The following is a 110,948-nucleotide window of genomic DNA, read 5'->3' as shown; positions in this document are numbered from 1 at the left end:
CCTCGAGCCCTGCGCGCGCAGCAGCTCGAGGACCTCCTGGCCGTCCATGCCCGGCAGCCCGAGGTCGAGCACCATCAGGTCGTGCCCGCCGGAGAGCGCCTCGTCGAGACCGCGGCGTCCGTCGTCGACGACGGTGGTCTGGTGGCCGTCGGCACGCAGCCCCTTGGCCAGGAACGAGGCGATGCGCGCCTCGTCCTCCACGATCAGGATGCGGGCCACGGGGCCTCCTCGACGAGCACGGACGACGCCCCGGACGTGGGCAGCGTGATGGTGAACCGAGCGCCGTGCGGCGACTCGGGGCGGTCGTCGGTGACGGCGACCGAGCCGCCGTGGGCGGCGACGATCGCGTGCACGATCGACAGGCCGAGGCCGAACCCCTCGTCGCCGTCGGGCACGGCGCTGCGACCGAACCGCTCGAAGACCGCCTCCCGGTCCTCGGCGGGGACGCCGGGGCCGCCGTCGCGCACCCACAGGCGGAGCCGCTCGCCGGGCGGCGCGGCGGCGTCGTACGACGAGCCGATCGCGACCAGGTCGCCGGGCCCGGTGTGCTTGACGGCGTTGTCAGCGAGCTGGAGCAGCGCCTGGGTGAGCCGCTGGCCGTCGACGCGGACGAGCCGGTCCGCGGTGCCGTCGAGGCGCCAGTCGCGGTCGCCGAGGCCCCGGACCTTCGCCAGGACATCCTCGGTCAGCTCGCCGAGGTGGACCTCGGTGGGGAGCACGAAGTCGGGCCGGTCGGACTTGGCGAGCAGGATCAGGTCGCCGACGAGCCGCGCCATCCGGTCGATCTCGTCGAGGAGCAGGGCCCGGGTCTCCTCGACGTCGACGGGGTCGTGGGCGTCGAGCAGCTCGAGGTGGCCGCGCAGCACGGTGAGCGGGGTCCGCAGCTCGTGGCCGGCGTCGTCGAGGAAGCGCCGCTGGTCGGCGAAGGCGGTCTCGAGGCGGTCGAGCATGCGGTTGAGGGTGTGGGTGAGCGCGGTGATGTCGTCGTTGCCGGCCTCGGGGATGCGGCGCGACAGGTCGGACTCGCGGATCTCGTCGGCGGTCTCCCGCAGCACGCGGATGGGGGCCAGGAGTCGGCCGGACTGCCACGCCGCGGCGGCGACGACGAGGACTGTCAGCAGCGCGGCGACCACGGCGTAGGTGCGCATGGTGTCGTGCAGCTCGCCGCGGTCCTCGGCGAGGTAGACGACGACCACGAGCGCACCGGTCTCGACGCCGGCGGGGGTGCGCTGGCGGACCGGCTGGGTGGCGACCAGGGCGCGGCCCTGGGGCGTGTCGATGCGGGTGGAGCCGCCGGTCGTCACCAGCGGCCGGACGGCGTCGAGGAAGCGCGGGTCGCGGTAGAGCTCGTCGTCGCGCGGGAACCGGTAGACCGGCCGGTCACCCACCCAGGCGACCAGCACCTCGTCGTCGTCGGGCACGTTGCGCTCGAGGAAGAGCCGCAGCAGGTCGCGGACCGAGGCGAACGGCTCCCCGGTGGTCGGGTCGATCCCGTCGCCCTGGAGGACAGCGAACTCGTCGAGCTCCTGCTCCACCTCCTCCACCGTCTGCGCGTCGACCCGCTGGGACTCCACGGCGTAGACGATGACCCCGGCCGCGCTGAGGGCCCCCAGGACCAGCACCGCCACCGACGCGGTGATCCGGGCACGCACGGAGAACCCCGTGCGGCGCGCACGGGGCTCGGGACGGGGCGGGGCGCCGTTCAGTCGTCGTCCCCGCGGTCGTCGTCGCGGTCGTCGTCGCGCTCGTCCTCGTCCGGCTCGTCCTCGTCGGGCTCGTCGTCGAGGTCGTCGGGCTCGGGGCTGACGACCTTCACGTCGTCGTCGTCGTCGCTGCCGCTGCCATCGCGGTCGCGGTCGGGGCCGGAGGTGGGGGACGGGCGGGGGCTGAGGGTGGTGCCGGGGGAGCGCGGCTGGACGGGCGCGTCGCGGATGACGATGACCTCCCGCGGCGCCGGGTCGTCGCCGCTGGCCGCGGCGAGCGACCCCGCGACGTACCCCCCGACGGGGAGCAGGACCGCGAGGCCGAGCAGGCTCTTCCAGACCGGACTCATGACGACCACGATCCTGCCCGACGGTGGGGGCGGGGTGAGAGGCCCATGAGAGGACTCTCATCCACCCGCGCCCGGGGCGGCCGGATGTGTCGTCGGCGGCCGGGTACTCCGACGGGGTCCAGACCCGACGCCGAGGAGGCCCCGTGACCGACGTGCCGCACCACGACCAGCTGCCCCTGCCCGACTACGACCACCTGCCGGTCGGCTCGCTCGAAGGCCGGATCCGCTCGCTCGACGGGGCGGGGCTCGAGGCGCTGCTCGCCTACGAGCGGGCGCACGCCGACCGGGTGCAGGTCGTCCAGCTGCTGGAGCACCGGCTCGAGGCGGTCCAGGGCGGCGCACCGCTGTCCGGCGGCTCGCCGACGGCGAACGCCCCGGAGGCCGACGCCGCACCGCAGACCGGCGCGCAGGGTGGTGCGTCGGTCAACGAGGGGCCGCCGCAGAACCCGCCGTCGCAGGGCGTGCCGACGAACCCGGCCCAGCCGCGCGGCTGAGCCGGGCCCGGGACGCTCAGGCGTCCTGGCTGCCGGGGGTGGGCTGGTCCCAGCGCAGCAGCGCGGCGACCGGCTCGCCGCCCATGGCCTGGTACGGCGCGACCGTCACCGCGGCGTCGGTGAGCACGGCGGCGGCCACCAGGGCCTGGTCGGCGCGCAGCGGCTGCTGGGGCACGCCGTCGCCGAGGACGAGGCCCTCGTAGCGCGACGGGTCGAGCTCGGTCTCGGCGGCCCTGGTCGGGTCGAGGAGGAGGGTGTCGACCTGGCCGCGGACGAAGGCGTCCGCGACGTCGTCGATGCCGCTGGCCACGGCCTCGCCGCGGCCCAGGCGCTCGCGGAGCTCGTGCACGGCGCCGAGCCGGCGCTGCACCACCTGCTCCATCAGCGCCTCGCGGATCGCCTGCTGGAGCGCCTCGTCGCCGCCGTCCTCGGCGCGCTGGCCGCTGCTGAGCTCGACCACCTCGGCCTGGGTGGACCCGAGCTTCTCGCGCACCATGCCCTTCGAGGTCGGGTCGCCCGCGAGCAGGACGAGGTGGTGACCGGCGCGCACGTACGACGTGATCGCGTCGACGACCTCGTCGGCGCTCTCCCGCCAGGCGTTCTCGGTGCGCAGCTCGTAGTGCTTCTGCGCCCAGCCGCCGACGGTCACCTTGTTGATCTCGGCGGCCCGGTCGTCCTCGACCTCGATGCTCTGCTCCTCCAGCGCGGTCGGCACGTCCGAGACGTGCACGGCGACGTCGCCGCCGGTGTGGTCGACGACCGCGAGGACGAACGACACCGTCGCGTCGCGGTGCTCCACCCACCGGGCCAGGTCGGGCAGCGGGCCCCACGTGGCCACCGGCTGGTCGACCTGGACCGCTGCCACCTCCTCCAGCACGATCCCGTCGGCGTTGGCCACGACGAGGCGCGCCACCGGCGCGGGCTGGTCGGCCGTCTCCATCAGGCTGCGGGTGACGACGTCGACGACCGCGTCGTCGGCGCCCTGCTCGCGCAGCTGGTCGACGGCCGCCCGGACGCGGAGGCCGTGCTCGTGCTCACCGTTCTCGGTGCCGTGGCCGACGTCGACGAACGCCGTCGCGAAGGGGCCGCGGGCCTGCTTGAGCTTGCTGAGGTCGCTGGTGTCCATGGGCCCCTGGTTCCCAGCGGCGCCGGACCGGATACGGCGCCCGGGCCCCCACCGTGTCCCCATCGCGTCCCCGCCGTGTCCACCGCGGACCTGCGGCAACCACCGCCCAACCGCGCCTGCCTAGAGTGGCCTGCACCACGTCGTACGCGTCCGCTCTGGAGGTCCCGTGCTCGTCCCGTTCAGCGTCTCCGACTTCATCGACCGGGCCACGACGGTCTACCCCGACCGCACCGGGGTCGTCGACGAGCCGCAGCAGCCCGCGCCGTCCCTCGGCTCGCCGACCTACCGCGAGATGGGCGAGCTGGCCGTGCGCCAGGCCGCGCGCCTCGACGAGCTCGGCATCGGCGTGGGGGAGCGGGTGGCGGTCGTCAGCCACAACAGCGCCCGGCTGCTCACCTCGTTCTTCGGCGTGGCCGGCTCCGGTCGCGTGCTGGTGCCGGTCAACTTCCGGCTGCGGCCCGACGAGGTCCGCTACATCGTCGAGCACTCCGGCGCCCGTGCGCTGTACGTCGACCCCGAGCTCGAGGACGCGCTGGGCGGGGTCGGGGCCGAGCACCGGTTCACCCTCGGCCACGACGAGGACCTGTACGCCGCGGCAGGGGCCACCGCGCAGCCGTGGGAGCCCGACGAGAACGCCACCGCCTGCATCAACTACACCTCCGGCACGACCGCGCGGCCCAAGGGCGTGCAGATCACCCACCGCAACATCTGGGTCAACGCGCTGACCTTCGGCCTGCATGCCGGGCTCACCGACCGCGACGTCTACCTGCACACGCTTCCGATGTTCCACGCCAACGGCTGGGGGATGCCTTTCGCCACGACCGGCCTCGGCATCAAGCAGGTCGTCATCCGCAAGATCGACGGCACCGAGATCCTGCGCCGCGTGCGCGACCACGGCGTCACCGTCATGTGCGCCGCGCCCGCCGTCGTCGCCGCCGTCCTCGACGCGCTGCCGTCGTGGGAGGGCGAGGTCCCCGGCCGCGACCGGGTCCGGATCATCGTCGCCGGCGCCCCGCCGCCGACCCGCACCATCGCCCGGGTCGAGGAGGAGCTCGGCTGGGAGTTCATGCAGATCTACGGCCTCACCGAGACCTCGCCGCTGCTGACCGTCAACCGGACCCGGGCCGAGTGGGACGACCTGACCTCCGACGAGCGCGCCGCAAAGCTGGTCCGCGCCGGCGCCCCCGCCCTCGGCGTACGGCTCTCGACCGGGCCGGAGGGCGAGGTGCTCGCCCGCTCCAACGTCATCATGGAGGGCTACTGGGAGCAGCCGGAGGAGAGCGCCGCGGCCCTGGCCGACGACTGGTTCCACACCGGCGACGGCGGCGCGATCGGCGACGACGGCTACCTGACGATCTCCGACCGCAAGAAGGACGTGATCATCACCGGCGGCGAGAACGTCTCCTCCATCGAGGTCGAGGACGTGCTCTTCTCCCACCCCGCCGTGGCCGAGGTCGCCGTCATCGGCGTGCCCAGCGAGAAGTGGGGCGAGACGATCAAGGCGCTCGTCGTCCTCGCCGAGGGCGCCTCGGCGACCGAGGCCGAGCTGATCGCCTGGTGCAAGGACAAGGCGGCCGGTTACAAGGCGCCCACGTCGGTGGAGTTCCGCGAGGAGCTCGCCCGCACCGCCACCGGCAAGCTGCAGAAGTTCAAGCTGCGCGAGGCCTACTGGAAGAGCCAGGACCGCCAGGTCAACTGACGTCGCCCGCGGCGGTGCGTGAGGCGGGTGCGAGCATCGCCGGATGACGGACCTCTCGGCAGCCCACCTGCGCATCGCCCGCCCGGCCACGGACCTCGCCGCGGCCGAGCGGTTCTGGATCGAGGGCGTCGGCCTCGACGTGCTGTGGCGCTCGGGTGCGGACGTCGAGGGCGCTCACGCCCTCACGATGGTCGGCGCGCCCGGGGCCGCCTGGCACCTCGAGCTCGTCGACGACGCCGACAGCGCAGCACGGGCGCGACCCTCGGAGGAGGACCTGGTCGTCCTGTACCTCGAGGAACCGCCGTCCGCGGCCTGGCTGGACCGGATCGAGCGGGCGGGTGGTCGGCGGACCGCCTCTCGGAACCCGTACTGGGACCGCTGGGGAGTCACCGTGGTCGACCCCGACGGCTACCGGCTGGTCCTCAGCGAGCGGTCCTGGGGCTGACGCCCGCCCGGCTCCCTTCTCGGCGTGGCGCACGTACGGTGACGGCATGGAGGAGCAGCACGAGCTGAACCCGCTGGCCCCGTCGGCTGCGGAGGTCGCGCTCGGCCTCCTGTCGCTGGTGCACGTCGTGCTGCTGGTGGTGGTGCTCGTGCGCGTGCTCCGGGGGAGGACGACGGTCCGCGGCGGGCTGCTCGGCCTGGTCGCCCTCGTCGTGCTGCCGGTCGTCGGGCCGCTGGCCGTCCTCGTGGGCGACCGTCGCCGTCAGCAGGCGTAGTCGCGGTAGGCGAGGAGCGCGACCACCCACCGGGGCGCTCCGACCTCCTGCAGGTCGACCGGGCACAGCGTCGACGGCATCGACGTGACCCACCGCCACGACCCGTCCTCCGCGCGCCACAGCTGCTCGGTGTCACCTCGGCCCTCGGCCGCGCCGAGGTACGCCCAACCGTCGCGGCACTCGTCCACCGCGATGTCCCCGAACCCGGGGGACCGGAACTGGACGGCTCGCGTCAGGTCGGCCCCGCAGCCGGTGCCGCTCGGCGGTTGGGTCTCGGATGGCTGAGTCTCGGACGGCTGGGTCTCGGATGGCGACGCGGAAGCCGCGGCCGTGCTCGGTCGGTCAGCGTCGGTGCTCCCGCAGCAGGTGACGGCGGCGAGCAAGGCAGTGCTTATCAGGACGGCCGCCCCGGTCCGTCGGGCCACGCGTCGTACGTCGGTCATGGGTTCCTCCGCAGGGGTCGTCGATCCACCTGGCTGGGACGGCCGGAGCAGCGCTCTGGTTGTGCCCCGCTGGTCGGACCGGACGTGCCGGTGCCCCGCCGACTGGTTGCTTCGGCGGGTGCGGGGCGGGGTGGCTACGGCTCGGGTGGACCGGTGTCGTGGTCGACGGTGCCGTGGTGGTCGACGGTGTACGTCGTCCCGCAGGGGCTGGTCCAGCGGTAGGAGCCGGGACCGGGTGAGGAGTGTTGCCAGCCGCCGTGGGTCTTGCCGCGGTGATGCCGCCTGCAGAGCGGGCCGACGTTCTCCGTGGCTGTCGCGCCGCCTCGGGACCGTGGGATGACGTGGTCGTCGTCGACCTGGGAGTGCTGGAACGCGGGGCGGGTGCACCAGGGGAAGACGCAGTGGTGGTCGCGGAGCCGGGTCTGCTGGCTGAGGCGGTCGGGGACCTCGTAAGCCTCGACGTGGATGTGCTCGGCGAGGTCGATGACCGGCTTGATGGTGATCTTGCCGGTGGGGCTGGTCGCGGCGCGGGTGCACCAGTCGGCGAGCTGGCCGGCCAGGACGAACCCACGGGTGTTCTCCACGCGCACAACCTGGTCGACGGTGCCATCCGGGGTCTGGTGGACGTGCACGACCAACGGCTTGGGGTCGGCGTCGAACTCCAGGACGAGCTGCCGGCGGGCCATGTCACCGAGCGCGGTCGCCCGACGTGATCCCTCTGCCTCTTTCGACCCGAGGGCGGCGAGCCGGTCGGCGCCCTTGGTCAGGGCGTCCTCGAGGTCGAGGGCGTCGGCGAGGTCGAGGGTGGCCCAGCAGTCGACGTGGCCGTCGAAGGAGACCTGGCGGGTCTGGATGGTGACGTGGCGGACCTCGGTGCGCTCGAACCGGATGCGTTCGGCTTCGTCGGGGTCGAACCGCACGAGCGCTTCCTCCACGACGCGTTCGAGGGCGGCGGGGCCGATGGAGGCGGCGCAGTGGTGGACGTGGGTGTCCACGAACCGAGCGCCCTTCTCGGGGAGGTGGAGGGTGCGGCGGGCGATGGAGCGGGCCTTCCACGCCGGCAGGACCCCGCTGGTCAGGGCGGTCCAGGTCTTCGGGAGGCGGTAGCGCAGCTCGAGCGCCTCGGCCAGGTAGGCACGACCTGCTTCGAGGGACTTGCCGAGGGCGGCGGCGAGCTCGACGACGGCGAACTCGGTGACCATCGGCGCCCCGTCCCCGGCCAGCGGGACGGGCTTGTCGCCGTAGCCACGCAGCGTCGACCACGCGGCTGCGTCGTTCAGCGACTCGGCCGGGTGCATCACGCACCACTGCACCGCGGCCAGGAGCACGCGGACCTCCGCGGCGTCGGCCTCGCGCTGGCTGGCCCGCGCGGAAGCGAGGACCTCGGCTGGGTCGTCCAGCGAGGTCTCGGTGTCGCGAGGTGGGCCAAGTTCATGGCCTCATTCTACTCGAACACGTGTTCGAGTAGAAGGTCTCGGCGGGATCTGTGGAGGGTTTGGTCGGCGGGTTTCGAGACGCTTGCCAGCGCAAGCTCCTCAACCAGCCGACGAATGGCGGCACGGCGCGGGGTGGCGGCCAGCGAGCCGGGCGCAGACCGCGACCCACGCCGTACCTGACCCTATAGCTGCCTCCACCGCAACCACCTACGGTCCGCAGGCCGTAGGTCGGCTGCCAGGGGTCTCGACGACGCTCGCCAGGGCTCGCTGCTCGACCAGCGGTGGGCGGTCTCGTCGACGCTCGCCGGGGCTCGCTGCTCGACCAGCGGTGGGCAGGTTTCGAGACGCTTGCCAGCGCAAGCTCCTCAACCAGCCGATGGATAGCCGAGCCAGCCGAGGTGGCGGCCAGCGAGCCGGGAGCCGACCGCGACCTACGACGCACCTCGCCCTTAACTGCCCATCACCGCAACCACCCACGGTCCGCAGGCCGAAGTTCGGCTGCCAGGGGTCTCGACGACGCTCGCCAGGGCTCGCTGCTCGACCAGCGGTGGCCGCTCGACCAGCGGGCGAGGGGTCAGGCGCGGACGTCGAGGACGACGTCGAACTCGAGGAGGGAGGCGCCGGTGGAGACGGGGCCGCCGGAGGGGGCGCCGGCGTGGGCGGCGCGGGCGTCGCCGTCGCGCCAGGCCTCGAAGGCGGCGTCGTCCTCCCACTGGGTGACGACGAAGTAGCGGTCCTCGCCGGCGACGGGGCGGAGCAGCTGGAAGCCGAGGAAGCCGGGGGTGCCCTCGACCGTGCCGGCGCGGGCGGCGAACCGCTTCTCCAGCTCGGGGCCGGCCTGGGGCGGGACGGAGATGGCGTTGATCTTCACGACGGGCATGGGTCGCAGCCTAGGCAGGGCGGGGGTCGGGGCGGTCGCTAGCCTGGCGCGGTGCCCGCGCTGAAGGACGTCGTCGACCTGTTGCACGAGTGGTACCCGCCGCACACCGCCGAGGGCTGGGACGCCGTCGGCCTGGTGGCCGGCGACCTCGACCAGCCGGTCGCGAAGGTGCTGCTGGCCGTCGACCCCACCGAGGTCGTCGCCCGGGAGGCGGCGGAGTGGGGCGCCGACCTGCTGGTGACCCACCACCCGCTCTTCCTCAAGCCGGTGCACGGGTTCACGACCGCGACGCCGAAGGGCCGCACGCTCACCACCCTCACGAGGGCGGGCTGCGCGCTGCTGGCTGCGCACACCAACGCCGACCAGGCCGTCGGGGGCGTGTCGGAGTCGATGGCCCTGGCGCTCGGGCTCACCGACCTCGAGCCGCTGCTCCCGGCGCCGTCCGAGGCCCTGGACAAGCTCACCGTCTTCGCCCCCGCCGACAGCGCCGAGGCGGTGCGCACGGCGCTGGCCGACGCGGGGGCCGGCGGGCTCGGGGACTACGAGGCGGCCTCGTTCACCGCCGCGGGGGAGGGCCGCTTCCGGCCGCTGCCCGGCGCCGACCCCACGATCGGCGAGGTCGGCCGGCCCGAGGTGGTCGACGAGGTGAGCATCCAGGTCGTGCTGCCGCGCGCCCGGCGCACGGCCGTGGTCCGCGCGCTGCTCGCGGTCCACCCCTACGAGGAGCCGGCGTACGACGTCGTGGAGCTCGCCGACCCCGGCGCCGCCACCACCGGCACCGGCCGCGCGGGGCGCGTCGAGCCGACGACGCTGCGGGCCTTCGCCGAGCGGGTGCGCGACGCGCTGCCCGCCACCGCCCACGGGGTGCGCGTGGGAGGCGACCTTGACCGGGAGGTACGCCGCGTGGCGCTCTGCGGCGGGGCGGGCGACTTCCTGCTCGACCGGGTCCGGGGCAGCGACGTCGACGTGTACGTGACCAGCGACCTTCGTCACCACCCGGCGGCGGAGTTCCTGGAGCACGGCGGGCCGGCGCTCGTCGACGTGGCCCACTGGGCGGCCGAGTGGACCTGGCTGCCGGTGCTGGAGAGGCGGCTGGGCGAGGCGTTCGGCGGTACGGTGGCCACCCGCGTCAGCACCACGAGCACCGACCCGTGGACGTTCCGCGCCTGACCGCGACCTGCAAACCAGGACATCTGCACACCAGGACCCCTGCACACCAGGACCCTGGACACCTGAACAAGGAGATCCCGCTGAAAGCCGACCCCGCCGCCCAGCTCGCGCTGCTCGAGGTGCAGGAGATCGACGCCCGCGCCGCCCAGCTGCGCCACCAGCGGTCCCACCTGCCCGAGCTCGCCGAGATCGCCGAGCTCGAGGCCAGCCGCAAGCTGGTCGACGACGAGGCCCGCGACGCGCGGATCGTCGCCGACGACCTGGCCGTCGAGCAGGCGAAGGTCGACGCCGACGTCGAGGCCGTGCGCACCCGGCGCACCCGCGACCGGGACCGGGTCGACCAGGGCCTGGTCACCAACCCCAAGGACCTCGAGCGGATGCAGCGCGAGCTGGAGTCCCTCGACCGCCGCATCGGCTCGTTGGAGGACGACGAGCTCGAGGTGATGGAGAAGCTCGAGGAGGCGCAGCGCACGCTGGCCCACCTCGAGGAGCGGATCGCCGCCCACGACGAGCGCCTGGCGGCGCTGGCCGCCGAGCGGGACCGTCGCTTCGCCGAGATCGACGCCGAGCTGGCCGAGGTCGAGGGCGGGCGCAGCGCCAAGGCCGACGGCCTGCCCGACGACCTGGTGGCGCTCTACGACAAGCTCCGTGCGGCCAAGGGCGGCGTCGGCGCGGCCGAGCTGCGCGCCCGGCAGTGCGGCGGGTGCCGGCTGACCCTGGACAACGCCGAGCTCGCGGTCATCGCGCGGACGCCGGCCGACCAGGTCGTGCGCTGCGAGGAGTGCTCGCGGATCCTCGTCCGCACGGCCGAGTCCGGGCTGTGATCTCCCGCTCCGTCGTCGTCGAGGCAGACGGCGGGTCCCGCGGCAACCCCGGCCCGGCGGCGTACGGCGCCGTGCTCAAGGACGCCGACACCGGCGAGGTCATCGCCGAGGACGGCTCGACGATCGGGCGGGCGACCAACAACGTCGCGGAGTACTCCGGCCTGATCGCCGGCCTCCGCCTCGCCGTCGAGCACGCGCCCGGCGCGAGCGTCGAGGTCCGGATGGACTCCAAGCTCGTCGTCGAGCAGATGTCGGGCCGCTGGAAGATCAAGCACCCCGACATGCAGCCGCTGGCCGCCGAGGCCAAGCAGCTCGCGCCCGCCGGCACGACGTACACCTGGGTCCCGCGGGCCCGGAACTCCCACGCCGACCGTCTCGCCAACGAGGCGCTCGACGGGCTCCGCTCAGGCGTCACCGTCGCCGGCGCGGTCGCGAGCGGCCGCGAGGTCCTCGACGAGGACTCGCTGATCGAGGAGATCGAGAGCCCCGAGGCCGCGGCCGCCGGCGACGCGCCCGCCTCGATCCAGTCGCAGGCGCGTGGCTGGTCCGCCGGCACCGGCGCCCCGACCACGCTGGTGCTCGTGCGCCACGGCGTCACCGCGCACACCAAGGAGAAGCGCTTCTCCGGGGGCCTCGCCAGCGCCAACCCCGGCCTGAGCGAGGAGGGCCGCGCCCAGGTCCGCGCGACCGCCGAGTGGCTGCAGCCGCTGGGGGAGCGGGTCGCCGCCGTCGTCGCGAGCCCCGTGCGCCGCACCCGGGAGTCCGCGGAGATCGTCGCCGAGGTCCTGGGGCGCCCGCTGGAGGAGGAGCCCGGCTTCGCGGAGATGGAGTTCGGGACGTGGGACGGGCTGACCTTCGCCGAGGTCGCCGAGCAGGACCAGGCCGGGCTGGACGCCTGGCTCGGGTCGCTCGACGTGGCGGCCGGCGGGGGCGAGTCGTTCCGCACCGTGCAGGAGCGCGTGCTCACCGGGCTCGACCGGGTGCTGGACCGGCACGCGGGCCGGGCCGTCGTCGTGGTCAGCCACGTGACGCCGATCAAGACGCTCGTCGCCCACGCGGTCGACGCGCCGCTCGACGCGGTCTTCCGGATGGAGCTCACCCCGGCGTCGGTGACGGTGCTGTCGTTCTTCCCCGCCCAGCAGGGCGAGGACGGCGAGGAGGGCGGGCGCCGCGGGTCGATGCGGCTCTTCAACGCGCTCCCGCCGGGCAGCGGCCTCGTCGCCGACCTCGGCCGCTGGTAGCGGGGGCGGCTACAGCTCGCTGACGACCACGTCGAGCTGGGTGCCCTTCGCGCCGGGCCCGCCGACCTCGACGGTCCAGCCGAGGTCGCGGAGCACCTCGGCGAGGGCGGCCGGCGTGCGCGGGTCGCGCCCGTCCTCCATCAGCGCGCGGACGATGCGGCCCTTGGTCGCCTTGTTGAAGTGGCTGACCACCTTCCGCGTCCCGCCGACCTCGTGCAGCACCCGCACGGTCGCGGTGCGGGCGGCGAGGTCGCGGTCGGGCCGCCAGAACGCGGCGTACGTCGAGCTGCGCAGGTCCACCAGGAGCCCCCGGCCCAGCGCCTCGACCACGGCGGGCCCGAGCGCCTCGCGCCAGACGCCGGCCACGGGGCCGACGCCCGGGAGGGTGGCGTCGCCGGAGAGGCGGTACGCCGGGATGCGGTCGCCGAGCCGCACCAGCCCGAAGAGGCTGGAGACCACCGCCACCCGCGACGCGGCCCGCCGCTTCGCCGCCGCGCTGAGCGTGGCGGCACCCAGCGCGTCGTACACGACGCCGGAGTAGACGCGGTCGGCACGCGCGGTCGCGGCGTCGCGGAGCATCGCGTTGCGCGTGAGCAGGTCGAGCTGCGAGGGACCGAGGCCGAGCACGGTCGCCGCCTCCGTCTCGTTGCCGGAGCTGAGCCCCACCAGGGCGTCGAGCAGCCGCTCGCGGGCCGGCGTCAGCACCGGCGAGGAGAGGGCGGCGAGGTCGAGCGGCGCGCCTCGGCGCGGGGCGGTCTTGCCCTCGCTCGGCGGGAGCAGGATCAGCACCGGCCTAAGGTACGAGCATGCCGAGCAACCGCGTGGTCCGGGTCCGCACGACGCACGACGGGGTGGCCGCGACCCGGCTGCGGGAGGGGATCGAGGCCGTCCGCGAGGAGCTCGGCGTCACGCCCGACTTCCCGCCCGAGATCGAGGAGGCCGCCGCACGCGCGGCCGCCGCGCCCCGGCTGCCGGAGCTCGACCGCACCGACCTGGCGCTGCTCACCATCGACCCGGAGGGGTCGATGGACCTCGACCAGGCGTTGCACATCGAGCGGGCGGGCAGCGGCTACGTCGTCCACTACGCGATCGCCGACCTGCACGCCTTCATCACCCCCGGCGACCCGGTCGACGAGGAGTCCCGTCGCCGCGGGGAGACGCTCTACGGCGCGGACTCCAAGATCCCGCTGCACCCGAAGGTGATCTCCGAGGACGCCGGCTCCCTGCTGCCCGACCAGGCGCGCCCCGCGCTGCTGTGGACGATCCAGGTCGACGCCGAGGGCGAGGGCACCGCGGTCGAGGTCGAGCGGGCGCTGGTGCGCTCGCGCCGCCGGCTGACCTACGAGGAGGCGCAGGCCGCGATCGACGACGGCACCGCCGAGGAGGTGCTGGTGCTGCTGTCGGAGGTGGGACGCCTCCGCCTGGCCCGCGAGGCCGCCCGCGGCGGGGTCTCGCTGCCGCTGCCCGAGCAGGAGATCGACATCGACGGCGACCACTGGCGCCTCGAGCTCCGCCGCCAGCTGCCGGTCGAGGAGTGGAACGCCCAGATCTCGCTGCTCACCGGCATGGCCGCCGCCTCGCTGATGGTCTACGGCCGGGTCGGCCTGCTGCGGACCCTGCCGCCGCCCGACCCGCGCGACGTGCAGCGCCTGCACCGCACCGCCCGGGCGCTGGGCATCGAGTGGCCGGCCGAGCAGCTCTACCCCGACTTCATCCGCTCCCTCGACCCCGACCTGCCGCACCACGCGGCGATGGTGGTGGCGTGCACCCGCCTGCTGCGCGGGAGCGGGTACGCCGCGTTCGACGGCGAGGTCCCGGCGCAGCCGCTGCACGCGGCGCTCGCCGCGGAGTACGCCCACGTCACCGCGCCCCTGCGCCGGCTCGGCGACCGGTACGCCGGCGAGGTCTGCCTCGCGCTGTGCGCCGGCACGGAGGTGCCCGGGTGGGTCCGCGAGCGGCTGCCCGAGCTGCCGGCCGTGCTGCAGACCTCGGGCCAGCGGGCGGGCCGCTACCAGCGAGCGGTCGTCGACCTGGTCGAGGCCGGCGTGCTCTCGACCCGGGTGGGCGAGGAGTTCGCCGGCGTGGTGGTCGAGGTCGACGACGGCGACCCGACGCGGGGCGACGTCGCGGTCGAGGAGGTGGCCGTCGAGGCGCGGGTGACCGCGACCCGCGACCTGCCGCTCGGGACCGACGTACGCGTCCGGCTGGTGACCGCGGACGTCGCGACGCGCCAGGTCGCCTTCGAGCTGGTGGAGTGAGGGCCGGGCGGCTGAGCGCCGGCCGGGCGCGGGCCGGGTCAGCCGTGCAGCAGCACCTGGAGGAGCACGATCAACGACAGCACCACCCCGCAGGTCACGGTGTAGGCCAACAGGTCTGATCCGTCGTCCTGCGGTCCGTTCATCCGGCCTCCTCCGAGCTGGCGCTGTGGCAGGCTCAACGACGCTCGGGCGCACCGGTGACGCCCGCCGACCCCGGAGGCCCTGTGCTCCCTCGACTGCCCGCCCGGATCGTCGTCCTGCTCGCCCTGGTGGTCGGGCTGACCGGGGTGGGGCTCGTCCCCGCCGGGGCGGGTGAGGCGCGCCGGCCCTCGGAGGTGGCGGGGCAGGTCGCGCGCGAGGTGCAGGGCGCACGGGCCGCGCTGACGGCTGCGCGTGGTGCGCTGGCCGGTGACGGGCGCGAGGCGACGATGGCGCTGCGCGAGCTCGCGCTGGCGCGGCCTGCCCTGGCGGGGGAGGACCTCGCCGCTGCCGACCGCATCCTGGCTCGGCCCACCGACGGTCCGCTGGACCCGGACAGCTACGGCCTCTTCGTGCGGTCGGCGAAGAAGTGCACGGTCGTGTGCGTGCACTGGGCGCTGAGCGGTCGCCACGCCCCGCCGGGCGAGGACGAGGACGGCGACGGGGTCCCCGACTATGCCGAGCGCGCGCTGAAGGTGCTCACCAAGATCCATCGCACCTACGTCAAGGCCGGCTACCGCGCGCCGAAGGGCGACGGCACCCTCGGCGGCGACAAGAGGCCGGACGTCTACCTCGCCGACATCGGCAGCCAGGCGCTCTACGGCTACTGCGCCAGCGACGAGGACCTGCGCCCCGGGTCGTCGTCGGCGCTGTGGGCCTACTGCGTGCTCGACAACGACTACGACTCCGGGCAGTACCCCCAGAACAGCCCGATCGGGAACCTGCGGGTCACCGCGGCGCACGAGTACTTCCACGCCGTGCAGTACGCCTACGACGCCGGCGAGGACACCTGGCTGCTGGAGTCCACCGCCGCCTGGGTCGAGGACGAGCTCTTCCCCGCGATCAACGACAACCTGCAGTACCTCAGCCAGTCGCCGCTCTCGCAGCCGCGCACCTCGCTCGACGACTCCAACGGCCTGCAGGTCTACGGCAGCTGGGTCTTCTTCCGCCACCTGACCGAGCGCTTCCCGGAGGCCAAGGCGGGCCTGCCGACGTTCGTCCGCGACGTGTGGCGGCAGGCCGACAGCCGCACCGGCAAGGACCGCTGGTCGGTGCAGGCGGTCGACCGGGCGCTGCGCAAGCGGGGCACCACCCTGCGGGCGGCCTTCGCCCGCTTCGCCGCCGAGAACCGCCGCGCCCGCACGACGTACGCCGAGGGGCGGCGCAACCGCTACCCGAACGCGCCGCTGAGCGACTCCACGACCCTCGGCGCCGGCGCGTCGACGAAGTGGGGGACCACGCGCCTGGACCACCTCGCCGCCGGCACCGTCCGGCTCCAGCCGGCCGCCGGCCTCGGTCGCGCCTGGGACGTGCGGATCCAGCTCGACCTGCCCTCGCAGGCACAGGGCGGCGCGGCCGTCGTCACCAGCAAGCCGCGCAACGGCCCGGTCACCAGCCGCCTCGTGCGCACCGACCGAGACGGCGACGGCGCGGTGCGGGTCCCGTTCGGCGGCCGGGAGTGGGTCGAGGTGACGCTGGTCAACACCAGCAGCCGCTACCGCTGCTGGCAGGGCACGGGCTTCGCGTGCCGCGGCCTCCCGCTCGACGACCGGCGGGTGTTCCGGGTCAGGGCGACCACCGTCCGCTGAGGGTCAGCGACGGGCCACGCGGCGCACGGCCCAGGCCGCGGCGAGCGCGCCGGCCACCCACGGCGCGCCGTTGACGACCGGGTCGACCGCCTGGTGCCGGAGGTCGGAGCGCCCGCTGCCGAACCGCGAGCGGCCGTGGCGCAGCTCGGCCGTCAACCCGGTCTCGGTGAGCGGGTTGTCGGGGTGGCCGGTCACGATCGAGCGCGCGACGTTCTCGACGACGTCGACCCGGTCGGCAGCGAGCAACGCGAGCCAGTGCATCGCCTTGCCCTCGCTGTGCCGCTGGTAGGCGTAGCGCCGGATCGCGCCGGAGAGGCCGTGGAGCGGCTGGGCCGTGCCGAAGACGGGGGTGAGCATCATGTGCTCGATCGACCGCTCGCGCGCGCCGTGCTCGGGCTGGCGCTCGGGGAGGTCCCAGTGGGCGCCGGTGTCGGCGTCGATCTCGCGGGGGTACGACGGCCGGTCGGCCGGGTCGAGGTCGGCGCCCCACCCGGGGATTCGCGCGCGCAGCTGGTCGGGCGTCTCGCGCAGCGGCGGCTTGCGGTGGGTGTAGACCGGCGGGGTCGGGTCGGCGGCGTGCGCGGGTTCGGTGGTCATGTCCGGGTCTCCTTCAGCTCGCGTCCGGGATGATGACCGGCTTGATGCAGCCGTCGAGCTTCGACGAGAACAGGTGGTAGGCCTCGGCGATGTGCTCGAGCGGGATGCGGTGGGTCACGATGTCGCTGGGCTTGAAGTAGCCGTTCTGGATGTGCTCGAGCAGCCGCGGCCACTGCCGCTTCACCGGGCACTGGTTCATCCGCAGCGTGAGCCCCTTGTTGAGCGCGTCGCCGAACTTCACGGCGCTGAACATCGGCCCGTAGGCGCCCATGACCGAGATGACCCCGCCCTTGCGGGCGCCGTCGATCGCCCAGTTGAGCGCGATCGGCGAGCCGCCCTGGAGCTTGAACCGCGCCGAGGTGAGGTGCTGGACCAGGTTGCCGTCGGCCTCCGCGCCGACCGCGTCGATGACCGCGTCGAAGCCGAGCCCGTCGGTCTGCAGCTTCATCTCCAGGACGACGTCGGGGACCTCGTTGTAGTTGATCGTCTCCGCGTGGGCGAAGGTCCGCGCCTTCTCCAGCCGCTCGGGGAGCTGGTCGATGACCACGACGCGGCCCGCACCCATCAGCCAGGCGCTGCGCGCGGCGTACAGCCCAATCGGCCCGGCGCCGAGCACCGCGACGGTGTCGCCCTCGCGGATCTCGGCCAGCTGGGCGCCGAAGTACGCCGTCGCCAGCGCGTCGGTCATCAGCAGCGCGTCCTCGTCGTCGAGCCAGTCGGGGATGACCGAGGGGCCGACGTCGGCGAACGGCACGCGCACCATCTCGGCCTGCCCGCCGTCGTACCCGCCGGTGGTGTGGGAGTAGCCGTAGATCGCGCCGACCGCGGTCGCGTTGGGGTTGACGTTGTGGCAGTTGGAGAAGAGGCCGCGGGCGCAGAAGAAGCAGGAGCCGCAGAAGATGTTGAACGGCACCATCACCTTGTCGCCGACCTGCAGGTTCTGCACCGAGGAGCCGACCTCCTCGACGACCCCGATGAACTCGTGGCCGAACGTGTGGCCGACCCGGGTGTCCGGCATCATCCCGTGGTAGAGGTGCAGGTCCGACCCGCAGATCGCGGCCCGGGCGACGCGCACGACGGCGTCGTTCGGGTGCTCGATGCGGGGATCGGGCTTCTCCTCCACGCGGACCCGGTAGGGGCCGCGGTAGACCATCGCTCGCACGGTGACTCCTCGTCGACGGGTGGGGCCGCAGAGGTACCCCGCCGGCGCGGGCGCAGACGACTTCCGGGGTTCGTTCACGGCGCCGCCGGGTCGCGTGGGACCATCGTGCCTCGACGACGGCAGGAGCTACCCGGGTGGAGATGCGGTCCGACGCGGCCGGCGGACCGACGCCTCCTGCTCTGGAGGAGGTCGCCGAGCGGCTGCGCGCCGAGCTCGCCGTCTCCGCGGCGGGGATCGGCACCTTCGACTGGGACGTGGTCACCGGCGAGCTGCGCTGGGACGACCGGCTGCTCGAGATCTTCGGGCTCGGTCGGCACGCGTTCGCCGCGACGATCGAGGCCTTCGAGGCGATGGTGCACCCCGAGGACCGCCCGCGGGTGAACGCGGCGCTGGACCACGCGGTCGAGACGTGCGGGGAGTACGTCGCGGAGTACCGCGTGCTGCGCCCCGACGGGACCACCTGCTGGGTGGTCGCGCGCGGCCGGGCGCTCGCCGGGCCGGACGGGCGAGCGGCGCGGCTGCTCGGGGCGGCGTTCGACAACACCGCGGTGCAGGACGGCGAGGCCCGGGTGCAGCGCGTGCTCGAGGCGATGCCGACGGCGTTCTTCCACCTCGACCGGACGTGGCGGTTCACCTACGCCAACCGGGTCGCGCACCAGCTGCTCGGCGGGGTGAGCAGCCAGCTGGCCGGCGGCGAGATCTGGGAGCTGTTCCCGGCCGCGGTGGGCAGCGACTTCGAGAAGCACTATCGCGGCGCGGCCGAGAGCGGGGAGCCGGTCACCTTCGACGCCTACTACCCGCCGCCGCTGGACGCTTGGTACGAGGTCCGCGCCTGGCCGACCCCCGACGGCCTGTCGGTCTACTTCAACGACGTCACCGACCGCCACGCCGCCCAGGTGCTGCTGGCCCGCGACAGCCGGCGCACGGCGCTGCTGGCCGCGGTGTCCGAGGCGCTCACCGGCAGCCTCGACCCCGAGGTCGGGGTCGGCCGGCTCGCGCAGGTGCTGGTGCCCGAGGTGGCCGACTGGTGCGTGGTGACCCTGGTCTCCGAGAGCGGCCGCGGCCACTGGCGCGAGCGGCTGCGCGACGTCGGCTGGTGGCACGCCGACCCGGCCCGCCGCCCCGAGCTCGACCGGTACGCCGAGCTGCGGGTCTCCTCGCTGACCGATGCCTCCTTCGTGGCCCGCGCGCTCTCGGCGGACGCGCCGGTGGTCATCGCCTCGGGCGCGACGGCCGCGATCGAGCAGGTGCTCGTGCCGGGCACGGCCCGCGAGCTGGTACAGGGCCTGGAGCCGGCGTCGGCGGTGATCGTGCCCCTGCACGGTCGCGGCCGCACGGTCGGCCTGGTGACGCTCTTCCGCGGCGCCGACCGCCCCACCTTCGACGAGGAGGACCTCGCGCTGGTCGCCGAGGTCGCCGCCCGGGCGGGGGTGCACGTCGACAACGCCCGGCTCTACGCCGAGCAGCGCGACCTGGCCGCGGCCCTGCAGCGCAGCATGATGACCGACCCGCCCGACTCGGACTCGCTCGAGGTCGTGGTGCGCTACGAGGCGGCCGCGCAGGCGGCGCAGGTGGGCGGCGACTGGTACGACGCGTTCCGCCAGCGCGACGGGTCCACCGTCGTCGTCATCGGCGACGTGGTCGGCCACGACGTGGCCGCCGCGGCCGCGATGGGCCAGATCCGGACGCTGCTGCGCGGCATCGCCGTGCACACCGGCGACGGGCCGGCCGCGGTGCTGCACGGGGTCGACGACGCGATCGAGGTGCTCGACCTCGCGACCACCGCCACGGCGGCCATCGTGCGCGTCGAGCCGGGCAGCGGCCCCGGGACGACCCGGGTGCGCTGGTCCAACGCCGGCCACCCGCCGCCCGTCGTCGTCGACGAGCGGGGCCAGGTGCACTTCCTGGCCGAGGACGAGGCCGGCCTGCTGCTCGGCCTCCAGCCCGACACCGACCGCACCGAGTCGGTCGTCGAGCTGCGGCGCGGCTCGACGGTGCTGCTCTACACCGACGGCCTCGTCGAGCGACGCGACCAGTCGATCGACGTCGGCCTCTCGCTGCTGGCCGAGCGGCTCGGCGTGCTGGTGCGCGAGGAGCGCGACCTCGAGACCTTCTGCGACGAGCTGCTGCGCCGGATGCTGCCGTCCCGCCGCGAGGACGACGTCGCGCTCGTCGCGGTGCACCTGCGCTGACGCGGGGCCCGGCCCCCGGGCCGAGGTGAGGGAGGACGCGACCCGGGGACCCCATGCCAGCCCCCGAGCCGCGTCCGTGCCGGCGTCGCCGCAGCAGGATGAGGGTTCATCCTCGCTGGCGTCGTCCGACGTGGCCCCGTAGCCGAGCGGTCGCGTCCGATACCCACCCGCTCGGGCGGTCTCAGCCGCTGGACCGGGCGAGCGGGAGGTACGACGCGTCGTCCTCGGTCACGAGCACCACCCGGTCGCCCGCGAGCGGCACCAGGCGCACCGCGTCGAGGTCGTCCCCGCGCTCGGCGAGCACCATCTCGTTGCTGATCTCGCCGTGCGCCAGCCGCAGCACCGAGACGTGGCCGGCCCGGCCCCGCGCGACCACGGTCACCACCGTGCGGATGCCCGGCAGCCAGGCGAGCTGGCGGGGGTCGGTCGCGACGCCGGCCCGCGACCCGGGGGCGTAGTCGACGGTGTCCAGGCGGCGTACGGCGGTGAGGTCGGTGACGTGGAAGAGCCCCGCCTGCGCGCCCCAGCCCGGGCGGCCGTCGCGGTCGCGGACCGGTCCCTCGCCGACGCCGAGCAGCCGCCGCTCGCCGAGCGGGTGGAGGTAGGAGCTGAAGCCGGGGACCTCCAGCTCGCCGAGGTGCCGCGGCGACGCGGGGTCGGTGAGGTCGATCGTGTGCAACGGGTCGACCTGGCGGAAGGTGACCAGGACCGCGAGGTCGTCGAACCACCGGACCGCGGTGATCGTCTCGCCCGGAGCGACGTCGTCGAGCCGGCCCGCCTCGAGCAGCTCGTCGCCCTCCCGCTGAATCGTGACGACGGCGTTGCCGGGTCCGGTCTCCGAGGTGGGGGAGAGGGCGAGGCGCAGCACGCCGTCGGCCTCGTCCATCGCCCACCGGTCGCGGACCGCGCCGTCGACACGGCCGGCGCCGGCGTACCGCGCTCCGGTGCCGTCCAGCTCGAGGTCGAAGACCTGGGTCGTCCCGTCGCCGGGCACGGCCACGCGGCTCGCGCAGGTCGTGCACCGCCCCCAGCCGTCCCAGCCGTCCCAGTCGTCCCCGCCGCCCCAGCCACCGGGGCCGGAGGTGGTGGCGAGGAAGAGGTGGTCGGGGGAGGAGTACGTCGTGGCCGCGTCGGCCGCGATGGCGGTCACGTCCCAGTCGGTCACGTCGTCCGCGGCGAACCCGACCACCGTGGTCGTGCCCGGCGGGGCGGTCGAGCTCGGCACCGCGACGTCGGCGCAGTCGGACAGCTGCTGCTCGGGGCCGCGGTCGACCGAGGCGCGGGGCAGCCAGTCGGCGACGGTGGTGTCGGCGACGAGGGCGCGGTTGCGTCGCTCCGCCTCGGCGAGGGCGGTCCCGCGCCGTCGGTCCGGCTGCACGAAGTCGAGCTCCGGCAGGCCCGTGGAGACGACCAGCCGCACGGTGTCGCCGTGCTGGCGCGCGGTCACCACCGGCGAGGTGAGGTCGACCCGCGTGCGCGGCTCCATCGCCGCGGGGTCGCTGACGTCGACGGTCACCAGCCGGTCCTCGCCGACCACGACGACGGTGTCCCCGGCGAGCAGGATCTCGGCGTCGGTCGTGCCGGTGAGCGCCACGGAACCGATCCGCTCGACCTCGGGCCCGGTGACGTCGTAGGAGGTGAGCCGGCCCTCGGCGTACCGGTAGAGCACCCCTCCGTCGGTCTTGACCAGGTCCGGCTCGTCGACGCCGGCCTCCTGCACGTTGGTGCCGGTGCCGCTGCTGGTGGACCGGGTGACCTTCGCCTCGAGCGGTGCCGCCTCCATGTCGCGCGCGGCCCCGGCCGCCGCGGCGGCGAGGGGGACGGGTCCCGACCAGGTCTCCCAGCCCCACGGGCCGACCAGCTCCTGGGCGGCGTCGACGTAGTGCTCCAGCAGGGCCTCGCAGGACCACGCCGCCACGAGTGCGCCGGAGAAGCCGGTCGCGCTGGTCGCGCCGGTCGTGCCTGTGCCGGGCGTGCCCGGGCCGCCTGCCGAGCCCCGCGGGTCGCCGGTCGCCGCGGTGCCGGCCACGAAGGCGGCGGTGAGGGCGCCGACGGCGAGGAGGCTCCCGGCCAGCCGTCGCCGTCCTCGCCGTCCTCGGCGTCCTCGGGGTCCCTGGGTCTCGTCCACCCCGGGTAGACGCGACGGGGCGATCCCGGGTTCCGTCCGCGCGGACCGTCCGGCGGCTAGCGTGCCGGCGTGCGCCTCAAGCCCGGACGACCCGACCTGCGCCGACACGCCTCACGGCACGACGTGCCCCCGGCGCAGGAGGGGGCCCTCGGGGTGACCTTCCTCGGCGTCTCGACGCTGCTGGTCTCCGACGGGGAGTCGGCGGTGATGACCGACGGGTTCTTCTCCCGGCCCGGGCTGGTGCAGGTGGGGGTCGGCCGGATCGCGCCGTCGCCCGAGCGGATCGACGCCGCGCTGTCCCGCGCGCTCGGCGACGCGGGGGTGACCGGTCTCGAGGCGGTCGTGCCGGTGCACAGCCACTACGACCACGCCCTCGACTCCGCCGTGGTCGCCGACCGCACGGGCGCGGTGCTCGTCGGCGGCACCTCCACGGAGAACCTCGGCCGCGGCGCGGGGCTGCCCGACGACCGGATCCGGGTGATGGCGTCGGGCGAGGCGCTCACCTGTGGCTCGTTCACGCTGGCCTTCACGGCATCGGCCCACTGCCCGCCGGACCGCTACCCGGGCACCATCGACGCACCCGTCGTGCCGCCGGCCCGCACCGCGGCGTACCGCTGCGGCGAGGCGTGGTCGATCCTGCTCACCCACGACCCGAGCGGCCGGACCGCGCTGGTGCAGGGGAGCGCCGGGTACGTCGCCGGGTCGCTCGACGGGCAGCGCGCCGATGTCGTCTACCTCGGCGTGGGGCAGCTCGGCGTGCAGCCGGAGCCGTACCTCGAGGCGTACTGGGAGCACACCGTGCGCGCCGTCGGCGCCCGCCGGGTCGTGCTGACCCACTGGGACGACTTCTTCCGGCCGCTGGACAAGCCGCTGCGGGCGCTGCCCTACGCCGGCGACGACCTCGACGCCAGCATCCGCACCCTCGACCGGCTCGCCACCGCCGACGGCGTCACCGTGCACCTGCCGACCCTGTGGCGGCGCGAGGACCCCTGGTCGGGCCTGCCCGGCTGAGGCGTCAGGCGGCGCTGCGCTCGCAGTAGAGCGAGACCACCATGTCGCCGGAGAGGTCCGGGAAGCCGGTGGTGTGGTTGACCACCTGCCAGCCCTCGTCGAGCATCGTCAGCACGCTGTCGGGCAGCTCGAAGGCCGTCGCGGTGCCCGCCGTCGGCATCTCGGGGGCGGTGATGCGGACCAGGACGAGTCGGCGTTCGGTCATGCCGCGAGCCTACGGACGGCACCTGTCGCGCGGCTCGTCGGCCGGTCGTCGGTGTCGTCATTGACGCGTCCCGCGTGCGGGTGTCTAGTGGTGGGGCCGACTCGGCGGCCCGATGCCAGGGAGCAGACGATGACTGCAGCGACGTACCTCGAGGGCAACTTCGCGCCCGTGGCCACCGAGGTGACCGCCACGGACCTGGAGGTCACCGGCGCGGTGCCGCCGGACCTCGCCGGCAGGTACATCCGCACCGGGCCCAACCCGTTCGCGGCGCAGGCCGACACCTACCACTGGTTCGCGGGCGACGGGATGGTGCACGGCGTCGACCTGCACGGCGGCCGGCCGCGCTGGTACCGCAACCGCTGGGTGCGTGGCCCCGAGGCCAGCGCGCACCTCGGTGAGCCCCCGGTGCCCCACGCGGACGGCGGCTGGTACCCCGGCTCGGGCAACACCAACGTGTTCGCCCACGCCAGCCGGATCCTGGCCGTGACCGAGGGGTCGCTGCCCTACGAGCTGACCTGCGACCTGGAGACGGTCGCCACGCGCAACTTTGGCGGCCCCCTTCCTGCCGGGATCAACGCCCACCCCAAGGTCGACCCGAGCACCGGGGAGATGCACGTGATGAGCTACGGCTTCGACGACCCCGCGTTGCGCTACCACGTGATCAGTTCCGCTGGTGACCTGCTCAGCACGGTCGACATCGCCCTCCCGGCTCCGGTCATGCTCCACGACATGGGCCTGACCGCCACCCGGGTCGTCCTCTTCGACCTGCCGGTGCTCTTCGACCTGGAGCTCGCCCTCCAGGGCGTCGCCCTGCCCTTCCGCTGGCGCCCCGACAACGGGGCCCGGGTCGGGCTCCTGCCCCGGGCCGGCACCGCGTCCGACGTCGTGTGGGTCGACGTCGAGCCGTGCTTCGTCTACCACCCGCTCAACGCCTACGACGACGGTGACCGCGTGGTCATCGACCTGGTGGTGCACGCCCATGCCTTCGCCGAGGACGCCGAGCCCCTCTCCGACCGCCCCCGCCTGGAGCGCTGGACGATCGACCCGCAGGCACGCACGGTCCTCACCGAGACGATCGACGATCGCGGCACCGAGTTCCCCCGCGGGGACGAGCGGCTCACCGGTCGCCCCCACCGCTACGGCTACACGATCGGCGTGCCCTCGGTGCGCGACCTGGGCGGCCTCGGCGACGACCCGCGGACAGCCGTGCGCAAGCACGACCTCCTCGGCGGCACCACCGCCGAGGTGGACCTGGGCCCGGGCCGCATCGCCAGCGAGATGGTCTTCGTCCCGGCCGGCGGCGCGGCCGGCGAGGACGACGGCTGGCTGATGGGCTACGTGTACGACGCGGCGCGCGACGCCAGCGACCTGGTGATCGTCGACGCCCACGACTTCGGGCACCCGGTGGCCACGATCCACCTGCCGACCAGGGTGCCGCAGGGCTTCCACGGCAACTGGATCCCCGACTCAGCCCTCGCCTGAGCTCGCTCGACGAGGTCGCGACCGACGCCGACCCGGGGCAATGGTGAGGGTCCTGGACGTGGAGCACTTCCTCCTGCCGGACCTACAAGACCGACTGGTTCCGCAACCACTGGGTCATCGGGAAGTAGCAGGTGCCCGCGGGCCCCAGCTCGGCTGCCAGGGGTCTCGTCGACGCTCGGGTTTCGAGACAGGCGCTGCGCGCCTTCCTCAACCCACCGGCTGGCGCTCGCTGCTCGACGAGCGGTGGTGCCGGGTGCTTGGTGCGGACGGGCTGGCCTGTAGGCCGGGTTCTGTCCCCGGGCCCCTCGCGGGGCGTCGGGGGGCGACCATCCATCTACGAGCGCCGTTGCCGACGCCCTCCAGCGGTCTACCCGTGCACTCGGGCGGGCAGCCCTCGGACGTGCACGCGTCGCGGGCGGACCCGCGACTTCTTGACCTTGCTCCGGGTGGGGTTTGCCGAGCCGGCCCGGTCGCCCGGGTCGCTGGTGGTCTCTTGCACCACCGTTTCACCCTTGCCGCCCGGCCGGAGCCGGGTGGCGGTCTGTTCTCTGTGGCACTTTCCCGCGGGTCACCCCGGGTGGGTGTTACCCACCACCCTGCCCTGTGGAGCCCGGACCTTCCTCGCCGCACCCGGAGGTGCGCCGCGGTCGCCCGGCCAGCCCATCCGCACGGCAAGGATCGCACAGTCCCGGCGGCCCCCGCACGCGTCGTAGGTTGGACGGCATGGAGGAGTCGAACCAGGAGCCGGCTGAGCTGAAGGCGCCACCGCTGGTCTTCCCGGGGCAGCGGGGGCACGAGTCGGCGTACCGCACCGCCCACGACCTGCTCGCGCGCCGCGCGCCGGTGGAGGCGCTCTCGGTGATCGAGCCGGCGCTGGCGCAGGAGCCGGGCAACACCGGCCTGCGGTCGCTGCGGGCGTGGGCGTACCTGCTGCGCGCCCAGCTCGGTCGGGCCGAGGAGGAGCTCGCCTCGTTGGTGAGCGAGAACCCCGACGACGACTGGGCCCGCCACGCCCTCGGCCGCGCGCTGGAGCGGCAGGCCCGGCTGGTCGAGGCGCTGCCCCACCTGCGGCTGGCCGCGGCGATGAGCGGCGACCCCGAGCACGAGGTGGCGGTGCTGCGGGTGGAGCGGCGGCTCGCCGAGACCGGCCAGGCGTCGTACGACGACCTGACCTGAGCCGCGCGGGTACCTTCGGGCCATGAGCGAGCCCGAGGAGTACTGGTTCTGCGTCAAGCACCACCGCGTCGAGACCAGGGACAACCTCTGTCCCAGCCGGCACCGGCTCGGTCCCTACCCGTCGGCCGCCGAGGCCGAGCGTGCGCTGGAGAAGACCCAGGAGCGCAACGAGGCCTGGGACAACGACCCCGAATGGAACGACGACGCCGACCCGTCGGCCGAGCCGCCCACCGAGCCGCCCGCCGAGCCCGGGGCCTGAGCTTGGATCTCTCGCGTCGTCGCAAGGTCCGCCCGCACAACCCCCGCGCCATCTCGCCCCGCCCGTTCATCGGGATGGGGCTGGTCGCCACCGCGTTCTTCCCGTACGCCGCCAGCGGGCTCGTCGCGCCGTGGTGGGGCGTCGTCGGGCTGATGCTGGTGTGGCTCGCGTCGTTCGTGCTGGCCTGCGCGTGGTGGACCCCGCACCCCGACCGCCTGCCGTGGCTCGGCGCCGCGGTGCTGGTGGGGTGGTTCGTGCTGGTCAACGCCGGCGGGGCGTTCCTCGGCTGGACGGCCTGAGCCCGGCCTGAGCCCGGCCCGGGAAGTCCGGGACCCGGGCGCTCCTCCCGGCGGCGCGCGACGCGCCGACTGGTCCGAGATGTGGTTGCCCGTGTAAGTCGACTGAGTCGATGTGGTTAGATCGGTTCCGCACCATCGGGGGTGCGCGTCCGACGTCCGTCCTGTCCGGAGGAGCCACCGCGCCATGGCCCTGCTCGAGGCTGCCTCGACCACCCCCGCCGCCCTGCGCCGCGGGACCACCACCGACCCGCGCCGCGCGGAGCGGGCCGCCCGGCGGCGTACGCGCCTGCAGCGGCTCGCGATCCACGCCGGCTCGCTGTCGGTGCTGCTCCTGGGCTGGTGGCTGGTCACCCGCACCGGGCTGGTCCGGCCGCTCTACCTGCCGCCGCCTGGTGACGTGTGGGACGCGTTCGTGCGCGCCAACACCGACCACCCGGTCAGCGCGGGCTCGGAGCGGATCGTGCGCGGCGAGCAGAACTACTACCTGTGGGAGCACCTGCTCGCCAGCCTGCAGCGGATCGCGATCGGCGTCGGCGGGGGAGTGCTGCTCGGGGTGCCGCTCGGCCTGCTGATGGGCACGACCTGGCTCGGCGTGGTGCTGGAGCCGTACCTGAACTTCCTGCGCTCGCTCCCGCCGCTGGCCTACATCGGCCTGCTCATCGTCTGGTTCGGGATCGGCGACACCTCCAAGATCTGGCTGCTGTTCCTCGCAGCCTTCCCGCCGGTCGCGATGGCGACGATCAGCGGGGTGCGCGGCGTCCGCGAGGACCAGGTCAACGCGGTGCGTTCCCTGGGCGCCTCGCGCCGGCAGACCCTGACCGCGGTGGTCCTGCCGGCGACCCTGCCGGAGGTGCTGACCGGCATCCGGGTCGCGACCGGCTTCGCGTGGACCACGGTCGTGGCCGCGGAGATCGCCAACGGCATCCCCGGTATCGGCGGGCTGGCCTACCTGGCGGGCGAGCAGCTGCGGACGCCGCTGGTCATTGCCTCCATCCTCGTGATCGGCCTCGCGGCCATCGCTCTCGACCTCGGGTTGAAGTCCCTGGAGAAGTCCCTTGTCCCGTGGCGGGGCAAGGCGTGAACCGGCCGCACGGCCGCATGGAGGAGAACCTGTGAAGACACGACTGACGCGGCCCGCCGCAGCCCTGGCCGCGACCGGCCTGGCCCTGTCCCTGACCGGCTGCGTGGAGTCCGGGCGCAGCAGCAGCGCCACCACCGAGACCGACGCGGCCGAGGTCTCGGCCTGCCCGTGGGAGCCCGACGAGTCGGTGACCACGACCGCGCGCATCGCGTGGCAGGCGATCCCCAACGCCGACCTGGTCGTCAAGGACCTCGGCCTGCTCGAGGCCTGCCTGCCCAACGCGGACATCTCGTGGGTCCAGGCGGCCTCGGGCGGCGACGTGGTGAAGTACTACGGCTCCGGCGACGTCGACCTCGGCCTGATGGGTTCGTCCCCGGCCACGATCGCCTCCTCCGAGCCGGTCGTGCGCGACGTCGACCTCGCGGTCGTCTGGATCCACGACGTCATCGGCGAGGCCGAGTCGCTCGTCGCCCGTGACCCCGAGGTCACCGACATCGCCGACCTGGAGGGCGGGAAGATCGGGGTGCCGTTCAGCAGCACCGCTCACTACTCGCTGCTCCAGGCGCTCGACGAGGCGGGCCTGGACCCGGCCACCGACGTCGAGGTGATCAACCTCGACCCCGAGAAGATGCCCGGCGCCTGGCAGGGCGACCAGATCGACGCCGCCTGGGTCTGGGACCCGGTGCAGAGCCAGCTGCTCGAGGACGGCGGCACGCGCATCCTCTCCAGCGCCGACACCGCGAAGGCCGGGCGCCCGACGTTCGACGTCGGGACCGCGGACAAGGCGTTCCTGGCGGAGAACCCGGAGTTCATGGCCCAGTGGGCCAGGGTCCAGGACCACGCCGTCGGGCTGATCAAGGACGACCCGGCCACGGCCGCCGAGTCGGTCGCGGTGGTGCTCGGCATCGACCCCGCCGACGCCGAGAAGCAGTTCGGCGGGCTGTCCTACCTCAGCGCGCAGGAGCAGGTCGACTACCTCTCCGGCTCCTTCCCGAAGGACCTGCTCACCACCGCGGGCTTCCTGCTCGACCAGGGCGGCATCGACGCCGTCGGCGACCAGAAGCAGTACGCCGACCACGTCGACGCCGGCCCGGCGAGGAGCGCCGTCGGTGGCTGAGCTGGCGCCCCGCGGCATCGCGTTCGAGGACGTGCGGCACCACTTCTCCGTGGGTGGTGCCGCCGTCCCGGCACTCGGGCCGGTCGACCTGCGCATCGAGCCGGGGGAGCTGGTGACGATCGCCGGCCCGTCCGGCTGCGGCAAGACCACGCTGCTGCGGCTGCTCGCGGGCTTCCTGAGCCCCAGCGAGGGTGAGGTCACCGTGGGCGGCCGCCCGGTCGACGGCCCGGCCGCCGAGCGAGGCGTCGTCTTCCAGCAGCCGACGCTCTTCCCGTGGCTCTCGGTGCGCCGCAACGTCGAGCTCGGCCCGCGGCTGCGCGGCGTCGACGGCCCCGCGCGCCGCGACGCGGCCCGGCGCTACCTCGACCTCGTCGGCCTCGCCGAGTTCGCCGACCACCGGCCCTACGAGCTGTCCGGCGGCATGCAGCAGCGCTGCCAGATCGCGCGGGTGCTCGCCAACGAGCCGGACATCGTGCTCATGGACGAGCCGTTCGGTGCGCTCGACGCGCTCACCCGCGAGCGGCTCCAGGACGAGCTGCTGGCGATCTGGCGCTCGACCGGCCGGACCATCCTGTTCATCACCCACAGCGTCGACGAGGCGGTCTTCCTCGGCTCGCGCGTGCTGGTGATGAGCCCGCGCCCGGGCCGGATCGTGCTCGACGAGCGCGCGGTCTTCACCGACCACGGCGAGCGGGTGCCGGCCGAGGAGATCCGTGCGCTGCCGGAGTACGTCGAGCTGCGCGAGGAGGTGCGCCGGGCGATCGCTGCCTGAGCACACCTCGACGCGGGACCGGGTCGCGAGGGCGTCCCCAGCCTGGGCGATTCGCCGGGGCGCGTCCGCTGCGACGCTGGAGCCATGCGCGTGCTCGTCGCCAGCACCGCGGGCTCCGGCCACTTCGGCCCGCTCGTCCCGGTGGCGCGCGCCTGCGTGGACGCGGGCCACCGGGTCGCCGTGGCCGCTCCCGGGTCGTTCGCGCCGGAGGTGGCCCGCAGCGGCCTGCTGCACCTGCCGTTCGACGACGTCCCGCCCGAGCAGCTGGGGCCGGTGATGGGGCGGCTGCCGACGCTCAGCACCGAGGAGGCGAACCGGCTGGTCGTGACCGAGGTGTTCGGCCGGCTCGACGCCCGGGCCGCGCTGCCCGGGGTCACCGAGGTCGTCGAGATGTGGCGGCCCGACCTGGTCCTGCGCGAGCCGGTCGAGCTCGGCTCGCTCGCCGCGGCCCTCGCGGCCGGGATCCCGCAGGCCGTGGTGGCGGTGAACGTCTCCGCGCTGATGGGTCGCGTGGCGGCGTACCTCACCGATCCGCTGGGGGAGCTCGACGGGCTCGTCGGCCTTCCGCCCGGCACCTGCTGCGCGGCGCTGCGCGGGGCGACGACGTTCACGAGCGTCCCGGCCCGGCTCGACGACGCCTGCGGGGAGCGGCTGGCGAGCGGGCCGCTGCACCGCTACCGCGAGACGCCGCCGGCCCCGATGGGCCTGCTGCCCGAGCGGTGGGGCGACCCGGACCAGCCGCTGGTCTACGTGTCGTTCGGGTCGGTGGCGGCCGGGATCCCCACCGTCGCCGGGGTGTACGACGCGGCCCTCGAGGCGCTCGCCGACGAGCCCGTGCGCGTGCTCATGACCACCGGCAACGGCTTCGACCCCGCCGACCTGCGGGTGCCGGCCAACACGCGCGTCGAGCGCTGGTGGCCGCAGGCCGAGGTGCTCCCGCACGCCGCGGCGGTGGTCGGCCACGGTGGCTTCGGGACGACGATGGCGGCGCTCGCCGCCGGGGTGCCGCAGGTCGTGCTGCCGCTCTTCGCCTCCGACCAGTTCCTCAACGCCGAGCACGTCGCCGCGTGCGGGGCCGGCGTCGCGGTGACCGGTGGCGTCGGGGCGGCCGGCGCGCTGCCGGCGGCGCTCGCCGCGGTGCTGCACGAGGAGCAGTACGCCGCGTGCGCGCGCGCCGTCGCCGACGAGATGGCCGCGCTGCCGCCGGTCGCCGACGTCGTGCCGCTCCTGGAGGAGCTCGCCGGCCGGGTCAGCGCGGGCTGACCCGCAGCAGCCGGTCGCGGCCGGAGCCGTTGTCGGTGGTGACCAGCAGGTCGCCGTTCGGGGCGGAGACGACCGAGCGGATCCGGCCGTACTGGCGCAGCGCCGCGGGCGTGCGCGACCCCTTCAGCCGCCCCTTGCCGTCGAAGCGCAGGAACAGCACGCGCTCGCCCTTCTGCACGCCGACGGCGAGCATGCCGGCGTACGACCCCCACCGCTTCCCGCGCACCCAGTCCGCGCCGGACGTCGCGAGCGTCGGGTCGCCCGAGGACCAGCGGGCCTCGCGCTGCTTGCCGGGGAGCGACTGGTCGGTCATCGGGACCTGCTCGTTGTAGCCGGGGACCGGGTGCCAGCCGTGGTCGCCGCCCCGCACGAGCCGGTTGACCTCGTCGTCGCGGTAGCTGCCCTGCTCGACCGACCAGATCGTGCCGTCGGCGCGCTGGGCCAGGCCCTGGACGTTGCGGTGGCCGTAGGTGAAGACGTAGCGCTGGGCGCGGTCGGCGGCCTTCGCGAACGGGTTGCCCGGCCACGGCTTGCCGGTGCGGCGGTCGAGGCGCAGCACCTTGCCGCCCAGCGAGGTCAAGTCGCGCGGGTTGGTCCCGACGGCGGCGTCGCCGGTGCCGACCATGAGCGAGCCGTTGCGCGCGATGAGCAGCCGGCAGCCGCCGTGGCGGCCGCTGGAGGTGGGGAACCCGCCGACGAGCTTGCGCACCGGCTTGGCCGCGCCGTCCTTCAGCTTCCAGGCCATCACGCGCACGTCGTGGCCGCCACCGCCGGTGAACCCGCCCTGGCAGGTGTAGAACCGCTTGTTGCGCCGGAAGTCCGGGTCGACCTCGAGCGACATCAGGCCGGTCTCGCCGGAGACCCAGACCGACCCGCTGGGGAAGTCCAGCGGCCGCGCCCGACCACCCTTCACGACCAGCACGCGAGCGCGGTCGCGCTCGGTGACGAGCAGCCGACCGCCCGGGATCGGCTTGACGTCCCACGGCTTGTCCAGGCCGGAGACGACCGTCCGCACCCGCAGGCCCGGCGTGGCCTTGCCGGCGGCCGCCGCAGGGGCGACCGAGTGCCCGTCGGCGACGAGCGCGCCGGCCGGGGCCGCCGGGAGGACGAGGAGGAGCGAGGGCAGCAGGCCGACCGAGAGCGCGCGCATGGGGGCGACGCTAGCCGCCGGTCGACCTGCTGAGAAGGCTCAGAACGTGTGCTCGGGCCCCGGGAACGTGCCGGCCTTGACGTCGGCGGCGTACTCCTGGGCGGCCGCGAGCAGGACGCCGTGCAGGTCGGCGTACTGCTTGACGAAGCGCGGCATCCGCGCCGTCCGCAGGCCGAAGGCGTCCTGCCAGACCAGCACCTGGCCGTCGCAGCCGACGCCCGCGCCGATGCCGATGGTCGGGATCGCGAGCGAGGAGGTGACCTCCGCGGCGACGTCGCCGGGGACCATCTCCATGACGACGGCGAACGCGCCGGCGTCCTCCATCGCGCGGGCCTCCTCGAGCACCCGCTTCGCCGCCTCGCCGCGGCCCTGGACGCGGTAGCCGCCGAGGGTGTGCTCGCTCTGCGGGGTGAAGCCGATGTGGGCCATCACCGGGATGCCGCCCTCGACGAGCTTGCGCACCTGCGGCGCCATCTCGACGCCGCCCTCGAGCTTGACCGCGTGGGCGCCCGCCTCCTTCATGAACCGGACGGCGGTGAGGTAGGCCTGCTCCGGGGAGGCCTGGTAGCTGCCGAACGGCAGGTCCGCGACGACCAGCGCGCGCCGGGCGGTGCGGGTGACCGCGCGGGCGAGGGGCAGCAGCTCGTCGACGGTCACCGGCAGCGAGGTCTCGTTGCCGAAGACGTTGTTGGAGGCGCTGTCGCCGACCAGGAGGACGTCGATGCCGGCCTCGTCGAAGGTCTGCGCGGCGTACTGCTCGTAGGCGGTGAGCATCGTGAACCGCTCGCCGCGCTCCTTCATCTCGCGCAGGTGGTGGGTGCGGACGCGCTTGACCGGTGCGCTCGCGGCCGGCTTCGCCGGTCCGGTGCCGTACGGCGCGGTCTCCTCGCTCATGGCAGGGCTCCCTCGGGTGTCATCTCGCGGCCTCCTGGTGAGGTCCACGGACCGCCTCCAGGCTAGTGCCGGGGCCGCGCGCGGGCGCCTGTGCCGCTGGTCACGCCGGCGCGACCTGCGCGACCGCAGCCTCGAGGTCGGCGACCACGATGCGCCGCATGCCGAGCATCGCCTGCACGGCGGCGTTGGCCCGGACCGGGTCGGGGTCGGAGGCCAGCTCGTAGAGCCGCGTCGGGACGACCTGCCAGGACAGGCCGAACCGGTCCTTGAGCCAGCCGCACATCGACTCCTCACCGCCGTCGGCCAGCAGCGCGTCCCAGTAGTGGTCCACCTCCGCCTGGTCGCGGCAGGAGATCTCGAACGACACCGCCTCGGTGAACCGGAACCGGGGGCCGCCGTTGATCCCGCGGAACGTGATGCCGTCGAGCACGAAGTCGCCCGCCATCACCGTCCCCGGCTCGCCGGGCCCGGCCTCGGTGTAGCGGCTGAGGTGGCCCAGCGAGGAGCGGGGAAAGACCGACACGTAGAACGCCGCCGCCTCCTCCAGCTGGTCGTCGAACCACAGGCACGGGCTGATGCTGGTCGGGTGGACGGTCATGGTGGCTCCTCGGGTCGTGGTGACACCTCCGACCCGGCGGGAGCGCGGGACTCATCGCCGGGACGTGAGGCGGGACCTGGGCCGGGACCTGGACCGGGACCTGGGCCGGGATCTGGGCCGGGAGGTGGGCCGGGAGGTGGCGGCCGAGGCATGCCGAGCGGCCGACCTGGGAAACTCGCCGGTGTGGACTTCTACTCCGCCTACGCCCACGGGTTCGCGCGCGTCGCGGCCTGCACGATGCCGGTCGCGCTCGGGGACCCCGCGGCCAACGCACGGACCGTCCTGGAGCAGGCGCGCGCCTGCTCGGAGGAGGGCGTCGCGGTCGCGGTCTTCCCCGAGCTGTGCCTGAGCGGGTACTCCGCGGAGGACCTCTTCCTCCAGGACGTCCTGCTCGACGCCGTCGAGGACGCGCTGGCCGAGCTGGTGGCGGCCTCCGAGGAGCTGCTGCCGGTCGTCGTCGTCGGCGCCCCGCTCGCCCACGGCAACCGCGTGCTCAACACCGCGGTCGTCATCCACCGCGGTCGCGTGCTCGGCGTCGCGCCGAAGTCCTACCTGCCGAACTACCGCGAGTTCTACGAGCGCCGCTGGTTCGCCCCCGGGGACGACCTCGGCGGCACCACCGTCGTCGCCGGCCAGGAGGTGCCGCTGGGCAACGACCTGCTCTTCGCCGCGACCGACGTGCGCGGGCTGGTCCTCCACGTCGAGGTGTGCGAGGACATGTGGGTGCCGATCCCGCCCAGCGCCGAGGCCGCGCTGGCCGGCGCGACGGTGCTGGCCAACCTCTCGGGCAGCCCGATCACGGTCGGCCGCGCCGAGGACCGCAAGCTGCTGGCCCGGTCGGCCTCGTCACGCTGCCTGGCGACGTACGTCTATGCGGCGGCCGGCCAGGGCGAGTCGACCACCGACCTGTCGTGGGACGGCCAGACGATGGTCTACGAGCACGGCGAGCTGCTGGGCGAGACCGAGCGGTTCCCCGACGGGCCGCGCCGCACGGTCGTCGACACCGACCTCGACCGCAGCCGCCTCGAGCGGCTGCGCACCGGGACCTTCGACGACAACCGACGCTCGCACGCGTCGTACGCCGACTTCCGCACGGTCGAGTTCGAGCTCGACCCGCCGGCCGACGACATCGGGCTGCGGCGCAAGGTCGACCGCTACCCGTTCGTGCCCGACGACGCCGAGCGGCTCGCCCAGGACTGCTACGAGGCCTACAACATCCAGGTCTCCGGCCTCGAGCGGCGCCTGGAGTCCATTGGTCAGCCGAAGGTCGTCATCGGCGTCTCCGGTGGCCTCGACTCCACCCACGCGCTGATCGTCGCGGCGCGCGCGATGGACCGGCTGGGCCGCCCGCGCAGCGACATCCACGCCTTCACGCTGCCGGGCTTCGCGACCGGGGACACCACGAAGTCCTACGCCACGCGGCTCTCGCAGTCGCTCGGCGTGACCTTCGAGGAGATCGACATCACCGCGGCCGCCTCGCAGATGCTCGAGGACCTCGGCCACCCCTACGCGCAGGGGGAGGAGGTCTTCGACATCACCTTCGAGAACGTCCAGGCCGGCCTGCGCACCGACTACCTCTTCCGGCTCGCCAACCACCGCGGCGGCATCGTCCTGGGCACCGGCGACCTCTCCGAGCTCGCGCTCGGCTGGTGCACCTACGGCGTCGGCGACCAGATGTCGCACTACACGGTGAACTCCGGCGTCCCGAAGACGCTCGTGCAGCACCTCATCCGCTGGGTCATCAGCAGCGGTCAGTTCGAGGACGACACCAACGAGGTGCTCCAGGAGATCCTCGAGCAGGAGATCACCCCCGAGCTGATCCCCACCCGCGAGGACAAGCTGCCTCAGCGCACCGAGGACAGCGTCGGGCCATACGCGCTGCAGGACTTCACGCTCTTCCACGTGCTGCGCTACGGCATGCCGCCCTCGAAGATCGCCTTCATGGCCTGGCACGCCTGGCACGACAAGGAGGAGGGGGAGTGGCCCCCGAACTTCCCCGACCACCGTCGCGCGGAGTACGACCTCGCCGAGGTGCGCCGCTGGCTCGTGCTGTTCGTCCAGCGGTTCTTCGCCAGCCAGTTCAAGCGCTCCGCGCTGCCCAACGGCCCGAAGGTCTCCGCCGGCGGCACCATGTCGCCGCGCGGGGACTGGCGGATGCCGTCGGACGCGTCGGCCGCCGCGTGGCTGGCCGAGATCGAGGCGCACGTCCCGGAGGGGTGAGCCGGGGCGAGTACGCCGTGGCGCGGTGTCTCAGGGGACTTGCGGACCTCTTGAGGGAACGTCGGGGATGAGCCGGGGGGTGCCTTGATCCGGGCTCGGCAGAGTTCAGGTCATCAGCAGCACAGGCGTCGGAGAGACCGGCGGCCCCCTCGCGAAAGGCTCCCCCCCCCGATGACGAACCCCACCGCCGCCCCGAAGTCCCGCAAGGCCGTCAAGAACACCAAGGCCGGCCGCAAGAACCGCAAGACCGCCGTCAAGCTCGTCGCCTCGGTCGCGCTGGTCGCCGGCGCCGCGTCGGTCGCCGGCCTCGGCACGTTCGGTGCGTTCACCTCGACCACCTCGGCCACCGAGTCGGTCGCGGCCGGCACCCTCGTCCTCGGCCAGGGCACCGCTACCCAGGGTCCGAGCATCGCCGCGGCGGGCCTGGTCCCCGGCGACACCGTCGAGCGCGACGTCGTGCTGACCCGCGGCGCCAACGACGAGAAGTTCGGCACCGTCTCGCTGACGACCACCGCGGCCACCAGCAACCTGCTGTCGACCGACACCACCAACGGCCTGCAGATCAGCGTCGACCAGTGCTCCACCGCGTGGGTCAAGATGGACGCGACCAAGACCAACGGCGCCCTGACCTGCAAGGGCACCACCACCCCGGTCCTCGCTCCCCGCCCGGTCATCGGCGCCAACCTCGCCCTGGCCCAGGCGACCACCACCCTCAACGACACCAAGGTCTCCAACCTCCGCGTCACGCTGAAGTTCCCCGAGGCCGCCGACAACAAGTTCCAGGGCGTCGCCAACACCATCAACCTCGTCTTCGACGCCACGCAGCGCGCCAACGAGAACCGCTGACCCAACAGGAGCGAGCGGCTCCACCCCCTGACCCCGAGCGGTCGCCGGCGATCCCGGCGGCCGCTCGTGGCACGTCCGGACGAGAAAGCCGCCGCACCCGTGCAACCGGGCACCCCGCCCAGGCGTCACCTCCTCGCAGACCGGGACACGGAGTCCCGGCGTCGAGCAGGAAGCAGGAAGAACGATGACGTTCCGCACCGCGGCGGCGATCGCCGCAGCGTCCCTGGCGCTCTCGGGCGCGGTCGCGGCGGGCACGCCGGCCACCGCCGCCGCCCCCACGAGCGCCCCGGCCACCCCCGGCAGCACGAGCACCGCGCTGCCCGACCTGACCACGCTGGCCTACGAGGTCCCCGACTGCGAGGGCTGCACGATCCGGCTGGCCAACGTCCGGCTGCCGGAGGGCGCGGACCAGCCGGTCGTGTGGCAGTCCAAGGCCAAGCAGGTCGAGGACGGTGAGGTCCGGTTCATGGTCGCGCCGCGCCGCACCTGGGGCATGTCGATGACGATCGAGACCCCGTGGGAGGGCCAGACCGGCTACGTCACCTCGGTCGTGCAGCGCTACCGCGGCAAGGCCGTCGGCGACCGGGTGAGCTTCAAGCAGGCGCGCAAGGCAGGCGTCGCGAGCTCGTGCTGGGCCGGCACCCGCAGCGACGAGGTCCGCACCAAGGTGGTCGTCCGCAAGGTCATGGTCGACGGCGTGAAGAAGAAGGTGCCGGGCACCCTCGCCTTCACCCGCGTCACGCAGGACTGGCACGACCCGATGCGTCGGGCGTACGGCGGCGTGCTGGGCACCCAGGACGCCGACATCTGCCACGGCTGACCGTGGCCCTAGGCTGGCGCCATGGGCAAGCAGGAAGACTTCGTTCTCCGCAGTCTCGAGGAGCGTGACGTCCGTTTCGTCCGCCTCTGGTTCACCGACGTGCTCGGCTTCTTGAAGTCCGTGGCCGTGGCGCCGGCCGAGCTCGAGGGAGCCTTCGCCGAGGGGATCGGCTTCGACGGCTCGGCCATCGAGGGCTTCGCCCGGGTCTACGAGGCCGACATGCTGGCCAAGCCGGACCCGTCGACCTTCCAGATCCTCCCGTGGCGCGGCGAGGGCCCCTCGACGGCGCGGATGTTCTGCGACATCGAGATGCCCGACGGCTCGCCGTCGTACGCCGATCCCCGCCACGTCCTCAAGCGCACGCTGAGCAAGGCGGCCGACCGCGGGTTCACCTTCTACACCCACCCCGAGATCGAGTTCTACCTGTTCAAGAACGCCCCCGAGGCGGGCGAGGAGCCGGTGCCGGTCGACCGCAGCGGCTACTTCGACCACACCGCGCAGTCCAAGGGCGCCGACTTCCGCCGCGAGGCGATCACGATGCTGGAGTCGATGGGCATCTCGGTGGAGTTCAGCCACCACGAGGCTGGTCCGGGCCAGCAGGAGATCGACCTGCGGTACGCCGACGCGCTGACCACCGCCGACAACATCATGACCTTCCGCACCGTCATCCGCGAGGTCGCGCTGGGCCAGGGGATCTGGGCGACGTTCATGCCCAAGCCGTTCACCACCCACCCCGGGTCGGGCATGCACACCCACGTCTCGCTCTTCGAGGGCGACCAGAACGCCTTCTACGAGCCGGGCGCGCAGTACCAGCTCTCGCGCACCGGCCGGCAGTTCATCGCCGGCGTCCTGCACCACGCCCGCGAGATCAGCGTCGTCACCAACCAGTGGGTCAACTCCTACAAGCGGATGATGTTCGGCGGCGAGGCGCCGTCCTACATCTGCTGGGGCCACAACAACCGCTCGGCGATGGTCCGCGTGCCGATGTACAAGCCCAACAAGGGCCAGTCGACCCGTGTCGAGCTGCGCACGATCGACGCGGCCTGCAACCCCTACCTCGCCTTCGCCGCGGTGCTCGCCGCCGGCATGAAGGGCATCGAGGAGGAGTACGAGCTGCCCCGCGAGGCCGAGGACGACGTGTGGTCGCTGACCGAGCGCGAGCGCACCGCGCTGGGCATCGAGCCGCTCCCGAAGAACCTCAACGAGGCGATCACCATCGCCGAGAGCTCAGAGCTGCTGGCCGAGACCCTCGGCGAGCAGGTCTTCGACTACTTCCTCCGCAACAAGCGCGCGGAGTGGGACGAGTACCGCGGCCAGGTCTCCGCCTTCGAGCGGGACCGCATGCTGCCGGTGCTCTGATCGCCGTGGCCACGGAGGGGACGGTCGTCTACAGCCAGGACCGCACGCGCCGCCTGCGGATGGCGCTCTACGTCGCGCTCGGGCTCGGCGTGGTCGTGGCCGCGCTCGCGGTGTGGATCCTGGTGGGTGTGCTGCCCGACGACAGCGGCGCGCTGACGTACGCCGTCTCGCTCACCGCCGCCGCCGTCGTCGTCCTGGGCGTGACGACCTTCGCGCTGCGGGCGCTCCCGTCGCGGACCGTCGAGGCCAAGCGGTGGTGCGTCGCCGTCGGCGTCGTGCTCATCCCGGTCTCGGTGCTGCTGGGCCAGCTCGGCTTCGTGACGATCGTCGTGGGGCTCAGCGTGGTCTTCCTCGCGCTCATCGCCGACGACCCGGCGCTGGACACCCGGCCGGGCGTGCCGAAGGGCTACCGCCGGTGACCGGCCCCCGGGTGCTCGTCGTCGAGCACGACCGCGACTGCCCGCCCGCGCTCGTCGGCGACTGGCTGGCCGACGCCGGCTGCACCCTCGACGTCGTCCGTCCGTACGCCGCCGGGCAGCTGCCCGAGCGGCTCGACCCGGCGCAGCACGACGCCCTGCTGGTGCTCGGCGGGCCGATGGGCGTGCGCGACACCGGGCGGCACGCGTGGCTGGCGCCGACCATGGACCTCGTGCGCGAGGCGGTCGACGCCGGCGTGCCCACCCTCGGCATCTGCCTGGGGCACCAGCTCGTGGCGACCGCGCTCGGCGGCGCGGTCGATGCGAACCCGGAGGGCCAGCAGCTCGGCCTGCTCGACGTCGGCTGGACGGGCGCGGCCGCGGACGACCCGCTCGTCGGTGGACTGGTCGGCGGCGCGCGGCGGGGCGTGCACTGGAACAACGACGTCGTCACGACCGTCCCCGACGACGCGGTGGTGCTGGCCCGCACCGAGGACGGCTGCGTGCAGGCCGCGCGCCTCGCCCCGGCCGCCTGGGGGCTGCAGCTGCACCCCGAGGTCACCGCCGAGGTGCTGCGCCCGTGGGCGGAGGACGACCGTGGCTCCCACGAGGCGCGCGGCATCGACCAGGACCGGCTGCTCGCCGACATCGCCGGCGCCCGCGCCGAGCTGGAGGCGGCCTGGCGGCCGCTCGCGCAGCGGTTCGCCGAGCTGGCGGCCGCGCGGCCGGGAGCCGGGGACCGGTGAACCGGACGGCGACCTCGAAGGGTGCCCTGCTGCGGCTGGGCTTCCTCGACAGCGAGGCCGCCGTCGAGCACCTGCGCGCGCTGGGGCCGGTCGCCGAGGAGCTGCTGCACCTGCTGGCCCGCACCGCCGACCCCGACCTCGCGCTCGGCAGGCTGGTGCGGCTCGCCGAGGCGCTCGACGACGGCGCCGACGGGCCGGGGGCGATGCTCGAGGCGCTCGCCGACGACGAGGGCACCGCGATGCGGCTGCTGAGCGTGCTCGGCGCGTCGGCCGCCCTCGGCGACCACCTCGTCCGGCACCCGACCCACTGGCGCGAGCTCACCGACCCGACGCTCGGCTCGACCCGCCCGGCGGCGTACGCCCTGCGTGCGGAGCTGCTGGCCAGCGTCGGCGCGGACCCCGCGGCCGCCGAGCCGGTCGCGACCCTGCCCGACGCCGAGGCGCTCGACGCGCTGCGCGTGGAGTACCGCCGGCTGCTGCTGCGCCTCGCCGCCCGCGACCTCGCCCACGCCCTCGGCGTCGACGACACCGCCGCCGAGCTCAGCGACCTCGCGGCCGGCACGCTCGAGGCGGCGCTCGCCGTCGCCCGGCAGCGGGTGGGGGAGCAGGCCTCGCTCGCGCGGCTGGCGGTCGTCGCGATGGGCAAGTGCGGCGGGCACGAGCTCAACTACGTCTCCGACGTCGACGTCGTCTTCGTCCACGAGCCGGCCGAGGGCGCCGACGACCACGCGGCGCTCCGGGCGGCGACCCAGCTGGCCGGCAACATGATGCAGGTCTGCTCCGACCACACCGGCGAGGGCACGATCTGGCCCGTCGACGCCGCCCTGCGCCCCGAGGGCAAGGCCGGTCCGCTCACCCGCACGCTCGCCAGCCACCGCGGCTACTACGAGCGGTGGGCCAAGACGTGGGAGTTCCAGGCGCTGCTCAAGGCGCGCCCGGTCGCCGGTGACAAGGCGCTCGGCGCGGCGTACGTCGAGATGGCCGCGCCGCTGGTGTGGAGCGCGGCCGAGCGCGAGGGGTTCGTCGCCGACACCCGCGCAATGCGCCGCCGGGTCGTCGAGCACATCCCCGCCCGCGAGGCCGACCGCCAGCTCAAGCTCGGCTCGGGCGGGCTGCGCGACGTGGAGTTCGCCGTGCAGCTGCTGCAGCTGGTCCACGGCCGCGGCGACGAGTCGATCCGTGGCACCGCCACGCTCAGCGCGCTCGCCCAGCTGACCCGCGGGGGCTACGTCGGTCGCGAGGACGGCGAGGCGCTGCACGAGGCGTACGCCTTCCTGCGCACCCTCGAGCACCGCATCCAGCTCTTCCAGCTGCGCCGCACCCACGTCGTGCCCGACGAGGAGGAGGCGATGCGCCGGCTCGGGCGCAGCGTCGGCTACCTGCGCGACTCCGCCGCGGCGCTGGACAAGGAGTGGCAGCACCACCGCCGCGAGGTGCGGCGGCTGCACGAGAAGATCTTCTACCGCCCGCTGCTCGAGGCGGTCGCCGCGATCCCCGGCCCCGGGACCCGGCTCTCGACCGAGGCGGCGGGGGAGCGGCTCGCCGCGCTCGGCTACCTCGATGCGAAGGCCGCGCTGCGCCACCTCGAGGCGCTCACGACCGGCGTCTCCCGCAGCGCCAACATCCAGCGCGCGCTGCTGCCGGTGATGCTCCAGTGGTTCGCCGACGGGCCCGACCCCGACGGGGGGCTCTTCGGCTTCCGGCGGATCAGCGAGGCGCTCGGCGACAGCCCGTGGTACCTCAAGACGCTGCGCGACGAGGGCCAGGTCGCCGAGCGGCTCGCCCAGGTGCTGTCGCGCTCGCGCTACGCCACCAGCCTGCTCGAGCGCGAGCCGCAGGGCGTGCGGATGCTCGGCGAGGACCTCACCCCGCTCGGCGCCGAGGCGCTGGTGGAGGAGATGTGCGCGTCCGCCGGCCGCCAGCAGGACGTCGAGAAGGCCGTCCGCGCGGTCCGGTCGATCCGCCGCCGCGAGCTCTTCCGCATCGCCGCCGGCGACCTGGTCGGGCTGATCCCGGTCGACACGGTCGGTGCCGCGCTGAGCCGGCTCACCGACGCCACCCTCGAGGCGACCCTCCACGTCGTGGGCCGGGAGGTCTGCCGGCAGCGGGGTCTCGACGAGGCGCCGACCCGGATCGCGGTCGTGGCGATGGGGCGGTACGGCGGCTTCGAGCTGTCCTACGGCTCCGACGCCGACGTGCTCTTCGTGCACGAGCCGGAGCCGGGCGCCGACCCGCAGCGGGCGTCGTCGTACGCCCAGGCGGTCGCCAACGAGCTGCGCCGCCTGCTCGGCCTCCCCGGCGGCGACCCGCCGCTCGCGGTCGACGCCGACCTGCGCCCGGAGGGCAAGCAGGGGCCGCTCGTGCGCACGATCGGCTCCTACGCGGCGTACTACGCGAAGTGGTCGAAGGTATGGGAGGCCCAGGCGCTCCTGCGTGCCGACGCGGTCGTGGGCGACCTCGACCTGCGCCGTCGCTTCGAGGAGCTCGTCGACCCGCTGCGCTTCCCCGAGGGCGGCATCTCCGACGACGACGTGCTCGAGGTGCGCCGGATCAAGGCGCGCGTGGACCGCGAACGGCTGCCCCGGGGCGCCGACCCCCAGATGCACCTCAAGCTCGGGCGCGGCGGGCTGGCCGACGTCGAGTGGACCGTGCAGCTGCTCCAGATGCGCCACGCCCACGAGGTCGACGGGCTGCGGACGACCCGGACGATGACGGCGCTCGACGCCGCCCGCGACGCCGGGCTCGTCGAGCCCGCCGACGCGGAGGTGCTCCAGCAGACCTGGCGCCACGTCAGCCGCACCCGCAACGCGGTCACGCTGGTGCGCGGCACCCCCTCGGACCAGCTGCCCCGCGACGCGCGCGAGCGGGCGGCGGTGGCGAGCATCCTCGGCTACCCCTCCGGCGAGACCGAGGCGATGGTCAACGACCACCTGCGGCACACCCGGCTGGCCACGGCCGTGGTCGATCGCGTCTTCTGGGGCTGAGCCGGGTATCGAGCAGCCATGACCGCACCCGAGACCGCGCGCAAGGCCACCGAGCTGCTGCGCCTCCACCAGGCCCCTGAGCTGCTCACCGTCGTCAACGTCTGGGACGCGATCAGCGCGAAGGTCGTCACCGACGTGCCCGGCACCCGGGCCCTGGCCACCGCCAGCCACTCGATCGCCGCGACCCTCGGCCACGAGGACGGGGAGAACATCCCGCTCGCGGAGATGCTCGACATGGTCGGGCGCATCGTCCGCGCGACCGAGCTGCCCGTCACCGCCGACCTCGAGGGCGGGTACGGCGACGCGGCCGGCACGATCCGCCGCGCGATCGACATCGGCGTCGTCGGCGCGAACCTCGAGGACCAGGTCAAGCCCCTCGCCGAGGCCGCCCGCCAGGTCGAGGACGTCATGCGGGTCGCCGAGCAGGCCGGCGTCGGCGACTTCATGCTCAACGCCCGCACCGACGTCTTCCTCCAGGCGGGCGACCGCGACCACGGCGAGGTGCTCGCAGACGGGACCGAGCGGTGCCGCGCGTTCCTCGACGCCGGTGCCCCGGTCGTCTTCGTGCCGGGCTTCCTCTCCGAGGACGACGTCGCGCACCTGGTCGACGCCCTCGGCCCGCAGCGGCTGACCCTCATCGGCCTGCCCGGCCACGTCCCGCTCGCCCGGCTCGAGGAGCTCGGCGTCGCCCGGGTCAGCTTCGGCCCGGTCTCCCAGAACGTCGCCCTCACCGCGCTCCAGCAGATGGTCGAGGAGGTCCACCGCGGCGGCACCGCCCCCGAGGACACCCGCCGCCTGAACTGACGGGGCACGCCTCGCGGCCGCGTGGGATGATCTCGCGCGTGGAGCGTCGGATCGACCCCGTGGTGCTGTGGGCACGCGCGCTCGTGGTCACGGCGCTGGCGGTCTTCCTCGGCGCGGCCGGCCACGTCACCGCGGACGGGCTGCTGCCCGGGCCCGGCGTGCTGGCGCTGCTCATCGTCGTGGGCGCGGTCGTCTCCGCGTCGCTGCTGGCCCGGCCGGCCTCGACGCTGCGGATGGTCGTGCTGCTCGTGCTCGGCCAGGCCGGCGTCCACGCCGTCCTGACCGCGACCGGCGGCCACGTGGGCGACAAACCGGGCGCAGCCACCCCGCTCCCGGCCACCGGCGGCGGCGCGCTGCCGGTCGTCGACGGTCGGCGGGTCGGTTCCCTGCAGCAGGCCTACGAGACCGGCGGACACGCGGCCGCGCCGACGCTGCCGGTCGGCCACCTCGTCTCCGACCTGACCGCCCACGCGCCGATGATGGCGGTCCACCTCGTGGCCGCCGTCCTCGTCGGGCTCTGGCTGGCGGTGGGGGAGCGGTCGCTGTGGACGCTCGTCGCGCTCGCCTCGACCGCCTTCCTGCGGCCGTCCCTGCTCGCGCTCGCCGCGCTCCGCACGATTCGCGTGCCGGTGACGGTCACGGCCCCGGTCCGTGCCGACGAGCCGCTCCCACGCACCACCCACCTCCTCGCGCGCTGCGTCGTACGCCGCGGCCCGCCTCTCCTCGCGGCCTGACCCGGCCCCACACCTCGTCCACAGCGGACCGCCACCGTCGGCGGCCCGTCGACCCCTGCGTGCGCGCGCCCGTCTGGCGCCCCACCGGCGCCCGCGCACGCCGTCTCGAGGAGAGACCCTGCATGACCGACCTCCGCGCGCCCGAGCGCGCCTCCGATGCCCAGCCGCCGGGCAGGACCGGCGGCCCGTCCCGCCGACCGTCCGGCAGCGGCCTGTTCCGCGCCGTCTGGCGCTGGCACTTCTTCGCCTCCTTCGTCGTCGTCCCGGTGCTGCTGGTGCTTGCCGTCACCGGGCTGATCTACCTCTTCCGGTTCCAGCTCGAGCCGCTGCTGCACCCCGACCTGATGAAGGCCGAGCCGACCGCCACCCAGCAGGTCGCGCAGCCCTACTCCGCCCAGCTCGCCGCCGTCCGGGCGGCGTACCCGGACGTCGAGGTCGTCTCGCTGGCCGAGCCGCGCGAGGACGGGCGCAGCACGGTCTTCTCCGTGGTGCTGCCCGACGGCGAGGGGCGCGACGTCTACGTCGACCCCTTCGCGGTGCGGGTGCTGGGCTCGATGGACCCCGACACGACGCTGTCCGGCACCGCCGTGCGGCTGCACGCGGACCTGATGTCGGGCCGGGTCGGCGACATGGTGATGGAGCTCGGCGCCTGCTGGGCGATCGTCATGGCGATCACCGGCTACTACCTGTTCCTCCGCGGCCGCCGAGCCCGGCGGCGGCTGGCCCGCTCCGGCCGCCCGGGGGCACGGTTGCGCAGCCGGCACGGGGCGGTCGGCGCGGTCGTCGGCGTCGGGCTGCTCACCCTGCTCGTCTCGGGCCTGCCGTGGACCGGCTTCTGGGGCGCGAAGGTCCAGGAGCTGGCCACCGCGCAGGGGTCGTCGCTGTGGAGCACCGACCACGGCGCGATCTCCGACCCGGTCTCGACGCTCGACGAGTCCCTCCCGCACAGCCACCTGCCCGACGTGCCGTGGGCCCAGCACAAGTCCGAGGTCCCGCGCTCGGAGGTGCCGGAGCCGGGCGCCGACGGCGAGGTGAGCGTCGCCAACGTCGACACCGCGGTCGTCGTCGCCGAGCGCGAGGGGCTGCGCCGACCGTTCACGATCGCGCTGCCGAGCACCGACGACGGGGTGTTCTCCGTCATCGGCTACGCCTTCGACGCGCCGACGGACGAGCGCACGGTGCACGTGGACCGGTACGGCGGCGAGGTGGTCGACACCTACGGGTACGACGACTACCCCGCGCTGGCCAAGGTGGTCGCCCACGGCATCGGGCTGCACGAGGGGCGCAGCCTGGGGCTGTGGTCGTTCTGGGGCGCGGCGCTGCTGTGCCTGGGCGTGGTCGTCTCGTGCGTGACCGGCCCGCTGATGTGGTGGCGCCGCCGGCCGCGGGGCCGCTCGTCGATCGGGGCGCCACGCGGACGGATGCCCCTGCGCGCGACGCCGGCGCTGACGGTGGGGATCCTCGTCCTGGGCGTGCTGCTCCCGTTCTTCGGCATCACGCTGCTGGCGGCGCTGCTGCTCGACCAGCTGGTCCTGCGCCGGGTGCCCGCGCTGGCCGGCTGGTTCGACCGCCCGGCCCGGGCCTGAGTGGGGCGTCGGCCGGGCCCCGGACGGGCCCGGCCGACGTTGCGCAGGCCTTGAGGAAACCTCCGGGTTGCACCGGCGGGAGCCTTGATCTCCCGGCGGCAGAGTTCTCGTCATCAGGGCAACGACCAGCCGGGACCACCGGCGGAGGCCCTCCCCAGAACTCCTCGAAAGGCTCCCCCCGATGCGCACCTCGAACCGCAACAGCCGCAAGACCGCCGCCAAGGTCGTCGCCTCCGTCGCCCTCGTCGCCGGCGCCGCCTCCGTCGCCGGTCTCGGCACGTTCGGTGCCTTCACGTCCTCGACCGCCGCGACCCAGGAGGTCAGCAACGGCCGCATCGCGATCGGCCTCGCCGAGGGCGTCCAGGGCTCGACGATCGCCGCCGCCGGCCTGGTCCCCGGTGACACCGTCGAGCGGACGATGACCCTGACCCGCGATTCGGCCACCGAGACGTTCGGCAAGGTCACGCTGACCACCGTCGGCACCGGCTCGAAGCTCACGACCGACACCGCGCTCGGCCTGCAGATGACCGTCGACCAGTGCGCGACCCCGTGGGTCAAGACCGGCGAGTCCAAGGCGCTGACCTGTGCGACCGCCCCGGTCACCGTGCTCGCCTCCGCGCCGGTCATCGGCTCGCTCGCCGACCTCGGCACGGCCAACCTGGACGCCCTCAACACCGCCGGCAGCTCGCACCTCCGCGTCACCCTGGCCCTGCCCGAGGCCGCCGACAACGACTTCCAGAAGGCCGCCGACAGCGTGAAGTTCACCTTCGACGCCACCCAGCGCGACGCGCAGTCCCGCTGACCCCACCAGCCGTCCACCACCCCCACCAGCCCCCAGGAGTCCGGTCGTGAGCACCGTCGCACCGCAGGCCGCCACCGTCGTCGGTCGCCACCGCGTCGAGCAGCCCAAGCGCCACCTCGTGCGCCGGCCGGCTCCTGCCCTGGTGGAGGCGCCGGCCCCGCGCCAGCCGCGCGGCGAGCGCCCCGCTCGCCGCTGGGCCCGCCGGGTGGTCGGCCTGGTCACCACCCTGGTGCTGCTCGTCGGCGCCCTGGGCTTCGCCTTCCTGGCGATCGGCCCGCACGTGCTCGGCTACCGCACCGCCACGATGCTCACCGGCAGCATGGAACCGGGGATCATGCCCGGCGACGTCGTCGTCACCACGCCCGAGCCCGCCTCCGAGGTCGCCGTCGGTGACGTGATCAGCTACCACATCCCCGTCGAGGACCACCGGGTCGAGACCCACCGGGTCGTCGAGGTCATCACGAACGACGACGGCACCACCGCCATCCGCACCAAGGGCGACAACAACGAGAACGCCGACCCGTGGGTCGCCACCCTCGAGGGCGACACGGTCTGGGAGATGCAGGCCGTCGTCCCGAAGCTCGGCACCGTGATCCGGACCCTGCGCTCGCCGCTGGTCCAGGACGGCGTGCTGTGGGTCGCGCTCGGAGGTGCCATTCTTCTGGGCATGTCCCTCATCTGGTCCTCGGACGAGGACGACACCGACGCCGACGAGGGGGACCAGGCATGAGCGGGACGGCCGTGCTCGACCGCGAGGCGCTCAGCCGCCTCGGGTCCGACGTCCAGGACTGCGAGTTCGCGGTCTCCTTCGCCCAGCGCTACTGCGCGATGCTCGAGCGACGCGTGGGTCGCGTCCTCGACGCCCTGCTCGACGGCGACCTCGTCGCCGCGATGGACGCCGTGCTGAGCCTGAAGGTCTCCTCGATCACCGTCGGGACCAGCGAGCTCGCCGGCCTGGCGCTCGCGGTGGAGCAGCACGTGCGCTGCCGCGACGTCGTCACCGCGCGTCGCCAGGCGGCCGCGCTCGCGGCGGCTGCCGACCGCGCGGCGCTCGAGCTGTCGGACTACCTCGCGGCGTACCGCGCCGGCTGAGCTACAGCGACTCCATCCGGTAGCCCACGCCGCGCACCGTCCGCACGAACTTCGGGCCCTCGCGGGTCTCGCCGAGCTTGCGGCGCAGGTTGCCCACGTGAACCTCGACGAGGTGGGTGTCGGTGGCCCAGTCGGTGCCCCAGACCGAGCGCAGCAGCGCCTCGCGGGTCCAGACCCGCGCCGGCGTGCGCATCAGCTCGGTCAACAGGTCGAACTCGGTGCGGGTGAGCGAGAGCTCGTCCTCGCCGCGGAACGCCCGGCGCCCGTCGACGTCGACCTTGAGCGGCCCGTGCTGGAGCACCTCGTGGTCCGGCTCGCCGGAGCTGGTCGGCACCACCGACAGCGCCGGCCCGCGCCGGGGGCGGCGGAAGAGGGCGTTGACGCGGGCCTTGAGCTCGCGGACGCTGAACGGCTTGGACAGGAAGTCGTCCGCGCCGGTCTCCAGGCCGATGAGCCGGTCGATCTCGTCGTCGCGCGCCGTGATCATCACGATGTAGGCGTCGCTGGTCTCGCGGATGCGCCGGCAGGTCTCGATCCCGTCGATGCCCGGGAGCCCCAGGTCGAGGGTGATCAGGTCGGGGTCGAGTGAGTGGACCGCCTCGACCCCCGCCAGCCCGGACTCGACCGCCGTGACGTCGAACCCCTGCGTCTGGAGGGTGAACTCGATGAGCGAGCGGATGTCCTCGTCGTCCTCGACGACCAACGCCGTGCGCTCCTGACCCGAACCCGAACCGTCCACGTCGTCGAGTCTGCCAGACCTTGCGGATTTCTTGAGGTTCCGGGCCGAGCCCCTTGAGGCCGTGTCGGCAGACTTCAGGCAACAGCCACCGCACGACCGTCCCCCAGGACAGGAGAGCACCCATGACCAGCACCGACACCTGGCGTCGCGCCGTGTCGCTCGTGCTCGCCGTGCTGTGCTTCCTGGCCGTCCCGCAGGTCGCCCAGGCCGTCTTCAGCGGGCAGGTGCGGACGCCCGGCACGTCGGTCAAGGTGCAGGAGATGGCGCCCGTGACCGCCTTCGCCGGGTCCCTGGCGTGCGACCGCCAGCTGCTCGCCGGCCGGACGGTCGTGCGCGCGTCGATCAACGGGCTGTCCGACGCCGGCCAGCTGCCGGGCACGACGTACTCCGTGACGATCAGCGGGGACGGCCCGACCGCGTCGTCCGCCCTCGCGGGCCGCACGGGGTCCGTGCAGGTCGACGCCCCCTACGCCCTCTTCAGCCGGCTCGGGTTCCAGGTGACGGTCACCGCGCACTACGGCCGAGCCTGGTCGAAGTCCCTGACCCGCGACGTGAGCTGCCCGTCCGCGAACGAGGGCAGCACCCCGTTCTGAGCCGACGCGCCGGTGGTCTCGACCAACGGCCCGCCGGGACGCACGATGTGCGAGGCTTCGGGGGCCAGGTCGCGACCGATGCCCCCCAGAGGTCGCGTCCTGGCATTCCAGCGTCGTGGCCGGTCGCGGCCGGGGCCCGAGGGCAACCCGCCCCCGGGACGCGGGCTGCCGAGGGGTCGATTCCCGCCGCGGGCGGGTCCCAAACCCGCCTCACCCCGAGGGGTGGCACACCGACTGTTCACCTTGTTGATGGTGACGTGGCCACGGATGGCGCGTAGCGTCGAGAGCGTGCCGGAGCTTCCGGTGCCACTCGACCAGGACCTCTCGGCCCGGATTGTCGGTCTCTTGTACTTCTCACTGAACACCGTGGCTGATCCGCCCCAGCTGCGCGTCGTCGTCACCGGCGAGCTGGACGTCCTCTCGGCGTCCGGTCTCCGCGGTGCGGTCGCGCGCCACTCGGCGGACGGCTGCAGCTCTGTCGTCCTCGACCTCGAGGGCGTGACCTTCATCGACTGCACCGGCTTGTCGGCGCTGCTCGCCTGCCAGCAGGAGGTCGCTGCCACCGGCGGCACCTTCAGCGTCGCCGCCCTCAGCGCTGCCGTCTCCCGCGTCGTGAGCCTGACCGGGACCGCCGGCCGCTTCGACCACCAGGTGCTCGAGTCGGCCTAGCGCCGAAGCGCCCCGCACGCACGACGGCCCGCCACCCTCACGGGGTGGCGGGCCGTCGTACGTCTGGCTGGGCTACTTCTGGGCCGGTGTCAGACCGCGCTGGGGTCGAGCTCGCCGATGCCCTCGCGCAGCGTGCCGAGGATGCGGCTGAGCAGTCGCGACACCTGCATCTGGGTCACGCCGAGCTGGTCGGCGATCTCCTGCTGGGTGCAGTCCTCGGCGAAGCGGAGGTGGAGGATGCGGCGGTCGCGCTCGCTGAGCTCACGCATGAGCGGGGTCAGCATCGCGCGGGCCTCGGCGGCGCGCTCGCCGCTCGGGTCGTCGTCGCTCAGCGTGTCGCCGAGCGAGCCGCGGCCGTGGTCGGGGGAGACCGGCACGTCGAGCGACAGCGGCTGGAAGCAGCCGTCGGCCATGAGCGCGGCCTGGACCTCGGAGGGCTTCAGGTCGAGCTGCTCGGCGATCTTCTCGGCCGAGGCGGGCTCCCCGGACTCGCGGGCGCGCTGGTGTGCGGCCACGACCTCGGACTGGATCTCCTGCACGCGGCGCGGCGGACGGACCATCCAGCCGAAGTCGCGGAAGTAGCGCTTGAGGTCGCCACGGATCGAGGGCACGGCGTACGCGAGGAAGTCGCGGTCCTTGCTGGCGTCGAACTTGGGCACGATGCGCACGAGGGTCAGCAGGGCGACCTGCTCGAGGTCCTCGAGCGGGACGCCGCGGTTGCGGAAGCGGGACGCGAGGGTGCGGGCGACCTCGATGTTGAGGACCACGATCTCGTCGTGGAGTCGCTCGCGCTCGACCTCGTTGTCGGTGGCAGCAGCCTCGGCGAACAGACGCGCGGTCTCGGCCTTGCGACGAAGGTCCTTCGGTCGGCGTCCCAGGGGCACAGCACTCGTCGTCATGATCCCTCCCTACCCGGTGTGCCCGGGGCGAAACCACGGCCTCCGGAAATGACTCAAAGGGTGAGGTGAACCAGTTTCGCGGGTGTCCGGCCCGCGGCTCGCGCGAACGGCCGCGGACCGTCCGTCCGCGCTGCTAGCGTCCGGCGCGACCACCGGACCAGGAGGCGCCGTGCCCCGTCGTACCGTCATCACCGGCAGCGCCGCAGGCATCGGCCGCGCGCTCGCCGACCAGCTCCGCGGGCGCGGCGAGGACGTCGTCGGCGTCGACCTGCGCGACGCCGAGGTCGTCGCCGACCTGTCCACGCCCGAGGGCCGCGCCGCCGCGGTCGCCGGGGTGCGGGAGCTCGCCGGCGACCGGGTCGACGCGCTCGTCACCTGCGCGGGCGTCGCGGAGCCGAGCCCGCTGATGGTGCGGATCAACTACTTCGGCACCGTCGGGCTCGTCACCGCGCTGCAGCCGCTCCTCGCGGCATCGAGCGCACCGCGCGTCGCGGTCATCGGGTCGATCTCCGGGACGATGGGCAACGACGACCGCGTGCGGCAGGCGTGCCTGGACGGGGACGAGGAGGCCGGGGTGACCCGCGCGGCCGAGCTGACCGACAGCGGACGGCCGCACTCGATCTACCCCGCGACCAAGGCCGCCGTGGCCGAGTGGGCACGGCGCACCTCGGTCTCGCCGGGCTGGGCGGACGCCGGCATCGCGCTCAACGTCGTCGCGCCGGGCGTCGTGCTCACCCAGATGACCACCGGTCTCTTCGAGGACCCGGTCATGCGGGAGCTGATGGACGCCGCGGTGCCGATGCCGCTCAACGGCTACGCCCCGCCGGAGGCGGTGGCGAAGGTGCTGGCCTTCCTCGTCTCCGAGGACAACACCCACGTCACCGGGCAGGTCGTCTACGTCGACGGAGGTGCCGAGGTGAGCACCCGGTCGGCAGACCTGTTCTAGGCTCCCGGCGATGAGCAGCCCACCCACGCCCGGTCGCGACCCGATCGCGGAGGCACGCCGCCAGTGGGTCGCCCACGGGTGGGACGACGCCGCCCCGGGGATGGCCGCGGTCACCTCGGTCATGCGGGCCCAGCAGCTGCTGCTGACCCAGATCGACGGGCTGCTGCGGCCCTACGGCTTGACCTTCGCCCGGTTCGAGCTGCTGCGGCTGCTGTCGTTCGCCTCCGAGCAGCGGATGACGATGCGTCGCGCCGGCCAGCGGCTGCAGGTGCACCCCACGTCGTTGACCAGCCTGGCCGCGCGGCTGGCCGAGGACGGGCTCGTGCAGCGCGTCGCCAACCCCGACGACGGCCGGTCGGCGGTGCTCGTGCTGACCGAGGCGGGCCGGCGGCTCGTCGAGGAGGCGACGGCGGTGCTCAACGCCGAGGTGTTCGAGGCGATCGGGCTCTCCCGCGACGACGTGGCCTCGCTGGTGGAGGTGCTGGGACGCTTCCGCGCCGGCCGGGGGGACTTCACCCCCTGACCGGCGCGGTCGCCCGGGCAGCGCCGGAATGACGTCCGAACGGCGCCCGAGCAGCGTCAGCGGTGCTTGAACTCGGCCGTGCGCTTCTCCACGAAGGCGCCCATGCCCTCGGTGCGGTCCTCGAGCGCGAAGGTGGCGTGGAACGTGCGACGCTCGAACTTCACGCCCTCGGCGAGGGTGGTCTCGAAGGCGCGGTTGACGGCCTCCTTGGTGGCGTAGAGGACCGGCAGCGACTTCTCCGCGATCGTCGCGGCGACCTCCGCGACCTGGGTCTGCAGCTCCTCGGTCGGCACGACGCGCGAGACCAGCCCGACGGCGAGCGCCTCCGGGGCGGTCATCGTGCGGCCGGTGAGGATGAGGTCCATCGCCACGGCCTTGCCGACCGCGCGGGTCAGGCGCTGGGTGCCACCGATGCCGGGGAAGACGCCGAGGTTGATCTCGGGCTGGCCGAAGCGCGCGGACTCCGCGGCGATGACCATGTCGCACATCATCGCCAGCTCGCAGCCGCCGCCGAGCGCGTGGCCGGAGACCGCCGCGATGACCGGCGTGCGGAGGGAGGCGAAGCGGTCCCAGGCGGCGAACCAGTCGCCGAGCGCCATGTCGGCGTACGACTGCGCGGCCATCTCCTTGATGTCCGCGCCGGCCGCGAAGGCCCGCTCGGAGCCGGTGACGACGATCGCGCCGATGCCGCGGTCGGCATCGAGCTCCTCGGCGGCGGCGACGACCTCGGTCATCAGCTGGGCGTTGAGGGCGTTGAGCGCCTTCGGCCGGTCGAGGGTGATGGTCCCGACGCGGCCCTCGCGGGTCACCTGGATGGTCTCGTACGACGACATGGGGCTCCTCGGCTGCTGGTCAGCGGGTGGTGGCGGGTCGGGTCACTCGGCCGTGGCGGCCGAGCGCTCCCGGATGGTGTTGACGATGGCGGAGAAGTCGAGGCCGGCGCCGCCCTCGTCGGCGAAGCGACGATAGAGCTCCTCGGCGAGCGAGCCGACCGCGGCGTCGGTGCCGGACTCCTCGACGGCGCGGCGGGCCAGGCCGAGGTCCTTGGCCATGAGCGCGCCGGCGAAGCCGGGCTTCCAGTCGCGGTTGGCCGGGCTGGTCGGCACCGGGCCGGGGACCGGGCAGTTGGTGGTCAGCGCCCAGCACTGGCCCGAGGCGGTCGAGGCGACGTCGAAGAACGCCTGGTGGGTCAGGCCCAGCTTCTCGCCGAGCACGAACGCCTCGGAGATGGCGATCATCGAGGCGCCGAGCACCATGTTGTTGCAGATCTTCGCGGCCTGGCCGGCACCCGAGGCGCCGCAGTGCACGACGCGGCCGGCCATCGGGTCGAGCAGCGCGGTGATCTCCTCGGCGAGCGCGTCGTCGCAGCCGAGCATGAAGGTCAGCGAGCCGGCCTCGGCGCCGCCGACGCCGCCGGAGACCGGGGCGTCCGCGGCGCGGTGGCCCGCGGCGACGGCCAGGTCGGCCGCCTGGCGGGCGTCGGAGACCGCGACGGTCGAGCAGTCGACGAAGAGCGTGCCGGGCGCGGCGGCGGCCAGCACCTCGTCGTACACCGAGAGCAGCAGGGCGCCGTTCGGCAGCATGGTGACGACCGCGCCGGCGCCGGCGACGGCCTCGGCGGCGGAGCCCTTGACGTCGATGCCGGCCTCGCGGGCCTTGTCGCAGGCCTCCTGGCCGACGTCGAAGCCGGTGACGGTGTGGCCCGCCCCGACGAGGTTCGCGGCCATCGGGCCGCCCATGTTGCCCAGGCCGATGAAGGCGACGGTCGTGGTGCTCATGCGGGTCCTCCGGAGGTGGTGGGGAGCTCGAGCTCGCCCGAGGGCAGGGGCTCGAAGAGGGCGGCGACGGCGGCGGGGTCGACCTCGTCGAGCGAGGCCGGCTGCCACTGGGGGTTGCGGTCCTTGTCGATGACCTGGGCGCGGACGCCCTCGACGAAGTCGGGCACGTCGAGGAAGCGGACGGTCAGCCGCAGCTCCATCGCGAGGGCGGCGCCGAGGTCGGCGAGGCCCGCGGCCTCGCGGAGCGCGCGCAGGGTGGTGGTGACCGCGAACGGCGAGCGCTTGGCGAGGGTCTCGGCGGCCTGCTGGGCCTCGGGGGAGCGGTGCTCGCGCAGGCGGGTGAGGATCGCGGCCGCGTCGTCGCCGGCGTAGCACTCGTCGATCCAGTCGCGCTGGGCGAGCAGCGGTGCCTCGGGGGCGGGCTGCGCGAGGTCGGCCAGCACGGCGTCGGGGTCTTCGTCGACGAGGCGGCTGACCAGCTCGTCGAGGCGGTCGGCGGGCACGAAGTGGTCGGCCAGGCCGAGCGCGATCGCGTCGCCGGGGCCGACCGAGCCGGCGGTCAGGCCGAGGTGGGTGCCGAGCTCGCCGGGGGCGTGGGAGAGCAGCCAGGTGCCGCCCACGTCCGGCACGAAGCCGATGCCCGTCTCGGGCATGCCGAGGGAGGAGCGCTCGGTCACGACGCGGTGGCTCGCGTGCGCCGAGACGCCGATGCCGCCGCCGAGGACGATGCCGTCCATCACGGCGACGTACGGCTTGGGGTAGGTGTTGATCGCGTGGTTGAGGACGTACTCGTCGGACCAGAAGCGCGCGGACGCGTGGGTCCCGGCCTTGGCGTCCTTCCAGATCGACACGATGTCGCCGCCAGCGCACAGGCCGCGCTCGCCGCGGCCGGTGAGCAGCACGGTGCGGACCGCGTCGTCGGCGCGCCAGGCGTCGAGCGCCTCCTGGAGCAGGCCGACCATCGTGTGGTTCAGCGCGTTGATCGCGCGGGGCCGGTTGAGCTCCAGCCGGCCGAGGTGGCCGGTGGTGGAGACGACGACCTCGGGCTCCGGGGCGTCCGGCTGCTGGTCGCTCATGCCGCGCCGCCCTGGGTGAGCGCGCGGCCCACGATGACTCGCATGATCTCGTTGGTCCCTTCGAGGATCTGGTGCACGCGGAGGTCGCGGACGACCTTCTCGATGCCGTACTCGGCAAGGTAGCCGTAGCCGCCGTGCAGCTGCAGGGCGGTGTTGGCGGCCTTCCAGCCGGCGTCGGTGACGAAGCGCTTGGCGCCCGCCACGACGACCGCGGCGTCCGGGTCGCCGGCGTCCAGGCGGGCTGCGGCGTCGTGCAGCATCGTGCGGGCCGCCTGGAGCTCGATGTGGGCGTCGGCGAGCGCGAAGACCAGGCCCTGCTGGTCGGTGAGCGGGCCGCCGAAGGCCTGCCGCGTGCGCAGGTGCTCGGCCGCGCGGTCCACGGCCCACTGGGCGCCGCCCAGCGAGCACGCGGCGATGTTGAGCCGGCCGCCGTTGAGGCCGCGCATGGCGATCGTGAAGCCCTGGCCCTCCTCGCCGAGGAGGTTCTCGGCGGGGACGCGGACGTCGTCCATGACGACCTGGCGGGTGGGCTGGGCGTGCCAGCCCATCTTCTGCTCCTCGGCGCCGAAGGAGAGGCCCTCGGACTCCGCGGGGACGATGAACGCACTGATGCCCTTGGGGCCGGCGCCGCCGGTGCGGGCCATGACGACGTAGACGCTCGAGGCGCCCGCACCGGAGATGAACTGCTTGGTGCCGCTCAGCACCCAGTCGTCGCCGTCGCGACGAGCGGTGGTGCGCAGGTTGCCGGCGTCGGAGCCCGCGTCGGGCTCGGTGAGGCAGTAGCTCGCGAGGTTGTCCATCCCGGCCAGGTGCGGCACCCAGCGCCGGCGCTGCTCGTCGTTGCCGAAAGTGTCGATCATCCAGACGGCCATGTTGTGGATGGAGATGTACGCCGCCACGGCGACGTCGCCGCGGGAGAGCTCCTCGAAGATCAGCACCGCCTCGCTGCGGCCGAGTCCGGAGCCGCCGACGTCCTCCTTGGCGTAGATCGCGCCGAGCCCGAGGCCGCCGGCCTCGGCCAGGACGTCCACGGGGAAGTGGTGCGCCTGGTCCCACTCGACGGCCTTCGGGGCGATCCGGGCCTCGGTGAAGTCGCGGACCGCCTCGACGATCGCGCGGCGCTCCTCGGGGTCCAGCGCAGGGCTGCTCGCAGAGGTGCTCATGGGTGGCACTCTGCCATTTGGTAGGACGTCCTAGCAAGAGGTCGGGTGTCCGATCATCGGCTGGCTAGGCTGCTGCCCGTGGAGGCGTCGAGCGGTCCGTCGAGGGTGCTGGTGACCGGCGGCGTGCGGTCGGGGAAGTCGACGCACGCCGAGCGGCTGCTGGCCGGCGCCGCGGAGGTCGTCTACGTCGCGCCGGGGCCCGTCCCATCGGCCGACGACGCCGACTGGGCGGCGCGGGTGGCCGCGCACCGGGACCGCCGGCCGGCCGGGTGGACCACCGTCGAGACCGCCGACCTGGCCGCGGCGCTCCTGGACGCCGGTGGCGCCGCGGTGCTCGTGGACTGCGTCGGCACCTGGCTGACCGCGATCATCGACGGGGCGGGCCTCTGGGAGGCGCCGGCCGACGAGGTGCACCGGCACGTGCTGGCCGCGCTCGAGCCGGTCGTCGCCGTCGTGGCTGCTGCTCCCGGACCCGTGGTGCTGGTGACCAACGAGGTCGGGCTGGGCGTCGTGCCCGCCCACCGCTCGGGCCGGCTCTTCCGCGACCTGCTCGGCACGGTCAACCAGCGGCTCGGCGCGGCCTGCGACGAGGTGCACCTCGTCGTCGCCGGGCGGGTGGTGGTGCTCCCCGACCCGCTCTGAGCGCGGGCGGTCAGGCAGAGGCGACGACGAGCAGGGTGGCGAGACCGAGCTCGACCGAGGCGCCGAACACGTCACCCGTGACGCCGCCGAACCTCCGGACCGCGCGGTGCAGGACGAGCACCACGACGGCTGCCGCGAGGACGAGCGCGACGACGCCGGAGGGGCCGGTGGCGGCGTACGCCGCGGCGGCGGCGGCGAGCCAGAGGGCGAGGGTGGCGAGGGGCCGGACGGAGCCGACGTACGTCGCGCCGAGCCCGTCGGGGCGGGCGCCGGGGACGCCGCGGGTGCAGGCGAGAGCCAGGGCGCAGCGGGAGAGGCAGACGAGGACGCCGGCGACCAGCCAGCCGCGGTCCTCGCGGAGCAGCGCCGTGAGGGCGGCGACCTGGGTGCCGAGCACGAGCACGACGGCGGCGACGCCGGCGGGGCCGGCCGAGCCGGACTTCATGACCTCGAGGGAGCGGCGGCGGTCGTAGGAGGCGGTCAGCCCGTCGGCGGTGTCGGAGAGGCCGTCGAGGTGGAAGGCGCGGCTGCCGGCGACGAGCGCAGCGACGGCGAGCACCGCGGTCACCAGTGCCGTCAGGCCGAGCTCTGGCCCGACCAGGCCCACGACGGCGACGACGGCGCCGAGGGGGACGGCGGCCAGCGGTGCCAGCAGCATCGCCCGCCCGGCGGTGCGGGCGTCGACCGTGCGCGGCGGCGCGACGGGGACCGCGGTGAGCGTGCCGACCGCGAGCCGCCAGGCGTCCAGCAGCGGTCCCACCTCAGCCGGGCAGCAGGTCGCTGAGCAGGGCGACGTCGCGCAGCAGCGCGACCGCGCCCCGGAGCATCGGGACCGCCGCGACGGCGCCGCTGCCCTCGCCGAGGCGGAGGCCGAGGTCGAGGAGCGGGTCGAGACCGAGCTTCTCCAGCGCCAGCGACTGCGCGGGCTCGGTCGAGCGGTGGCCGGCGACCAGCCAGTCGGCCACGCCCGGCTCGATCCGGACCGTGGTGAGGGCGCAGGCGACCGACATCAGGCCGTCGAGCACGACCGGCACGCCGGCCTCGGCGGCACCGAGGACGAAACCGGTGGTGGCGGCGAGGTCGGCGCTGGACAGTGCAGCGAGCGTCTCGACCGGGTCGTCGGTGCGGTCGCCGGCGCGGCGCAGCGCCTGGTCGACGACGGCGGTCTTGCGGGCCAGCCCGGCGTCGTCGACGCCCGTGCCGCGACCCACGACCTCCTCCGCGGGCAGGCCCAGGGCGGCGGCGACCAGCGCGGCCGCGGGAGTGGTGTTGCCGATGCCGAGGTCACCGCTGATCAGCACCTGCGCCCCGGCGGCGACCTCCTCGGCCGCGACGGCGCGGCCGACGTCGAGCGCACGGCGCACGTCCTCGCCCGAGAGCGCGTCCTCGAGGTGGATCGCCCCGCTGCCGCGGCGGACCTTGTGGGCGCGCACCTTGTCCGGCACCCCGTCGAGGTCGTCGTCGACCCCGATGTCGAGCACGCGGACGGCGACGTCGTGGGAGCGGGCCAGCGCGGAGACGCCGGCGGTGCCGTCGACGAGCGAGCGGACCATCGCGGCGGTGACGGCCGGGGGGTAGGCGGAGACGCCGTGGGCCGCGACGCCGTGGTCGCCGGCGAGCACGACGAGGCGGACGTCGGTGAGGGCCGGCGGCGGCACCGAGCCGAGCATCGCGGACAGCCGCGCGCCGAGGTCGCCGAGCCGGCCGAGGGCGCCGGGCGGCGTCGCGAGACCGGCGAGGCGCTCGCGGGCGGCGCGCTCGAGGGCAGGGTCCGGGGGAGTCATCGGCACGGGCGGAGCGTAGTCCGCGGGTCGGCTCGGGACTGTCGGTGGACCGACCTAGGGTGCGGGCCGTGGACCTGGACGAGGCGGCGCGGATGGCGCGGGGCCTGCTCGACGAGCACGGCCTGCAGGGGTGGACGGTGGTCTTCGACCGCGCCAAGCGGCGCGCCGGGATCTGCCGCCCCCACCAGCGCCAGATCGGGCTCAGCGCGCCGCTGACCGCGCTGCACGACGAGGCCGAGGTCCGCGACACCGTGCTGCACGAGGTCGCCCACGCGCTGGTCGGCCCGCGCCACGGTCACGACGCGGTCTGGCGCGCGACGGCGCTGCGCATCGGGTGCTCCGGGCGACGGTGCTCGGACCCGGAGGCGCCGAGCATCGAGGGGGACTGGGTCGGCACCTGCCCGGCCGGCCACCGCGTCACCCGGCACCGCCGGCCGACCCGGCCCGGCTCGTGCACCCGCTGCTCGCGGACGTTCAGCCGGGAGCACCTGATCACCTGGACGCACCGGGGTGCCGTCGTACCGATGGGCGAGACGTACGACGCCGCGCTGCGCCGCCTCCTGGCCGGGCCCGACCCGGTGGCGGTGCGGGACGGGTCGGCCGCCCCCGCGCCGCGGGTGGGGCAGCGGGCGCGGATCGTGGCCGGCGGCCGCTACGAGGGCGTGGTCGGGACGGTGCTCAAGCGCGGGCGCACCCGCTTCCACCTCCGAGTGCGCGACCAGGTGCTGACCGTGCCGTTCGGCCTGGTGGAGGTGGTCGAGGGGTAGTCCCGGACCGGCCGGCCCTCAGAGGCCCTTCGGCCACGCGCCGTTGGTCAGCCGGACCGCGAAGAAGCCGGCGTCGAAGTCGCTGAACCACACCTGCTCGCGGTCGCGGTCGAAGGCCGGCTTGGCCATCGCGTAGCCGCCGGTGGGGGCCGGCTTGTTGAAGTAGGCGACCTGCCGGGGGTGGTAGGGGTCGGAGATGTCGAAGACCCGCAGCCCGGAGCCGATGTAGGAGCACGCGGCCAGGCGCGGGTTCTTGAACCGCGGGATCGCGCAGTAGTGCGAGGAGTAGCCGCCGATCGGGCTCTTGGCGCCGGGATCGTCCTGCTGCTCGCCGGCGCGGTTCTCGGTCAGCTGCACCTCGAGGCGCAGCGCGGAGACCTGGAACGGCTTCGCGGGGTCGTCGACGTTGAGGATGCGGGCGATGGCGGCGCTGTTCTCCGGGCGGTAGCTGAAGGTCGGGTCGAGCGCGAGCTCGCTGAACTCGTCGACCATCAGCAGGTAGTCGTGCCCGTCGACGCGCATCGGCTCGGGGACCTGCGGGATGGCGACGTCGGGCCAGGTGTAGGTGGTGATCGGCCTGGCCCGCGGGAACGGCTCGCGGTCCTGGATGGCGCTGACGTCGTAGACGCGGAGCCCGCCCTCGGTGAGCCGCTTGCTGTTGGGCAGGCCGAGGTCGGCGACGTAGAGGGTCCGGCCGTCCGGGGAGGTGCGCACGCCGTGGGACAGCACGCCGTTGATCGTGCTGAGCGGGCGCGGGGCGCGCGGGTCGGTCAGGTCGATCGCGGTGACGGTCAGGCCGACCAGGGCGCTGGCCCAGAACGTCCGGCCGTCGGGGGAGAAGCCGGACTCGTGGCCGAGGAACCCGGCCGGGGTCGAGGAGAGCAGGCGCGGCTTGCGGCAGTCCTGCTTGACGTCGTACACGTCGAGGATGCCGGGCGCGGTGGCGAGCGTGCCCATGACCGCGACGAGGAGACCGCGCTTCTCGTGGAGGTGGAGGGACTCGTGCGGGGAGGCCATCGCCGGGGTGAGCAGCGTCGTGGTGCGGCGCGGCCGGCGCGCGTCGGTCATGTCGACGACGGCGGTGCCGAGGCCTGCGAGCCCGGCTTGGAGCACGCCGAGCGGGAAGGACTTGGCGACGTCGTAGTAGGCGCAGACGTGGCCGGAGCGGTCCTCGAAGCGCTGGACCTTCAGCCCGCCGGTGCGGCCGAGGTGGCTGACCAGCCGGGTGTTGCAGGTGTAGCCCTGTGCCGCCCGGCCGGACGCGAAGTCGGCGGCGGGCACGCGGCCGTCGATGTCGGTCTCGGGCCGCGACCCCGGGCCGCACTCCGGCGGGGCGAGCGCGGTCCGGGTGGCGTCGGGGGCCTCGGCACCGGCCCCGTTGAGCGCGGTCGTGCCGCCGACGGCGAGGACGGCGGTGAGGGCCGCCGCGACCAGCCGGAGGTTCACCGCCGGCTCCGGGCGAGGAAGGGGATCGTCAGGCGCGAGGGGTGCTTCGCGGACGTGTGCAGCGTGATCGGCACGAGTGTGCCGGGCAGGTCCGGGAGGCTGGGCAGCAGGTGCGGGACGTCGAAGGCCTGGACGGCGATCCGGAGGCGGTGGCCCGCGCGGATCTTCGCGGCGGTCGGGAACACCTCGACGTCGACGGGCACGACCTTGCCGGGGCCGGCGCACGCGAGGCGCGGGTGAACGGGTGGTAGGGCTGGAGGACCTCGCCGTCGAGGTAGCGGGTGCGCTTCCTGTCCAGCGCGCGCTGGGCGATCAGCTGCCAGCCGCCGCTGAGCCGGGTCACCTTGCCCGACGGCGCGACGTCGGAGATCGACACCGACAACATCCCGCCGCCGGTCGGCGTCGAGGCGAACAGGCGTGCGTTGACCGGCCCGGAGAAGCGCACCGGCTTCGTCAGCGGCGCGGTCTCGTAGACGATCCCGCTGCGGTCGTTGAGCGCGTTGTCCTGGAAGCACGGCAGCCCGCCCGCGACGGACGCCGGGATGCCGGCCGTCCATTGGCTCGCCGATCGGCTGCAGAGCCCGGAGACCGGGACCGGCGGGACCACCGCGGTGCCGTCCTTCGCCGCGCCGGTCGTGAGCACGCCGGGTCGGACCGCGGTCGTCGCGCTGCCCGACAGCCGGTAGCTGCGGGCGCGGGCGTCGCGGTCGATCCACTCCCGCTGGGTGCGCCAGGTGCCGGAGCCGTTCTCGTAGACGTTGACCGGCGCGATCCGGCCCAGCCTGGTGCCCTTCGCGCCCCGCAGCCAGCGGTCGAACCAGCGCAGCTGGAGCTGGGACAGCGTGCCGTGCCCGACCTGGTCGAGGTCGGTGCCCATCGAGCCCTCGAGGTGGTTCCAGGGCCCGACGACGAGCCGGGTCGGGACGCCGCGCTCCTGGAGCGCCTCGAAGAGCAGCGGGGTGCCGCGCTGGAAGAGGTCCTGCTGCCCGCCGAGCAGGAACGTCGGCACGTCGACCTCGTCGATGACCTCCAGCGGCGAGCGGGTCCGGTAGAAGGGGCCGTCGTGCGCGGCGTCGCCGCCCAGGACGGCGTCGAGGAGCAGCGGCGCGGTGAACGTCGCGGCGCCGAAGACGTGGGAGAGCAGCGCCTTGAGCCCCGACGCGGGGTCGGTGGCGGTGACCGCCGGCGGGATGACGCCGGTGGTGGTGACCAGGCCCATCCACAGGGGGATGAAGCCGACGTCGACCTGGCCGCCGGAGGCGACGACGTCGCGGTAGACGTCGCCCGCCGGCACCTGCGGGAAGATCGCGCGCAGGCCCCTGGGGTGCAGGGCGGCGGTGAAGAGCTGGTTGATGCCCATGTACGACGGGCCGCGCATGCCGATCCGTCCGTTGCTCCACGGCCGCGCCCGGGCGGCCGCCCACTCGACGACCTCCTTGCCGTCGAGCTGCTCCCGCTCGCCGAACGCGTCCCACGTGCCCTCGGAGCTGCCCGTGCCGCGGGCGTCGACGTTGAGCGAGGCGTAGCCGCGGCGCACCAGGTAGCCGGGCTCGTCCTCGCCGAGCGAGCCCACGACGCTCTTGTTGTAGGCCGAGATCGTCACCAGCACCGGGAACCGGCCCCGCGCGGCCGTGCCGTCCTTGCCCGCCGGCAGCTCGAGGTCGCCACGGAGCACCGTGCCGTCCGACATCGGGATCGCGAGGTCGGTCCGCTTCACCGTGCCGGGGTACGTCGCCGGGCGGGCCTTCCAGCCGTCCGGCACCGGCACCGCGCGGGCCGTCGCCGGCGGGCTGGAGGGCTTGCTGGTGGTGCTCGGGCTGGTGGCGGTCGCGGGGCCGGCGGGGACGACCAGGGCGGTCGTCGCCAGGAGGCCGGCGGCCAGGCGGGTGCGGAGGAGGGCCGGGTGGCTCACGTGGGGGTCCTCGGAGTCGGTGACGACGGTCACCGGCTCAACGGACGACCAGCGGCGCGGTTACCCGGTCCGCCCGTCGAGCGCCGGTCCGAGCGCCGGTCCGAGCGCCCGCCCGAGCGTCCGGCCGGGCCGGACGGTCAGGGCATCCGGTACGGCCCGCCGTGGCTCGTCGGCACCGACACGAGCCGCTTCGTCGAGCCGACCACCCGGCACGTGCCGCGGGGGAGCGGGCAGGACCGCAGGGTGGTGCGCCCGCCGGACCGGGTCTCCACGAGCACCCGGCGCGCCGAGGCCCAGCCGAGGGAGTGGAACTCCCGCCCGCGGCCCGGGGTCGGCACGCGGCGTACGACCCGGCCGTCGGCCATCGCCCGCACCGTGCCGTCGTCGCCCACGACGTGGGCGCCGTCGGGGGAGACCGCGACCGGCACCGAGCGGGCGCGCCAGCGCGGCGTGCCGGGCTCGCCGAGGCTCGTGGGTCCGACCCGGCCCGGGCGCTTGCGGGTGCCGACGAAGACCGTGTCGTGCTCGAGGGCGACCAGGGCGGTCGGCCGGCGCAGGACGCGGGTGCGCCCGTCGGTGCGCTCGTCGACGACCCACAGCCCGTCGCGCCCGCCGACGTACACCCGGCCGTCGTCGGCGTCCATCACGTCGACGTAGAGCTCCTCGAAGAACGTCCGGACGGCGACCTTCCCGTCGAGGTCGGCGACCCGGATGTTGAACGTGTCGCCCTGGTCGAGGCTCGCCGTCACCACCCGCTCGCCGTCGTCGGAGAGCGCCTCGGTCACGAAGAGGTCGGTGCCGTTGCGGCCGGTGATCCGCTGCACCGCGCCGCCGGGCCGGACGAGCCGGAAGGTGCTGCCCGACGCCACGACCCAGCCGCGGCGGCTCGTGCCGAGGAGGACGGGGTGGCTGCCGGCTTTCGTGGGGAGCGGGACGACCTTCCCACCCTGCAGGTGCAGGTCGGTGCCGACCAGGCTGACCGCACGGGTGACCCGTGGCTTCTCGGCCGGCGGGGAGCCGGGGTACGCCGACGCGGTGGGCAGGAGGGCCGCGACGACGCCGATCGTCGCGACGACGGCCGTGGCCCGGGGCAGGTCTCTCCAGGTGCGCATGCCCGGTCGGATGCACGCGGGCGCCGTTTGGTTCGCACGAGTCAGCCTGTCAGGCGGCGCCGACGTAGAAGTCGATGCAGATCGGTGGCGCGTGGGTCTCGTGGACGGTGATCGTCGTCGGTGGTGGTCGAGTGCGGTGCCGGTGACCCGTCGGGGTCGTCGTCTCGATGGACCCGTCCTCGGATGGTCGGGCGTCCCAGCCCGAGGCCTGCTTGGCGTGGTTGCAGGCCTCGCAGAGGCCCTGACCGTTGTGTCCGCTGGTCTCGCCGCCGTCGACGGCGGGGTGGGCGTGGTCGGTCTGGCGGATGGGTGCGTCGCACCAGGGGGTGCGGCAGACCTGGTCGCGCAGCCGAATGAACCGGGCCAGTCCCGTCGGGAAGACGCGGCCTCGGGAGTCCATGGCGACCAGCTCGCCGGTGGTGGGGCTGGCGTAGAGCCGCCGTAGCCACACCTCCTCGTCCCTCGCCAGGGCGCCGGCGAGGATCTCGCGGCCGAGCTCGGCCGGGACCGGGCCGTAGCCGTCGACGCGGGCGGGGTCGTCGGCCTCCCCGAGCACGGAACGGTCGGTCATCACCAGACCCAGCTCGACGCGGGTGCCGGTGGTGGCCTGGTGGTCCGCCAGGACGCTCTCCACGAGGGTGTCCGCCATGACCTGCCCCTTCGACCGGCCGTCACCCCCGGCACGGGCAGCCGCGGCGGCGCGGGTCAGCGCGGCGTAGGCCGCGACGCCGTCGGCCACGGGGAGGACGGCGGTGAGGTGGACCATCGTGTCCGGCGCCGGCCGGATGGTCACGCACCGCTCCTGGTGGGCCCGGCGTTGCCGCTTGACGACCGCGGCGGCGTCGAGGCGGGACGCGTGGCGGCGGCAGAGGGCCGCGACCTGCCGCTCCGACATCTGCTCCAGGCGGTCAAGGGCGTCGGGGGTGGCGGCGAGGAGCCGGTCGACCTCGAGGCGGTCCTCGACCTCCAGGCACGCGGTCTCGCGGACCGCGAGGGTCGCGCCGTGCTCGGTCACCGTCCCTCGTCGCCAGGCGGCCCACAGGTGTGGCATCTCGGTGGCGATGACCTTCGCCAGACCGAGGTGGCGCTGGCCGCGGTGGTGGGACTCCTTCCGCGCCAGGGCGACCTGGGCGGCCACCCCGCGGCCGCGGAGGTCGGCGGGCACCCCGGCCGCCGCCTGCTGGACGCGTTGGGAGGCGTCGAGCTCCCGGGAGAGCGCTGCCTGGGCGGCGGTCGCGACCCGGACGAGGTCCTCCAGCGCGGTGATCGTGTCGATCCGTTCGGCGTCGTCGAGCCCGGACGCGGCGTCGGCGGCGGCGTCGAGGGCGGCGGTGAGCCGGCGGTGAGCTCGGGTGATGGTCGAGGCGTGCAGGACTCCCGGTGGGGAGGTCCTGGTGGGCTCGAACATGTGTTCGATTCTACCCCAGCCGGCCGACGGTGGGAAGGGCTCGTTCACAAGCTCTGCGGGTTTCGAGACAGGCGCTGCGCGCCTTCCTCAACCAGCCGGGGGGCGCTGCGCGCCTTCCTCGACCAGCCGGGGGGCGCTGCGCGCCTTCCTCAACCAGCCGCAAGGGACGGGTGGCGGGGTGCGTCAGCCGGTGGAGCCGGCGCGGGGCGGGATGAGGACCCCGAGGACGCCGTCGAGGACGTCGGTGGTGGCGTCGAGGAGGTCGCGGACGGCGCCGGTGACGGGCGCGACGGCGCTGCCGGTGGCTCCGTCGAGGACCTCGACGACCTCCTCGACGACGGGGTCGAGCAGGCCGGAGGTGGGACCGGGGCCCGGGCCGGGGGTGCCGGGAGGTGTGGGGGCGGGTGTCGCCGGGGGAGCCGGCGGGGTCGTGGGCTGACCGGGGCCCGGCCCGGGCTGGGGGTCCCCCGACGGGGCGGGAGGGGACGGCGCAGCGACGGGGGTGAGGACGACGCCGGGGACGGGGACGGACGACGCGGGCGGGGACGACGGGTCCGCGGAGCGGCCATCGACATCAGCCTCGTCGACGCCGCCGCGCTCGGCCGAGGCGGGCCGGTCGGCGTCACGGTCGAGGAACGGCACGACGTCGCCCAGGGGCCCGCCGCCGACCTGGACGGCGAGCACGGCGACGGCGCCGGCGGCGACGATGGCGAGGGCTCCGGCCGGTTCGGTCAGCCGCTGGCGCCAGGTGACGGGCGGCGTCTCGACGCGCACCAGCTCGGGTGCGGGGTCGGGCTCGACGACGGTTGGAGCGGGGGCGGGCTCGTCGGCGAGCGCGGCGCGGGCGGCGGCCACGAGCGCGGGGCCGAGACCGGAGTCGCGGTACGCCGGGTGGACGAGGACGCGGTGGGCCCGGACGCCGGCGGCGGAACCGGGGCCAGAGTCGGCGGCGACGTACCCGACGACCGACCGCACGCCGCCGTCCTCGACGACCGCGACCCCCTGCCAGTCGGCGGGCGTGCGCTGCAGCCACTGGGCAGCACGCAGCGCCCCGGAGGCGACCTCGGGCGCGACGGACGGGTCGGCGGCGACGACCGCCTCCACGAGCCGCGCGACCAGACCGCGGTCGGCCGGGCGCGCGCGCTCGACCCGCGGCTCGGGCCGCGGGTGCTCGGTGCGTGCTGGGTCGTCCATGTCCGTCCATGATGGCCGCGGGCGGCGGTTCCTGACGGCAGGACAACGAGACAGGGTGGCGTGAGGTGCGCCTCGACTAGTCCGGCTGGACCGCGGCGCCGCGCAGGTCGGCGGCGGCGAACGAGGCGGGGGCCGGCTCCTGGCCGGTCACGGGTCGCGCGGGCCACGGCCTACGCTCCTCCGGTGAGCGCCACCCTCGTCGCCAAGGACCTCTCCGGCGGTCACGGCCACCGCGTCCTCTTCGAGGGGCTCGACCTGACCGTCGCGCCCGGAGACGTGGTCGGCGTGGTGGGGGCCAACGGCGCCGGCAAGTCGACGCTGCTGCGGCTGCTCGCCGGCGCGGACACCCCGATGGGCGGGACGGTGAGCACGGCGCCGCGCGACGCGTTCGTCGGGTGGCTGCCCCAGGAGCACGAGCGGGTGCCGGGGGAGACGGTGGCGGCGTACGTCGCCCGCCGCACCGGCGCCGCGGCCGCGACCGGGGCCATGGAGGCGACCGCCGCGGCGCTCGGCTCGGGGGAGCCGGGCGCGGACGACGCGTACGCCGTGGCGTTCGACCACTGGATGGCCAGCGGCGCCGCCGACCTCGACGACCGGCTCGGCCCGGTCCTCGCCGACCTCGCGCCCGAGGTGGGGCCGGCCGCGCTGATGACCTCGCTCTCCGGCGGGCAGGCGGCCCGGGTGGCGCTGGCCGCGCTGCTGCTCAGCCGGTTCGACGTCGTGCTGCTCGACGAGCCGACCAACGACCTCGACCTCGACGGGCTGGCTCGGTTGGAGTCCTTCGTGCAGGGGCTGCGGGCCGGGGTCGTGCTGGTCTCCCACGACCGGGAGTTCCTGGCCCGATGCGTCACGCGGATCGTCGAGCTCGACCTGGCCCAGCACCAGGTGAGCGTCTACGACGGCGGCTACGACGCGTTCCTCGAGGAGCGGGCGGTGCAGCGCCGCCACGCCCGCGAGGCCTACGAGCAGTACGCCGACACGAAGGCCGACCTGGTCGGCCGCGCGCGCACACAGAGGGAGTGGAGCTCCCAGGGCGTCCGCAACGCGATGCGCAAGAGCCCCGACAACGACAAGATCCGCCGCAAGGCGGCCACGGAGTCCTCGGAGAAGCAGGCGCAGAAGGTGCGCCAGATGGAGTCGCGGATCGCGCGGCTGGAGGAGGTCGAGGAGCCGCGCAAGGAGTGGGTGCTCCAGTTCGACATCGCCGCCGCGCCGCGGTCCAGCGCGGTGGTCGCGGTGCTCAACGAGGCGACCCGGGAGCTCGGGGACTTCCGCCTCGGCCCGGTCTCGCTGCAGGTCGACGCGGGCGAGCGGATCGGCATCACCGGCCCGAACGGCGCGGGCAAGACCACCCTCCTCGACCTGCTGCTCGGGCGCACCACCCCCGACAGCGGCTCGGCCTCCCTCGGCGCCTCGGTCGCGGTGGGCGTGATCGACCAGGCACGCACCGGGCTCGACGACGACCGGCCGCTGGGCGCGGCGTTCGAGGCGGTCGTGCCGGAGCTGACCCAGGCCGAGGTGCGCACGCTGCTGGCGAAGTTCGGGCTCAAGGCCGACCAGGTCGCCAGCCTCGTCGGTCGCCTCTCGCCGGGCGAGCGCACCCGCGCCGCGATGGCGCTGCTCCAGGCGCGCGGGGTCAACCTGCTCGTGCTCGACGAGCCGACCAACCACCTGGACCTGCCGGCGATCGAGCAGCTCGAGCAGGCGCTGGAGTCGTACGACGGCGCTCTGATGCTCGTCTCCCACGACCGCCGCCTGCTGGCGAACGTCCGGCTCGACCAGCGCTGGGAGGTCGCCGCCGGGCAGGTGCTCGTCCGGAAGGCCTGACGGGAAGCCTGGTCCCGTCGGGAGCGTTGGACCGGGCATGAGGTTCTCCCTGCTCGACCGCTCCCGCACGCGCACCGGCTCGGCCGAGGGCGCCGCGCTCGGGCACACGGTCGAGCGCGCGGTGGGTGCCGAGCGGCTGGGCTACGAGCGGTTCTGGGTCGCCGAGCACCACGGCGTGCCCGGCGTCGCCTCCGGCGCCCCGGCGGTGCTGCTGGCCGCCGTCGGCGCCGCCACCTCGACGATCCGGATCGGGTCGGGCGGGGTGATGCTGCCCAACCACCAGCCGTTCGTGGTGGCCGAGCAGTTCCGCATGCTCGCCGGGCTGCACCCCGGCCGCGTCGACCTCGGCGTGGGCCGCTCGGTCGGGTTCACCGCGCCGGTGCGGCGGGCGCTGCGTCGCGGGGCCGAGGAGCCGGACACGTTCGCCGAGGACGTCGCCGAGCTGCGCGCCCTGCTCGAGGGCACGGGCGAGGTGACCGTCCGCCCCGACGGCGTCGGACCGGTGCCGGTCTCGGTGCTCGCGACCGGCCGCGGGCTCGAGGTGGCCGCGCGGCTCGGCCTGCCGGTGGTGGTCGGCGGACCGGTGCTCACCGAGCCCGACGCCGGCGAGCGGCTGGCGGCGTACCGCCGTGGCTTCGTGCCCCACCGCGGCAGCACCCCGCACCTCACGGTCTCCCTCGACGTGCTCGTCGCCGACACCGACGCCGAGGCGCGCGACCTCGCGCTGCCGGAGGTGTGGGCGATGGTCCGCTCCCGGCGCACCGGCGTCTTCGGCCCGCTGGAGCGGGTCGCCGACATCCGCGCGCAGGACTGGGACGCCCAGGACACCCGCCGCGTCGAGCGCGGGCTCGACGCGGTCGTGGCCGGCACCGCGGCGACGGTACGCCGCCGGCTCGACGAGCTCGTGGAGCGCACCGGCGCCGACGAGCTGCTGGTCAGCGGCTCGACCCACGACCGGGACGCGCTCGCGGCCTCCGACGCCGAGGTCGCCGCGCTGCTGGGCTGACCTCGGGCTGACCTCGGGCTGACGGCGACCACGGCCCGGCCGGTTTCGGCCGGGGCCGCCCGCCCTGGGATGATCGGCGGCTGCCAGGCATCGAGGGGGATCAGCATGAGCGGGATCGCGGGGGAGCTCGCGGGCGTCCGGCGCGCCTTCGCGCAGCCGACCCTGACGCTGCTGCACCAGCGGCAGGCGCCGGTGGTCATCACGATCTTCCGCGAGGCGTTCGGCCGCAACAACGTGCCGATCCCGACCGCGCGGCTGCACACCCAGGTCGAGGAGCACCTCGCGCAGGCGCGCGCCGCGGGGGAGACCGACCTGCCGACGGGGTCGGGCCGGGAGGTCTGCCAGCGGTGGATGCGCGGGCAGTGGCTGGTGCGCTCGTTGGACGACGAGGGCCGCGAGGTCTACACGCTGACCTCCCACGCCCAGCAGGCGCTGGAGCTGGTCAAGAACCTCGCGCGCGACCGCGCCACCCTCAGCGAGCACCGGATCGCGACGATCCTCGGCACGGTCCGCCGGTTCAACGCCGAGGCCAACCCCGACCGGTCGGCCCGCGTCGGCATCCTCAACACCGAGATCGCGCGGCTGCAGGCCGAGCGCGACCGGCTCGTCGACGGCGGTGACCTCGAGGGCGCGACCGAGGACTACATGCTCGAGGGGTTCACCGAGCTGCTGTCGCTGGTCTCGGCGCTGCCCAGCGACTTCGCGCGGGTGGAGGAGCGGTTCGCCACGATCCGCGGCGAGATCCTCGCGGCGTTCCGCGCCGAGGACCGCCCCGCCGGCCAGGTCATCGACGACTACCTCGCCCGCGCCGACGCGCTGATGACCGCGACCCAGGAGGGCCGCGCCTTCGAGGGGGCCTTCGCGCTGCTGCGCGACGACGGCCTGGTGACCCAGCTGCGCGAGGACCTCACCGCGCTGCTGGAGCACCCGCTCTCCGACGGGCTGGTCAGCGACGCCGAGCGGGCCGAGCTGCGCGGCACGGTGCGGCTGGTCCGCGACGGCCTGGACCGCGTGCTGGTGCAGCGCTCGCGGGTCACGGCGACGCTCAAGGACTACATCGTCTCCCGCGACGCGGCCCGCGACCGCGAGCTGGAGCAGGTGCTGCGGCAGGTCGAGTCGGAGCTGGTCACCTGGATGGCGACCACCGGCCCGCGTGCCACGCACGACGTACCCCTCCTGCCCGCGCGCGCCGACGTCGGCCACCTCCGCGAGCGGTTCCACGACCCCGCCGACGACGTGCTGCCCGACCCCATCGAGGTCGCCGACCCCGACGACGCGCCGGCGGTCTCGCTGGCCGACCTGGTCGCCCAGGGGGGTCCGCGGATCGAGGAGCTGCGCGCCCGGGTCGACGCCGCGCTGACCTCGCTGCTGCCGCCGGCGACCCTCGGCGAGCTCTTCGCCGGCCTCGACGTCGACCTGCGCCGCCCGGTCGAGGTCTTCGGCCTGCTGCACCTGGCCGCCGACCGCGGCTGGCGCAGCGAGGACGGCGAGCCCGTCGGCACCGAGGACTTCGACGCCGTCCGTCCCGACGGCAGCACCCGCACGCTCGCCGTGCCGCGCACCCCGCTGCCCGACCCCGACCGCACCCGCACGACCGAGACCGAGGACCACGGATGAGCCAGGACACCCTGACCGAAGCCGAGCTGGAGCCGGCCTCGGTCTCGCTCTGGGAGGGCGACGAGGGCGGGCTGGAGCAGGCGCAGCGCCAGGCGCTGGTGACCCTGCTCAAGCAGCGGTTCGTCAGCGCGCGCACGCACCCGCGGGACTGGCAGGTGCTCGTCGAGCACGAGCGGGTGCTGCGCTCGCGGCTCAACGACCTCTTCCTCGACCTCGCCATCGACCGGGACCGCGAGGTCGCCTGGAAGCGGCAGGCCTCGCCCGAGACCGGCGGGCGCTTCCCGACGCTGCTGTACGACGCCGCGTGGTCGCGCGAGGAGACGATCGTGCTGGTGCACCTCCGCAACCGCCTGCGCGCCGGCGCGGCCGCGGGCGAGGCGCGGGTCTTCGTCGACCGCGAGGACCTGCTCGAGCACGTCGCGGGCTTCCGGCCCCCGCACGCCACCGACGAGTCGGGCGACGAGAAGCGCGCCCGCAACGCGGTGGCTGGCCTGGTCAAGGCGGGGCTGCTGATCGCCGGCGAGCACGAGGACCGCTTCGAGGTCAGCGAGGCCGTCGAGCCGCTGCTGCCGCTGGAGCTGCTGCACGAGCTGCTGGACTCGCTGCGCCGCGCCAACGCCGAGCCGCAGGCCGAGGACGAGGCCGACGAGCCGCTCGACGCGGGGCTGGGTGACGGATTGTTCGAGGACGAGACGGACCAGCAGACGGGGGAGCAGGCATGAGCGTCGGAGAGGCCGAGCACCTCGAGGACGAGCACTCCGCGGGGCTCTTCGACCGGCAGGTCGTCTCGCTGCCCTCCGACGACGGCATGCAGTGGCGCGCGGCGCTGATGCAGCTGGTCAACTGGGGCGGCTTCGGCGGCCTGACGACGATCCCGCTGCGCGGCGACGCGACGATGATCTCCGGCGCCTCGGGCGTCGGGAAGAGCACCGTGCTCGACGCCTACACGGCGCTGATGATGCCGTCGGACACGAAGTTCAACGGCGCGTCCAACGACGCGGTCGCCGGCCGGGCGCGCGGCGTCGGGCAGCGCAACCTGCTGTCGTACCTCCGCGGCGCCGTCGACGTCGTCGACGACCCCCGCACCGGCAAGCCCGTCGAGCGGCTGCTGCGCGGGCAGGGCGTCGACACCTGGGGCGCGGTCGCGATGACGTTCGTCAACGACCAGGGCGGCCGGTTCACCGCGCTGCGCACCTACTACGTGCCGCGCCGCGCGACCCGCTCGGCCGACGTGCAGATGCAGCTGGCCACCCACGAGGGCGCGCTGCCGATGGGGACGCTCGAGGTCGCGGTCGGCGAGCGGTTCCACGCCACCACGCTCAAGAAGCTCTTCCCGGGCATCCGCGTCCACCGCACCTACGCGGAGTACGCCGCGGTCCTGCACGCCCGCCTCGGCATCGGCGCGAACGGCGACGGCGCCAAGGCGCTGCGGCTGCTGGCGCGCATCCAGGCCGGCAACCAGGTCCGCAGCGTCGACGAGCTCTACAAGGAGATGGTGCTCGAGCGGCCCTCGACGTACGCCGCCGCCGACCGCGCCGTCGAGCACTTCGACGACCTGGAGCGGGCCTACGCGGCGATGCGCACCGAGGAGGAGAAGCTCGCCCTCCTCGAGCCGATCACCGACCTGCACGAGCGCGGCGCCGCCGCGGCCGCCCGCCTCGCCGCGCTCGACGCCTACGGCGTGACGCTGCCCGGCGACACCCCGCTGCGGCTGTGGCTGCTGCGCACCCACCTGCGGCTCATCGAGGCGGCCGTCGCAGACAACCGGGACGCCCGCGCCACCACCGCCGACGCCCTCGCCTCCGCGGTCTCGGCCGAGCAGACCCTGCTCGGTGACCTCGAGGCCGCCAAGGAGGAGCACCGCGCCGCCGGCGGCTCGACCGTGCAGTCGCTGGGGCTCGCGCTCCAGCAGGAGGAGGTGGTCCGCGAGGACCGCCTCGCGCGGCGCACCGCCCTCCGGGAGCGGCTGCTGCCGCTGGTCGACCTCACCGACGGCGCGACCGACGAGGACTCCGCCGCCGCGCTCGACCTCGACGGCGCGCTCATGTCGGCCGAGGCGTTCGCGGTGCTCCAGCAGCACGCCCGGCAGTGGCTGGCCGGCTGCCGCTCGGCGCTGGAGACGATCCGGCGCGACCGCGACGGCACCCGCGACCGGCGCTACCCGCTGCAGCAGCGGCAGGGCGAGCTGCGCCGCGAGCGCGCCTCGCTGGAGAGCCGAGCCGGTCGCGTGCCGGCCGGGATGCACGAGATGCGCGCCGAGGTGGCGCGCGCCAGCGGGCTGTCGCCCGAGGACCTGCCGTACGTCGCCGAGCTCGTCGACGTCGCGCCCGAGGAGTCCCGGTGGCGCACCGCGGTGGAGACCGTCCTCGCCGGCAGCGCCCGGCTGATGCTGGTGCCGCTGGACCGGCTCGACCACTTCTCCGCCGCGATCGACGGGTTGCGGCTGCGCGGGCGGCTGACCTTCGAGGGCGTCGAGCTCGGGCTGCCCGACCTCGGCCCGGCCGACCCCGAGCGGGTCGCCGGCAAGCTGCTGCACCAGGACTCGCCGTTCTCCGGCTGGGTGCAGGCCCACGTCGCCCACCCCTCGCGCAACGCGCTCTGCGTCGAGGACGCCGCAGGGCTCGCCGGCGACGGCTTCCGCGTGACGCCGGCCGGCCAGACCCGCAACGGCCGCCGCGGCACCCATGGGCGGACCGACGTGCGCAGCATCATCGGCTTCTCCAACGCCGAGGCGATCGCCGAGATCGACGCCGAGCTGGCGTCGGTGGAGGAGCAGCTGCAGGCGCTCGACGCCGAGGTGGCGACCCTCGACCACCGCGCGGCCGTGCTCGAGCAGCGCCGCACGGCGTACGACGCCGTCGCGACCGCCCGCTTCGACGACCTCGACGTCTCCGCGAGCGAGCGGCGCACCGCCGAGCTCGAGCAGCGCCGCCAGGACGTGCTGAGCGCTGACGACAAGCTGCAGGTGCTGCAGGCTCAGGTCGAGGAGCTCGCGGCGCGGCTGGAGGCGACCCGGCGCGAGCGGTTCGCGCTCGAGCAGCGGGCGCGGGAGCTCAGCGAGGCCCACGGCGCGCTGGTCGACGACGAGGACGCGGTCAAGGACCGTCTCGAGGCGGTCGAGCGCGCCGGCGACGTCGAGCTGACCGCGGAGCAGGAGGCCGCACTCGCCGACGAGCTCGCGGCCGCGGCGGCGCCCGCCGACCCCGAGGACCTGGCCCGCTTCCCCGAGTCCTCCCACCGGCTCGCCGAGGGGCTGCGCGCGGCCGTCGCCGACGCGGAGGACGAGACCCGGCGGGTGGCCGAGGAGCTGGCCGGCATCTTCCGGCTCTACCAGGCGCGCTGGGAGTCGCCGAACCTCGGCACGAGCGCCGCGTCGTACGCCGACTACGCCGCGATCCTCGAGCAGGTGCGCGGCACCGGCCTGGCCGAGCGGCGCTCGGAGTGGCGGCGCCGGCTCACCGAGTGGAGCGGGCAGGACCTGGTGCCGCTGGTCGGTGCGATGGCCGCCTCGATCGAGGAGATCGAGGACCGGCTCGAGCCGATCAACGCGATCCTGCGACGGCTGGAGTTCGGCGCCACGCGGGACCGGCTGCGGATCCGCTTGCGGCGGCTCGCGCCCGCGCACGTCCAGGTCTTCCTCAAGGACCTCCGGGCGCTGTCCGCCGGGTCGACCGGCGAGCTGGACGAGGCGGCGTTGGAGGAGCGGTTCACCCGGCTCAGCAGATTCATGGACCAGCTGCGCCCCGCCGCCCCCGGCGCGCACGGCGTCGTCACCTCCGACCGCGACCGGCTGCTCGACGTGCGGCGCCACGTGGAGGTCAGCGCCGAGCGCTACGACCACCTGACCGGCGAGCTGCGCGCGACCTACCGCACGCTGGGGGAGAAGAGCGGCGGCGAGACCCAGGAGCTGGTGGCGTTCATCGTCGGCTCGGCGCTGCGCTTCCGCCTCGGCGACGAGCTGCGGTCGCGGCCGCGCTTCGCGCCGGTCTTCCTCGACGAGGGGTTCGTCAAGGCCGACTCGGAGTTCGCCGGCCGCGCCGTGCAGGCGTGGAAGGGGCTCGGCTTCCAGCTGGTCGTCGGCGTCCCGCTCGACAAGGTCACCGGCCTGGAGCCGCACATGGACGAGCTGCTCGCCATCACCAAGAACAGCGCCACCCACCAGGCGTGGATCACGCCGATCCGGGACGCGGGCGGGCGGGGGGAAGATTCATCGGCCAGCCGCTGAACCTGTCGGTGGGCCGATGAAACTTCAGCGGCCAACCGGGAGATTCATCGGCCAGCCGCTGAACCTGCCGCGGCGCGCCGGCTCGCCGCCCGCCCGCTCCGACGCCTAGCCCGAGAACCGCGCGGTGACCGAGCCGAGGCCGGAGATCTCGGCGACGACGGTGGCGCCGGGGGAGACGTCGCGCATGGGGCCGAGCGCGCCGGAGAGGACGACCTGGCCGGCGCGGAGCGGCTCGCCGTAGGCCCGGGCGGCGCGGGCCAGCCAGGCCAGCGCGTTGAGCGGGTCGCCGAGGCAGGCGGCGCCGTTGCCGGTGGAGACCTCCTCGCCGTCGATGGTCATCCGCATGGTGACGTCGACGGGCTCGACCTCGTCGAGGGTGCGGCGCTCGGTGCCGAGCACGTAGAGGCCGCTCGAGGCGTTGTCGGCGACGGTGTCGCCGAAGGAGATGTCCCACCCGGCGATCCGGCTGTCGACGATCTCGAGCGCGGCGACGGCGTGGTCGACGGCGCCGCGCACCTGGGCGGCGTCGAGGGGACCCTCGTCGAGGTCGGCGCCGAGCACGAAGGCGACCTCGGCCTCGGCCTTGGGCTGGAGCAGCCGCGCCATCGGCACCTCGTCGGCGCCGCTGAGGTCCATGTCGTCGAAGAGCCACCCGAAGTCGGGCTGGTCGACGCCGAGCTGCTGCTGCACCGCGAGCGAGGTCGCCCCGATCTTGCGGCCGACGACGAGGGCGCCGGCGTCGCGCCGGGCGGCGACGAGGTGGGACTGGACGGCGTACGCCGCCGCGAGGTCGTCCGGCCCGATGAGGTCGCGGACGGGCGCGCACGGGCGCACCTCGCGGGTGGCCTCGACCAGCCGGTCGGCCGCCGCGCGGATCGCGGCCTCGGGGACGTCCGTGCGGCCGACGTTGTCGGGGGAGTAGGGGTCGCTCACGGGGTCAGCGTGTCGTCCGGGGGCCGGGGAGCGGAAGCCGGTCTCGCAGGTCGGTACGACAGCGACCGGCCCACACGCACCAGCAGGCGGTCGAGGTCGGTGTCGACGCTGGGGTCGATGGCGCGCTTGACGACCTTGCTGGTGGCGGTGCGGGGGAGCGCGTCGACCAGGCGCAGGTAGCGCGGCACCCAGGTGGTGCCGAGGTCGGGCTGCGCGGCGAGGAAGTCGGCGAACGCGTCGGCGTCGAAGCCGACACCCGGCTCGAGCTCCGCGACCGCCAGCACCGCGTCACCGACCGCCTCGTCGGGCACGGCGAGCACGGCGACGTTCGAGAACGCCGAGAAGCGGGCCAGCAGCCGCTCGACCGGCGCGGTCGCGACGTTCTCGCCGTCCACGCGCAGCCAGTCGCCGGAGCGGCCGGCGAAGTAGAAGAAGCCGTCGGCGTCGCGGTAGGCCAGGTCGCCGGACCACACCCAGCCGTGGCGCAGCCGGCGGGCGTCGGCCTCGGGGTTGTCCCAGTAGCCCTCGAACAGCGCGGCGCCGGTCCGGTTGACGATCTCGCCGACCGCCTCGTCGGCGTTGAGGAGCACGCCGGCGTCGTCGAAGTGGGCGGGTGGGCACTCCTCGAGCGTCTCGGGATCGAGCACGACGGTCCCCTCGGGCGCGCGGCCGAGCGAGCCGGGCGGGGTGTCGGGGGTCCGCATCACCCGGATCTCGCCCTCGCTGGAGCCGAACGAGTCGACCACCTGGCAGCCGAAGCGCCGCGAGAACTCCGCGATGTCGCGCTCGGACGCCTCGTTGCCGAAGGCGATCCGCAGCGGGTTGTCGGCGTCGTCGGGCCGCTCGGGCGTCGCCAGCACGTAGTGCAGCGGCTTGCCGACGTAGTTGAAGAACGTCACCCCGTGCCGGCGCACGTCCGGCAGCCACGCCGAGGCGGAGAACCGGCGCCGCAGCACGACCGTCCCGCCCGTGCGCACCGCCGGCGCGATGCCGGCCATGATCGCGTTGGAGTGGAACATCGGCATCACCACGTAGAACACGTCGTCGCCCGTCAACGCCCGCCGCTCGACCTGCTGCACCGCGATCCGCGCCAGCCGGCCCTGGGTGCAGATGACCGCCTTCGGCGCGGAGGTGGTGCCCGAGGTGAAGACGAGGGAGTACGCCGTGCCGGCCGCGACGTCGTCGGCCCGCGCGAGGTCGAGGGGCGCCGCTGCGGCGAGCCGGTCGGCGTGGATCGGGTCGTCGACGTGCAGGGTGCGCTCCGGCGAGACGCCGGTGGCCAGCCCGTCGAGCAGCGGGCGGCGGCTGTCGTCGACGACGAGCGCCTGGCAGCGGGTGAAGGTGACGTCCCGCTCCAGCTCGGGCCCGCGCCGGGTCGGGTTGATCCCGACGACGGTCGCGCCGGCCAGCGCGGCGGCGCACCACCAGAAGAGGTGCTCGGCGGTGTTCTCCATCGCCAGCCCGACGTGCCAGGGGCCGTCGCTCCGCAGGTCGTCCAGCAGGCCGGCGCGCAGCCGCGCCTCCTCGACGACCTCGCGCCAGGTCCAGGAGCGCTCCTCGAACCACAGCGCGGTCGCGTCGTCCTCGGCCCGGTCGGCCACGAGCCGGGCGAAGGTGGGCGCGTGCTCGCTGCCCGGCTGGGCGGCGACGGCCCGGGGCCCGGGTCGGTCGACGTCGGTCATGCGGGGGTCACCTCGTGGTCGGGGCCGCCGGGGTCGGGATCCCGTGGCGGGATGGTGGATGGGCGCGGCTCGTCGACCGGCCGGGGTCGGCGACTTACCCGATGTGGGGGATGCGCCGTCGACGGTGCCGGGCGCACGCTCGGGGCAGAGACCTGTCCGCCGGCTGCGGTGGGGTTCCACGGCGACGCACGCCGGCGCCCACCCCTACACCCGCTCCCGCTGCTGGCCCGCAAGGATGCGGGACCGTGGCCGGCGGACCGGTCTCTTCCACCCCGACTCAGGCCGGCGTCGGCGCGTGGTCGCGCGCGACCTCCTTGGCCCAGCGGTAGTCGGCCTTGCCGGCGGGGGTGCGCTTGACCTCGGCGACGACGACGAGGTCGCGGGGGACCTTGTAGCCGGCGAGCGACTCGCGGGCGTGGCGCTGCACGTCCTCGAGCTGCGGCGTGCGGCCCTCGCGCGGGGAGACGACGGCGGCGACCCGCTCCCCGAGCCGGTCGTCGGGGACGGCGACGACGAGGACGTCGGCGATGTCGGGGTGGCCGTGCAGGACGTTCTCGACCTCCTCGACGTAGACCTTCTCCCCGCCGGTGTTGATGCACTGCGAGCCGCGGCCGAGGAAGACGATCGAGCCGTCGTGGTCGCGGTAGCCCATGTCGCCCAGCACCGAGCAGCGGCGGCCGTCGGGCAGCGTGCGGAAGGTGCGGGCGGTCTTGTCCTCGTCCTTGTAGTAGCCCTGGGGGACCGGGCCGAGGCGGGCGATCAGGCCGACGTGCTCCGGACCGGCCGGCACCTCGGCGAGCGTGTCGTCGACGACGAGCATCTTGTCGGTGGCCGGCACGCGCAGGTTGCCCCGCTCGTCGAGGGTGATCTCGCCGTCGTTGCCGGACTCCGAGGCGCCGAAGTTGTCGCGCTGCATCGCGTTCGGCGCCAGCGCCCGGAACCGGTCGCGGCAGGCCTGGGACCAGATCGCGCCGCCGGAGGTGATCATGAACAGCGCGGAGTAGTCCACCTCGTCCTGCCGGCGCTCCATCTCGTCGGCCAGCGGCTGGCCCATCGCGTCGCCGACGATCAGCAGGCTCTGCAGGCCGTCGTGCGCGATGCCGTCGACGATCCGCGCCGGGTCGAAGTCGCGGAGCATCACCAGGCGGCCGCCGAAGATGAAGTAGAAGAACATCGCGTACGACGCCGCGCCGTGCATCAGCGGGGCCGCGATGAGGAACGAGATCGGCGGCATCGCCTGGGCGGCGGTCGCGATCGCGGCGAGGTCGGGGTGCGGGTCGCCGTAGGGGTTGCCGCCCGAGAGCGGCTTGTGGAACAGGTCGTCGTGGGTCCAGACGACGCCCTTCGGGTACCCCGTGGTGCCGCCCGTGTAGAGGATGTAGTGCTCGTCCCCGGTGCGCTCGGCGAAGTCCCGCTCGGCCGGCTTGTCGCGCCAGCCCGCGAAGTCGACGACCGCCACGCCGCGCTCGTCCGCCGCGGACACGAGCGTCGGCTCGGGCTGCCCGACGACGTACACGGTCCGGACGGCGGGGAGCCGGTCGAGGATCGAGGCGAGCACCTGCTGGTGGCCCGGCTCCTCGACGACCACGGCGGCGCTGTCGGAGTTGGTGAAGAGGTACTCCAGCTCCGCGGCCGTGTAGCGGTAGTTGACGTTGATCGGCACCGCGCGGACCTTCAGCAGGCCGACCATCGCGGTCACGTGCTCGACGCAGTTCTTCAGGAAGATCGCCACGTGGTCGCCCGCGGCCACCCCGTTCGCCGCGAACAGGTGGCCGACCTGGGTCGCCTCCCGGTCGAACTCGGCGTACGTCAGGTGGCGGCCCTCGTAGGTGAGGGCGACCCGCTCGGGGACGGCATCGGCGACGGTCTCGAAGACGGAGGCGAGGTTGAACTTCATGCCTGGCCACGCTAGCCAGGATTTCGCTCGTTGTGAGCCGTATCACCCAGATGGTGGAACGTGTTCTCGTTCTGCGGACGCCTGGGACCCGACACGGGTGCCGGACGCGAGGTGGTCGCCGATGATCCAGCCGAAGCCGAACGCCGAGAGCAGGCCGTTGCCGGAGGAGTAGCCGTCCGAGGACGGGCCGGCGAGCCCGCAGGCGGTGCCGCCACCGGCGTAGAGCCCCGGCACCGGCTCGCCGTCGGGGCCGAGCACACGGCCGGTCGTGTCGACGACGACGCCGCCCTGGGTGGCGAGGACGCCGTGGGTGACCCAGGCGAGGTGGTACGGCGCGACGAGGGGCCGACGGCCGGGGAGCGGCGCGAGGGCCGCGGCCGCCGCGTCGAGGGTGGTCCCGAGCGCCCGGGCGAGGGCCGGCAGGTCGGGAAGGTCCTGCACGGCGCCGGCGGCGAGGCAGTCGCGCATCATCTCGGAGTGGCGGGTGGCCGCCATGGTCTCGGCGTCCCACACCATCGCGGCGCGTTCTCCGGGCTGGCGGCGCAGGACGCCCGCCATCGAGGAGTAGCCGTGGGCCTCCTCGTCGACGAACCGGCGGCCGTCGGTGCCGACGAGCACCGCGCCGTTGAACGGCAGCGCCGGGGACACGCGGGTGCCGTGGTCGACGACGACCAGCCCGCTGCGCAGGCAGGCGCCCATGTTGCGGAAGGTCGCGCCGAGCCCGGCCAGCCACGGGACAGCCGACCCGGTGGCGGTGGAGACGCCGCCGTAGAACGGGCTGCCGAGGTCGCCGCAGTGCTGGGCCATCAGCTCGGGGGAGGCGGCGAAGCCGTCGGTGGCGAGCACGACGGAGCGGGCGCGGACGCGCTGGCGCACGCCGTTCTGCTCCACCACCAGGCCGGTGACCGCGCCGTCCTCGACGACTAGGTCGAGCACGGGTGCCTCGTCGACGAGGGCGACGTTGGGCAGCCGCTCCAGCGCGGCGCCCAGGTGGGCCATCAGCCGGGCTCCGCCCTGCCGACCGACGTCGGTGTGCAGCCGCGGCACGGACATCCCCGCGCGGGGCATGTCGGCGCCGATCTCGACGGGGTAGCCGAGCTCGTCGGCGACCCACTCGACGAGCCCGGGTGCGACCGCGCAGAGCGCGTGCACGACCGGCGCCCACTCGTGGTCGCCGCTGGCCGCGAGGATGTCGGCGGCGTGGCGCTCGGGGGAGTCCTCGATGCCCGCCTCCCGCTGGAAGCGCGTCCCGCCGGCGGCGAGGCTGCCGCTGGAGATCGCCCCGTTGCAGCCCTCGCGCGTCGACCGCTCGAAGACCGCGACGACGAGGTCGGGGTCGCGCGCGGCGCGCAGGGCGGTCATCACGCCGCAGGCGCCCCCGCCCGCCACCGCTACGTCGACCTCGACGTCCCAGGTGAGGGTGCTGCCGGTCATCCGAGCACCTGCGGCAGACCGTAGAACGCGCGGGCGGCGTCGACGACCTCGCGGGCCGGCTGGGAGGAGTGGAACCCGCGCCGGGACGGGTGCAGGCCGGTCGCGGCGTGCTGGGCGGCGCGCAGCTCGGCCACCCGCACGCAGGTGCCGAGCGAGTCCAGCACGGGCACGTCGTCGACGCGGTGCACGCCCTGGTCGGCGAGGAACACGTTGAGCGGCCCCTCACCCGGCACCACCACGTCGGCGCCGACGGCGATCGCCCGGCGTGCGGCGGTGGTGAAGGCCTCGAGGAGCGGCTTGGGGTCGGCGTACGCCGCCATCACGTCGGTGAACCCGCGGTCGACCTGCACGATCGGGCCGACGAGCGCCTCGAGGCGGTAGTGCGCGATGTTGCGGCGCAGCTGCGGGGTCAGCGCCTCGATGAAGTTCACGATGCCGACCCGGTCGCCCAGCATGGCGGCCATGAGCAGCGAGGTGTGGCCGAGGGCGACGACCGGGATGTCGACCAGCGACCGTACCTCCTCGTAGGCGGTGTCGGGGATGGTGGCGATGAGGAACGCGTCGTACCCCTCGTCCTGTGCGCGCAGCGCCGCGTCGACGAACTGCTCCTTGTGCAGCCCGGCGAGGTAGGCGTGCCCGATGTGGGTGCCGGGGTACGCCGAGGGGTAGGTGCCCGCCCGCATGCCGTGCAGGTCGACGGTGGTCCCGGGGGCCGCCTGGGCGGACAGGTGCCGGGCGAGCGCGTCGCGGTAGTGCGGCACGTCGTCGAGCACCGTGAAGCTCTGGTGCCAGATCCTCATCGCCGCACCACCTCCTGGGCCGCCTCCCGGCCCGCGATCCGGCCGAAGGTCGCGCCGCGCAGCACCGAGGTCGACCCGGTGTAGTTCGAGTAGTAGAGGCCGGTCAGCTCCCCGGCGGCCCACAGGCCGGGCACCGGGCGCCCGTCGCGGTCGACCACCTCGGCGGCGGGGGTGGTCTTGAGCCCGCCGAAGGTGAAGACGTTGGCGGCCATGACCGGGTAGGCCTCGAACGGCCCCTCGACCACGGGGCGCGCCCAGTTCGACTTCGGCGGCACCAGCCCGGTGGTCGCCAGGCCGTCGGGGGCCCGGTGGTCGAAGCCGGCGGGGTCCGGGCAGGCGGCGTTGTACGCCGCGAGCGTGCGCTCGAGCGCGTCGGCCGGGACGCCGATGCGCCGGGCGAGCTCGGCGACCGTGGCCCCGCGCACGGGCGGCTGGTCGGTGCGGATGCCGGCGCGCAGGTTGGGGACCGCGAGGCCCTGCTGGTCCAGCACCACCCAGGCGACGCCGCGCTCCTGGGCCTGGATGTCGCGCGTGGTGCGCTCGTACCACGCGTCGACCGGGCCCCGGGCCTCGTCGACGAACCGCTCGCCGGCGGCGTTGACCAGCACACCGTGCGGGAAGCAGAAGATCGCGGCCTCGGGCTCGCCCGAGCGGGGGTCGACGGGCTCGGCGTGGAAGAGCGCGAAGTTGCCGGCCGTCGCGGCGCCCACGGCCAGCGCCATCTCCAGGCCCTCGCCCTTGTTGTAGCCGCCGCCGCGGGCGACCGGACGCGTGGTCAGCGCGCGGTCGCCGTGGTAGCGCGCCATCAGCTCGGCGTTGCCCTGGTAGCCGCCGGAGGCGAGCACGACCCGGCCGCGCAGCTCCACCGGTCCCTGGGGGGTGCGAGCGCGCACGCCGACGACGGCCTCGTCCTCGACGAGCAGGTCGCGGGCGGTGGTCTCGAAGTGGAAGGCGACGCCGAGGCCGCGGGCGGCCTTGCCCATCGTCTCCACGATCGCCAGACCGCCGCCGACCGGCGCCATCCGCGAGGTCGAGGTGGTGAGGAACGGGGTCGGGAGGTGGTCGAAGCGCAGGCCGTGACCGGTCATCCAGGCCAGCGTCCCGGGCGCCTGGGCCGCGAGCTCGGCGACGTAGTCGGGGTCGACGACGTGGAGCGCCCGGTAGAGGCCGGACCGGCGCTCGGGGGCGACCGCCGCCTCGTTCACCACGCTCGGGTCGGGGTGGCCCATGAAGTCCTCGACGAGGGTGTCCTCGAGCCCGTCGGCGGTCTCCTCCAGAGAGGCCATCCGCAGGAAAGCCTCGGTGTAGCGGGTGTTGCCGCCGGACTCGGCCTCGGTCGCGCGGTCGACGAGCGCGACCCGCGCGCCGTGCTCGGCCGCCGAGCACGCTGCGGACAGGCCGGCCACGCCGCCGCCGACCACCACGACGTCGTACTCGTGGACGGTCCCGACGGTGCTCATGCCAGCGCCGCCAGCAGCTCGTCGGAGGAGGTGACGGTGGCGAAGAGCGGCAGCATGTTCTGCACCGAGAACTCGTGGAAGTCCGGCCGGAACGACGCGCACATGTCCTCGACGACCGTCACCTGCAGGCCGGCGTCGCTGGCGTGGCGGGCGGCGGACTCGACGACGAGGTTGGTCGCGACACCGCCGAGCACGACCTCGCCGACGCCCTCGGCCGCGAGCACCGAGAGCAGCGGTGTGCCGACGAACGGGTCGACACAGCCCTTGTCGACGACCGGCTCGCCCGGCAGCGGCGCGAGCGCCTTGACGATCTGCGCCTCGGGGGAGTCCGCGAGCATCGCCCGCTGGTCGGGGTAGGCGTCGAAGCGGGCCAGGCGGTTGGTCCGCAGCACGTAGCTGGGGTCGAAGGCGAGCCGGACGTGGACGACGAGCCAGCCGGCGTCCCGGGCGGAGCCGAGCACCTTCTCGGCGGTCGCGAGCACGTCGCGCTCGGCGACCTGGGCGGCGAGCGGAGGCATCCGCAGGTGCGGGCCCTCCTCGCACAGCGCGACCTGGTAGTCGAGCAGCAGCAGGGCCTTGCGGGGGTGGGTCATCGGGTTCCTCTTCCGGGTCTTCGGCATGGGTCTGGGCGGGGATGTCGGGAGGGTCGGTCGGGCGCTCGTCACCAGGCGGACCAGCCGCCGTCGACGTAGACGACCTGGCCGGTGACGTAGGACGCGGCCGGCGAGGCGAGCAGCAGCAGCGGGCCGTCGAGGTCCACGTCCGGGTCGCCGAGGCGGCCGAGCATCGTGCGCTGCGCGAACCACTCGAGCCGCTCGGGGTCGGCGCCCAGCGGGGCGGTCATCTTGGTGGGGTAGAAGACGCCGGGGGCCAGGCAGTTGACGCTCACCCCGTGCGGGCCGAGCTCGGCGGCCAGGGCCCGGGTCACGTTCACGACCCCGGCCTTGGAGGCGTAGTACGCCGACTCCGGCACCGGTCCGACGCGCTCGGCGTAGACGGTGGTGAGGTTGACGATGCGTCCCCGCCCGGCAGCCGCCATCACGCGGCCGGCCGCCCGGTCGACCAACCAGGTGCCGGTCAGGTTGACCGCGACGACCCGCTCGAACTCCGCGGGCGTGGTCTCGTCGTAGGGCTTGCGCAGCATCAGCCCGGCGGCGTTCACGAGCACGTCGAGCCGGCCGTGGTCGGCGAGCACGCGCTCGACCACGGCATCGACCGAGGCCTCGTCGGTGACGTCGACGCGGTGGTCCACGTCGGTGGGGTCGAGGTCGGCGGTGACGACCGTGGCGCCGCGGGCGGCCAGCGCCCGGGCGGCGCGCTCACCGAGCCCGCCGGCGGCGGCGCCGACGACGAGCGCCACGTCGCCGGTGAGGTCGAAGGGGTCCCGGCGGGCGGGTCCGGTGCTCACCACGTCAGCCCGCTCTCCTCGGCCGCGGCGCCCTGCCCGGCGAGCCGGCCGAAGATCCCGGCCTTGCCGATGGAGGAGCCGGTCATGTAGCCCGCGCCGTGGAACCCGCCGATCACCTCGCCGGCGGCGTACAACCGCTCGATCGGCTCGCCGAGCACGTCGAGGACGCGCATGCGGGTGTCGACGGTCAGGCCGCAGTACGTCGCGAGCACGACCGTGCCGGACGGGTGGGCGTAGAACGGTGGCTGATCCAGGGGCAGCAGGTCACCGACGGTGCTGGAGAGCGCGCGGCGGCCGAGGTCGTCGGGCTCGCCGTCGCGGATGCGGCGGTTGTACTCCTCGACGGTGGCGACGAGGGAGCCCTCGGGCAGGCCGACGGCTTCCTCGAGCTCCGCGACGGTGTCCCCGCGCAGGAGCATCCCGGCGCGGTCACGGCCGGCGAACTCGTAGATCGGCACCTCGTCGTTGCTCGCCGCCATGACCTGCGCGTCGAAGACCTGCCAGGTGGTCACCCCCGGCTGGGCGAGCGCAGCGTCACCGATCTCCTTGTAGGGCAGCGACTCGTCGACGAACCGCCGGCCCTCGCGGTTGACGGCGATCGCGCCCTTGTAGACGGCGAGGATGCCGGTGCCGTCCTCGTCGGGATGGGGGCGCGGGTAGATGCCGTAGGTGCCCTTGACGTACGGCGTGTCCACGACGCCGGCGCCGAGCTGCCAGGCCAGGAGCATCCCGTCGCCGGTGCAGCCCGGCCCGCCGGCGCGCAGCGCGTGCTCCATCTGCGGGGCGAACCGGGCGAGGAGCCACGGGCTCTGGGAGAAGCCGCCGGTGGCGACGACGACCGCGTCGGCCTCGATGCGGTGAGGGCCGTCGGGTCCCTCGACCTCGACCCCGACGACCCGGCCGTCCTCGCGCAGCAGGCGGCGCGCGGGGGTGTCGAGCAGCAGCCGCGCTCCGAGCCGTCCGGCCGCCTTGAGCAGCACCGTCAGCATCGCGGTGGTGTCGGTGGGGTGCGACCGCGGGACGGACTGGCCGGAGGCGGCGTGCACCTCGCCGTAGCGGACCCCGTGGTCCTTGAGCCAGCGGTAGGTGTCGAGCTGGTGCTCGCAGTAGAGGTCGACCAGCTCCTCGTCGTTGCGGTGCTTGCCGGTCTCGAGCAGGTCCTTGCGCAGCAGCTCGGCGGAGTCCGCGATGCCCTGCGCGACCTGCTCGTCGGTGCCGGCGTACGCCGACAGGCCGGCGGAGCGGACGGTCGAGCCGCCGATCTCCTCGGTCTTCTCGATCATGACGGCGTACTGGCCCGCCTCGGCGGCCGCCAGCAGCGCGGAGCAGCCGGCGAGCCCGGAGCCCAGCACGAGCACGCCGACCCGGTCGGGCAGCTCGGTCTCGTAGGGCAGCCCGGGGATCATGCCGGGCTCCCCGTCTGCTGCCAGGGACGGTCGTAGTGGGCCTCGGCCGCGCCGAACTCCGGCAGGTGGAAGAGCTGCTGGCGCTCCTGCCAGGTCGCCATCCGGTCCGCCCGCGTGGCGGTCTCGCCGGTGGCGGCCAGGTGCGCGAGCGCGTCGCGGCCGGCGGCCAGCATCGAGCGCATGAGGTAGTTGGCGAAGAGGGCGACGTCGAAGCCGAGCGCGGCGTACTCCTCGAGCGGCAGCTGCGGCGTCTTGCCGCCCTCCACGACGTTGACGACCAGCGGGACGCCGGCCAGCTCCTTGCCGACGCGGGCCAGCTCGTCGACGGTGCGGGGCGCCTCGACGAAGAGCACGTCGGCACCGGCCTCGACGTAGGCGTGCCCGCGCTCGATCGCGGCGTCGATGCCCTCGGCGCTGCGGGCGTCGGTGCGGGCGACCAGCACGAGCGCGTCGTCGGTGCGAGCCTCGAGCGCCGCGCTGATCTTGGCCTGCATGTGCGCGGTCGGGACGAGCCGGTGGTCGTCGAAGTGGCCGCAGCGCTTGGGCATCTCCTGGTCCTCCAGCTGCAGGGCGGCGGCGCCGGCGCGCTCGAGCAGACGCACGGTGCGCATGGCCGACAGCGGGCCGCCGTAGCCGGTGTCGGCGTCCACGACGACCGGCAGCGCGGTGGCCTCGGTGAGCCGGCCGACGTGGTCGACGACCTCGCCGAGGGAGACCAGGCCGAGGTCGGGGACCCCGTGCTGGGCGTTGGCCATGCCGGCGCCGGTGGCGTAGACCGCGGAGAAGCCGGCGTGCTCGGCCAGCCGGGCGCCGAGGGCGTCGGTGACCCCGGGGAGCACGAGCGGGCCGGGGCCCTCGAGGGCGGCGCGGAGCGCGAGCCGGCGCTCGTGGGCGCTCGGCATCCGGCCGACGCCGGTGAGGGCGTGGGCCCACGGGCCGGGGGCTGCCGGACGGGCGGGGGCGGGGGTGGCGGACAAGCGAGGACCTCCGTGGCTGGTGTCCCAGCAGGCTGGCACCGCGAGGGCCGGCAGACCTCGGAGCACGGTCCGTCAGGCGGCACGCAGGGGCAGAGACCCAGGGCCTCCCCGGGGTTTGATCGCGGCACGACCACCGCACCCCGAGCAGGAGGCACCACATGAGCGTCGAGCTCACCGACGAGGGCACCAGCCGCTTCGCCCAGACCCGTTCTTGGAAGCTGCACTACAACGAGGCCGGCGAGGGCCACCCCGTGATCCTGCTGCACGGCAGCGGCGCGGGCGCCACGGGCTGGAGCAACTTCCGGCCCAACATCGGTCCGCTGTCGGAGCGGTTCCGCGCCATCGCGTGGGACGCCCCGGGCTGGGGCCGGTCCGACTCGGCGCCCTCCGACGAGTACGACCACCCCGAGGCCGTCATCGAGCTGATGGACGAGCTCGGCATCGAGCAGGCCGCCCTGGTCGGCAACTCGATGGGCGGCATGATCGCGCTCGCCGTCGCCGCACGGCACCCCGAGCGGGTCTCGCACCTGATCACGATGGGCCCGGGCAGCTTCTTGGACCTGCCGACGCTCTTCGGCGCCGGCGACGGTCCCAGCGAGGGCCTCAAGGTGCTCTTCGAGGGCTACCGGAACCCGACCCCCGAGGTGATGAAGAAGCTCGTCGACATCATGGCGTTCTCCCCGGAGTTCGCCACCGACGAGCTCGCCAAGCTGCGCTCGGACTCCGCGCTCGCGCGTCCCGACCACCTGGAGAACTTCCTGAAGGGCATGGCCGCCGGCCGCGGCCCGGTCTCGAAGCCCGCGACGCCCGCCGAGGTCCGCTCGATCACGGCCCCCTCGCTGCTCATCCACGGGCGCGACGACCGGGTCGTCCACTTCGAGCACTCGATGCGCCTGGTCTCGATGATCGACGACTCGCGCCTGGTCCTGCTCAACCGCTGCGGCCACTGGGCGCAGATCGAGCACGCCGACGAGTTCAACCGGCTCGTCGCCGACTTCGTCACCCACCACTGAGAGGACCGCGACCATGCACGAGGTGCTGAGCCGCGTCGAGGAGGCCGGCGAGGTCTTCGCCGCGACCGCCGCGGAGAGCGAGGAGCTGGGCCGGCTGAGCGACGTCTCCGCCAAGCAGCTGCGCGACAGCGGCGTCATGCGGATGCTGCAGCCGCGGCAGTACGGCGGCCACGAGGCGCACCCGGTCGACTTCTTCGAGGCGGTGCTCGCCGTGGGCGCCCGGTGCGGCTCGGCCGGCTGGGTCGCCGGCGTCGTCGGCGTGCACCCCTGGCAGCTGGGTCAGTGGGACCTGCGGCTCCAGGAGGAGCTGTGGGGCGAGGACCCGGACACGTGGATCGCCTCGCCGTACGCCCCGATCGGCCGGGCCCGCAAGGTCGACGGCGGCTACCGGTTCAGCGGCCGCTGGCCGTTCTCGTCGGGCACCGACCACTGCGACTGGATCATCCTGGGCGGCCTGCTGGTGGACGACGAGGGCACGGTCATCGACCCGACGCCGTGGAACTTCGTGCTCCCGCGCGCCGACTACGAAATCCACCACGACTCCTGGGACGTCATGGGCCTGCGTGGCTCGGGCAGCAAGGACGTGTCGGTCCACGACGCGTTCGTGCCCGACTACCGGGTGAACACCCCGGGCAACTTCGAGGACGGCCACCAGGCCGCGCTCGTCGGCCGCGACGCGGTGACCTACCAGGTGCCGTTCGGCACGATCTTCCCCTCGGCCATCAACGCCGCGACGCTGGCGATGGCCGAGGGCGCGCTGGCCGCGTTCGTCGCGCACACCCGCGGCCGGGTGACCGGCCGCGGCCCGGCGGCGGTCTCCGACCCCGTGCAGCTGGTCGCGCTCGGCGAGGCCGCCGCCGACATCCACGCCGGCCGGGTGCAGTTCCTCGACGACTGGAAGCGGCTGGTCGACGTGGTCGAGGCGGGGGAGCGCATCACCCGCGAGCAGCGCATCGCGGTGCGCCGCAACGGCGTGCGCGCCGTGCGGCGCAGCGTCGACGCAGTCGACCGGCTCTTCATGAACGCCGGCGGCGGGGCGCTCCAGCGCAGCCACCCGCTCCAGCGCTTCTGGCGCGACCTGCACGCCGGCATGAACCACATGTGCAACGTCGCGCACCCGCTGTACCAGGCCTACGGCCACGACCTGTTCGGGCTCGAGGTAGAACCCTTCGGGTGGTGACACCACCCTCGGGCACGTCGTCCGCAGCTCGGAGCCGGACCGCTCCGCCGGCGGATGACGTGCCCGCCGGCGCGTACCACGTGCTGGCGGTCGTCTTCCTCGCGACCGTCGTCATCTCGCTGAGCTCGACGATGCTCACGATCGCGCTGCCGAGCATCGCCGCCGACCTCGACGCGACCGCCGCCGGCACCGGCTGGGCGCTCACGGCGTACCTGCTGACCAACACCGCCTCGATGCTCGCGATGGGCCAGGTCGCCGACGGCGTCGACCGGCGCCGGATGTTCCTCGCGGGCCTCGGCGTCTTCACCCTCACCAGCGCCGCCCTCGGCCTGGTCCAGGGTGTGCCCGCGCTGGTCGTGCTGCGCGGCGTCCAGGGGATCGGTGCGGCGATGCTGTTGTGCAACGCGGTCTCGGTGCTCGTCGTGGTCTTCCCCGGGCGGCTGCTCGGGCGGGCCATGGGTGTCTACCTCGCCGGCTTCTCGATCGCGCAGGTCGCGGGCCCGGCCGCCGGCGGGCTGGTGACCGCGACCGTCGGCTGGCGCTACCTCTTCGCGTGCAGCGTGCCGATCTGCCTTCTCACGCTGGTGTGGGCGCACCGCGCGCTCGGCCGGCTGCCGCAGCCGCCGCGCGAGCGCCTGCGGGTCGACGTGCCGGGGAACCTGCTCGCCGCCCTGGTGCTCGTGCTGGTGCTCGGCGCGATCACGCTCGCGCCCGACCGCGGCTGGGTCGACCCGTGGGTGCTCGGTGGGCTCGCCGGCGGCCTGCTGCTCCTGCCGGTGCTGTGGCGGGTGCAGCGACTGGTGCCGCACCCGGTGCTGGGACCGGTGCTCGAGGCCGACCGCGCGTTCGCCCGCGGGCTGCTGGCCGGCTTCCTGGTCTCCTCGCCGCGACTGGGCATCGTGGTCGCCGCCGGGCTGTGGTTCCAGGGCCTGCGCGGGACCACCGCGCTCGAGGCCGCGGGGCACGTCACCGTGGCTGCGGCCGGGCTCACCGTCGGTGCGCTGGTCGCCGACCGCCTGGCCCGCCGCCGCGGCGAGCTGCGCACCAGCCTGGCCGCCGCGGCCGTGTCCGTCGTCGGCCTCGCGGTGCTGGGGTGGGCGGTCGCGGGGGGAGCAGCGGCGCCGCGCGACGGCGCGTTCACCGTCGGGCTCCTGCTCGTCGGCCTCGGCACCGGGGTCTTCCACCCGCTCAACGTCAGCGCGATCATGCGCGGCGTCGCGCCCGAGCGCGCGGGCAGCGTCAACGCCGTGCGCGTCACCCTGCAGAGCACCAGCCTGGCGCTGGCCACCGCGGCTGCGCTCGCGCTGGCGGTCGTCTTCGTCGGACCGGAGGCTGCCGAGTCCTTCGTCTCCGGCGAGCCTGCCTCGCTCTCGCCCGCTGACGTCGACGGCATCGTCGCGGGCTACCAGGTGCTGCTGGGTCTCTTCGCCGTCCTGGTCGTCGCCGGCGCCGCCGTCACCGCCACCGCCGTCACCGCCACCGCCCACCCCCGTTCCAGGGCGGGCGACCAGGAGGGTCAGCCGCGGTAGTCGCGGGCGATGGCGTCCGCGGTGCGCCGGACCTCGGCGACGACGGTGGCGGGGTTGAAGCGGGTGGCGGGGCCGGAGGCGGAGACGGCGGCGACGGCGCGGCCGTCGGGTCCGAGGACGGGGGCGGCGACGCAGACGAGACCCAGCTGGATCTCCTCCCGGTCGTAGGCGACGCCCTCGGCGTGCACCCGCGAGAGCTCCTGGAGGAAGCGGGCCGGGTCGGCGACGGAGTAGCGGGTGCGCCGGACGAGCCCGCCCTCGAGGACGGCACGGATGGCGTCCCGGCCGTTAAAGGCCAGCATCGCCTTGCCGAGGGCCGAGCAGCTGGCCGGCATCCGGCCGCCGACGGTGCTGGCGACCTGCAGCGGGTCCTGGCCGTGGATCTTCTCCAGGTAGACCACCTCGGTGCCCTCGAGGACGGCGAGGTTGACCAGTCGCTGGGTACGCACGAGCAGCTGGCCGAGGTGCGGGGCCGCGACGTCGCGCAGGCCGCGGGGACGGCAGATCGGGACGCTGTTGCCGAGCTCGAAGAGGTGGCGGCCCAAGCAGTAGTCGCGGCCGATCCGCTCGACGTACCCACCCTGCTCGAGGTGGGTGAGGAGCCGGAACGCGGTGGACTTCGGCACACCGGCGCGGCGGGCGATCTCGCTGACGCCGAGCGTGGGGCCGGCGCCGCGGAACGCGTCGAGCAGCTGCAGCGCCTTCATGACCGACGGGGTCGCCTGCTTCTCGGCCTCGACGTCGGTGCCGCCCTCGATCGCGCGGTGGGGAGCCTCGGGTGCCAGCGTGCCGGTCATGCGTTCCTCCTGCCACGCGGTCGGTGACCGCGATCACTTGTGGTGTGACTCACTGTAGTGATCGATACAGAGAAGTCCAGGGGTTCGCGTGGAATTTGCCGATGAGCGTCGACAAACGCCCCGGCAGCACGTATCGATCGCTCCAGGATGGGCGGGAGAGCGAGGTCGCCAGGCGAGCGCGCGGGCGGCGGCCTCGGCGCAGGCGACGTCCTGGTCCGGGTGGGCGCCGCTGACGGCTACCGCGCCGACGTGGCGGCCGCCGAGGACCAGCGGTACGCCGCCGGGCAGGGTCGTGAAGCGGTGGGGGAGCTGGTCGTCGACGAGGTCCGCCAGCTCGGGGTACGCCGCGCGCAGCTCGCCGAGGGCGGCCGTCGGGGCACGCATGGCCGCCGAGGTGGCCGCCTTGGCGCGTGCGACACCGGGGGTGAACCAGGCCGCGCCGTCGTCGCGGACCACGACCAGGTCGGCCCCGCGCTCGTCGACGACGGCCACGCTGACCGCCAGGCCGTCGGCCCGGGCGGCGGCGAGCGCGGCGACGACCGCGGCCTCCGCCGCGGCCCGGTCGAGACCGGTCACCGCGTGCCCGACGAGGAGGCCGCGGGCGAGGCGGCGGCAGCGTCGAGCATCGTGACCACGAGCTCGGTGAAGACCTCGGCGTCCCAGGTGGTCTCGTCGAGCTGGTAGGAGAAGAACAGGCCATCGGAGAGCGCCATGGCCAGCAGCGCGAGCGCGTCGGAGGTGCCCTCGCGCGCCCCGTCGCCGAGGACGTGGGCGAACCACTGCTCCTGGACCATGCGGGCCTGCCGGCGCACTCCGACGAAGCGGGCGCGGGCCGCCGGCGGGTCGTCGCGCTGCAGGAGGAGCAGCAGGTGGCCCAGGCGCAGGAAGATCGGACGATCGGCGAGGCTGCGGAGGCTGACCCGGAAGTGGTCGCGCAGCTCGTCCTGCCAGGCGGTGCCCGGGGTGGGCGGCAGCCAGGCCGGCTGCGCGACGTACCACTCCTGGTAGGAGTGCTCGATCGCGGCAGCGAGCAGGTCGTCCTTGTCCTTGAAGTGCCAGTAGAGCGAGCTGGCGGGCAGGCCGGCCTGCTTGCAGATGCGGGAGATCGTGGCGCCGTCGTAGCCGCTCTCGCCGGCGACGTCGGCGGCGGCGCGCAGCAGCCGTTCGCGACCGGAGTCGGGCTCGGCGACCACCAGGCGCACCGGCGGCACGCGTCGGCCGGTGCGGCGCGAGCGCGGCTGGCCGTCGTCGGCGAGCAGGTGCTGCGCGGCGGCGGCCAGGCCGTGCGCCAGGGCGTGGACGAGGGGGGTGAGGTCCTCGTCGGTGTCGGACTGGTGGGCGAGGAAGAGCCCGTCGGTGCTGGAGAGCGTCAGCTGGGCGAGGGTGCGTGCGTGGGTGCCGGTGGGGTCGGCGTCGCCGAGCGCGCGGGTCCACCAGGCCGTGAGCCGGGTGAGGGCCTGCGCGCGCACCCGGAGGAACCGGTCGCGCGGCTCGGCGCCGACGCTCGGGCCGGTCTCGAGGGCGAGCAGCAGGCCCATGCGCCAGAAGCCGGGCTCGTCGTCGAGCGCGCGGCTGGTCGCGGACAGCTGGCGCAGCACCTCGTCGAGGAGCGGCTGCGTCGGGTCCAGGTCGGTCCAGCGGGGGTGCTCGTCGGTGAACCGGGTGTACCCGTGGTCGAGCGCGTCGGCGAGCAGCTCGTCCTTGTTGCCGAAGTGCCAGTAGACCGAGCTCGCGGGCAGGCTGCTGGCCTTGGTGACCAGGGCCATCGTGGTGCCGACGTACCCCCGCTCACCGGCGATGCGGAGGGTCGCCTCGAGGATCGCGCGCCGGGACGCCTCGCCCTGCGAGTGCTGACGGGTCGTCTTGCGTGCCATGGCTCCGCTTCCATCGGGTCACCGCCGCGCCGCGGCGGTGACCGAGTCTAGTGAGCGCCCGGCGGCCGGGCGTCGACGGTGAGGCGCGGGGTGACGACCACCACGAGCGCGAGGAGGGCGCACAGGCCGGCCACGGCCATCGTCGCGCCCATGAGCCCGCCCGAGACGCCGCCGGCGGAGACCAGCGGCGGCACCGCGGCGCCGAGCAGGAACTGGCTGGCGCCCAGCAGCGCCGATGCCGACCCGGCGTCGGCGGCGTGGGGGACCAGCGCGAGGGCCGTGCTGTTGCCCAGTGACATGCCGAGGCCGGCGAGCACCAGCCACAGCGGCACGACGACCAGGCCCAGCGGCGCGTGCACCGTGAGCAGCACGAACGCCGCGGTCGACGCGCCCGCGACGAGCGTGAGCCCGCAGCGCAGGAGGTACGCCGGCCCCAGTCGGCCGACCAGCCGGGCGCTGACCTGGCTGCCGACGACCATGCCGGCGGCGTTCGCGCCGAAGACCCAGGCGTAGGCCACCGGTCCCAGGCCGTAGTCGCCGCGCAGCACGAACGAGCTCATGGAGATGTAGCCGAACAGCACGACGCCGAGGAGCGCGCTGACGACCAGGAAGCCCCGGAAGCGGGCGTCGGCGAGCAGCCGGCGCAGCGCACGGCGGCGCACCGGGGCGGCGGTGCGGGCGACCGGCGGCCGGGTCTCGTGGAGCACCATGACGCAGGCCGCGAGCAGCAGCAGCCCGACGAGGCCGAGGAAGACGAAGATGCCGCGCCAGTCGGTCAGCGCGAGCAGCTGCCCGCCGAGCAGCGGCCCGAGCACCGGCGCCAGACCCATGACGAGCATGAGCTCGGAGAAGACCTTCGCGGCGCGCGCCCCGTCGTAGACGTCGCGCACGATCGCGCGGGCCACGACCATCGCGGCGGCCCCGGCGAGCCCCTGGACCAGCCGCAGCACCAGCAGGACGCCGACGTCGCCGGCGACCGCACACAGGAACGACGTCACGGCCAGCACCAGCACGCCCCACCGCAGCGGACGCATCCGTCCGACCCGGTCGCTCAGCGGGCCGGCGACCAGCTGGCCGAGCGCGAGCCCGACCAGGCAGACCGACATGGTCAGCTGCGCCATGGCGTCGGAGGTGCCGAGCGAGCTGGCCAGGTCGGGGAGGCCGGGCAGGTAGAGGTCGGTGACCAGCGGCGCGACGGCCGTCAGCGCGCCGAGGGTCACCAGGACGCCCCGGGAGAGCTCGGGAGCGGTCTCGGGTGAGGACCCGGGGGAGGACCCGGCGGCCTCGACGGCGCCGGCGCGGTCGTCGCGGGAGGTGGCGGTCACGGCTGCATCGTGGCGGGCGGCCCGGCGGCGTACGACGGCGGTGTGCCTGTCCGCGGCACGGCAGCCGCCCCGGTCCAGTGCTGGTCCCGCCCCGGTCCGCAGAGCGGCACACGGCGCTGTGTGACGCATGCCACGACGGCCCATGGTCGGCACGTCTCGGACCTCACCACCCGGCACCAGCCACCACCAGTCACCACCAGCCATCCCGGCAGACCACCGGCGGCCCGCGGGCCCCGCACGGCAGAAGGAAGTCCCATGTCACCTCATCGTCAGACCGCTCGACGAGGCGCGGCGCTGCTCGCGTCCGCGGCACTCGTGGGCATGCTCGGCGCCTGCGCGCAGGACAGCGTCAAGGCCGACACCGGCGGCAGCGCGGAGGACAGCGCGAGCGGCATCGCGAAGGCCGAGGAGGCCGTCGCGGCCATGCGCGGCGAGGTCACGGAGTACCCCGAGGAGCCGGCGCTGTCCTCGACGCCGGACATGGCGGGCAAGAAGATCACCGTCATCCCGCTGGGCGACAACATCCCGGTCATCCACGGCGTCGCCGTCGGCATCCAGGACGCGATGGAGGCGGTCGGCGCGACCGCCAGCATCTGCGACGGCAAGTTCACCCCGACCGCGGTGGCCGACTGCCTCAAGCAGGCCGGCGACCAGGGTGCCGACGCGGTCGTCTCGCTGTTCATCGACTACGCGATGGCCGGCACCGCGTTCGACGCGCTCGCCGACAAGGGCGTCCCGGTGCTCATCGGCGGCGTGGAGCCGACCGGCGGCCGCGAGTCCGACGACACCCTGGCCTTCTACGACAACACCGGTCGCGTGGGCCAGCTGTACGACGCCATGTCGATGTCCGCGCTCGCCCAGGGCGGGGAGGACACCAACGTGCTGTGGCTGCGGCTGATGGACTCCACGACCACCCGGGGCGCCAGCGACCAGGGCGTCGCGACGTTCAAGGAGCTGTGCCCGACCTGCGGCGTCGCGACGGCGGACTTCACCACCGCCAACCTCGACAAGCTGCCCTCCGCGGTCAGCGCCGCGATGGTCGCCAACCCCGACACCAACGCGATGATCGTGCCGGTCGACAGCTTCGTGCCGCCGGCCATGCAGGGCCTGCAGAGCTCCGGCAAGGCCGACCAGGTCCAGGTCTTCTCCTCCAGCTCCGACCTCGCCGGCCTCCAGCGGGTGCGCGACGGCCAGCAGGCCTCCGACCTCGGCACCCCGGTGGTCTACGAGGGCTGGAAGTACGCCAACGGCCTGATGCAGCTGCTCGCCGGTGACGAGGTGCAGCCGGCCGACGCGATGGTCACCCGCGACTTCACCGCGGAGAACGTCGCCGACCTCGAGCTCACCGACGACGCCTACTTCACGCCCGACTGGTTCGGCGACGACCGCTTCAAGGACGTCTTCCTGAAGGCGTGGGGCGTGAGCTGACGATGACCTCGACCCCTCGGCTGGAGGCCCGCGGCGCCAGCAAGACCTTCGGCCCCAGCACGGTGCTGGAGGACGCCCACCTGGTCGTCCAGCCGGGGGAGATCCACTCCCTCGTGGGCCAGAACGGGTCGGGCAAGTCGACGCTGGTGAAGATCCTCACCGGCTACCACGCGCCCGACAGCGGGATGACCCTCGAGGTGGACGGTCGGCCGCTCGCGCTGCCCGTCCAGTGGCGGGCGGCCCAGGCCGCCGGCGTGTCCGTGGTCCACCAGGACATGGGCCTGCTGGACCACCTGACCGTCAGCGAGAACGTCGGCATCGGCGGCTTCGCCCGCAAGCGGCTGACCGGCCGCATCGACTGGCGCCGCCAGGACGAGGTCGCTGCGGGGATCCTCGAGCGGCTCGAGATCCCGGTCCACCCCCGCACGCTCGTCGCCGACCTGGCCCCGGCGCACCGGGCCGGCGTCGCGATCGCACGGGCACTGCGCGGCACGGTGCCGGGCGAGGGACTGATGGTGCTCGACGAGGCCACCCGGGCCCTGCCGCGCGAGGACCTCGCCCGCATCCACGACCTGCTCCGGCGCGTGGTGGACTCCGGCACGGCGGTGCTGATGGTCAGCCATAACCTCGAGGAGGTGCTGACCACCAGCCAGCGGGTCACGGTGCTGCGCGACGGCCGGGTGGCCGGCGCCGGGCTGCCGACCGACGAGCTCACCGAGGCCGACCTGGCCCGGCTGATGCTCGGCAAGACCGTCGACGCGGTCACCCGGGTGCCGTCGGTCGACCCGCTCCCGGATGGCCCGGCCGCGGAGGTCGCCGACCTCGAGGTCGACGGCCGGCCGGTCTCGATCACGGTCCGCCGCGGCGAGGTGGTTGGCCTGACCGGCCTCCCGGGCACGGGCTTCGAGAAGGTGCCGTACCTCCTCGCCGGCGCCACCCGCGCCCGCACCGGCACGGTCACGACCCCCACGGGCCGGGTCGACCTGACCCGGGCGTCGGTGTCGGAGACCCTGCGGGCCGGGATCGCGCTCGTGCCCGAGCGGCGGGTGCGCGACGGGCTCGCCGTCGACCTCAGCGTCCGCGACAACCTCGCGCTGCCGAGCCTGCGCCGGCGTGGCAGCCCGTGGCTGGTGCGGCGCGGGTGGCAGGCCGAGCTGACCGACGACGCGGTGCGGCGCCTGGGGATCAAGGCGCGCTCCGGCGACGACCTGGTCAAGGAGCTCAGCGGCGGCAACCAGCAGAAGGTCCTCTTCGCCAAGTGGCTCTCCACCGACCCGGACCTGCTCGTGCTGCACGAACCGACCCAGGCCGTCGACGTCGGCGCGAGGGCCGACCTGCTGCGGGCGATCGGCGACGCGGCCGCCGCCGGGCGGGGCGTGCTGCTGGTCAGCACCGAGCCCACCGACCTCGTCGAGATCTGCGACCGGGTCCTCGTGCTGCACCCCGGCCTCGAGCCGCGCGAGCTGCACACCGACGACCCCGACGTGCTGCTCGAGGCCGTCTACAACGTCCCCACCACCACCGGAGCCACCCATGCCTGAGACCACCGTCGACCACCTCGTCAGCGACGACGAGACCTCGCAGCGGATCCTCGCCGACGACGGCGTGGTCGCCCCCGCCCCCGCCCAGGGGGAGAGGCCCCGCCGCGGCGGCGCCGGCCTGCTGCGCACCGCCGCCTCGAAGTACGCCCTGATCGGCGTCTGGGCGCTCATGGCGCTCTACTTCTACTCCCAGGTGCCGGACACCTTCGGCACGAGCGGGACGTTCTCCTCGATCTTCGGCTCCCAGCAGGTGCTGGTCTTCCTGGCGATGTCGGCCCTGGTCACGCTCGTGGTGGGGGAGTTCGACCTCTCGGTCGCGGCGATGATGGGCATCACCGCCACCGTCATCCCGGTGCTCGCCGGCGTGCACGGCATGCACATCGTCCCGGCCTGCCTGATCGGTGTCGGCGCGGCCGTCCTGGCCGGCGCGGTCAACGCGTTCTTCGTCGTGGTGCTCGACGTCTCGTCGTTCGTCGTCACCCTCGGCATGGCGACGCTGCTGACCGGTGTCGCGCAGATGGTCTCCGGGTCCACCATCGTCTCGGTCAGCAGCCCCGGCCTGGCGAAGATCGCGATCGGCGACGTCCTCGGGATGCCCGTGTCGTTCTGGTACGGCATCGCGCTGGCCGTCCTCATCGCCTACGTCCTGGCCTGGACCCCGCTCGGGCGCTCGATGGTCTTCGTCGGCGCCAACGCCGAGGTCGCCCGCCTCGCCGGCATCCGGGTGCAGCGCGTCCGCTTCGGCGCCTACGTCACCGCCGGCCTGCTCGCCGGCCTGGCCGGCCTGGTGCTGGTCGCGACGGTCGGCGGCTTCGACTCCTCGACCTCGAACAGCTACCTGCTGCCGGCCCTGGCCGCAGTGTTCCTCGGCACCGCCGTGGTGCAGCCGGGTGCGTTCAACCCGATCGGCACGATGGTGGCGATCTACTTCCTGACCACCGGCATCTTCGGCCTGCAGCTGCTCGGGTACGCCGGGTGGATCCAGAACGTCTTCTACGGCGCGGGCCTCGTCGTCGCCGTCGCGCTGGCGAAGGTCGTCCGCGACCGCTCCCGCGCGCGCTGACCCGACGGCGTACCCCGTCCGTCGGTGCGTGCCGGTCCCCGGCACGCAGCGGTGGTGGCCCAGGTCACACGTGCCTAGCGTCATCTGTAGTGATCGTTACGGAAACGCCGGCGCTCACCCCCGAACTCGCGGCACGCGCCGCGCTCCAGAGATGAGGAACCCCATGCACGAGGTCGTGGAGAAGGTCCACAAGGCCGCCGACGTCCTGCGCGAGGAGGCGGTCCCCAGCGACGAGCTGGGCCGGCTGACCGACCGCACCGTCGAGGCGATGAAGGAGTCGGGCCTGGTCCGGCTGCTCCAGCCCGTCGAGCACGGCGGCCACGAGGCCACCCTCGCGGACTTCCTGGAGGCCGCGATGTCGGTCGGTGCGGCGTCACCGTCGGCCGGCTGGGTCGCCGGCGTCGTGGGCGTGCACCCGTGGGAGATCGCGATGATGGACCCGCGGATGCAGGAGGAGATCTGGGGCGAGGACCAGGACACCTGGACCGCGTCGCCGTACGCCCCGATCGGCCGCGCGACCCGGGTCGACGGCGGTTTCCTCTTCACCGGGCAGTGGCCCTACTCGACCGGCACCGACCACGCCGGCTGGGTCATCCTCGGCGGCATCGTCGTGGGGGAGGACGGACAGCCGGGCATGCCGCCGGACGTGCGCCACTTCGTCATCCCGCGCTCGGACTACGAGATCGTCGAGGACTCCTGGAACGTCATGGGGCTGCTCGGCACCGGCTCCAAGGACGTCCGGATGACCGACGTCTTCATCCCCGACCACCGCGTCGTCGAGGCGGCCACCATGTCGGCCGGCGGCTACGAGCACCGGCAGGAGGGCAAGCCGCTCTACCAGCTGAAGTTCCCCGTGGTGTTCTCCGCGGCCGTCGCGGCCGCCACCCAGGGCATCGCCCAGGGCGCGCTCGCGGCCTACCGCGACTACCTCGCCGGCCGCGTCTCCGCCGACGGCATCGTCGGCCGGACCGACCCGACCCAGCTGACGACGTACGCCGAGGCGGCAGCCGACATCGCCGCCAGCCGCTGCCACCTGCTCACCTCCGCCGTCGAGCTGCAGGAGCACGTCACCAAGGGCGGGGAGATCACCCGCGCCCAGCGGCTGACCTTCCGCCGTGACCAGGTCCGCGCCTCGCGGCGGGCCGCGGACGCCGTCGACCGGCTGTTCAAGATCAGCGGCGCGAGCGGCATCCGCAAGGACTTCGCCAACGAGCGCTACTGGCGCGACCTGCAGGTCGGCCTCAGCCACATCTGCAACGTCGCCGAGAACGTCTACACCGGTTGGTCGACCGACGACCTCGGTGGCGAGGCCAGCCCGGCCCTCTTCGTCTGACCCGTCCGGACCCGCACCACCTCACACACAGGAGAAGCACGAATGATCACTTCGCTCGCCTACCTCGGGGTGAGCTCGCCCCGTTCGGAGGACTGGCGCAGGTTCGGCGCCGGGTTCCTCGGCGCCGAGCTCGCGGAGGACGGCCCGGACGGCTCGGTGCGCCTGCGCGTCGACGACGCCGCCTGGCGCCTCCAGATCCACCCCGCCGAGGAGGACTCGGTCGCGTACTTCGGCTGGGCCGTGGACCACGAGGAGGACCTCGACGTCGTCCTCGAGCGGCTCGCCGCCGCCGGGGTGGTCGCCGAGCGCGGCTCCACCGAGCTCGCGGAGGCCCGCTCGGTCAACCAGCTGATCACCTTCACCGACCCGTGGGGCTTCCCGCACGAGGTCACCTGGGGCCAGCACTTCTACCCCTCGACGTTCCGCCCCGGCCGCGCCATCTCCGGGTTCGTCACCGGCACCCAGGGCCTGGGTCACGTGCTGCTGATGATGCCCGACATCGAGGCCGGCCACCGGTTCTTCCACGACGTCCTGGGCTTCAAGCTCTCGGACAAGATCATCGTGCCCGGCCAGCTGAACGCGCGGTTCTACCACGTCAACGAGCGCCACCACACGCTCGCGCTCGGCCAGTGCCCGCCCGGCGTCGCGGTCTTCAACCACCTCATGCTGCAGATGAGGTCGATCGACGACGTCGGCTCGGCCTACGACATGCTCGACGAGTACGACGTGCCGATCACCCTCAGCCTGGGCCGCCACACGAACGACAAGACGTTCAGCTTCTACTGCGCCACCCCGTCGCTGTTCAACGTCGAGGTCGGCTTCGACGGCATCGAGGTCAACGAGGACTGGGTGCCCTACACGTACGGCGCCGCCGCCATCTGGGGCCACAAGCTCGACCCCGAGGCCAAGAACCGGCCCCCGGGCATCGTGCACCCCCTGGCCGAGTAGCCCCCGGCTCCCTCGCTGCTGCCCCGGACGGGTCGCGTCCGGGGCAGCAGTCGTTCGTGCGCCCGCTCGGGACCGACCGATCGCCGGGAACGCGCGCTGCTCTGGCCGCCGGGGCGTCGACGATCCTCAAGCTGCGCCGGGGTGCCGCGCCCTGCGCCGGGTCGGCGCTGGAACCGCGAGATGTGGCGTAGGTGCGTTGCAGCCGGGGCGAGCGCGATGGGCAGCGCACGGTTGACACCAACTGAGGTGGGGACGACGAGCCCAGTCGCGACAGGGTCGCCGCAGCACGGGCTAGGAGCTGTCGGGCCCTCGACTAGCCGTCCCAGCCTCCGGCTGGCGGCGTCGGTAGTCACCATTTTCCGGTGGCGCAGGCACGATCCTCACCAGTTGGCGGGGGATGGCCGTCGCCGGACGGGAGCAACGCGCGTTCGGGACCCTCGGCGCCGCCTGGCGGCGACTCGGCGGGTCCCCTTTGTCCCGTCCGGCGACGGCTGTCGAGCCAGCCCTGAAGACTGGGCGCGGACAGAGCAGGCAAGCACGCACCGCGCTCTGGTCGATGGTGGTGAGCACATCGGCACGTCGCTCGCTCAACGTCTGGTCTGCCCTCGCCGCTCGCCTCGCGGCGGGGACGACTCACATCGGGAAGTCGGCCTCGTACCAAGCCCGGTAGTCGGAGGCACGGTCCGCGCCGCCGCCGGTGGCGAGGTCCCGCTCGACGCAGCGCGCGGCGGTGCGGACCGTGTCGATCCAGGCGTTGACGACGCGGCCGGGGACGCCGGCGGGGAGCTGGGTGGCGCGCAGCACCATCGCGACCCGGGAGTCGGGACCGTGGACGGGGACGACGACCGCGCCGACGTCGTACGTCTCGTCGGGCAGGACCTCCACGTCGTCGAAGAAGTGGCGGGTCTGGGCGAGGACGGCGCGGACGGCACGCTCGCGGGCGGGGGTGAGCTCGCCGGAGGCGTACTCCGCCAGTGCTTCGTGCATCCGGTCGTAGTCGGCGCGGGCGCCGGGTCCGACCATGCTCAGCGCGACGCCGTTGGCGGCGACGGTGGCCAGGCGGCGTCGGTAGCAGTCGACGAGATCGGGGTCGTTCGGCGTGACCTTCGCGAGCCAGCGCTCGACGACCTCGGGGGCGGCGCCCGCGACGTACGCCTCGCCGATCGGGGGGATGAGCGGGATCCGTTGGCCCAGCGGCTCGACCATCGTCGCGCTGCCGCCGTAGGCGCTCACGGCCGTGGTCAGCTCGTCGTGGCTGACCGCGACCAGCGCGGCAGCCTCGCAGCCCAGGGACGCCGCCAGCCGCTCGACCTGGGAGCGGGCGCGGTCGCCGAGCCGCACGGCGGTGATCAGCTCGCAGTCGCCGCGGGCGGCCATGCCGGCGGGGGAGAACCCGCCGTACCCGCCCTGGAAGAACAGCAGCGGGGTCGCCGGCCGGGTCACCTCCATCGCGTCGACCGCGCACAGCACGATCCAGTGGTCCCCGGCCGGGACGACCGACTCCTGGCGGCAGTGCACGTGGGCGACCGCGTCGTCGAGCACCGGTGCGCCGGCGGGGGAGAGGTGCCACGCGACCTCGTCGAACTTGTCGGGCTTCGGCACCGCCATCGTCCGGCACAGCGCGAGCTGGTCGTGGGCCAGGACGTTGATGCACAGGGCGTCAGCGCCGGCCAACCGGTCCCACGTGCGCGACCCGACCTGCGGCATGAACGCGACGAGCGGCGGGTCGATGGAGACGCTGCTGAACGTGCCGACGACCATGCCGACCGGCTCGCCGTCCACGGTGCCGGTCACCACGGCCACGCCGGTGGGGTAGTGGCCCATGACCTCCCGGTAGTGGGCCGGGTCGATCGCAGTGCGGTCCGCTGTCTCCATGGCCGCACCGTGCGCCTGCCGCGGGCGGTCGCTCAAGAGGTCCATGCCGCCCCTCGGCACACCCCTCGCAGTTCCGACCACCGGCACGCGACGCTGGTGCCGGGAGGGACCGTCCGGTGAGGCTCCCGGCATGGCCAACCCCCTCCTCGCCCCCGAGGCGCAGCTCGACGCCGCCGCTGACCGGCTGCTCGACGCGGCGCGCACCGGCGTGCCCTGCGCACCGGTCCGCGACCTGATCGGACCCGACGACGTCCACGCGGCGTACGCCGTGCAGCAGCGCCTCGTCGCAGCCCGCGTCGCCTCCGGGGCCCGAGTCGTCGGCCGCAAGATCGGCCTCACCTCGGCCGCCGTGCAGGTGCAGCTCGGCGTGGACCAGCCCGACTTCGGTGTGCTCCTCCACGACATGGAGCACCACGGTGGTGACGTCGTCCCTGCCGGCTCGGTGCTCCAGCCCCGCGCCGAGGCCGAGATCGCCTTCGTGCTGGGCGAGGACCTCGAGGTCGGCGCGCTCGACCTCCCCCAGGTACGCCGCGCGGTCGACCACGCCGTCGCTGCGATCGAGATCTGCGGCAGCCGCGTCGCGGGGTGGGACATCAGCTTCGCCGACACCGTCGCAGACAACGCCTCGTCGGGCGCCTACGTCCTCGGCCCCGAGCGGGTGCGCCTCGACGCGTTCGAGCCGCGTGAGGTGGTCATGTCGATGACCATCGACGGCGAGCTCGTCTCCGAGGGCTCGGGTGCCGCCTGCCTCGGCGACCCGCTCGCGGCACTGGGCTGGCTCGCGCGGCAGGCCCGGGAGCTCGGCGACCCGCTGCGGGCCGGCCAGGTCGTCCTGTCCGGGGCGCTCGGCCCGATGCGTCCGATCGAGCCGGGCCACCGCGTCCGCGCCACCGTGACCGGCCTCGGGTCGGTCTCCTTCACCTACGGGGAGCAGTGATGACCCAGCACGAGCCGCGCACCAAGGTCGCGATCATCGGGTCCGGCAACATCGGCACCGACCTGATGATCAAGGTGATGCGCACCAGCAAGCACCTCGAGATGGGCGCGATGGTCGGGATCGACCCGGCCTCCGACGGGCTGGCCCGGGCCGAGCGGTTCGGCGTCCCGACCACCCACGAGGGCGTGCAGGGGCTGATCAACCTGCCGGGGTTCGCGGACATCGAGATCGTCTTCGACGCCACCTCGGCCAAGGCCCACCAGCACAACGCGGCTCTCCTCGAGCCGTTGGGCAAGCGGATGGTCGACCTGACCCCCGCCGCCATCGGGCCCTACGTCGTGCCGGCGGTCAACCTCGACGACCACCTCGACGCGCCGAACGTCAACATGGTGACCTGCGGCGGCCAGGCCACGATCCCGATCGTCGCCGCCGTCGCCCGCGTGGTGCCGGTGGCGTACGCCGAGATCGTGGCGTCCATCGCGTCACGGTCGGCCGGGCCCGGGACGCGCGCGAACATCGACGAGTTCACCGAGACCACCTCCGCGGCGATCGTCGAGGTCGGCGGCGCCGCGGCCGGCAAGGCGATCATCATCCTCAACCCGGCCGAGCCGCCCCTGATCATGCGCGACACGGTCCTCGCCCTCGTCGAGGCGCCCGACCCCGCGACCCACGAGGAGATCCGCGGCTCGGTGGAGAAGATGGTCGCCGACGTGGCGGCGTACGTGCCCGGCTACCGGCTCAAGCAGCAGGTGCAGATCACCGCCGTCCCCGCCGACCAGCCCTTGACGACGCTCGTCGGCGGGGCGGACGGGGGAGCGGCCCGCCCCACGCACCAGGTGTCGGTGTTCCTCGAGGTCGAGGGCGCTGCGCACTACCTCCCGGCGTACGCCGGGAACCTCGACATCATGACCTCCGCCGCCCTCCAGGTCGCCGAGCGGATCGCAGCCTCCACCACCGTCGCGAAGGCAGGCCTCTGACCATGAGCACCCCGATCTTCGTCCAGGACGTCACGCTGCGCGACGGCATGCACGCCGTGCGGCACCGCATCACCCCCGACGACGTCCAGCGCATCGTCCGCGCCCTCGACGCCGCCGGTGTCGACGCCATCGAGGTCGCCCACGGCGACGGTCTCGCCGGCTCCTCGCTCAACTACGGCCCCGGCTCCCACACCGACTGGGCATGGATCGAGGCGGCCGCCTCGGTGCTGGAGCGGGCCCGGCTGACCACGCTGCTGCTGCCCGGCGTCGGCACCATCCACGAGCTGCGGCGCGCCTACGACCTCGGTGTGCGCTCGGTGCGGGTCGCCACCCACTGCACCGAGGCGGACGTGTCGGCCCAGCACATCGCCGCCGCCCGCGAGCTCGGCATGGACGTCTCGGGGTTCCTGATGCTCTCCCACATGTCGGGCCCCGAGGAGCTCGCGCAGCAGGCGCGGCTGATGGAGTCCTACGGCGCGCAGTGCGTCTACGTGACCGACTCCGGCGGTCGGCTGACGATGAACGACGTCGCCGCGCGTGTCCGCGCCTACCGCGACGTCCTCGACGCCGACACCGAGATCGGCATCCACGCCCACGAGAACCTCTCGCTCTCGGTCGCCAACTCCGTCGTCGCGGTCGAGCACGGCGTGCGCCGCGTGGACGCCTCGCTCGCCGGCCACGGCGCCGGCGCGGGCAACTGCCCGCTCGAGGCGTTCATCGCCGTCGCCGACCTGTCCGGCTTCGAGCACGGCTGCGACCTCTTCGCGCTCCAGGACGCCGCCGACGACCTCGTCCGTCCGCTCCAGGACCGGCCGGTCCGCGTGGACCGGGAGACCCTCACGCTGGGGTACGCCGGGGTCTACTCCAGCTTCCTGCGCCACGCCGAGGCCGCCGCCGAGCGCTACGGGGTCGACGTGCGGCAGATCCTGATGGAGTGCGGTCGTCGCCGGCTCGTCGGTGGCCAGGAGGACATGATCGTCGACATCGCCCTCGGGCTGCAGGCCGCCTGACGGCCGGTCGTCGCGGCCCGCGGGCTCCGGGCACGGACCTCTCCACGTTCGTCGCCGCGGACGTGTCGGCGGCGTACAGTCGGCGGTGCCGTCCACGAGCGACGCGCGCTGCTCGGGGCGGCGCGCGTGTACCGCGCGGACGGTGCTCACCAAGGCGGCCCCGGACCCTGCCGGTTCCGTTCGACGGACACCGGGGGTGCCGTGCGTCGAGACCGTGCGCAGAGCCTGTCGTCCACCGTGGGTCAGTCCCTGGTGGCCTCGGCGACCGTGGCGCTGCCGTTCGCCCTCCTGTGGTGGCTGGCCCCGCGGGTCCGGGACCTGCAGCGGCTCGTGCTGGTCCACGAGCTCTTCCTCCACCCGTTCGTGCTGGCGGCCGGCGCCCTCATCTACGTCTGCTGGCGGATCACCGGCCGGCCGACGACCGCCTGGCTCGCGGCAGGCGTCGTCGTGGTGGGCCTCCAGGGCTTCGCGACGGCCGCGGTGCGCGTCGGGCGACCGTCGGCCCTCACCCAGCACGCGGGGTGGCTCGTCGGGGTCGACCTGCTGCTGGCCGCCGTCCTGGTCGGCATCGCCGCGCTCGCGGCGCACCGGGTGCTCCTCGTGGACCCCTTCGTGGCGGGTGCCGGCGTGGGCGCGGTGCTCGTCATGGCGCGGGTCTGGGTGCTCGAGCTGCCGACGCTCCCGATCGGCAGCTCCCTTGCCGACGGTGCCGCGGTGCTCGTCCTGGCTGCCCACGTCCTCACCGTGGGACTGGTCGCCCGCCTGCCGCGGGCGGAGGTCGCCCTGCGGGCGCGGATCGGCGCAGCCATCGTGCTCCTCGCGGTGGGCCGGTTCCTGACCCCGTCGGGCGGTGCGAACGATGCCGCCGGCGTCGCGGCGCTGCTGTTCGACGTGCTGGGGACCGGCGTGCTGCTCGCCGCGGCCGTCGCCCTGATCCGGGTGGTGGGCGGGGAGGTCCTTGGCCTCAACGTCCGCCTCGAGCGCCTCGAGGCGGAGCTGCGCGAGGGACGCGCCCGCCAGCACGAGGTCGGGGCGACCATCGCCGGGATCGCCAGCGCCTCGCACCTCCTGCAGACCCAGCGGACGATGCCGGCGGGGAGCCGGCAGACGCTCGAGCGGATGATCGACTCCGAGGCGGCCCGGCTCCAACGGCTGATGGACGACCGGCCGGTGGGCGCCGTGGTCGCGACCGACCTGGACGCCGTGCTGGAGCCGCTCCTCGTCGCCCACCGCTCCCGTGGCCGGGTGGTCCGCTGGCGGCCCGGCGGTGTCGTGGCGACCTGCCGGCCCGACGACGTCGCCGAGGTCGTCAACATCCTCCTCGAGAACGCCGCCCAGCACGGAGGCCCGGGTGTCACCGTCGCCACCCTGGTCGGTGACGGGTCCGTGGAGATCCGGGTCTCCGACGAGGGTCCCGGCGTCCCGGCTGCGATCGCGCGCCGGATCTTCGAGTGGGGCGAGCGCCGGGCCGGGTCGACCGGGCAGGGGATCGGGCTGCACGTCGCGCGGCGCCTGATGGTCGAGCAGGGAGGCGACCTCCACCTCGCGCCGGGGGATCCGGGTGCGGTGTTCGTCGCGACGTTGCCGGCGGTCGCGCCGTCGCCGCCACCCGTCGGGTCCGGCGCCGGCCGGCCCTAGCATCCGGTCCATGGCACGCACGAAGAAGAAGTGGTCCGACCTGAGCCCCACCCAGCAGCGCCTCGTCGTCGCGGCGGCCGTCGCGGAGGGCATCGCGACCGTCTCGGTCTGGCGCGACCTGCGCAAGCGGCCGGCCTCGGCCGTCCGCGGGCCCAAGCCGGTGTGGGCGGTGCTCGCGCTGGTGCAGCCGGTCGGCCCGGTCGCCTACCGCCGGCTCGGCCGGCGCTGAGGGCGGGCCGCCACGCGGCGTACCCCACGGCGTCGCGACGATCATGGTGACCCACGGCCACGACGTGCTGCACCACTGCGACCGGGTGCACGAGATGATCGACGGCAGGCTCGGGACCCCCGAGCGCCGCTGACCCCAGGAGAGGAGGGCCCGTGCCCCACGTCAGCGCACCGACCGTGGCCGAGCACCGCGAGAGCAGCTGCGCGCCGTGCTGGACAGCGCGCGGGCCATCCTCGCCGAGACCCGGACCGCGCCGACCCTCGCCGCGACCGCCCAGCGGGCGGGCCTGGCCCGCTCGAGCATCTACCGCTACTTCTCATCCTCCGAGGAGCTGCTCGCCGCGGTGGTCGGGGACGTGTTCCCCGAGCGGGCGCGCCGGGTGCGCGACCGCGTGCTCGCGGCGGAGGCGCCGGGGGAGCAGGTCTGGGCCCACATCTGCGCCAACGTCGAGCTCTTCGCCTCCGCCGAGCAGGACGTCGCGGTCGCCCTCGCCGAGGTGGCCGACCCGCACCTGCTCCGCGAGCCGATGACCGCGTTCCACGCCGAGCTGCAGGCCCCCTGGTGGCCGCCCTCAACCGAGCTCGGCGAGCCGCACCCCACGCTGATGGCCGAGACCATCGACTCTGCCGTGCTCCACGTCGCTCGCGGGCTCGGTCGCCCGTCCGAGTCGCCGCTCGACGTCGTCCAGGCGCTCTGCGTCCTGCGTCGGCTCGTCGACGGCTACCTCGGCCTCGACCCCGCGCCCTGAGCCGCCCCCCTGAGCCGACCCCCTGGGCCGGCCTACTCGGGGATGGGCGGACCGAGCAGCTCCAGCCCGTACCGGGGGCCGATCTCCATCCACCGGGCGATCTCGTCCTCGACGCTGAGACCGTCGTCGCCGGGGAGGCGACGCTCGGTCGCCGGCATCCCCACCTCGTCGTACAGGTGCAGCAGCCCGGACGGAGCGGTGATCACCAGCAGCCGGGCAGGCCGGTCGCCCCGGATCCGGAAGGCGTGCGGGACGTCTCGGGGCAGGTGGATGAAGCAGCCGCCGTGCAGCTCGAAGACCTCGTCGCCTGCCTGGTAGGACACCGCCCCATCGAGCACGTAGCAGGCCTCCGCCTCCCGGGTGTGCCGGTGCAGCGGCGTGGCCACGCCCGGCGGCTGGGTCACCAGGGCCACGCCCAGGAGCGAGCTCTGCCCCGGCTCGAGGAGGTGCTCGAACAGCGACTGCATCGCCCAGGTCGACCGACCGGAGCCCGGCTCGTGCACCACGACCTCGTCGCCCATGATCCCTAGCCTCGTTCCCGGCCGCGGCCCGCGACCACGTACTCGCGAGCCCGACGCTAGGCCTGCGGTGCCGCCGACGCGTCGCCCAGACTGGGGAGTCCTCCGGCCGCTACCGAAACTCGGGTAAGCGACGCCGTCCCCGCCGGCCTCTCCGGCGACGTCGTGCGACGGTCTGCGAGGCGGTGCTCGCACCGGGGCGCCGCGGTCGGAAGGACGGGGTGGTCGTGGTCGCCAGGAACGCCGAGCTCTCCAGGCTCGCCGACGACGTGGCCGCATCGCTCGGGCCGCACGAGGCCGCCGCCCGCGTCGTCGCCTTCGTGCTCGCGCAGCTCAGCCTCACCCGCGCCGGCCCCGGTCACGCCGGCATCAGCATGCACCGACCGGGGCTCGTCCCCCGGCGCCTGGCCGCGTCGAGCCGCGACGTCCTGGTCCTCGACGAGGTCGCCCACCGGCAGGGGAGCGGCTTCGCCCTGGGGCCGCTGCCGGACGGCATCAGTGCCGTCATCCCCGACACCCGCCTCGACCAGCAGCACCCGGCTTGGAGCCGGGTCGCCGCACGGCGCGGGATCCGCTCCGCCTGGGCGGTCGGCCTGCCACCGCTCGACCACGCGACGCTGACGCTGACGCTGTTCTCGGGGGAGCCCGACGCCCTCACGGCGATCGAGTCCGCCCTGCTCACCGGTGCTCGGGCCGCCGGGCACCTGCTCGCCGCGCACCAGCACAGGCTCTTCGCCCGGGCGCAGGTGTGATCCGGGCAGGTCAGGGCGTGTGCAGGCGGCCGGACGGGTACTAGCCATCCATGGCGATCATCGGATTCCTTGTCTTCGGCCTCGTCGTCGGGGCGCTCGCGCGACTCATCAAGCCCGGACGGCAGAGCCTCGGCCTGCTCGGCACCCTCGTGCTCGGTGTCATCGGCTCGCTCATCGGCGGCATCGTCGCCTCAGCCATCGGCACGGGCGACATCTGGGAGCTCAACATCATCGGCGCGGTGGTCGCGATCATCGCCGCCGTCCTGCTCATCGGCGTCGTCGAGGGCTTCATGGGCAAGAAGAAGCCCGTCCACCGCTGACCGATCCCGGGGCGACACCTCGGCGCAACCACGAACACCACGCACACCCACGAACACCCCCGGACGTCCACGGACGCCCGGGGGTGTCCTGCCTCCGGGGGCCGCTCCGGTTGTCGTCCTCGGGTCGGATGGGTACTCCGAGTCGCATGGACGCCTTCAGCGTGGCCCTGACGGTCGTGGCGATGCTCGCCGTCGCGGCGGCGATCCTGCTCTTCGAGCGCAAGCGGGCGCGGGGCATCGAGCACGACCTGCGCGAGCAGGCCACCCTGCACGCCCACGACCGCCCCGACGGCCATCACGACCGCCATCCCGAAGACCGTTCCGAAGACCGCTGAGCCGGCACACCACCGAGGAGAGGACGACATGCCAGCGAACAAGAAGCCCGGACCGAGCGTCAAGGACGACGAGCTCTACGAGAAGCTCCGCGACGAGGGGAACAGCAAGGAGAAGTCCGCCCGGATCGCGAACGCCGCGGACAACTCGTCGCGCTCGAAGGTGGGCAGCAAGGGCGGGAAGTCCGGCTCGTACGACGACTGGTCGGTCGACGACCTGCGCAAGCGTGCGGCCGAGCTCGACATCGAGGGCCGCTCGAAGATGAACAAGTCGGACCTCGTCGACGCACTCCGCAACCACTGACCACGTCCGTCGGCGCCTCGCACGCCCGA

Annotated in this window: 105 protein-coding genes, 1 other RNA gene and 1 pseudogene; 61 read left to right on the top strand and 46 right to left on the bottom strand. The window is 74.3% G+C overall.

All coding sequences use genetic code 11. The annotated features are described in order from the left end of the window. The 3 genes from QWY29_RS10840 to QWY29_RS10830 all read right to left on the bottom strand — a co-directional run. Positions 1 to 219, bottom strand: a 219-nt coding sequence (locus tag QWY29_RS10840) for a response regulator (protein WP_300960773.1), incomplete at its 3' end; no start/stop codon positions are given. Next, positions 204 to 1,652, bottom strand: a complete 1,449-nt coding sequence (locus tag QWY29_RS10835; protein WP_300960772.1) for a sensor histidine kinase — start codon at positions 1,650 to 1,652, stop codon at positions 204 to 206. The genes QWY29_RS10840 and QWY29_RS10835, both read right to left, overlap by 16 nt. A 50-nt stretch (positions 1,653 to 1,702) precedes the next feature. Further along, complete coding sequence (locus tag QWY29_RS10830) at positions 1,703 to 2,053, bottom strand: hypothetical protein (RefSeq protein WP_300960771.1); 351 nt, start codon at positions 2,051 to 2,053, stop codon at positions 1,703 to 1,705. 143 nt (positions 2,054 to 2,196) lie between these two features. Here QWY29_RS10830 and QWY29_RS10825 point away from each other — a divergent pair, with 143 nt between their 5' ends. Beyond that, positions 2,197 to 2,547: a DUF8129 domain-containing protein gene (locus QWY29_RS10825; RefSeq protein WP_300960770.1), complete on the top strand. Its 351-nt coding sequence runs from the start codon at positions 2,197 to 2,199 to the stop codon at positions 2,545 to 2,547. Between the two features lie 16 nt (positions 2,548 to 2,563). Here the strand turns inward: QWY29_RS10825 and QWY29_RS10820 are convergent, their stop codons facing one another. Next, on the bottom strand, positions 2,564 to 3,673 hold the full coding sequence (locus QWY29_RS10820; RefSeq protein ID WP_300960769.1) for a baeRF2 domain-containing protein: 1,110 nt from the start codon (positions 3,671 to 3,673) through the stop codon (positions 2,564 to 2,566). A gap of 166 nt (positions 3,674 to 3,839) precedes the next feature. Here QWY29_RS10820 and QWY29_RS10815 point away from each other — a divergent pair, with 166 nt between their 5' ends. Genes QWY29_RS10815 through QWY29_RS10805 form a run of 3 tightly spaced genes read left to right on the top strand, consistent with a single transcriptional unit; the run spans position 3,840 to position 6,091 of the window. Next, on the top strand, positions 3,840 to 5,372 hold the full coding sequence (locus QWY29_RS10815) for an AMP-binding protein (RefSeq protein WP_300960767.1): 1,533 nt from the start codon (positions 3,840 to 3,842) through the stop codon (positions 5,370 to 5,372). Positions 5,373 to 5,415: 43 nt separating this feature from the next. Beyond that, a complete protein-coding gene (locus tag QWY29_RS10810) occupies positions 5,416 to 5,817 on the top strand; it encodes a VOC family protein (protein ID WP_300960766.1) in 402 nt (133 codons plus the stop codon). Between the two features lie 46 nt (positions 5,818 to 5,863). Next, the gene (locus QWY29_RS10805; protein ID WP_300960765.1) at positions 5,864 to 6,091 is read left to right on the top strand and encodes a hypothetical protein; all 228 of its coding nucleotides are present in this window, start codon (positions 5,864 to 5,866) and stop codon (positions 6,089 to 6,091) included. Here the strand turns inward: QWY29_RS10805 and QWY29_RS10800 are convergent. From QWY29_RS10800 to QWY29_RS10790, 3 genes are all read right to left on the bottom strand, one after another. Next, positions 6,079 to 6,279 carry a hypothetical protein gene (locus QWY29_RS10800; RefSeq protein ID WP_300960764.1) on the bottom strand — a complete coding sequence of 67 codons (201 nt, stop codon included), beginning with the start codon at positions 6,277 to 6,279 and terminating at the stop codon, positions 6,079 to 6,081. The two genes, QWY29_RS10805 and QWY29_RS10800, sit on opposite strands and share 13 nt — an antisense overlap. Before the next feature lie 389 nt (positions 6,280 to 6,668). Beyond that, positions 6,669 to 7,862: an HNH endonuclease gene (locus QWY29_RS10795; RefSeq protein WP_300960763.1), complete on the bottom strand. Its 1,194-nt coding sequence runs from the start codon at positions 7,860 to 7,862 to the stop codon at positions 6,669 to 6,671. Between the two features lie 682 nt (positions 7,863 to 8,544). Next, positions 8,545 to 8,850, bottom strand: coding sequence for an antibiotic biosynthesis monooxygenase family protein (locus tag QWY29_RS10790; protein WP_300960762.1), 306 nt, complete (start codon positions 8,848 to 8,850; stop codon positions 8,545 to 8,547). Positions 8,851 to 8,901: 51 nt separating this feature from the next. Between QWY29_RS10790 and QWY29_RS10785 the strand changes: the two genes are divergently transcribed. Genes QWY29_RS10785 through QWY29_RS10775 form a run of 3 tightly spaced genes read left to right on the top strand, consistent with a single transcriptional unit; the run spans position 8,902 to position 12,085 of the window. Continuing rightward, positions 8,902 to 10,020: a Nif3-like dinuclear metal center hexameric protein gene (locus QWY29_RS10785; protein ID WP_300960760.1), complete on the top strand. Its 1,119-nt coding sequence runs from the start codon at positions 8,902 to 8,904 to the stop codon at positions 10,018 to 10,020. Beyond that, positions 10,002 to 10,844 (top strand): zinc ribbon domain-containing protein, encoded by an 843-nt coding sequence (locus QWY29_RS10780; protein ID WP_300960759.1) that lies wholly within the window; start codon positions 10,002 to 10,004, stop codon positions 10,842 to 10,844. The genes QWY29_RS10785 and QWY29_RS10780 overlap by 19 nt, the downstream gene beginning before the upstream one ends. Further along, complete coding sequence (locus QWY29_RS10775; protein WP_336621838.1) at positions 10,841 to 12,085, top strand: bifunctional RNase H/acid phosphatase; 1,245 nt, start codon at positions 10,841 to 10,843, stop codon at positions 12,083 to 12,085. Before QWY29_RS10780 ends, QWY29_RS10775 begins: the two co-directional genes overlap by 4 nt. A gap of 9 nt (positions 12,086 to 12,094) precedes the next feature. On the opposite strand, the gene yaaA is transcribed toward QWY29_RS10775, so the two are convergent. Beyond that, positions 12,095 to 12,874, bottom strand: a complete 780-nt coding sequence (gene yaaA / locus QWY29_RS10770) for a peroxide stress protein YaaA (protein ID WP_300960758.1) — start codon at positions 12,872 to 12,874, stop codon at positions 12,095 to 12,097. A gap of 17 nt (positions 12,875 to 12,891) precedes the next feature. On the opposite strand from yaaA, the gene QWY29_RS10765 reads away from it, so the two are divergent. Both QWY29_RS10765 and QWY29_RS10760 read left to right on the top strand, forming a co-directional pair. After that, positions 12,892 to 14,343 carry an RNB domain-containing ribonuclease gene (locus QWY29_RS10765; RefSeq protein ID WP_300960756.1) on the top strand — a complete coding sequence of 484 codons (1,452 nt, stop codon included), beginning with the start codon at positions 12,892 to 12,894 and terminating at the stop codon, positions 14,341 to 14,343. Between the two features lie 224 nt (positions 14,344 to 14,567). Further along, on the top strand, positions 14,568 to 16,130 hold the full coding sequence (locus QWY29_RS10760; protein WP_300960755.1) for an MXAN_6640 family putative metalloprotease: 1,563 nt from the start codon (positions 14,568 to 14,570) through the stop codon (positions 16,128 to 16,130). 3 nt (positions 16,131 to 16,133) lie between these two features. On the opposite strand, the gene QWY29_RS10755 is transcribed toward QWY29_RS10760, so the two are convergent. Both QWY29_RS10755 and QWY29_RS10750 read right to left on the bottom strand, forming a co-directional pair. Next, a complete protein-coding gene (locus tag QWY29_RS10755; RefSeq protein ID WP_300960753.1) occupies positions 16,134 to 16,727 on the bottom strand; it encodes a hypothetical protein in 594 nt (197 codons plus the stop codon). A gap of 13 nt (positions 16,728 to 16,740) precedes the next feature. Next, positions 16,741 to 17,880 (bottom strand): zinc-dependent alcohol dehydrogenase, encoded by a 1,140-nt coding sequence (locus QWY29_RS10750; RefSeq protein WP_300960787.1) that lies wholly within the window; start codon positions 17,878 to 17,880, stop codon positions 16,741 to 16,743. Positions 17,881 to 18,029: 149 nt separating this feature from the next. On the opposite strand from QWY29_RS10750, the gene QWY29_RS10745 reads away from it, so the two are divergent. Further along, positions 18,030 to 20,081 (top strand): SpoIIE family protein phosphatase, encoded by a 2,052-nt coding sequence (locus tag QWY29_RS10745; RefSeq protein ID WP_300960786.1) that lies wholly within the window; start codon positions 18,030 to 18,032, stop codon positions 20,079 to 20,081. Positions 20,082 to 20,262: 181 nt separating this feature from the next. Here QWY29_RS10745 and QWY29_RS10740 read toward each other — a convergent pair whose 3' ends face one another. Further along, positions 20,263 to 22,110, bottom strand: coding sequence for a beta-propeller domain-containing protein (locus QWY29_RS10740; RefSeq protein ID WP_300960752.1), 1,848 nt, complete (start codon positions 22,108 to 22,110; stop codon positions 20,263 to 20,265). 168 nt (positions 22,111 to 22,278) lie between these two features. Between QWY29_RS10740 and QWY29_RS10735 the strand changes: the two genes are divergently transcribed. After that, complete coding sequence (locus QWY29_RS10735) at positions 22,279 to 23,220, top strand: MBL fold metallo-hydrolase (RefSeq protein ID WP_300960751.1); 942 nt, start codon at positions 22,279 to 22,281, stop codon at positions 23,218 to 23,220. Between the two features lie 4 nt (positions 23,221 to 23,224). On the opposite strand, the gene QWY29_RS10730 is transcribed toward QWY29_RS10735, so the two are convergent. Further along, positions 23,225 to 23,425, bottom strand: a complete 201-nt coding sequence (locus QWY29_RS10730) for a hypothetical protein (RefSeq protein ID WP_300960750.1) — start codon at positions 23,423 to 23,425, stop codon at positions 23,225 to 23,227. A gap of 129 nt (positions 23,426 to 23,554) precedes the next feature. Here QWY29_RS10730 and QWY29_RS10725 point away from each other — a divergent pair, with 129 nt between their 5' ends. Then, a complete protein-coding gene (locus QWY29_RS10725; protein ID WP_300960749.1) occupies positions 23,555 to 24,907 on the top strand; it encodes a carotenoid oxygenase family protein in 1,353 nt (450 codons plus the stop codon). Between the two features lie 263 nt (positions 24,908 to 25,170). Here the strand turns inward: QWY29_RS10725 and rnpB are convergent. Next, positions 25,171 to 25,570, bottom strand: an RNA gene (rnpB, locus tag QWY29_RS10720) — RNase P RNA component class A. Between the two features lie 60 nt (positions 25,571 to 25,630). On the opposite strand from rnpB, the gene QWY29_RS10715 reads away from it, so the two are divergent. From QWY29_RS10715 to QWY29_RS10685, 7 genes are all read left to right on the top strand, one after another. Then, positions 25,631 to 26,083, top strand: a complete 453-nt coding sequence (locus QWY29_RS10715; protein WP_300960747.1) for a tetratricopeptide repeat protein — start codon at positions 25,631 to 25,633, stop codon at positions 26,081 to 26,083. 22 nt (positions 26,084 to 26,105) lie between these two features. After that, complete coding sequence (locus tag QWY29_RS10710) at positions 26,106 to 26,342, top strand: hypothetical protein (protein WP_300960745.1); 237 nt, start codon at positions 26,106 to 26,108, stop codon at positions 26,340 to 26,342. A 2-nt stretch (positions 26,343 to 26,344) separates the two neighbouring features. Next, positions 26,345 to 26,641, top strand: coding sequence for a hypothetical protein (locus QWY29_RS10705; RefSeq protein WP_300960744.1), 297 nt, complete (start codon positions 26,345 to 26,347; stop codon positions 26,639 to 26,641). A gap of 184 nt (positions 26,642 to 26,825) precedes the next feature. Next, positions 26,826 to 27,722, top strand: coding sequence for an ABC transporter permease (locus QWY29_RS10700; protein WP_300960743.1), 897 nt, complete (start codon positions 26,826 to 26,828; stop codon positions 27,720 to 27,722). Positions 27,723 to 27,753: 31 nt separating this feature from the next. Beyond that, entirely contained in the window at positions 27,754 to 28,839 is a 1,086-nt protein-coding gene (locus QWY29_RS10695; protein ID WP_300960742.1) for a taurine ABC transporter substrate-binding protein, read from the top strand. After that, a complete protein-coding gene (locus QWY29_RS10690) occupies positions 28,832 to 29,611 on the top strand; it encodes an ABC transporter ATP-binding protein (RefSeq protein ID WP_300960741.1) in 780 nt (259 codons plus the stop codon). Before QWY29_RS10695 ends, QWY29_RS10690 begins: the two co-directional genes overlap by 8 nt. Positions 29,612 to 29,695: 84 nt before the next feature. Further along, positions 29,696 to 30,874, top strand: a complete 1,179-nt coding sequence (locus QWY29_RS10685) for a glycosyltransferase (RefSeq protein WP_300960740.1) — start codon at positions 29,696 to 29,698, stop codon at positions 30,872 to 30,874. Here QWY29_RS10685 and QWY29_RS10680 read toward each other — a convergent pair. From QWY29_RS10680 to QWY29_RS10670, 3 genes are all read right to left on the bottom strand, one after another. After that, positions 30,861 to 32,024 (bottom strand): PQQ-dependent sugar dehydrogenase, encoded by a 1,164-nt coding sequence (locus tag QWY29_RS10680; protein ID WP_300960739.1) that lies wholly within the window; start codon positions 32,022 to 32,024, stop codon positions 30,861 to 30,863. The genes QWY29_RS10685 and QWY29_RS10680 overlap by 14 nt on opposite strands. A gap of 39 nt (positions 32,025 to 32,063) precedes the next feature. Continuing rightward, positions 32,064 to 32,918: a 3-methyl-2-oxobutanoate hydroxymethyltransferase gene (gene panB / locus QWY29_RS10675; protein ID WP_300960738.1), complete on the bottom strand. Its 855-nt coding sequence runs from the start codon at positions 32,916 to 32,918 to the stop codon at positions 32,064 to 32,066. Positions 32,919 to 33,018: 100 nt separating this feature from the next. Then, a complete protein-coding gene (locus QWY29_RS10670; protein ID WP_300960737.1) occupies positions 33,019 to 33,516 on the bottom strand; it encodes a VOC family protein in 498 nt (165 codons plus the stop codon). A 150-nt stretch (positions 33,517 to 33,666) separates the two neighbouring features. Here QWY29_RS10670 and QWY29_RS10665 point away from each other — a divergent pair, with 150 nt between their 5' ends. The 13 genes from QWY29_RS10665 to QWY29_RS10605 all read left to right on the top strand — a co-directional run bounded on the left by QWY29_RS10665 (position 33,667) and on the right by QWY29_RS10605 (position 47,925). Then, positions 33,667 to 35,736 carry an NAD(+) synthase gene (locus QWY29_RS10665; RefSeq protein WP_300960734.1) on the top strand — a complete coding sequence of 690 codons (2,070 nt, stop codon included), beginning with the start codon at positions 33,667 to 33,669 and terminating at the stop codon, positions 35,734 to 35,736. Between the two features lie 171 nt (positions 35,737 to 35,907). After that, positions 35,908 to 36,582 carry a TasA family protein gene (locus QWY29_RS10660; RefSeq protein WP_300960733.1) on the top strand — a complete coding sequence of 225 codons (675 nt, stop codon included), beginning with the start codon at positions 35,908 to 35,910 and terminating at the stop codon, positions 36,580 to 36,582. Between the two features lie 184 nt (positions 36,583 to 36,766). After that, positions 36,767 to 37,402: a hypothetical protein gene (locus tag QWY29_RS10655; RefSeq protein ID WP_300960732.1), complete on the top strand. Its 636-nt coding sequence runs from the start codon at positions 36,767 to 36,769 to the stop codon at positions 37,400 to 37,402. 21 nt (positions 37,403 to 37,423) lie between these two features. Continuing rightward, a complete protein-coding gene (gene glnA, locus QWY29_RS10650; protein ID WP_300960730.1) occupies positions 37,424 to 38,761 on the top strand; it encodes a type I glutamate--ammonia ligase in 1,338 nt (445 codons plus the stop codon). 5 nt (positions 38,762 to 38,766) lie between these two features. Then, the gene (locus QWY29_RS10645; RefSeq protein ID WP_300960729.1) at positions 38,767 to 39,180 is read left to right on the top strand and encodes a hypothetical protein; all 414 of its coding nucleotides are present in this window, start codon (positions 38,767 to 38,769) and stop codon (positions 39,178 to 39,180) included. Next, positions 39,177 to 39,923 (top strand): type 1 glutamine amidotransferase, encoded by a 747-nt coding sequence (locus tag QWY29_RS10640; protein ID WP_300960727.1) that lies wholly within the window; start codon positions 39,177 to 39,179, stop codon positions 39,921 to 39,923. The genes QWY29_RS10645 and QWY29_RS10640 overlap by 4 nt, the downstream gene beginning before the upstream one ends. Further along, the gene (locus tag QWY29_RS10635) at positions 39,920 to 42,907 is read left to right on the top strand and encodes a bifunctional [glutamine synthetase] adenylyltransferase/[glutamine synthetase]-adenylyl-L-tyrosine phosphorylase (RefSeq protein ID WP_300960725.1); all 2,988 of its coding nucleotides are present in this window, start codon (positions 39,920 to 39,922) and stop codon (positions 42,905 to 42,907) included. The genes QWY29_RS10640 and QWY29_RS10635 overlap by 4 nt, the downstream gene beginning before the upstream one ends. 18 nt (positions 42,908 to 42,925) lie before the next feature. After that, complete coding sequence (locus tag QWY29_RS10630) at positions 42,926 to 43,711, top strand: isocitrate lyase/PEP mutase family protein (protein WP_300960724.1); 786 nt, start codon at positions 42,926 to 42,928, stop codon at positions 43,709 to 43,711. Positions 43,712 to 43,749: 38 nt separating this feature from the next. Further along, the gene (locus QWY29_RS10625) at positions 43,750 to 44,445 is read left to right on the top strand and encodes a hypothetical protein (protein WP_300960723.1); all 696 of its coding nucleotides are present in this window, start codon (positions 43,750 to 43,752) and stop codon (positions 44,443 to 44,445) included. Between the two features lie 122 nt (positions 44,446 to 44,567). Beyond that, positions 44,568 to 46,031, top strand: coding sequence for a PepSY-associated TM helix domain-containing protein (locus tag QWY29_RS10620; protein ID WP_300960721.1), 1,464 nt, complete (start codon positions 44,568 to 44,570; stop codon positions 46,029 to 46,031). A gap of 181 nt (positions 46,032 to 46,212) precedes the next feature. Beyond that, entirely contained in the window at positions 46,213 to 46,833 is a 621-nt protein-coding gene (locus QWY29_RS10615; protein ID WP_300960720.1) for a TasA family protein, read from the top strand. Positions 46,834 to 46,879: 46 nt separating this feature from the next. Continuing rightward, the gene (locus tag QWY29_RS10610) at positions 46,880 to 47,563 is read left to right on the top strand and encodes a signal peptidase I (RefSeq protein WP_300960719.1); all 684 of its coding nucleotides are present in this window, start codon (positions 46,880 to 46,882) and stop codon (positions 47,561 to 47,563) included. After that, the gene (locus QWY29_RS10605) at positions 47,560 to 47,925 is read left to right on the top strand and encodes a hypothetical protein (protein WP_300960718.1); all 366 of its coding nucleotides are present in this window, start codon (positions 47,560 to 47,562) and stop codon (positions 47,923 to 47,925) included. The genes QWY29_RS10610 and QWY29_RS10605 overlap by 4 nt, the downstream gene beginning before the upstream one ends. Before the next feature lies 1 nt (position 47,926). Here QWY29_RS10605 and QWY29_RS10600 read toward each other — a convergent pair whose 3' ends face one another. Beyond that, the gene (locus tag QWY29_RS10600) at positions 47,927 to 48,664 is read right to left on the bottom strand and encodes a response regulator (protein WP_300960716.1); all 738 of its coding nucleotides are present in this window, start codon (positions 48,662 to 48,664) and stop codon (positions 47,927 to 47,929) included. A gap of 122 nt (positions 48,665 to 48,786) precedes the next feature. On the opposite strand from QWY29_RS10600, the gene QWY29_RS10595 reads away from it, so the two are divergent. Both QWY29_RS10595 and QWY29_RS10590 read left to right on the top strand, forming a co-directional pair. Continuing rightward, positions 48,787 to 49,257, top strand: a complete 471-nt coding sequence (locus QWY29_RS10595; RefSeq protein WP_300960714.1) for a hypothetical protein — start codon at positions 48,787 to 48,789, stop codon at positions 49,255 to 49,257. A 366-nt stretch (positions 49,258 to 49,623) separates the two neighbouring features. Then, positions 49,624 to 49,926: an STAS domain-containing protein gene (locus QWY29_RS10590; RefSeq protein ID WP_300960713.1), complete on the top strand. Its 303-nt coding sequence runs from the start codon at positions 49,624 to 49,626 to the stop codon at positions 49,924 to 49,926. Positions 49,927 to 50,015: 89 nt separating this feature from the next. On the opposite strand, the gene QWY29_RS10585 is transcribed toward QWY29_RS10590, so the two are convergent. Then, entirely contained in the window at positions 50,016 to 50,825 is an 810-nt protein-coding gene (locus tag QWY29_RS10585; RefSeq protein ID WP_300960712.1) for a sigma-70 family RNA polymerase sigma factor, read from the bottom strand. Positions 50,826 to 50,994: 169 nt separating this feature from the next. On the opposite strand from QWY29_RS10585, the gene QWY29_RS10580 reads away from it, so the two are divergent. Continuing rightward, complete coding sequence (locus QWY29_RS10580; RefSeq protein WP_300960711.1) at positions 50,995 to 51,771, top strand: SDR family oxidoreductase; 777 nt, start codon at positions 50,995 to 50,997, stop codon at positions 51,769 to 51,771. Between the two features lie 10 nt (positions 51,772 to 51,781). Beyond that, positions 51,782 to 52,294, top strand: a complete 513-nt coding sequence (locus QWY29_RS10575; protein WP_300960710.1) for a MarR family winged helix-turn-helix transcriptional regulator — start codon at positions 51,782 to 51,784, stop codon at positions 52,292 to 52,294. 56 nt (positions 52,295 to 52,350) lie between these two features. On the opposite strand, the gene QWY29_RS10570 is transcribed toward QWY29_RS10575, so the two are convergent. From QWY29_RS10570 to QWY29_RS10555, 4 genes are read right to left on the bottom strand one after another with little or no spacing between them, the layout of a single operon-like run. After that, positions 52,351 to 53,127: an enoyl-CoA hydratase gene (locus QWY29_RS10570; protein ID WP_300960709.1), complete on the bottom strand. Its 777-nt coding sequence runs from the start codon at positions 53,125 to 53,127 to the stop codon at positions 52,351 to 52,353. Between the two features lie 42 nt (positions 53,128 to 53,169). Next, the gene (mmsB, locus tag QWY29_RS10565; RefSeq protein WP_300960708.1) at positions 53,170 to 54,072 is read right to left on the bottom strand and encodes a 3-hydroxyisobutyrate dehydrogenase; all 903 of its coding nucleotides are present in this window, start codon (positions 54,070 to 54,072) and stop codon (positions 53,170 to 53,172) included. After that, a complete protein-coding gene (locus tag QWY29_RS10560) occupies positions 54,069 to 55,148 on the bottom strand; it encodes an enoyl-CoA hydratase/isomerase family protein (protein ID WP_300960707.1) in 1,080 nt (359 codons plus the stop codon). Before QWY29_RS10560 ends, mmsB begins: the two co-directional genes overlap by 4 nt. Next, the gene (locus tag QWY29_RS10555; RefSeq protein ID WP_300960706.1) at positions 55,145 to 56,311 is read right to left on the bottom strand and encodes an acyl-CoA dehydrogenase family protein; all 1,167 of its coding nucleotides are present in this window, start codon (positions 56,309 to 56,311) and stop codon (positions 55,145 to 55,147) included. Before QWY29_RS10555 ends, QWY29_RS10560 begins: the two co-directional genes overlap by 4 nt. 78 nt (positions 56,312 to 56,389) lie before the next feature. Between QWY29_RS10555 and cobU the strand changes: the two genes are divergently transcribed. Next, entirely contained in the window at positions 56,390 to 56,953 is a 564-nt protein-coding gene (gene cobU / locus QWY29_RS10550) for a bifunctional adenosylcobinamide kinase/adenosylcobinamide-phosphate guanylyltransferase (protein WP_300960705.1), read from the top strand. 10 nt (positions 56,954 to 56,963) lie between these two features. Here the strand turns inward: cobU and cobS are convergent, their stop codons facing one another. Continuing rightward, a complete protein-coding gene (cobS, locus tag QWY29_RS10545; RefSeq protein ID WP_300960703.1) occupies positions 56,964 to 57,713 on the bottom strand; it encodes an adenosylcobinamide-GDP ribazoletransferase in 750 nt (249 codons plus the stop codon). A 1-nt stretch (position 57,714) separates the two neighbouring features. Continuing rightward, complete coding sequence (cobT, locus tag QWY29_RS10540; protein WP_300960785.1) at positions 57,715 to 58,737, bottom strand: nicotinate-nucleotide--dimethylbenzimidazole phosphoribosyltransferase; 1,023 nt, start codon at positions 58,735 to 58,737, stop codon at positions 57,715 to 57,717. A gap of 68 nt (positions 58,738 to 58,805) precedes the next feature. Here cobT and QWY29_RS10535 point away from each other — a divergent pair, with 68 nt between their 5' ends. Then, positions 58,806 to 59,504 carry a SprT-like domain-containing protein gene (locus QWY29_RS10535; RefSeq protein ID WP_300960702.1) on the top strand — a complete coding sequence of 233 codons (699 nt, stop codon included), beginning with the start codon at positions 58,806 to 58,808 and terminating at the stop codon, positions 59,502 to 59,504. Positions 59,505 to 59,522: 18 nt separating this feature from the next. Here QWY29_RS10535 and QWY29_RS10530 read toward each other — a convergent pair whose 3' ends face one another. The 6 genes and pseudogenes from QWY29_RS10530 to QWY29_RS10510 all read right to left on the bottom strand — a co-directional run bounded on the left by QWY29_RS10530 (position 59,523) and on the right by QWY29_RS10510 (position 66,576). Further along, entirely contained in the window at positions 59,523 to 60,950 is a 1,428-nt protein-coding gene (locus tag QWY29_RS10530) for an LVIVD repeat-containing protein (RefSeq protein WP_300960701.1), read from the bottom strand. Then, positions 60,947 to 61,135, bottom strand: a complete 189-nt coding sequence (locus QWY29_RS21060) for a CocE/NonD family hydrolase C-terminal non-catalytic domain-containing protein (RefSeq protein ID WP_369292655.1) — start codon at positions 61,133 to 61,135, stop codon at positions 60,947 to 60,949. Before QWY29_RS21060 ends, QWY29_RS10530 begins: the two co-directional genes overlap by 4 nt. Positions 61,136 to 61,218: 83 nt before the next feature. Then, a pseudogene (locus QWY29_RS10525) lies at positions 61,219 to 62,640 on the bottom strand (CocE/NonD family hydrolase); the annotation flags it as partial. A 359-nt stretch (positions 62,641 to 62,999) separates the two neighbouring features. Then, positions 63,000 to 63,974, bottom strand: coding sequence for a hypothetical protein (locus QWY29_RS10520; protein ID WP_300960698.1), 975 nt, complete (start codon positions 63,972 to 63,974; stop codon positions 63,000 to 63,002). A gap of 49 nt (positions 63,975 to 64,023) precedes the next feature. Further along, positions 64,024 to 65,382, bottom strand: a complete 1,359-nt coding sequence (locus QWY29_RS10515; RefSeq protein WP_300960697.1) for an HNH endonuclease — start codon at positions 65,380 to 65,382, stop codon at positions 64,024 to 64,026. A 183-nt stretch (positions 65,383 to 65,565) separates the two neighbouring features. Beyond that, on the bottom strand, positions 65,566 to 66,576 hold the full coding sequence (locus QWY29_RS10510) for a GNAT family N-acetyltransferase (protein WP_300960696.1): 1,011 nt from the start codon (positions 66,574 to 66,576) through the stop codon (positions 65,566 to 65,568). Positions 66,577 to 66,759: 183 nt separating this feature from the next. Here QWY29_RS10510 and QWY29_RS10505 point away from each other — a divergent pair, with 183 nt between their 5' ends. The 5 genes from QWY29_RS10505 to QWY29_RS10485 all read left to right on the top strand — a co-directional run bounded on the left by QWY29_RS10505 (position 66,760) and on the right by QWY29_RS10485 (position 75,251). Next, complete coding sequence (locus tag QWY29_RS10505; protein WP_300960695.1) at positions 66,760 to 68,403, top strand: ABC-F family ATP-binding cassette domain-containing protein; 1,644 nt, start codon at positions 66,760 to 66,762, stop codon at positions 68,401 to 68,403. A gap of 37 nt (positions 68,404 to 68,440) precedes the next feature. Beyond that, the gene (locus QWY29_RS10500) at positions 68,441 to 69,409 is read left to right on the top strand and encodes an MsnO8 family LLM class oxidoreductase (protein WP_300960693.1); all 969 of its coding nucleotides are present in this window, start codon (positions 68,441 to 68,443) and stop codon (positions 69,407 to 69,409) included. Positions 69,410 to 69,514: 105 nt separating this feature from the next. Continuing rightward, a complete protein-coding gene (locus QWY29_RS10495; RefSeq protein WP_300960692.1) occupies positions 69,515 to 71,026 on the top strand; it encodes a DUF3375 domain-containing protein in 1,512 nt (503 codons plus the stop codon). Beyond that, positions 71,023 to 71,748, top strand: coding sequence for a DUF4194 domain-containing protein (locus QWY29_RS10490; RefSeq protein WP_300960691.1), 726 nt, complete (start codon positions 71,023 to 71,025; stop codon positions 71,746 to 71,748). Before QWY29_RS10495 ends, QWY29_RS10490 begins: the two co-directional genes overlap by 4 nt. Next, positions 71,745 to 75,251, top strand: coding sequence for an ATP-binding protein (locus QWY29_RS10485; RefSeq protein ID WP_300960690.1), 3,507 nt, complete (start codon positions 71,745 to 71,747; stop codon positions 75,249 to 75,251). The genes QWY29_RS10490 and QWY29_RS10485 overlap by 4 nt, the downstream gene beginning before the upstream one ends. A gap of 105 nt (positions 75,252 to 75,356) precedes the next feature. Here the strand turns inward: QWY29_RS10485 and QWY29_RS10480 are convergent, their stop codons facing one another. From QWY29_RS10480 to QWY29_RS10435, 10 genes are all read right to left on the bottom strand, one after another. After that, positions 75,357 to 76,184 (bottom strand): 2-keto-4-pentenoate hydratase, encoded by an 828-nt coding sequence (locus QWY29_RS10480; RefSeq protein WP_300960689.1) that lies wholly within the window; start codon positions 76,182 to 76,184, stop codon positions 75,357 to 75,359. After that, positions 76,181 to 77,866, bottom strand: coding sequence for an AMP-binding protein (locus QWY29_RS10475; protein WP_300960688.1), 1,686 nt, complete (start codon positions 77,864 to 77,866; stop codon positions 76,181 to 76,183). The genes QWY29_RS10480 and QWY29_RS10475 overlap by 4 nt, the downstream gene beginning before the upstream one ends. Positions 77,867 to 78,143: 277 nt before the next feature. After that, a complete protein-coding gene (locus QWY29_RS10470) occupies positions 78,144 to 79,763 on the bottom strand; it encodes an AMP-binding protein (RefSeq protein ID WP_300960687.1) in 1,620 nt (539 codons plus the stop codon). A gap of 42 nt (positions 79,764 to 79,805) precedes the next feature. Further along, entirely contained in the window at positions 79,806 to 81,197 is a 1,392-nt protein-coding gene (locus QWY29_RS10465; RefSeq protein WP_300960686.1) for an FAD-dependent oxidoreductase, read from the bottom strand. Beyond that, complete coding sequence (locus tag QWY29_RS10460) at positions 81,194 to 81,997, bottom strand: aspartate/glutamate racemase family protein (protein ID WP_300960685.1); 804 nt, start codon at positions 81,995 to 81,997, stop codon at positions 81,194 to 81,196. The genes QWY29_RS10465 and QWY29_RS10460 overlap by 4 nt, the downstream gene beginning before the upstream one ends. Beyond that, positions 81,994 to 83,457, bottom strand: coding sequence for an FAD-dependent oxidoreductase (locus QWY29_RS10455; protein WP_300960683.1), 1,464 nt, complete (start codon positions 83,455 to 83,457; stop codon positions 81,994 to 81,996). The genes QWY29_RS10460 and QWY29_RS10455 overlap by 4 nt, the downstream gene beginning before the upstream one ends. Then, a complete protein-coding gene (locus QWY29_RS10450; RefSeq protein WP_300960682.1) occupies positions 83,454 to 84,050 on the bottom strand; it encodes a cysteine hydrolase family protein in 597 nt (198 codons plus the stop codon). Before QWY29_RS10450 ends, QWY29_RS10455 begins: the two co-directional genes overlap by 4 nt. 68 nt (positions 84,051 to 84,118) lie before the next feature. Then, on the bottom strand, positions 84,119 to 84,865 hold the full coding sequence (locus QWY29_RS10445; protein ID WP_300960681.1) for an SDR family oxidoreductase: 747 nt from the start codon (positions 84,863 to 84,865) through the stop codon (positions 84,119 to 84,121). Then, on the bottom strand, positions 84,862 to 86,271 hold the full coding sequence (locus QWY29_RS10440) for an FAD-dependent oxidoreductase (RefSeq protein WP_300960680.1): 1,410 nt from the start codon (positions 86,269 to 86,271) through the stop codon (positions 84,862 to 84,864). Before QWY29_RS10440 ends, QWY29_RS10445 begins: the two co-directional genes overlap by 4 nt. Then, positions 86,268 to 87,248, bottom strand: coding sequence for an isocitrate lyase/PEP mutase family protein (locus QWY29_RS10435; protein WP_300960679.1), 981 nt, complete (start codon positions 87,246 to 87,248; stop codon positions 86,268 to 86,270). The genes QWY29_RS10440 and QWY29_RS10435 overlap by 4 nt, the downstream gene beginning before the upstream one ends. A 158-nt stretch (positions 87,249 to 87,406) precedes the next feature. On the opposite strand from QWY29_RS10435, the gene QWY29_RS10430 reads away from it, so the two are divergent. From QWY29_RS10430 to QWY29_RS10420, 3 genes are read left to right on the top strand one after another with little or no spacing between them, the layout of a single operon-like run. Then, positions 87,407 to 88,261, top strand: a complete 855-nt coding sequence (locus tag QWY29_RS10430) for an alpha/beta fold hydrolase (protein WP_300960678.1) — start codon at positions 87,407 to 87,409, stop codon at positions 88,259 to 88,261. A 13-nt stretch (positions 88,262 to 88,274) separates the two neighbouring features. Then, positions 88,275 to 89,441, top strand: a complete 1,167-nt coding sequence (locus tag QWY29_RS10425; RefSeq protein WP_300960677.1) for an acyl-CoA dehydrogenase family protein — start codon at positions 88,275 to 88,277, stop codon at positions 89,439 to 89,441. Positions 89,442 to 89,500: 59 nt separating this feature from the next. Continuing rightward, positions 89,501 to 90,970: an MFS transporter gene (locus QWY29_RS10420; protein WP_300960675.1), complete on the top strand. Its 1,470-nt coding sequence runs from the start codon at positions 89,501 to 89,503 to the stop codon at positions 90,968 to 90,970. Here QWY29_RS10420 and QWY29_RS10415 read toward each other — a convergent pair. The 4 genes from QWY29_RS10415 to QWY29_RS10400 are packed head-to-tail and all read right to left on the bottom strand — an operon-like array spanning position 90,958 to position 94,966. Beyond that, positions 90,958 to 91,767, bottom strand: coding sequence for an IclR family transcriptional regulator (locus tag QWY29_RS10415; protein ID WP_300960674.1), 810 nt, complete (start codon positions 91,765 to 91,767; stop codon positions 90,958 to 90,960). The genes QWY29_RS10420 and QWY29_RS10415 overlap by 13 nt on opposite strands. A 33-nt stretch (positions 91,768 to 91,800) precedes the next feature. Continuing rightward, positions 91,801 to 92,343, bottom strand: a complete 543-nt coding sequence (locus QWY29_RS10410) for a GlcG/HbpS family heme-binding protein (protein WP_300960673.1) — start codon at positions 92,341 to 92,343, stop codon at positions 91,801 to 91,803. Then, positions 92,340 to 93,641, bottom strand: coding sequence for a TetR/AcrR family transcriptional regulator (locus QWY29_RS10405; RefSeq protein WP_300960672.1), 1,302 nt, complete (start codon positions 93,639 to 93,641; stop codon positions 92,340 to 92,342). Before QWY29_RS10405 ends, QWY29_RS10410 begins: the two co-directional genes overlap by 4 nt. A gap of 47 nt (positions 93,642 to 93,688) precedes the next feature. Continuing rightward, the gene (locus QWY29_RS10400) at positions 93,689 to 94,966 is read right to left on the bottom strand and encodes a multidrug effflux MFS transporter (RefSeq protein WP_300960670.1); all 1,278 of its coding nucleotides are present in this window, start codon (positions 94,964 to 94,966) and stop codon (positions 93,689 to 93,691) included. A gap of 255 nt (positions 94,967 to 95,221) precedes the next feature. Here QWY29_RS10400 and QWY29_RS10395 point away from each other — a divergent pair, with 255 nt between their 5' ends. The 5 genes from QWY29_RS10395 to QWY29_RS10375 all read left to right on the top strand — a co-directional run bounded on the left by QWY29_RS10395 (position 95,222) and on the right by QWY29_RS10375 (position 101,279). Continuing rightward, a complete protein-coding gene (locus QWY29_RS10395; RefSeq protein WP_300960669.1) occupies positions 95,222 to 96,394 on the top strand; it encodes a sugar ABC transporter substrate-binding protein in 1,173 nt (390 codons plus the stop codon). Between the two features lie 2 nt (positions 96,395 to 96,396). After that, the gene (locus tag QWY29_RS10390; protein ID WP_300960668.1) at positions 96,397 to 97,935 is read left to right on the top strand and encodes a sugar ABC transporter ATP-binding protein; all 1,539 of its coding nucleotides are present in this window, start codon (positions 96,397 to 96,399) and stop codon (positions 97,933 to 97,935) included. Continuing rightward, entirely contained in the window at positions 97,928 to 98,998 is a 1,071-nt protein-coding gene (locus QWY29_RS10385; protein WP_300960667.1) for an ABC transporter permease, read from the top strand. The genes QWY29_RS10390 and QWY29_RS10385 overlap by 8 nt, the downstream gene beginning before the upstream one ends. 151 nt (positions 98,999 to 99,149) lie before the next feature. Further along, positions 99,150 to 100,331 (top strand): acyl-CoA dehydrogenase family protein, encoded by a 1,182-nt coding sequence (locus QWY29_RS10380; RefSeq protein ID WP_300960666.1) that lies wholly within the window; start codon positions 99,150 to 99,152, stop codon positions 100,329 to 100,331. Positions 100,332 to 100,373: 42 nt separating this feature from the next. Continuing rightward, positions 100,374 to 101,279: a VOC family protein gene (locus tag QWY29_RS10375; RefSeq protein WP_300960665.1), complete on the top strand. Its 906-nt coding sequence runs from the start codon at positions 100,374 to 100,376 to the stop codon at positions 101,277 to 101,279. Between the two features lie 633 nt (positions 101,280 to 101,912). Here QWY29_RS10375 and QWY29_RS10370 read toward each other — a convergent pair. Continuing rightward, entirely contained in the window at positions 101,913 to 103,154 is a 1,242-nt protein-coding gene (locus QWY29_RS10370) for a flavin reductase family protein (protein ID WP_300960663.1), read from the bottom strand. A gap of 130 nt (positions 103,155 to 103,284) precedes the next feature. Here QWY29_RS10370 and QWY29_RS10365 point away from each other — a divergent pair, with 130 nt between their 5' ends. From QWY29_RS10365 to QWY29_RS10340, 6 genes are all read left to right on the top strand, one after another. Next, complete coding sequence (locus QWY29_RS10365; RefSeq protein WP_300960662.1) at positions 103,285 to 104,091, top strand: 2-keto-4-pentenoate hydratase; 807 nt, start codon at positions 103,285 to 103,287, stop codon at positions 104,089 to 104,091. Further along, entirely contained in the window at positions 104,091 to 105,068 is a 978-nt protein-coding gene (locus QWY29_RS10360; RefSeq protein WP_300960661.1) for an acetaldehyde dehydrogenase (acetylating), read from the top strand. Before QWY29_RS10365 ends, QWY29_RS10360 begins: the two co-directional genes overlap by 1 nt. 2 nt (positions 105,069 to 105,070) lie before the next feature. After that, complete coding sequence (dmpG, locus tag QWY29_RS10355) at positions 105,071 to 106,078, top strand: 4-hydroxy-2-oxovalerate aldolase (protein WP_300960659.1); 1,008 nt, start codon at positions 105,071 to 105,073, stop codon at positions 106,076 to 106,078. 237 nt (positions 106,079 to 106,315) lie between these two features. Further along, positions 106,316 to 107,716: a sensor histidine kinase gene (locus tag QWY29_RS10350; protein WP_300960658.1), complete on the top strand. Its 1,401-nt coding sequence runs from the start codon at positions 106,316 to 106,318 to the stop codon at positions 107,714 to 107,716. 10 nt (positions 107,717 to 107,726) lie between these two features. Further along, a complete protein-coding gene (locus QWY29_RS10345; RefSeq protein WP_300960657.1) occupies positions 107,727 to 107,945 on the top strand; it encodes a hypothetical protein in 219 nt (72 codons plus the stop codon). 208 nt (positions 107,946 to 108,153) lie between these two features. After that, positions 108,154 to 108,693: a TetR/AcrR family transcriptional regulator gene (locus tag QWY29_RS10340; protein ID WP_300960656.1), complete on the top strand. Its 540-nt coding sequence runs from the start codon at positions 108,154 to 108,156 to the stop codon at positions 108,691 to 108,693. A 32-nt stretch (positions 108,694 to 108,725) separates the two neighbouring features. Here QWY29_RS10340 and QWY29_RS10335 read toward each other — a convergent pair whose 3' ends face one another. Continuing rightward, positions 108,726 to 109,214 (bottom strand): cupin domain-containing protein, encoded by a 489-nt coding sequence (locus QWY29_RS10335; protein ID WP_300960655.1) that lies wholly within the window; start codon positions 109,212 to 109,214, stop codon positions 108,726 to 108,728. 224 nt (positions 109,215 to 109,438) lie between these two features. Between QWY29_RS10335 and QWY29_RS10330 the strand changes: the two genes are divergently transcribed. From QWY29_RS10330 to QWY29_RS10315, 4 genes are all read left to right on the top strand, one after another. Next, positions 109,439 to 109,963 carry a hypothetical protein gene (locus tag QWY29_RS10330; protein WP_300960654.1) on the top strand — a complete coding sequence of 175 codons (525 nt, stop codon included), beginning with the start codon at positions 109,439 to 109,441 and terminating at the stop codon, positions 109,961 to 109,963. A 50-nt stretch (positions 109,964 to 110,013) separates the two neighbouring features. Further along, a complete protein-coding gene (locus QWY29_RS10325; protein WP_300960653.1) occupies positions 110,014 to 110,283 on the top strand; it encodes a GlsB/YeaQ/YmgE family stress response membrane protein in 270 nt (89 codons plus the stop codon). 146 nt (positions 110,284 to 110,429) lie between these two features. Continuing rightward, on the top strand, positions 110,430 to 110,618 hold the full coding sequence (locus QWY29_RS10320) for a hypothetical protein (RefSeq protein ID WP_300960652.1): 189 nt from the start codon (positions 110,430 to 110,432) through the stop codon (positions 110,616 to 110,618). Between the two features lie 28 nt (positions 110,619 to 110,646). Beyond that, entirely contained in the window at positions 110,647 to 110,919 is a 273-nt protein-coding gene (locus QWY29_RS10315) for a DUF7218 family protein (RefSeq protein ID WP_300960651.1), read from the top strand. The last annotated feature ends 29 nt before the right edge of the window (positions 110,920 to 110,948 follow it).

Source organism: Nocardioides abyssi (assembly GCF_030412915.1).
In the GTDB taxonomy this organism is placed as follows: Bacteria; Actinomycetota; Actinomycetes; order Propionibacteriales; family Nocardioidaceae; genus Nocardioides; species Nocardioides abyssi.
This window is presented reverse-complemented; position numbering and strand designations above follow the sequence as displayed.

Excerpts from the sequence above, each read along its gene's own strand:
- QWY29_RS10830 (WP_300960771.1), bottom strand. The coding sequence starts at position 2,053 with ATGAGTCCGGTCTGGAAGAGCCTGCTCGGCCTCGCGGTCCTGCTCCCC.
- QWY29_RS10820 (WP_300960769.1), bottom strand. The coding sequence starts at position 3,673 with ATGGACACCAGCGACCTCAGCAAGCTCAAGCAGGCCCGCGGCCCCTTC.
- QWY29_RS10810 (WP_300960766.1), top strand. The coding sequence starts at position 5,416 with ATGACGGACCTCTCGGCAGCCCACCTGCGCATCGCCCGCCCGGCCACG.
- QWY29_RS10805 (WP_300960765.1), top strand. The coding sequence starts at position 5,864 with ATGGAGGAGCAGCACGAGCTGAACCCGCTGGCCCCGTCGGCTGCGGAG.
- QWY29_RS10790 (WP_300960762.1), bottom strand. The coding sequence starts at position 8,850 with ATGCCCGTCGTGAAGATCAACGCCATCTCCGTCCCGCCCCAGGCCGGC.
- QWY29_RS10765 (WP_300960756.1), top strand. The coding sequence starts at position 12,892 with ATGCCGAGCAACCGCGTGGTCCGGGTCCGCACGACGCACGACGGGGTG.
- QWY29_RS10755 (WP_300960753.1), bottom strand. The coding sequence starts at position 16,727 with ATGACCACCGAACCCGCGCACGCCGCCGACCCGACCCCGCCGGTCTAC.
- QWY29_RS10750 (WP_300960787.1), bottom strand. The coding sequence starts at position 17,880 with ATGGTCTACCGCGGCCCCTACCGGGTCCGCGTGGAGGAGAAGCCCGAT.
- QWY29_RS10745 (WP_300960786.1), top strand. The coding sequence starts at position 18,030 with ATGCGGTCCGACGCGGCCGGCGGACCGACGCCTCCTGCTCTGGAGGAG.
- QWY29_RS10730 (WP_300960750.1), bottom strand. The coding sequence starts at position 23,425 with ATGACCGAACGCCGACTCGTCCTGGTCCGCATCACCGCCCCCGAGATG.
- QWY29_RS10725 (WP_300960749.1), top strand. The coding sequence starts at position 23,555 with ATGACTGCAGCGACGTACCTCGAGGGCAACTTCGCGCCCGTGGCCACC.
- QWY29_RS10715 (WP_300960747.1), top strand. The coding sequence starts at position 25,631 with ATGGAGGAGTCGAACCAGGAGCCGGCTGAGCTGAAGGCGCCACCGCTG.
- QWY29_RS10710 (WP_300960745.1), top strand. The coding sequence starts at position 26,106 with ATGAGCGAGCCCGAGGAGTACTGGTTCTGCGTCAAGCACCACCGCGTC.
- QWY29_RS10700 (WP_300960743.1), top strand. The coding sequence starts at position 26,826 with ATGGCCCTGCTCGAGGCTGCCTCGACCACCCCCGCCGCCCTGCGCCGC.
- QWY29_RS10685 (WP_300960740.1), top strand. The coding sequence starts at position 29,696 with ATGCGCGTGCTCGTCGCCAGCACCGCGGGCTCCGGCCACTTCGGCCCG.
- QWY29_RS10680 (WP_300960739.1), bottom strand. The coding sequence starts at position 32,024 with ATGCGCGCGCTCTCGGTCGGCCTGCTGCCCTCGCTCCTCCTCGTCCTC.
- panB (WP_300960738.1), bottom strand. The coding sequence starts at position 32,918 with ATGAGCGAGGAGACCGCGCCGTACGGCACCGGACCGGCGAAGCCGGCC.
- QWY29_RS10670 (WP_300960737.1), bottom strand. The coding sequence starts at position 33,516 with ATGACCGTCCACCCGACCAGCATCAGCCCGTGCCTGTGGTTCGACGAC.
- QWY29_RS10665 (WP_300960734.1), top strand. The coding sequence starts at position 33,667 with ATGCCGAGCGGCCGACCTGGGAAACTCGCCGGTGTGGACTTCTACTCC.
- QWY29_RS10660 (WP_300960733.1), top strand. The coding sequence starts at position 35,908 with ATGACGAACCCCACCGCCGCCCCGAAGTCCCGCAAGGCCGTCAAGAAC.
- QWY29_RS10655 (WP_300960732.1), top strand. The coding sequence starts at position 36,767 with ATGACGTTCCGCACCGCGGCGGCGATCGCCGCAGCGTCCCTGGCGCTC.
- glnA (WP_300960730.1), top strand. The coding sequence starts at position 37,424 with ATGGGCAAGCAGGAAGACTTCGTTCTCCGCAGTCTCGAGGAGCGTGAC.
- QWY29_RS10630 (WP_300960724.1), top strand. The coding sequence starts at position 42,926 with ATGACCGCACCCGAGACCGCGCGCAAGGCCACCGAGCTGCTGCGCCTC.
- QWY29_RS10620 (WP_300960721.1), top strand. The coding sequence starts at position 44,568 with ATGACCGACCTCCGCGCGCCCGAGCGCGCCTCCGATGCCCAGCCGCCG.
- QWY29_RS10615 (WP_300960720.1), top strand. The coding sequence starts at position 46,213 with ATGCGCACCTCGAACCGCAACAGCCGCAAGACCGCCGCCAAGGTCGTC.
- QWY29_RS10605 (WP_300960718.1), top strand. The coding sequence starts at position 47,560 with ATGAGCGGGACGGCCGTGCTCGACCGCGAGGCGCTCAGCCGCCTCGGG.
- QWY29_RS10595 (WP_300960714.1), top strand. The coding sequence starts at position 48,787 with ATGACCAGCACCGACACCTGGCGTCGCGCCGTGTCGCTCGTGCTCGCC.
- QWY29_RS10585 (WP_300960712.1), bottom strand. The coding sequence starts at position 50,825 with ATGACGACGAGTGCTGTGCCCCTGGGACGCCGACCGAAGGACCTTCGT.
- QWY29_RS10575 (WP_300960710.1), top strand. The coding sequence starts at position 51,782 with ATGAGCAGCCCACCCACGCCCGGTCGCGACCCGATCGCGGAGGCACGC.
- QWY29_RS10570 (WP_300960709.1), bottom strand. The coding sequence starts at position 53,127 with ATGTCGTCGTACGAGACCATCCAGGTGACCCGCGAGGGCCGCGTCGGG.
- mmsB (WP_300960708.1), bottom strand. The coding sequence starts at position 54,072 with ATGAGCACCACGACCGTCGCCTTCATCGGCCTGGGCAACATGGGCGGC.
- QWY29_RS10560 (WP_300960707.1), bottom strand. The coding sequence starts at position 55,148 with ATGAGCGACCAGCAGCCGGACGCCCCGGAGCCCGAGGTCGTCGTCTCC.
- QWY29_RS10555 (WP_300960706.1), bottom strand. The coding sequence starts at position 56,311 with ATGAGCACCTCTGCGAGCAGCCCTGCGCTGGACCCCGAGGAGCGCCGC.
- cobT (WP_300960785.1), bottom strand. The coding sequence starts at position 58,737 with ATGACTCCCCCGGACCCTGCCCTCGAGCGCGCCGCCCGCGAGCGCCTC.
- QWY29_RS10520 (WP_300960698.1), bottom strand. The coding sequence starts at position 63,974 with ATGCGCACCTGGAGAGACCTGCCCCGGGCCACGGCCGTCGTCGCGACG.
- QWY29_RS10515 (WP_300960697.1), bottom strand. The coding sequence starts at position 65,382 with ATGTTCGAGCCCACCAGGACCTCCCCACCGGGAGTCCTGCACGCCTCG.
- QWY29_RS10510 (WP_300960696.1), bottom strand. The coding sequence starts at position 66,576 with ATGGACGACCCAGCACGCACCGAGCACCCGCGGCCCGAGCCGCGGGTC.
- QWY29_RS10500 (WP_300960693.1), top strand. The coding sequence starts at position 68,441 with ATGAGGTTCTCCCTGCTCGACCGCTCCCGCACGCGCACCGGCTCGGCC.
- QWY29_RS10495 (WP_300960692.1), top strand. The coding sequence starts at position 69,515 with ATGAGCGGGATCGCGGGGGAGCTCGCGGGCGTCCGGCGCGCCTTCGCG.
- QWY29_RS10490 (WP_300960691.1), top strand. The coding sequence starts at position 71,023 with ATGAGCCAGGACACCCTGACCGAAGCCGAGCTGGAGCCGGCCTCGGTC.
- QWY29_RS10485 (WP_300960690.1), top strand. The coding sequence starts at position 71,745 with ATGAGCGTCGGAGAGGCCGAGCACCTCGAGGACGAGCACTCCGCGGGG.
- QWY29_RS10475 (WP_300960688.1), bottom strand. The coding sequence starts at position 77,866 with ATGACCGACGTCGACCGACCCGGGCCCCGGGCCGTCGCCGCCCAGCCG.
- QWY29_RS10470 (WP_300960687.1), bottom strand. The coding sequence starts at position 79,763 with ATGAAGTTCAACCTCGCCTCCGTCTTCGAGACCGTCGCCGATGCCGTC.
- QWY29_RS10465 (WP_300960686.1), bottom strand. The coding sequence starts at position 81,197 with ATGACCGGCAGCACCCTCACCTGGGACGTCGAGGTCGACGTAGCGGTG.
- QWY29_RS10460 (WP_300960685.1), bottom strand. The coding sequence starts at position 81,997 with ATGAGGATCTGGCACCAGAGCTTCACGGTGCTCGACGACGTGCCGCAC.
- QWY29_RS10455 (WP_300960683.1), bottom strand. The coding sequence starts at position 83,457 with ATGAGCACCGTCGGGACCGTCCACGAGTACGACGTCGTGGTGGTCGGC.
- QWY29_RS10450 (WP_300960682.1), bottom strand. The coding sequence starts at position 84,050 with ATGACCCACCCCCGCAAGGCCCTGCTGCTGCTCGACTACCAGGTCGCG.
- QWY29_RS10440 (WP_300960680.1), bottom strand. The coding sequence starts at position 86,271 with ATGATCCCCGGGCTGCCCTACGAGACCGAGCTGCCCGACCGGGTCGGC.
- QWY29_RS10430 (WP_300960678.1), top strand. The coding sequence starts at position 87,407 with ATGAGCGTCGAGCTCACCGACGAGGGCACCAGCCGCTTCGCCCAGACC.
- QWY29_RS10425 (WP_300960677.1), top strand. The coding sequence starts at position 88,275 with ATGCACGAGGTGCTGAGCCGCGTCGAGGAGGCCGGCGAGGTCTTCGCC.
- QWY29_RS10415 (WP_300960674.1), bottom strand. The coding sequence starts at position 91,767 with ATGACCGGCACGCTGGCACCCGAGGCTCCCCACCGCGCGATCGAGGGC.
- QWY29_RS10405 (WP_300960672.1), bottom strand. The coding sequence starts at position 93,641 with ATGGCACGCAAGACGACCCGTCAGCACTCGCAGGGCGAGGCGTCCCGG.
- QWY29_RS10395 (WP_300960669.1), top strand. The coding sequence starts at position 95,222 with ATGTCACCTCATCGTCAGACCGCTCGACGAGGCGCGGCGCTGCTCGCG.
- QWY29_RS10390 (WP_300960668.1), top strand. The coding sequence starts at position 96,397 with ATGACCTCGACCCCTCGGCTGGAGGCCCGCGGCGCCAGCAAGACCTTC.
- QWY29_RS10385 (WP_300960667.1), top strand. The coding sequence starts at position 97,928 with ATGCCTGAGACCACCGTCGACCACCTCGTCAGCGACGACGAGACCTCG.
- QWY29_RS10380 (WP_300960666.1), top strand. The coding sequence starts at position 99,150 with ATGAGGAACCCCATGCACGAGGTCGTGGAGAAGGTCCACAAGGCCGCC.
- QWY29_RS10375 (WP_300960665.1), top strand. The coding sequence starts at position 100,374 with ATGATCACTTCGCTCGCCTACCTCGGGGTGAGCTCGCCCCGTTCGGAG.
- QWY29_RS10370 (WP_300960663.1), bottom strand. The coding sequence starts at position 103,154 with ATGGAGACAGCGGACCGCACTGCGATCGACCCGGCCCACTACCGGGAG.
- QWY29_RS10365 (WP_300960662.1), top strand. The coding sequence starts at position 103,285 with ATGGCCAACCCCCTCCTCGCCCCCGAGGCGCAGCTCGACGCCGCCGCT.
- QWY29_RS10360 (WP_300960661.1), top strand. The coding sequence starts at position 104,091 with ATGACCCAGCACGAGCCGCGCACCAAGGTCGCGATCATCGGGTCCGGC.
- dmpG (WP_300960659.1), top strand. The coding sequence starts at position 105,071 with ATGAGCACCCCGATCTTCGTCCAGGACGTCACGCTGCGCGACGGCATG.
- QWY29_RS10345 (WP_300960657.1), top strand. The coding sequence starts at position 107,727 with ATGGCACGCACGAAGAAGAAGTGGTCCGACCTGAGCCCCACCCAGCAG.
- QWY29_RS10335 (WP_300960655.1), bottom strand. The coding sequence starts at position 109,214 with ATGGGCGACGAGGTCGTGGTGCACGAGCCGGGCTCCGGTCGGTCGACC.
- QWY29_RS10325 (WP_300960653.1), top strand. The coding sequence starts at position 110,014 with ATGGCGATCATCGGATTCCTTGTCTTCGGCCTCGTCGTCGGGGCGCTC.
- QWY29_RS10320 (WP_300960652.1), top strand. The coding sequence starts at position 110,430 with ATGGACGCCTTCAGCGTGGCCCTGACGGTCGTGGCGATGCTCGCCGTC.
- QWY29_RS10315 (WP_300960651.1), top strand. The coding sequence starts at position 110,647 with ATGCCAGCGAACAAGAAGCCCGGACCGAGCGTCAAGGACGACGAGCTC.